At 69.4% G+C, this 112,013-nt stretch carries 102 protein-coding genes, 2 tRNA genes and 1 other RNA gene (1 of these 105 running past the window's edge); 58 read left to right on the top strand and 47 right to left on the bottom strand.

The window, feature by feature from the left end:
* The 3 genes from JUB11_RS08495 to JUB11_RS08485 all read left to right on the top strand — a co-directional run.
* Positions 1–881 carry the end of an EAL domain-containing protein gene (locus tag JUB11_RS08495; RefSeq protein ID WP_207458084.1) on the top strand. It extends 1,603 nt beyond the left edge of the window, so only the last 881 of its 2,484 coding nucleotides appear in the window; its start codon lies off the left edge, out of view; its stop codon occupies positions 879–881.
* A 123-nt stretch (positions 882–1,004) separates the two neighbouring features.
* Positions 1,005–1,631, top strand: coding sequence for a LysE family translocator (locus tag JUB11_RS08490; RefSeq protein WP_207458083.1), 627 nt, complete (start codon positions 1,005–1,007; stop codon positions 1,629–1,631).
* A gap of 77 nt (positions 1,632–1,708) precedes the next feature.
* Entirely contained in the window at positions 1,709–2,119 is a 411-nt protein-coding gene (locus JUB11_RS08485) for a hypothetical protein (protein WP_207458082.1), read from the top strand.
* 387 nt (positions 2,120–2,506) lie between these two features.
* On the opposite strand, the gene JUB11_RS08480 is transcribed toward JUB11_RS08485, so the two are convergent.
* The 8 genes from JUB11_RS08480 to cysE all read right to left on the bottom strand — a co-directional run bounded on the left by JUB11_RS08480 (position 2,507) and on the right by cysE (position 7,654).
* Positions 2,507–2,581 (bottom strand) — tRNA-Met (locus tag JUB11_RS08480).
* A gap of 32 nt (positions 2,582–2,613) precedes the next feature.
* A tRNA-Met gene (locus tag JUB11_RS08475) sits at positions 2,614–2,688 on the bottom strand.
* Positions 2,689–2,830: 142 nt separating this feature from the next.
* Positions 2,831–3,955: a tRNA 2-thiouridine(34) synthase MnmA gene (gene mnmA, locus JUB11_RS08470; protein ID WP_207458081.1), complete on the bottom strand. Its 1,125-nt coding sequence runs from the start codon at positions 3,953–3,955 to the stop codon at positions 2,831–2,833.
* Between the two features lie 95 nt (positions 3,956–4,050).
* Complete coding sequence (locus tag JUB11_RS08465) at positions 4,051–4,380, bottom strand: ferredoxin family 2Fe-2S iron-sulfur cluster binding protein (RefSeq protein ID WP_207458080.1); 330 nt, start codon at positions 4,378–4,380, stop codon at positions 4,051–4,053.
* 59 nt (positions 4,381–4,439) lie between these two features.
* On the bottom strand, positions 4,440–5,099 hold the full coding sequence (locus JUB11_RS08460) for a molecular chaperone DnaJ (protein ID WP_207458079.1): 660 nt from the start codon (positions 5,097–5,099) through the stop codon (positions 4,440–4,442).
* A gap of 109 nt (positions 5,100–5,208) precedes the next feature.
* A complete protein-coding gene (locus JUB11_RS08455) occupies positions 5,209–6,321 on the bottom strand; it encodes a cysteine desulfurase family protein (protein WP_207458078.1) in 1,113 nt (370 codons plus the stop codon).
* Between the two features lie 44 nt (positions 6,322–6,365).
* The gene (locus tag JUB11_RS08450; RefSeq protein WP_207458077.1) at positions 6,366–6,863 is read right to left on the bottom strand and encodes an Rrf2 family transcriptional regulator; all 498 of its coding nucleotides are present in this window, start codon (positions 6,861–6,863) and stop codon (positions 6,366–6,368) included.
* A 47-nt stretch (positions 6,864–6,910) separates the two neighbouring features.
* Positions 6,911–7,654, bottom strand: a complete 744-nt coding sequence (gene cysE / locus JUB11_RS08445) for a serine O-acetyltransferase (protein WP_348771388.1) — start codon at positions 7,652–7,654, stop codon at positions 6,911–6,913.
* Between the two features lie 248 nt (positions 7,655–7,902).
* Between cysE and JUB11_RS08440 the strand changes: the two genes are divergently transcribed.
* Complete coding sequence (locus JUB11_RS08440; protein ID WP_207458076.1) at positions 7,903–8,565, top strand: alpha/beta hydrolase; 663 nt, start codon at positions 7,903–7,905, stop codon at positions 8,563–8,565.
* A 384-nt stretch (positions 8,566–8,949) separates the two neighbouring features.
* On the opposite strand, the gene JUB11_RS08435 is transcribed toward JUB11_RS08440, so the two are convergent.
* The gene (locus JUB11_RS08435; protein ID WP_207458075.1) at positions 8,950–10,017 is read right to left on the bottom strand and encodes an anhydro-N-acetylmuramic acid kinase; all 1,068 of its coding nucleotides are present in this window, start codon (positions 10,015–10,017) and stop codon (positions 8,950–8,952) included.
* A 123-nt stretch (positions 10,018–10,140) separates the two neighbouring features.
* Here JUB11_RS08435 and tyrS point away from each other — a divergent pair, with 123 nt between their 5' ends.
* Complete coding sequence (gene tyrS, locus JUB11_RS08430) at positions 10,141–11,394, top strand: tyrosine--tRNA ligase (RefSeq protein ID WP_207458074.1); 1,254 nt, start codon at positions 10,141–10,143, stop codon at positions 11,392–11,394.
* Between the two features lie 83 nt (positions 11,395–11,477).
* On the opposite strand, the gene JUB11_RS08425 is transcribed toward tyrS, so the two are convergent.
* Positions 11,478–15,164, bottom strand: coding sequence for a DUF3971 domain-containing protein (locus tag JUB11_RS08425; protein WP_211112469.1), 3,687 nt, complete (start codon positions 15,162–15,164; stop codon positions 11,478–11,480).
* 126 nt (positions 15,165–15,290) lie between these two features.
* Between JUB11_RS08425 and JUB11_RS08420 the strand changes: the two genes are divergently transcribed.
* From JUB11_RS08420 to JUB11_RS08410, 3 genes are all read left to right on the top strand, one after another.
* Positions 15,291–18,293 carry a bifunctional [glutamine synthetase] adenylyltransferase/[glutamine synthetase]-adenylyl-L-tyrosine phosphorylase gene (locus JUB11_RS08420; RefSeq protein WP_207458072.1) on the top strand — a complete coding sequence of 1,001 codons (3,003 nt, stop codon included), beginning with the start codon at positions 15,291–15,293 and terminating at the stop codon, positions 18,291–18,293.
* The gene (gene bcp / locus JUB11_RS08415; protein ID WP_207458071.1) at positions 18,290–18,787 is read left to right on the top strand and encodes a thioredoxin-dependent thiol peroxidase; all 498 of its coding nucleotides are present in this window, start codon (positions 18,290–18,292) and stop codon (positions 18,785–18,787) included. Before JUB11_RS08420 ends, bcp begins: the two co-directional genes overlap by 4 nt.
* 236 nt (positions 18,788–19,023) lie before the next feature.
* A complete protein-coding gene (locus JUB11_RS08410) occupies positions 19,024–19,875 on the top strand; it encodes a hypothetical protein (RefSeq protein ID WP_207458070.1) in 852 nt (283 codons plus the stop codon).
* A gap of 104 nt (positions 19,876–19,979) precedes the next feature.
* On the opposite strand, the gene parA is transcribed toward JUB11_RS08410, so the two are convergent.
* Positions 19,980–20,627: a ParA family partition ATPase gene (gene parA / locus JUB11_RS08405; protein ID WP_207458069.1), complete on the bottom strand. Its 648-nt coding sequence runs from the start codon at positions 20,625–20,627 to the stop codon at positions 19,980–19,982.
* 127 nt (positions 20,628–20,754) lie between these two features.
* Here parA and JUB11_RS08400 point away from each other — a divergent pair, with 127 nt between their 5' ends.
* A complete protein-coding gene (locus JUB11_RS08400; protein WP_207458068.1) occupies positions 20,755–21,738 on the top strand; it encodes an L-threonylcarbamoyladenylate synthase in 984 nt (327 codons plus the stop codon).
* Positions 21,739–21,747: 9 nt separating this feature from the next.
* Complete coding sequence (locus JUB11_RS08395) at positions 21,748–23,175, top strand: FAD-binding oxidoreductase (RefSeq protein ID WP_207458067.1); 1,428 nt, start codon at positions 21,748–21,750, stop codon at positions 23,173–23,175.
* 69 nt (positions 23,176–23,244) lie between these two features.
* On the opposite strand, the gene JUB11_RS08390 is transcribed toward JUB11_RS08395, so the two are convergent.
* The 5 genes from JUB11_RS08390 to mepA form a co-directional block, all read right to left on the bottom strand.
* Positions 23,245–24,252, bottom strand: coding sequence for a hypothetical protein (locus JUB11_RS08390; protein WP_207458066.1), 1,008 nt, complete (start codon positions 24,250–24,252; stop codon positions 23,245–23,247).
* Between the two features lie 95 nt (positions 24,253–24,347).
* Positions 24,348–25,061, bottom strand: a complete 714-nt coding sequence (gene pcsA / locus JUB11_RS08385) for a phosphatidylcholine synthase (RefSeq protein ID WP_207458065.1) — start codon at positions 25,059–25,061, stop codon at positions 24,348–24,350.
* A 257-nt stretch (positions 25,062–25,318) separates the two neighbouring features.
* Positions 25,319–25,444, bottom strand: a complete 126-nt coding sequence (gene ykgO, locus JUB11_RS08380) for a type B 50S ribosomal protein L36 (protein WP_012973122.1) — start codon at positions 25,442–25,444, stop codon at positions 25,319–25,321.
* Between the two features lie 149 nt (positions 25,445–25,593).
* Positions 25,594–26,535, bottom strand: a complete 942-nt coding sequence (locus JUB11_RS08375; protein WP_207458064.1) for a methyltransferase domain-containing protein — start codon at positions 26,533–26,535, stop codon at positions 25,594–25,596.
* A 143-nt stretch (positions 26,536–26,678) separates the two neighbouring features.
* Positions 26,679–27,611, bottom strand: coding sequence for a penicillin-insensitive murein endopeptidase (gene mepA, locus JUB11_RS08370; RefSeq protein WP_207458063.1), 933 nt, complete (start codon positions 27,609–27,611; stop codon positions 26,679–26,681).
* Positions 27,612–27,708: 97 nt separating this feature from the next.
* Here mepA and JUB11_RS08365 point away from each other — a divergent pair, with 97 nt between their 5' ends.
* On the top strand, positions 27,709–29,070 hold the full coding sequence (locus JUB11_RS08365) for a Bcr/CflA family multidrug efflux MFS transporter (RefSeq protein ID WP_211112467.1): 1,362 nt from the start codon (positions 27,709–27,711) through the stop codon (positions 29,068–29,070).
* Positions 29,071–29,191: 121 nt separating this feature from the next.
* Entirely contained in the window at positions 29,192–30,076 is an 885-nt protein-coding gene (locus tag JUB11_RS08360; protein WP_207458062.1) for an adenylate/guanylate cyclase domain-containing protein, read from the top strand.
* Positions 30,077–30,082: 6 nt separating this feature from the next.
* On the opposite strand, the gene JUB11_RS08355 is transcribed toward JUB11_RS08360, so the two are convergent.
* Positions 30,083–30,883, bottom strand: a complete 801-nt coding sequence (locus tag JUB11_RS08355; protein WP_207458061.1) for a class II glutamine amidotransferase — start codon at positions 30,881–30,883, stop codon at positions 30,083–30,085.
* Between the two features lie 209 nt (positions 30,884–31,092).
* Here JUB11_RS08355 and JUB11_RS08350 point away from each other — a divergent pair, with 209 nt between their 5' ends.
* The 3 genes from JUB11_RS08350 to JUB11_RS08340 all read left to right on the top strand — a co-directional run bounded on the left by JUB11_RS08350 (position 31,093) and on the right by JUB11_RS08340 (position 34,805).
* Entirely contained in the window at positions 31,093–32,442 is a 1,350-nt protein-coding gene (locus JUB11_RS08350; RefSeq protein ID WP_207458060.1) for a hypothetical protein, read from the top strand.
* 183 nt (positions 32,443–32,625) lie between these two features.
* A complete protein-coding gene (locus JUB11_RS08345) occupies positions 32,626–34,305 on the top strand; it encodes a methyl-accepting chemotaxis protein (RefSeq protein ID WP_207458059.1) in 1,680 nt (559 codons plus the stop codon).
* Between the two features lie 200 nt (positions 34,306–34,505).
* The gene (locus JUB11_RS08340; RefSeq protein ID WP_207458058.1) at positions 34,506–34,805 is read left to right on the top strand and encodes a hypothetical protein; all 300 of its coding nucleotides are present in this window, start codon (positions 34,506–34,508) and stop codon (positions 34,803–34,805) included.
* Positions 34,806–34,865: 60 nt separating this feature from the next.
* On the opposite strand, the gene JUB11_RS08335 is transcribed toward JUB11_RS08340, so the two are convergent.
* A complete protein-coding gene (locus JUB11_RS08335; protein ID WP_207458057.1) occupies positions 34,866–37,874 on the bottom strand; it encodes a response regulator in 3,009 nt (1,002 codons plus the stop codon).
* Between the two features lie 293 nt (positions 37,875–38,167).
* Complete coding sequence (locus JUB11_RS08330) at positions 38,168–38,752, bottom strand: cold-shock protein (protein ID WP_207458056.1); 585 nt, start codon at positions 38,750–38,752, stop codon at positions 38,168–38,170.
* 297 nt (positions 38,753–39,049) lie between these two features.
* Between JUB11_RS08330 and JUB11_RS08325 the strand changes: the two genes are divergently transcribed.
* Positions 39,050–41,197, top strand: coding sequence for a hybrid sensor histidine kinase/response regulator (locus JUB11_RS08325; protein WP_247886925.1), 2,148 nt, complete (start codon positions 39,050–39,052; stop codon positions 41,195–41,197).
* 151 nt (positions 41,198–41,348) lie between these two features.
* Positions 41,349–42,386 (top strand): SDR family oxidoreductase, encoded by a 1,038-nt coding sequence (locus JUB11_RS08320; protein ID WP_207458054.1) that lies wholly within the window; start codon positions 41,349–41,351, stop codon positions 42,384–42,386.
* Positions 42,387–42,467: 81 nt separating this feature from the next.
* On the opposite strand, the gene JUB11_RS08315 is transcribed toward JUB11_RS08320, so the two are convergent.
* Positions 42,468–42,701, bottom strand: a complete 234-nt coding sequence (locus JUB11_RS08315) for a hypothetical protein (protein ID WP_207458053.1) — start codon at positions 42,699–42,701, stop codon at positions 42,468–42,470.
* A 342-nt stretch (positions 42,702–43,043) separates the two neighbouring features.
* On the opposite strand from JUB11_RS08315, the gene JUB11_RS08310 reads away from it, so the two are divergent.
* Complete coding sequence (locus JUB11_RS08310; RefSeq protein ID WP_207458052.1) at positions 43,044–43,940, top strand: NAD(P)-dependent oxidoreductase; 897 nt, start codon at positions 43,044–43,046, stop codon at positions 43,938–43,940.
* Between the two features lie 7 nt (positions 43,941–43,947).
* On the opposite strand, the gene JUB11_RS08305 is transcribed toward JUB11_RS08310, so the two are convergent.
* Positions 43,948–44,247 carry a hypothetical protein gene (locus tag JUB11_RS08305; protein WP_247886924.1) on the bottom strand — a complete coding sequence of 100 codons (300 nt, stop codon included), beginning with the start codon at positions 44,245–44,247 and terminating at the stop codon, positions 43,948–43,950.
* A 199-nt stretch (positions 44,248–44,446) separates the two neighbouring features.
* On the opposite strand from JUB11_RS08305, the gene JUB11_RS08300 reads away from it, so the two are divergent.
* A complete protein-coding gene (locus JUB11_RS08300; RefSeq protein ID WP_207458051.1) occupies positions 44,447–45,604 on the top strand; it encodes a hypothetical protein in 1,158 nt (385 codons plus the stop codon).
* Positions 45,605–45,625: 21 nt separating this feature from the next.
* On the opposite strand, the gene JUB11_RS08295 is transcribed toward JUB11_RS08300, so the two are convergent.
* From JUB11_RS08295 to JUB11_RS08270, 6 genes are all read right to left on the bottom strand, one after another.
* Positions 45,626–46,675 carry an agmatine deiminase family protein gene (locus tag JUB11_RS08295; RefSeq protein ID WP_247886923.1) on the bottom strand — a complete coding sequence of 350 codons (1,050 nt, stop codon included), beginning with the start codon at positions 46,673–46,675 and terminating at the stop codon, positions 45,626–45,628.
* A gap of 484 nt (positions 46,676–47,159) precedes the next feature.
* The gene (locus JUB11_RS08290) at positions 47,160–47,993 is read right to left on the bottom strand and encodes an ABC transporter permease subunit (RefSeq protein WP_207458050.1); all 834 of its coding nucleotides are present in this window, start codon (positions 47,991–47,993) and stop codon (positions 47,160–47,162) included.
* The gene (locus JUB11_RS08285; protein ID WP_207458049.1) at positions 47,990–48,913 is read right to left on the bottom strand and encodes an ABC transporter permease subunit; all 924 of its coding nucleotides are present in this window, start codon (positions 48,911–48,913) and stop codon (positions 47,990–47,992) included. The genes JUB11_RS08290 and JUB11_RS08285 overlap by 4 nt, the downstream gene beginning before the upstream one ends.
* Entirely contained in the window at positions 48,910–50,061 is a 1,152-nt protein-coding gene (potA, locus tag JUB11_RS08280; protein ID WP_207458048.1) for a polyamine ABC transporter ATP-binding protein, read from the bottom strand. Before potA ends, JUB11_RS08285 begins: the two co-directional genes overlap by 4 nt.
* A 177-nt stretch (positions 50,062–50,238) precedes the next feature.
* The gene (locus JUB11_RS08275; RefSeq protein ID WP_207458047.1) at positions 50,239–51,342 is read right to left on the bottom strand and encodes an extracellular solute-binding protein; all 1,104 of its coding nucleotides are present in this window, start codon (positions 51,340–51,342) and stop codon (positions 50,239–50,241) included.
* A gap of 188 nt (positions 51,343–51,530) precedes the next feature.
* Positions 51,531–52,874, bottom strand: coding sequence for a glutamine synthetase family protein (locus JUB11_RS08270; RefSeq protein WP_207458046.1), 1,344 nt, complete (start codon positions 52,872–52,874; stop codon positions 51,531–51,533).
* A 169-nt stretch (positions 52,875–53,043) separates the two neighbouring features.
* Between JUB11_RS08270 and JUB11_RS08265 the strand changes: the two genes are divergently transcribed.
* From JUB11_RS08265 to JUB11_RS08255, 3 genes are all read left to right on the top strand, one after another.
* Positions 53,044–54,336: an FAD-binding oxidoreductase gene (locus JUB11_RS08265; RefSeq protein ID WP_207458045.1), complete on the top strand. Its 1,293-nt coding sequence runs from the start codon at positions 53,044–53,046 to the stop codon at positions 54,334–54,336.
* A gap of 119 nt (positions 54,337–54,455) precedes the next feature.
* The gene (locus tag JUB11_RS08260) at positions 54,456–55,484 is read left to right on the top strand and encodes a hypothetical protein (RefSeq protein WP_207458044.1); all 1,029 of its coding nucleotides are present in this window, start codon (positions 54,456–54,458) and stop codon (positions 55,482–55,484) included.
* A gap of 240 nt (positions 55,485–55,724) precedes the next feature.
* The gene (locus JUB11_RS08255) at positions 55,725–56,435 is read left to right on the top strand and encodes a metallophosphoesterase family protein (protein WP_348771387.1); all 711 of its coding nucleotides are present in this window, start codon (positions 55,725–55,727) and stop codon (positions 56,433–56,435) included.
* 163 nt (positions 56,436–56,598) lie between these two features.
* Here the strand turns inward: JUB11_RS08255 and JUB11_RS08250 are convergent, their stop codons facing one another.
* Together JUB11_RS08250 and infC are read right to left on the bottom strand one after the other, a co-directional pair.
* Entirely contained in the window at positions 56,599–57,009 is a 411-nt protein-coding gene (locus JUB11_RS08250) for a hypothetical protein (protein ID WP_207458042.1), read from the bottom strand.
* A 425-nt stretch (positions 57,010–57,434) separates the two neighbouring features.
* A complete protein-coding gene (infC, locus tag JUB11_RS08245) occupies positions 57,435–57,971 on the bottom strand; it encodes a translation initiation factor IF-3 (protein ID WP_207458134.1) in 537 nt (178 codons plus the stop codon).
* Between the two features lie 322 nt (positions 57,972–58,293).
* Here infC and JUB11_RS08240 point away from each other — a divergent pair, with 322 nt between their 5' ends.
* Positions 58,294–58,452, top strand: a complete 159-nt coding sequence (locus JUB11_RS08240) for an entericidin A/B family lipoprotein (protein WP_207458041.1) — start codon at positions 58,294–58,296, stop codon at positions 58,450–58,452.
* A 93-nt stretch (positions 58,453–58,545) separates the two neighbouring features.
* Here the strand turns inward: JUB11_RS08240 and rfaE1 are convergent, their stop codons facing one another.
* Positions 58,546–59,991: a D-glycero-beta-D-manno-heptose-7-phosphate kinase gene (gene rfaE1, locus JUB11_RS08235; RefSeq protein ID WP_207458040.1), complete on the bottom strand. Its 1,446-nt coding sequence runs from the start codon at positions 59,989–59,991 to the stop codon at positions 58,546–58,548.
* A gap of 206 nt (positions 59,992–60,197) precedes the next feature.
* Here rfaE1 and JUB11_RS08230 point away from each other — a divergent pair, with 206 nt between their 5' ends.
* The 4 genes from JUB11_RS08230 to JUB11_RS08215 all read left to right on the top strand — a co-directional run bounded on the left by JUB11_RS08230 (position 60,198) and on the right by JUB11_RS08215 (position 64,220).
* Entirely contained in the window at positions 60,198–60,932 is a 735-nt protein-coding gene (locus JUB11_RS08230; RefSeq protein ID WP_207458039.1) for a VTT domain-containing protein, read from the top strand.
* Positions 60,929–62,362 carry an FAD-dependent oxidoreductase gene (locus JUB11_RS08225; protein ID WP_207458038.1) on the top strand — a complete coding sequence of 478 codons (1,434 nt, stop codon included), beginning with the start codon at positions 60,929–60,931 and terminating at the stop codon, positions 62,360–62,362. Before JUB11_RS08230 ends, JUB11_RS08225 begins: the two co-directional genes overlap by 4 nt.
* Positions 62,363–62,502: 140 nt before the next feature.
* Complete coding sequence (locus JUB11_RS08220; RefSeq protein ID WP_207458037.1) at positions 62,503–62,712, top strand: hypothetical protein; 210 nt, start codon at positions 62,503–62,505, stop codon at positions 62,710–62,712.
* 95 nt (positions 62,713–62,807) lie between these two features.
* Positions 62,808–64,220 carry a HAMP domain-containing sensor histidine kinase gene (locus JUB11_RS08215; protein WP_207458036.1) on the top strand — a complete coding sequence of 471 codons (1,413 nt, stop codon included), beginning with the start codon at positions 62,808–62,810 and terminating at the stop codon, positions 64,218–64,220.
* Positions 64,221–64,228: 8 nt separating this feature from the next.
* Here JUB11_RS08215 and JUB11_RS08210 read toward each other — a convergent pair whose 3' ends face one another.
* The 6 genes from JUB11_RS08210 to JUB11_RS08185 all read right to left on the bottom strand — a co-directional run bounded on the left by JUB11_RS08210 (position 64,229) and on the right by JUB11_RS08185 (position 68,894).
* Positions 64,229–64,663 (bottom strand): hypothetical protein, encoded by a 435-nt coding sequence (locus tag JUB11_RS08210; RefSeq protein WP_207458035.1) that lies wholly within the window; start codon positions 64,661–64,663, stop codon positions 64,229–64,231.
* Positions 64,660–64,902, bottom strand: a complete 243-nt coding sequence (locus tag JUB11_RS08205) for a type II toxin-antitoxin system Phd/YefM family antitoxin (RefSeq protein WP_207458034.1) — start codon at positions 64,900–64,902, stop codon at positions 64,660–64,662. The genes JUB11_RS08210 and JUB11_RS08205 overlap by 4 nt, the downstream gene beginning before the upstream one ends.
* Positions 64,903–65,134: 232 nt before the next feature.
* Positions 65,135–65,314 carry a hypothetical protein gene (locus tag JUB11_RS08200; RefSeq protein WP_207458033.1) on the bottom strand — a complete coding sequence of 60 codons (180 nt, stop codon included), beginning with the start codon at positions 65,312–65,314 and terminating at the stop codon, positions 65,135–65,137.
* A gap of 140 nt (positions 65,315–65,454) precedes the next feature.
* Positions 65,455–66,081 carry a ParA family protein gene (locus JUB11_RS08195; protein ID WP_207458032.1) on the bottom strand — a complete coding sequence of 209 codons (627 nt, stop codon included), beginning with the start codon at positions 66,079–66,081 and terminating at the stop codon, positions 65,455–65,457.
* 12 nt (positions 66,082–66,093) lie between these two features.
* Positions 66,094–67,710, bottom strand: a complete 1,617-nt coding sequence (locus JUB11_RS08190) for a CYTH and CHAD domain-containing protein (protein ID WP_207458031.1) — start codon at positions 67,708–67,710, stop codon at positions 66,094–66,096.
* 59 nt (positions 67,711–67,769) lie between these two features.
* Positions 67,770–68,894: a class I SAM-dependent methyltransferase gene (locus JUB11_RS08185; protein WP_207458030.1), complete on the bottom strand. Its 1,125-nt coding sequence runs from the start codon at positions 68,892–68,894 to the stop codon at positions 67,770–67,772.
* 227 nt (positions 68,895–69,121) lie between these two features.
* Between JUB11_RS08185 and JUB11_RS08180 the strand changes: the two genes are divergently transcribed.
* The 6 genes from JUB11_RS08180 (at position 69,122) to recR (ending at position 74,782) form a co-directional block, all read left to right on the top strand.
* A complete protein-coding gene (locus JUB11_RS08180; RefSeq protein ID WP_207458029.1) occupies positions 69,122–70,315 on the top strand; it encodes a phosphoglycerate kinase in 1,194 nt (397 codons plus the stop codon).
* 546 nt (positions 70,316–70,861) lie between these two features.
* A complete protein-coding gene (locus tag JUB11_RS08175; protein ID WP_207458028.1) occupies positions 70,862–71,281 on the top strand; it encodes a response regulator in 420 nt (139 codons plus the stop codon).
* Positions 71,282–71,319: 38 nt separating this feature from the next.
* An RNA gene (gene ffs / locus JUB11_RS08170) (signal recognition particle sRNA small type) lies at positions 71,320–71,417 on the top strand.
* Between the two features lie 97 nt (positions 71,418–71,514).
* Positions 71,515–73,404 (top strand): DNA polymerase III subunit gamma/tau, encoded by a 1,890-nt coding sequence (locus JUB11_RS08165; protein WP_207458027.1) that lies wholly within the window; start codon positions 71,515–71,517, stop codon positions 73,402–73,404.
* 3 nt (positions 73,405–73,407) lie between these two features.
* Positions 73,408–73,731 carry a YbaB/EbfC family nucleoid-associated protein gene (locus tag JUB11_RS08160; RefSeq protein ID WP_207458026.1) on the top strand — a complete coding sequence of 108 codons (324 nt, stop codon included), beginning with the start codon at positions 73,408–73,410 and terminating at the stop codon, positions 73,729–73,731.
* Between the two features lie 457 nt (positions 73,732–74,188).
* Positions 74,189–74,782 (top strand): recombination mediator RecR, encoded by a 594-nt coding sequence (gene recR, locus JUB11_RS08155; RefSeq protein WP_207458025.1) that lies wholly within the window; start codon positions 74,189–74,191, stop codon positions 74,780–74,782.
* Positions 74,783–74,875: 93 nt separating this feature from the next.
* Here recR and JUB11_RS08150 read toward each other — a convergent pair whose 3' ends face one another.
* Complete coding sequence (locus JUB11_RS08150) at positions 74,876–75,415, bottom strand: cytochrome c family protein (protein ID WP_207458024.1); 540 nt, start codon at positions 75,413–75,415, stop codon at positions 74,876–74,878.
* Positions 75,416–75,650: 235 nt separating this feature from the next.
* Between JUB11_RS08150 and JUB11_RS08145 the strand changes: the two genes are divergently transcribed.
* The 3 genes from JUB11_RS08145 (at position 75,651) to JUB11_RS08135 (ending at position 77,926) form a co-directional block, all read left to right on the top strand.
* A complete protein-coding gene (locus tag JUB11_RS08145) occupies positions 75,651–76,448 on the top strand; it encodes a 3-deoxy-manno-octulosonate cytidylyltransferase (RefSeq protein ID WP_207458023.1) in 798 nt (265 codons plus the stop codon).
* Positions 76,449–76,476: 28 nt separating this feature from the next.
* Positions 76,477–77,343, top strand: coding sequence for a prephenate dehydratase (locus JUB11_RS08140; protein WP_207458022.1), 867 nt, complete (start codon positions 76,477–76,479; stop codon positions 77,341–77,343).
* Positions 77,344–77,413: 70 nt separating this feature from the next.
* Positions 77,414–77,926 (top strand): DUF29 domain-containing protein, encoded by a 513-nt coding sequence (locus tag JUB11_RS08135; RefSeq protein ID WP_207458021.1) that lies wholly within the window; start codon positions 77,414–77,416, stop codon positions 77,924–77,926.
* A 6-nt stretch (positions 77,927–77,932) separates the two neighbouring features.
* Here the strand turns inward: JUB11_RS08135 and nudC are convergent, their stop codons facing one another.
* Entirely contained in the window at positions 77,933–78,865 is a 933-nt protein-coding gene (nudC, locus tag JUB11_RS08130; protein ID WP_207458020.1) for an NAD(+) diphosphatase, read from the bottom strand.
* Between the two features lie 141 nt (positions 78,866–79,006).
* Here nudC and hisN point away from each other — a divergent pair, with 141 nt between their 5' ends.
* From hisN to JUB11_RS08100, 6 genes are all read left to right on the top strand, one after another.
* A complete protein-coding gene (gene hisN / locus JUB11_RS08125; protein WP_207458019.1) occupies positions 79,007–79,789 on the top strand; it encodes a histidinol-phosphatase in 783 nt (260 codons plus the stop codon).
* A gap of 20 nt (positions 79,790–79,809) precedes the next feature.
* On the top strand, positions 79,810–80,337 hold the full coding sequence (locus JUB11_RS08120; protein ID WP_207458018.1) for a hypothetical protein: 528 nt from the start codon (positions 79,810–79,812) through the stop codon (positions 80,335–80,337).
* Positions 80,338–80,395: 58 nt separating this feature from the next.
* Positions 80,396–82,225: an extracellular solute-binding protein gene (locus tag JUB11_RS08115; protein WP_207458017.1), complete on the top strand. Its 1,830-nt coding sequence runs from the start codon at positions 80,396–80,398 to the stop codon at positions 82,223–82,225.
* A 219-nt stretch (positions 82,226–82,444) separates the two neighbouring features.
* Positions 82,445–83,560 carry a microcin C ABC transporter permease YejB gene (locus JUB11_RS08110; RefSeq protein WP_207458016.1) on the top strand — a complete coding sequence of 372 codons (1,116 nt, stop codon included), beginning with the start codon at positions 82,445–82,447 and terminating at the stop codon, positions 83,558–83,560.
* 53 nt (positions 83,561–83,613) lie between these two features.
* On the top strand, positions 83,614–84,705 hold the full coding sequence (locus JUB11_RS08105) for an ABC transporter permease (protein WP_207458133.1): 1,092 nt from the start codon (positions 83,614–83,616) through the stop codon (positions 84,703–84,705).
* Between the two features lie 292 nt (positions 84,706–84,997).
* The gene (locus JUB11_RS08100; RefSeq protein WP_207458015.1) at positions 84,998–86,623 is read left to right on the top strand and encodes an ABC transporter ATP-binding protein; all 1,626 of its coding nucleotides are present in this window, start codon (positions 84,998–85,000) and stop codon (positions 86,621–86,623) included.
* On the opposite strand, the gene JUB11_RS08095 is transcribed toward JUB11_RS08100, so the two are convergent.
* Positions 86,598–87,221: a pseudouridine synthase gene (locus JUB11_RS08095; RefSeq protein WP_207458014.1), complete on the bottom strand. Its 624-nt coding sequence runs from the start codon at positions 87,219–87,221 to the stop codon at positions 86,598–86,600. The two genes, JUB11_RS08100 and JUB11_RS08095, sit on opposite strands and share 26 nt — an antisense overlap.
* Before the next feature lie 61 nt (positions 87,222–87,282).
* Between JUB11_RS08095 and JUB11_RS08090 the strand changes: the two genes are divergently transcribed.
* Complete coding sequence (locus tag JUB11_RS08090; RefSeq protein WP_207458013.1) at positions 87,283–88,209, top strand: glyoxylate/hydroxypyruvate reductase A; 927 nt, start codon at positions 87,283–87,285, stop codon at positions 88,207–88,209.
* Positions 88,210–88,220: 11 nt separating this feature from the next.
* Here the strand turns inward: JUB11_RS08090 and JUB11_RS08085 are convergent, their stop codons facing one another.
* The 4 genes from JUB11_RS08085 to JUB11_RS08070 all read right to left on the bottom strand — a co-directional run bounded on the left by JUB11_RS08085 (position 88,221) and on the right by JUB11_RS08070 (position 92,247).
* Positions 88,221–89,075 carry a C40 family peptidase gene (locus tag JUB11_RS08085; RefSeq protein ID WP_207458012.1) on the bottom strand — a complete coding sequence of 285 codons (855 nt, stop codon included), beginning with the start codon at positions 89,073–89,075 and terminating at the stop codon, positions 88,221–88,223.
* A gap of 34 nt (positions 89,076–89,109) precedes the next feature.
* Positions 89,110–89,526, bottom strand: coding sequence for a MarR family transcriptional regulator (locus JUB11_RS08080; protein ID WP_207458011.1), 417 nt, complete (start codon positions 89,524–89,526; stop codon positions 89,110–89,112).
* A gap of 151 nt (positions 89,527–89,677) precedes the next feature.
* On the bottom strand, positions 89,678–90,700 hold the full coding sequence (gene fliG / locus JUB11_RS08075) for a flagellar motor switch protein FliG (protein WP_207458010.1): 1,023 nt from the start codon (positions 90,698–90,700) through the stop codon (positions 89,678–89,680).
* A 152-nt stretch (positions 90,701–90,852) separates the two neighbouring features.
* A complete protein-coding gene (locus JUB11_RS08070; protein ID WP_207458009.1) occupies positions 90,853–92,247 on the bottom strand; it encodes a leucyl aminopeptidase family protein in 1,395 nt (464 codons plus the stop codon).
* 201 nt (positions 92,248–92,448) lie between these two features.
* Between JUB11_RS08070 and JUB11_RS08065 the strand changes: the two genes are divergently transcribed.
* From JUB11_RS08065 to JUB11_RS08055, 3 genes are all read left to right on the top strand, one after another.
* Entirely contained in the window at positions 92,449–93,108 is a 660-nt protein-coding gene (locus tag JUB11_RS08065) for a glutathione S-transferase family protein (protein WP_207458008.1), read from the top strand.
* A gap of 73 nt (positions 93,109–93,181) precedes the next feature.
* Positions 93,182–93,385, top strand: coding sequence for a hypothetical protein (locus tag JUB11_RS08060; RefSeq protein ID WP_207458007.1), 204 nt, complete (start codon positions 93,182–93,184; stop codon positions 93,383–93,385).
* Positions 93,386–93,468: 83 nt separating this feature from the next.
* Positions 93,469–94,245 carry a hypothetical protein gene (locus tag JUB11_RS08055; RefSeq protein WP_247886921.1) on the top strand — a complete coding sequence of 259 codons (777 nt, stop codon included), beginning with the start codon at positions 93,469–93,471 and terminating at the stop codon, positions 94,243–94,245.
* 52 nt (positions 94,246–94,297) lie between these two features.
* Here JUB11_RS08055 and JUB11_RS08050 read toward each other — a convergent pair whose 3' ends face one another.
* From JUB11_RS08050 to JUB11_RS08040, 3 genes are all read right to left on the bottom strand, one after another.
* Entirely contained in the window at positions 94,298–95,485 is a 1,188-nt protein-coding gene (locus tag JUB11_RS08050) for a patatin-like phospholipase family protein (RefSeq protein ID WP_207458006.1), read from the bottom strand.
* A gap of 137 nt (positions 95,486–95,622) precedes the next feature.
* On the bottom strand, positions 95,623–96,798 hold the full coding sequence (locus tag JUB11_RS08045; RefSeq protein ID WP_348771386.1) for a TAXI family TRAP transporter solute-binding subunit: 1,176 nt from the start codon (positions 96,796–96,798) through the stop codon (positions 95,623–95,625).
* Positions 96,799–96,886: 88 nt separating this feature from the next.
* On the bottom strand, positions 96,887–97,492 hold the full coding sequence (locus JUB11_RS08040) for a HupE/UreJ family protein (protein WP_207458005.1): 606 nt from the start codon (positions 97,490–97,492) through the stop codon (positions 96,887–96,889).
* A gap of 138 nt (positions 97,493–97,630) precedes the next feature.
* On the opposite strand from JUB11_RS08040, the gene JUB11_RS08035 reads away from it, so the two are divergent.
* From JUB11_RS08035 to JUB11_RS07985, 11 genes are all read left to right on the top strand, one after another.
* Positions 97,631–98,113: a DUF29 domain-containing protein gene (locus JUB11_RS08035; protein WP_207458004.1), complete on the top strand. Its 483-nt coding sequence runs from the start codon at positions 97,631–97,633 to the stop codon at positions 98,111–98,113.
* Between the two features lie 101 nt (positions 98,114–98,214).
* Positions 98,215–98,907 (top strand): orotate phosphoribosyltransferase, encoded by a 693-nt coding sequence (locus tag JUB11_RS08030; RefSeq protein WP_207458003.1) that lies wholly within the window; start codon positions 98,215–98,217, stop codon positions 98,905–98,907.
* A gap of 56 nt (positions 98,908–98,963) precedes the next feature.
* Entirely contained in the window at positions 98,964–99,398 is a 435-nt protein-coding gene (locus tag JUB11_RS08025) for a hypothetical protein (RefSeq protein ID WP_207458002.1), read from the top strand.
* Positions 99,395–100,705, top strand: a complete 1,311-nt coding sequence (locus JUB11_RS08020; RefSeq protein ID WP_207458001.1) for a hypothetical protein — start codon at positions 99,395–99,397, stop codon at positions 100,703–100,705. The genes JUB11_RS08025 and JUB11_RS08020 overlap by 4 nt, the downstream gene beginning before the upstream one ends.
* Positions 100,706–100,930: 225 nt before the next feature.
* Positions 100,931–103,777 carry an isoleucine--tRNA ligase gene (gene ileS / locus JUB11_RS08015; RefSeq protein WP_207458000.1) on the top strand — a complete coding sequence of 949 codons (2,847 nt, stop codon included), beginning with the start codon at positions 100,931–100,933 and terminating at the stop codon, positions 103,775–103,777.
* Between the two features lie 96 nt (positions 103,778–103,873).
* The gene (gene lspA / locus JUB11_RS08010) at positions 103,874–104,377 is read left to right on the top strand and encodes a signal peptidase II (protein WP_207457999.1); all 504 of its coding nucleotides are present in this window, start codon (positions 103,874–103,876) and stop codon (positions 104,375–104,377) included.
* A 78-nt stretch (positions 104,378–104,455) separates the two neighbouring features.
* Positions 104,456–105,046, top strand: a complete 591-nt coding sequence (locus tag JUB11_RS08005) for a DUF3035 domain-containing protein (RefSeq protein ID WP_348771385.1) — start codon at positions 104,456–104,458, stop codon at positions 105,044–105,046.
* A gap of 127 nt (positions 105,047–105,173) precedes the next feature.
* A complete protein-coding gene (locus JUB11_RS08000) occupies positions 105,174–106,559 on the top strand; it encodes a pitrilysin family protein (protein ID WP_207457998.1) in 1,386 nt (461 codons plus the stop codon).
* Positions 106,560–106,561: 2 nt separating this feature from the next.
* Positions 106,562–107,935: a pitrilysin family protein gene (locus JUB11_RS07995; RefSeq protein WP_348771384.1), complete on the top strand. Its 1,374-nt coding sequence runs from the start codon at positions 106,562–106,564 to the stop codon at positions 107,933–107,935.
* A 111-nt stretch (positions 107,936–108,046) separates the two neighbouring features.
* A complete protein-coding gene (locus tag JUB11_RS07990; protein ID WP_207457997.1) occupies positions 108,047–109,402 on the top strand; it encodes a pentapeptide repeat-containing protein in 1,356 nt (451 codons plus the stop codon).
* Between the two features lie 35 nt (positions 109,403–109,437).
* Entirely contained in the window at positions 109,438–109,800 is a 363-nt protein-coding gene (locus tag JUB11_RS07985) for a PilZ domain-containing protein (RefSeq protein WP_207457996.1), read from the top strand.
* Between the two features lie 27 nt (positions 109,801–109,827).
* Here the strand turns inward: JUB11_RS07985 and JUB11_RS07980 are convergent, their stop codons facing one another.
* On the bottom strand, positions 109,828–109,995 hold the full coding sequence (locus JUB11_RS07980) for a hypothetical protein (RefSeq protein ID WP_207457995.1): 168 nt from the start codon (positions 109,993–109,995) through the stop codon (positions 109,828–109,830).
* A gap of 163 nt (positions 109,996–110,158) precedes the next feature.
* Here JUB11_RS07980 and pgi point away from each other — a divergent pair, with 163 nt between their 5' ends.
* On the top strand, positions 110,159–111,799 hold the full coding sequence (pgi, locus tag JUB11_RS07975) for a glucose-6-phosphate isomerase (protein WP_207457994.1): 1,641 nt from the start codon (positions 110,159–110,161) through the stop codon (positions 111,797–111,799).
* Positions 111,800–112,013: the final 214 nt, after the last annotated feature.

Below are 112,013 nucleotides of genomic sequence, written 5' to 3'. Positions count from 1 at the left end.
CCGCCAAGCAGGCGGGGCGGAACACCATGCGCTTCTTCAGCCCGTCCATGACGCGGGCGGCCGAGCAGCGGCTGGCGCTGGAGCACGCCCTGCGCAAGGCCATCGACGCGGGCGAGCTGTCGCTCGTCTACCAGCCGAAGGTGAGCGTCGCCACGGGCGCGCTGTGCGGGGTGGAGGCGCTGGTCCGCTGGCGCCACCCCGAGCGCGGCTGGATCCCGCCGGTGGAGTTCATCCCCGTCGCCGAGGAGACCGGGCTGATCGAGCCGCTCGGCGCCTGGGTACTGGAGGAGGCCTGCCGGACCATCGCGGGCTGGGACGCCGCGCGGCTCGGTCCGCTGCACGTCGCCGTCAACGTCGCCGCAGCCCAGGTCAACCGCGGCGACCTGACCGGCCTGATCAACAGCCTGACCCGCCGGCACCGCATCGACCCCACCCTGCTGGAGGCGGAGATCACCGAGACGGCGGTCATCGGCGACACCGCGCGCGCCTTCACCACCCTGAACAGCCTGCGCTCGCTCGGCGTCAGCGTGGCGCTGGACGATTTCGGCACGGGCTATTCCAGCCTGATCTACCTGCGCCGGCTCGACATCGACACGATCAAGATCGACCGCTCCTTCCTGGGGGACGCGCAGAGCGGCAGCCGCGACGCGGAGATCATCCGGCAGATGATCAAGCTCGCCAAGACGCTCCAGCTCTCGGTCGTCGCGGAGGGGGTGGAGACGGCCGACCAGGTCGCCTTCCTGAAGGACGCGGGATGCGACATCATGCAGGGCTACCACATCGCCCGGCCGATGCCGCTGGCCGACCTGCGGGCCTGGGTCGCGGCGCGCCGCCCGGCCCCGACCGTGCCGGAGCGCCCCGCCCTGCTGGCGGCGAGCTGAGGGACCGGCCAATTGGGCCGGTCCCTCGCGGAGCATCTGTCGGGCGGGAGGCCGCTTGCATCGCGCGCCGCCCTGTGGATCACTTGGGAGCAGCGCCCGCACCCGATCCGCTGGAAGACGCCGATGTCCTTAGAAGCCTGGCTCGCCTTTTCCGCCGCCTCCATCGTCCTGCTGGCGATCCCGGGCCCGACGATCCTGCTCGTCATCTCCTACGCGGTCAGCCAGGGCCGGCGCGCCGGCCTCGCCACGGTGGTGGGGGTGGCGCTCGGCGACTTCACGGGCATGACGGCCTCCATGCTCGGGCTCGGCGTCCTGCTGGCGACCTCCGCAATGCTCTTCACCGCGCTGAAATGGGCCGGAGCCGCCTACCTGGTCTATCTCGGCGTCAAGCTGTGGCGCGCCCCGGTCGCCGACAAGCCGGCCGACGAAGCGGCCCCCGCCATTTCGCCCCTGCGCATGGCCCTGCACACCTACGCCGTGACGGCGCTCAACCCGAAGAGCATCGTCTTCTTCGTCGCCTTCCTGCCGCAGTTCCTGGACCCCGCCCGGCCCTTCCTGCCCCAGATCCTGGTGATGGAAACGACCTTCCTGATCCTCGCCACCCTGAACGCCACACTCTACGCCCTGCTCGCCTCCGCCCTCGGCCGCACCATCCAGCGCCCGGGCGCGCGGCGCCTGTTCAACCGCGCGGGAGGGTCGATGCTGATGGGTGCAGGACTGCTGACGGCGGCCATGCGGCGGAGCGCGTGAGGCTGGTCCAGGGCAGTAGCAAATGAGCCGAAAGCTGGCTGCGGCCGGCGATGCTCTGACTGGTATGCGTGCAACCCATGTCGAATAAGAAGCCCAGACTGGGCCATGAAACACTCATTCTCGGTCCGATGCCGATCAGGGCCATCAATGCAGCCCTGGCTCTTGAATTGGACGAGGGTCTAGCCGTTCTGATCCCGGCCATCCGCTTGCATGTGTTGCGCCGTCATCCCGAGGATTACGAACGCCTCCTGCCCCACGTGGCGAGCGTGATCACTGCACCGCAGTTCATCGGCGACGACTTCAAAAACCCTGGGAAAGTGGAACTGATAGCTCGCGTCCCAGCAGCAGGCGGACCATTGCTGGTCGCGGTCGACCTCACGATGAACCAACATGGACAGTACGAAGTGCGTTCGTTCTACCCAGTCGCGGAGGAAAAAATCCAAGGCCGCCTGTCAAAGGGGTACTTGAAGCGTGTCCAGATAGGTTGAAGGCCCCGCCTTGCCGACGGGGCCTTCAACAGATGCGCGATGAAACTTGAGCCGGATTGCAACCCCCGGATCTCTTCGCCCTCGCGAGCTACTTCACCCAACCGATCAAGTCGGCTTGGTGCGTGAGACAGCCGTTCTCACCTCAGCAAGCTCCATCGCATTCGAATAACGCTTGGAAAGGAATATGGTTTGGATTGCTGGCGGTGTCAATCTTGGAGCTTCGCTTGCCAAAGCTGCTCTTGCGGAACCCCTCCTGAACGGAGTGCAGATGATATTATCCTGAGAATAGCCCGCCCCAAATCCAGCCAATCATTGCAGAGCGTAAGGAGAAAAGCAGTCAAAAACAAAAACCCCGCCAGGCCATAAAGCCCGACGGGGTTCTTTTGATGGTAGCAGCGGAGGGATTTGAACCCCCGACCAAGGGATTATGATTCCCCTGCTCTACCACTGAGCTACGCTGCCATAGAGGCGACCATCCTGTTCCGAGGGGATGATGGTAGCAGCGGAGGGATTTGAACCCCCGACCAAGGGATTATGATTCCCCTGCTCTACCACTGAGCTACGCTGCCACGACAGCCATCATCCTCAGCCCCGGCGGTCCGTTTCGGCGCTTGTCCGTTCGTTCCGTCCGGGGCGCCCTATGTATTCGATCCGCCGGAGAGGTGTCAACACCGTTTCAGCGAAAATGTCGCCCTTTCCGTACGGCCACGCTCACGCCTGCGTGCCGGCGATCCAGCCGCCGCCGAGCACGCGGTCGCCGTCATAGACGACGCAGGCCTGGCCGGGGGCGACGCCATGCTGGGGGGCGTGCAGTTCCACGCGCGCCTCGGCCGGGCCGGTCAGCCGCAGCGTGGCGGCCGACAGCGGCTGGGCGGAGCGGAGCTTCACCTCCACCTCCAGCGATTCGCCGGGGCCGAGGTCGGGGCCGAGCCAGTTCAGGTCGCGGACCAGCACCGCCGTGCGGGCCAGCGCGTCGCGCGGACCGACGACGACGCGGCGCTGGGCCGGTTCAATGCGGACGACGTAGAGCGGCTCCTCCTCGCCCCGGATGCCGCCGATGCCCAGCCCCTTGCGCTGGCCGACCGTATAATGGACGACGCCCTTGTGGCGGCCCAGCACGCGCCCGTCCACATGGACGATGTCGCCGGGCTCCACCGCGCCGGGGCGCAGCTTCGCCACCACATCGGCGTAGTTGCCGTTGGGCACGAAACAGATGTCCTGGCTGTCCGGCTTGGCCGCGACCTCCAGCGCGTAGCGCTCGGCCAGCGCGCGCGTCTCCGGCTTGGTCAGGCCGCCCAGCGGAAAGCGCAGGAAGTCGAGCTGCTCCTGCGTCGTGGCGAACAAGAAATAGCTCTGGTCCCGGTTGGGGTCGATGGCGCGGTGCAGCTCCGCCCGGCCGCCATCGGCCTGGAAGCGGCGCACGTAATGGCCGGTCGCCAGCGCGTCGGCGCCGAGGTCGCGGGCGGTGTTCAGCAGGTCGCGGAACTTGACGCGCTGGTTGCAGCGCACGCAGGGAATCGGGGTCTCGCCGCGCAGATAGGTGTCGGCGAAATCCTCCATCACGTCCTGGGAGAAGCGCCCCTCGTAATCCAGCACATAATGCGGGATGCCGATGCGGTCGGAGACCTGCCGGGCGTCGTAGATGTCCTGGCCGGCGCAGCAGGCGCCCTTCTTCTGGAGCGCGATGCCGTGATCGTAGAGCTGGAGCGTGATCCCGACGACGTCGTAGCCCTCCTCCCGCAGCATGGCCGCGGTGACCGAGGAATCGACGCCGCCCGACATGGCGACGACCACGCGGGTGTCCTGGGGACGCTTGGAAAGGCCGAGGGAGTTCATGGCGCCCTATATGGGCGAATGGCCTTTCCAGGCCAAGAAAAATGCACGCGCCGCCGCGGGAGCGCTGTCATGCGCCCCCGCGGCGGCGGCGGTCTTCAGCGCAGGGCGTTGTTGGAGCCGCCCGGCAGGCGGACGGTCAGCCCGTCCAGCTCCTCGGTCATGATGATCTGGCAGCCGAGGCGCGAGGTCTTGGTCAGGCCGAAGGCGAGGTCGAGCATGTCCTCCTCGTCCTCCGACGCCTCGTTCAGTACGTCGAACCACTGCGGCTCAACGATGACGTGGCAGGTCGAGCAGGCGAGCGAGCCCTCGCAGGCGCCCTCCAGGTCGAGCCCGTTCTTGTGAGCGATCTCGAGGACGGACAGGCCAAGCGGGGCGTCCACCTCGTGGCGGGTTCCGTTGGGCTCGAGGAAGGTCATCTTGGGCATCGGGGTGCTCTCCTGAAGGCGGTGCGTTGTTGTTGAAAAGGGTCTGGTTCTTGAAGGGGTCACGGGTTCGCGGCGAAACCGGCGCGCCGCTCCCGCGCCCGGGCGCTCAGCTCCTCGAGCTGTTCGAGCCGGGCAAGGATGCGGGCGGCGTTGTCGGCCTGCCCGTTGCGGAAGGCGATGGCGAGGTATTTGATGCAGGCCTCGATCCGCTGCCCCACGGCGTGGGCCAGCCGGTCCACGGCCAGAACGTCCTCCGTGCCAGCGAGCGTGGCGCGCAGGTCGGCGATCTCCTCCTCCGGCTCGGCCGGAGCTTCCGTTGGGGGGCTGCCCAGCAGTTCCAGCAGATACCGGGCGCGGCGGACCGGGTCGCGCAGGGTGGCGTGGGCCTCGGTCAGCGCCGCGGCCTGGGCGCGGGCGTGCTCCTGCTGGCGGGGGCCGCGCGCCTTGAAGCGGTCGGGGTCGAGCGCGCGGGTGAAGCCGGCATACTGGCGGTTCAGCGCCTCCAGCTCGATGTCGAAGCGCCGCTCCATGCCCAGCCGCGCGAAGGCGTCCAGCTCGCGCGGGGCCTGCACGGCGCCGCAGGCGTGGCAGAACAGAGCGCGCGCCGAAACGGAGCGGCCGCACAGCCAGCAGGGCTGCATGTCGCCGTCGATGGCGCCGGCGATGCCCTTCGGGCCGGCGGGCGGGCCGGTGGGCCGGCCGGAGTCGGAGTTGCTCATCTTCGCCATCCGTCGGAGCGCGCAGGGGCGAAGCCGTTCGCCCAGGGTCCGGGCGCGTCATACCGAGAAGCGATCACCGACGCAAGCGCGGCCATCGGCGGACGGCCCCTCATGCCGCCGAAGACCGGGCGTGGCGCGCGGCCATGGCGCCCCAGGCGGCGAGGAACCGTTCCACGCCCGCTACGTCGCTGTCCCAGCCCAGGCTGACGCGGATCGCCGAGGCGGCGTTGACCGCGTCCTCGCCCATCGCGGCCAGCACGTGCGACGGCTTGACCTTGCCGCTGGAGCAGGCGGAGCCGGCGCTGACCGCCACGCCCGCGAGGTCGAGCGCCATCACCTGCGTCTCGCCGGGCAGGCCCGGCAGGAGGAGGCAGCTCGTGTTGCCGACGCGGGGTGCCTCGGCGCCCATCACGCGCGCCGCCGGCGCCAGGGCCAATGCCCCGGCCTCCAGCCGGTCGCGCAGAGCCGTGGTTTCCGCCGCCTTGGGCAGATCCTCCAGCGCCAGTGCTGCGGCGGCGCCGAAGCCGACGATGCCGACGACGTTCTCGGTGCCGGCGCGGCGGCGCCGCTCCTGCCCGCCGCCGAGGATCAGCGGTTCCGGGTCCAGCCCTTCCCGGACGATCAGCGCGCCGACGCCGGACGGGCCGCCGATCTTGTGGGCCGAGACGGTCATCAGGTCGGCGCCGAGTGCCGCCAGGTCGAGCGGCAGGCGCCCGGCCGCCTGCACGGCGTCGCAATGGAACAGCGCGCCCCAGGCGTGGGCGAGCCGCGCCGCTTCCTCCACCGGCTGGATCACGCCGGTCTCGTTGTTCGCCAGCATCAGGGATACGAGCGCCGGCCTTTCCCCTTCCGTCAGCAGCCGTTCCAGTGCGCCCAGCTCGGCGGCGCCCCAGCTGGTGACCGGGATGCGCGCGGCACCGGGTGCCGCCGCCAGCGCGGAGTCGTGCTCGATTTCGGAAAGGATCACGCGCCGGTCCGGGAAACCGCGGAGCGCAAGGTTGTTCGCCTCGGTCCCGCTGCCGGTGAAGAAGACCTGCGCCGGCTTCACGGCGGCCAGCGCCGCGACCCGCGCCCGCGCCTCCTCCACCGCCCGGCGCACCGTGCGCCCGAAGCCGTGGACCGAGGAGGGGTTGCCGGTGAGGTCCAGCGCCCGCACCATCGCCTCCTTCACCGCCGGCTTCAGCGGGGACGAGGCGTTGTGGTCGAAATACACCTTGTTCATCGGAGAGCAATGGTCATCGGAGAGCAATGGTCATCTGAGCGCAATCATTCGGCGGCGAGGGCGGCCTCTTCGGTCGCCGGGCTCGGGCTTGCCGCCGCGTCCGCGCCATCCCGTCCGATCCGCCGCCCGACCACGTCGGCCAGGGTCACGGAGCTGAGATAGCGGTGGATCTGGTCGCCCAGCCCTTCCCACAGGTCGTGGGTCAGGCAGCGCCGGCTGCCGCCCTGGCAGCCCTGCCCGGGCTCGGTGCAGCGGGTGGTGCGGATCGGCTCGTCCACGGCGAGGATGATATCGGAAATGCGCGTCTCCTCGGCGGGCCGGCCCAGCCGGTAGCCGCCGCCGGGCCCGCGCACGCTGGTCACCAGCCCGCCGCGACGCAGCTTGGCGAAGAGCTGCTCCAGGTAGGACAGCGAGATGTCCTGGCGCGAGGCAATGTCGGCCAGGGCCACGGGTTCACCCGTCCGCCCGCATTGGCCCCGGCTGGTGGCGGCCAGATCGGCCATCGCCATGACGGCGTAGCGGCCCTTGGTGCTCAACCTCACGTCAGTTCTCCACCAGTCCGGGCGGGCGCCATGTCAAAAGTTGCCGGTCAACAGGGGTTCGCGGAACCGTTCGTCGGGACCGGCTCCCGCAGGGCGCCCTTCACCCCGCTCACGCCTGCTGCCGGAGCCGCGAGGCCGGCGCGTTCGGCCTCCAGCTCCTCCACCCGCTGACGCAGGCCGGCCACCTGGTCGAGCAGGCCGGTCAGCGCGCGGGCGACGGGGTCGGGGATGTCGCCGCAAGGCGTGCCATAGGCGAGAAAGCCCTGCGCCTCCTCCGGCGTGCGGGACACGACCTTGGCCGGGATGCCGACCACCGTGGCGCCCGCCGGCACCTCCTTCACCACCACGGCGTTGGAGCCGACGCGGGCACCGTCGTTCACCGTGAAGCCGCCCAGCACCTTGGCCCCGGCGCCGACGATCACGCCGTTGCCGATGGTCGGGTGGCGCTTGCCCTGGTGCAGCGCCGTGCCGCCCAGCGTGACGCCCTGGTAGAGGGTGACATCGTCGCCGATCTCCGCCGTCTCACCGATCACCACGCCCATGCCGTGGTCGATGAAGAAGCGCCGACCGATCTTCGCGGCCGGATGGATCTCGATGCCCGTCAGGAAGCGCGACATCTGCGAGGTGAAGCGGGCGGCGAGCCGCCAGCCCCGCTCCCAGCAGTAGTGCGCGAGACGATGGAGGACGATGGCGTGGAAACCGGGATAGCAGACCGCCACCTCCAGCCGCGACCGCGCGGCCGGGTCGCGTTCCATGATGCCGTCGATCTCTTCGCGAAGATGCTTGAACACGAGATCACCCGCCGTGGTATAGTCCGGCCTCTACGGGAAAAGCCCCGGTTGGCAAGGCAGGAGCCTCGCCGGAGTCGCGGGTAGCCCGGGAGGACGTGTGACGCATATATGATGACCAAGCAAAACGGTCAAGAATTGTGTGTGGAGTTTCATGATCCGGCACGGGCGGTCCGCCCTCCGCGCCGGCCATACGGAGTCCGGCGTTCCGCCGGGTCCGGCAACCTCTTCGTGCCAGGAACGCCGCCCTCATGCCTGAAGTGATCATCAACGGCCCGGCCGGCCGCCTGGAAGGTCGCTACACTCACGGCAAGCAGCCCAACGCGCCGATTGCCCTGTTGCTTCATCCCCACCCGCATCACAACGGGACGATGAACAACAAGATCGTGTTCACGCTCTTCCAAGCCTTCACGAAGCGCGGCTATTCCGCCCTGCGCTTCAATTTCCGCGGCGTCGGGCGCAGCCAGGGCAGCTACGACAAGGGCGAAGGCGAACTCGCCGACGCGGCGGCGGCGCTCGACTGGCTGCAGATGCACAACCCCAACGCCCCGGTCTGCTGGATCGCGGGCGCGTCCTTCGGCGCCTGGGTCGGCATGCAGCTGCTGATGCGCCGTCCGGAGATCGACGGCTTCATCTCCGTCTCGCCGCCGGCCAGCCAGTTCGACTTCTCCTTCCTGGCGCCCTGCCCGTCGTCCGGCCTCATCATCAACGGCGAGCGGGACGATCTTGTGCCCCAGGCCGCGGTGAACAAGCTGGTGACCAAGCTGTCGCACCAGAAGGACATCCGCATCGATCACCGCATCGTGCCGGACGCCAACCACTTCTTCGCCAACCGCTCCGAAGAGCTGGCCGTCCAGGTGGACGATTATCTCGACCGCGCGCTCGGCAGCCCGGTCGCGGTGGTGGCGGAGTAAGCAACGGAGCGGGCGGCCTCCTGGAGGGCTGCCCTGAACGCCCCGTCTTGAACTGCGGGCGGGGCGTGCTAAGCTTCGGGACAGGAGGTGACGCGCCTTCGTCTCCTGAAGCGGGACCGGTTTCCCGGCCCCGCCCGTGGTCCTTACTTCTGGTCCTTGTCGAAGCCGGCTTCGAATTCGATCTTCAACCGGAACCAGAAGCGGCGGAGCCACCTCAGGAACATCTGCAAGCGCGTCACCTCCCTTCGGTCCGCCGGCCGGGATGATTCCCGTCCGGCGCGAAAAGATTAGGCCAGCTTTCAATCGGCCTTCAACGACAGATCACATCCACGCGCATGCGGACCGCGCCCGAAGCTGCGGCCGGGGCATGGCCGCGCTGGCGCATCAGGCCGCCGGGTGGAAGCGCCCGCCGGTGACCGGCTCCGGCACGCCGGTGGTGGTGGGCAGGCTGAGCGGCAGGCCCTTGCGGCTTCGCACCGCCAGATAGGCGAAGGCCTCCGCCTCCAGCGCGTCGCCGTTCCAGCCCAGCCCGTCCGCGTTGTCCACCGGCACGCCCAGCCGCTCGCGCAGCATCCTCATCAGCGTTCCGTTGTGGCGCCCGCCGCCGCTGACGATCCAGCGCACGGGCGGTTCCGGCAGGTGGGGCACGACGCGGGCGACGGCGGCCGCGGCGAAGGCGGTCAGGGTGGCGGCGCCATCCTCCGCCGACAGGCCCTGGACGGGGGCCGCGTCGAAGGCATCGCGGTCCAGCGACTTGGGCGCCGGCCGGTCGAAATAGGGATTGGCCAGCAGGGCCGCCAGCGCGCCCTCGTCCACACGGCCGCGGGCGGCGAGCGCGCCGTTCTCGTCGAAGCGTGCGCCCGTCCTGGCCAGCACCCAATCATCCACCATCGCGTTGGCAGGACCAGTGTCGCAGGCGACGACGTCATCACCGTCCCGGCCGATCCAGGTGACGTTGCCGACCCCGCCGAGGTTCAGCACGGCGAGCGGGCGCGGCAGCCCCTCAGCGAGGGCCTGGTGGAACAGGGGCACCAGCGGGGCGCCCTGCCCGCCCGAGGCGACGTCCGCCGTGCGGAAGTCGGCGACCACCCCGATCCCGGTCAGCCGCGCCAGCAGGGCGGCGTCGCCGATCTGCCAGGTCCGCCGCTGCTCCGGCGCGTGCAGGATGGTGTGGCCGTGAAAGCCGATGAGGTCCACGCCGTCCCGGTCCACGCCCGCCTTGTCCAGCAGCAGGCGGACCGCCCGCGCGTGCTCTTCCGTCAGGTCGCGCTCCACGTCGGCCACGTCGCCGCGCCCGCCCAGGCAGCCGCGCAGCCGCCCGCGGAAACCGTCGCTGTAGGGAAGCGTCAGGAAATCGAGCCCCTCCACCCGGGTTTCGCCGTCGGTGCGCACAAGCGCCGCGTCGATCCCGTCCATCGAGGTTCCGCTCATCAATCCGACGACGGTCTGCATCGCGTCCTGCCTCCCTGTTCCGACCGGCCTTGCTTCCGGGAAAGCCCCCGAGAATTGTAGCCCGCCGCGTTCCGTGCTAACAGACGCGACCCTTTACCATAGAATGATTGCCGGATCGCGGCCATGACGACGCTCACCTCGGATTTCCTGCTCACGCTGCAACAGCGCGGCTTCATCCACCAGTGCACCGATTTCGCCGCGCTCGACGAGCGGGCGGGCAAGGGACCGATCGTCGCCTACATCGGCTTCGACTGCACGGCCGACAGCCTGCATGTGGGCAGCCTGCTGCCGATCATGATGCTGCGCTGGCTCCAGAAGACCGGCCACAAGCCCATCGTGCTGATGGGCGGCGGCACCACGAAGATCGGCGACCCGTCAGGCAAGGACGAGGCGCGCCAGCTGCTGACCGACGAGGTCATCGCCTCCAACATGGCGGGCATCAAGCGCATCTTCGGCCGCTACCTGACCTTCGGCGACGGCCCGACCGACGCGGTGATGGTCAACAACGGCGACTGGCTGGACGAGCTGAAATACATCCCGCTGCTGCGCGACATCGGCCGGCACTTCACGATCAACCGCATGCTGACCTTCGAGTCGGTCAAGATGCGGCTGGAACGGGAGCAGCCGCTGACCTTCCTGGAATTCAACTACATGATCCTCCAGGCCTACGACTTCGTCGAGCTGCACCGGCGGCTGGGCTGCTCGCTGCAGATGGGCGGGTCGGACCAGTGGGGCAACATCATCAACGGCGTCGAGCTGGGCCGCCGCACCGACGGGGCCGAGCTGTTCGGCCTGACCACCCCGCTGCTGACCACCTCCTCCGGCGCCAAGATGGGCAAGACGGCGGCGGGTGCCGTGTGGCTCACGGCCGACAAGCTCAGCGCCTATGATTTCTGGCAGTACTGGCGCAACACGGAGGACGCCGACGTCGGCCGCTTCCTGCGCCTCTATACCGAGCTGCCGCTGGAGGAGGTCGCCCGGCTGGAAAGCCTGCCCGGCGCCGAGATCAACGAGGCCAAGAAGATCCTGGCCCACGAGGTGACCAAACTCGCCCATGGCGAGGAGGCGGCACTGGAGGCCGCCGAGACCGCGCGGCGCACCTTCGAGCAGGGCGCCGCCGCCGAGGGGCTGCCCACCGTCGAGCTGCCGCGCGGCGACCTGGATGCCGGCGTGCCGGTCGTGGACCTGCTGGTCGCCACCGGCCTCGCCGCCTCCAAGGGCGAGGCGCGCCGCCTCATCAAGGGCGCGGGCGCCCGCATGAACGATGGCCCCATTCCGGACGAGGCGTCCAAGGCCACCACGGCCGACCTCAACGGCGAGGGCGTCATCAAGCTCAGCGCCGGAAAGAAGCGCCACGCACTGGTGAAGCCGGCCTGACCGGCGCTTTCCCGTCCGCCGCCTCCGTCTGCCTTCATCCGGGCCGGCGTCCTTCCCTGGGGGAAGGACGCCGGCCTTTTTAATTACCGCCCGCCGACCGGGTCGGGCGGCGGGCCGGAGGGTGCTCCGCCGCCGGACCCGGGTCCGTCGCCGAGGAAGAACAGGTTGCGCAGGAAACCGGGGGCCAGCACGGCCAGCGGGTTGACGCTGATGTCCGGCTCGCCGAGCGGGCCGCGGGCGTGCCAGGTGGCGGAGAAGATGCCCTGCCCCTCGCCGCCGCTGATGATGTCGCCCAGGATCGGGATCTGGCCGATGAGCCTGTTCAGCCCGTAGAGCGGCACGATGGTGCCGCGCAGGTTTCCGGTCATGCTGGGGATGTCCACCTCCCCCTCCATGGTCAGGCCGAGCGCCGACCCGGAGGTGCGGACGTCCGTCAAGGTCAGCGCCGGTCCGTCCTTGCGGAAATTGCCGACGAGGCGGCCGAAGTTGATCTCGTTCCCGCCCTCCACCAGCTCGGCCAGCCCCTTGGGCGCCGTGGCGTTCAGCAGCCGGGCCAGGGCCGGGGGGTCGATGAGCGTGTAGTTGTCGAGCCGGACCGAGCCCTGGATCGCGGCGTCCGCGCGGGGCTCCAGCGTGCGGCCGGTGATGGTCAGGTTGCCGCCGCGCATCCGGTCGCTGACGTCGAGCGCCCGCAGCATCCCGCCGGCGTCGTTGGCGTAGATGGCGGCGTCGTAGGCGCCGTCGGCCCCGCGCGCGTAGCGGACGGTCAGCATCCCGTTCGGGCCGGTGAGGGCGTTCACGTCCAGCGCCGTCCAGGCCTTCGGGTTGCGGCGGATCGTGCCGGTCACGTCGGCGAGTTGCCGCCCGACCCCGAACACCACGCGGTCGAGCCGCAGCGTCAGGTCGAGCGGAATCTGGCCATCGCCGTCCTTATCCCCCTGCCCGCCATCGTCCTTGCCGCCCCCGAACAGATGGCGGCCGTCCAGGCTGCGGCCGGTGATGCTTCCGGCATAGCCGTTGCCTTCCCGGACCGTGATGTCGGCCTCAAGCTCCGTGGCGCCATGCTTCAGGCGATGCACCCGCACCTTTGAGACGGCGGTGCCCGACGGCGCCATGATGACGGTCGCCTCCCCCGCCAGACCGGCGCCCTCCACGGTCAGGCCGGTCACGCGCGTCACCCGGCCCTTGCTGAACTCCAGCGCCAAGTCACCCTTGCCGGCCATGCCCGGCGGCTTGTTCCAGCCGATCAGCGGGAGCGACAGGTGGGTCTTCGTCAGATCGAGCTTCGCCGCGAGCGCGAGACGGCGGTTCTGGTCCACCGTGAAGAGCACGTCGGCCCCGAGCGGCCCGAGCAGATGATCGCCGAGGTCGATGCCATGGCTGCGCAGGTCCGCCGCGTCCAGTTCGCCCTTCACCGCGACGCGGGTGCGCGGTCCCTTGTTCCGGGCGCCTTCCGGGCCGTCGCCGAACCGTTCCCGCCAGTCGAGCACCACGGGAACGCCGTCGAGCTTCGCGCGTCCCTTGATGTTCATGGCCTCGGAGTCGAGGGCCAGCGTCAGCTCGCCCTCCGTCGCGTCCAGCCCCGCCGCGACATCCTCCACGGCGGTCCCGCGCAGCCGCCCGGTCACGCCGAGCTGGATCTGGTCCATGTCCAGGTCGGACACCAGCGGGAAGGTGAAGTGCAGCTCCGCGTCGGCCGTCCCCTTCGTGCGCTTCGGGTCGATGTCGAGCTTGCTCGGGTAGCGCAGCGGCGGGCTGTCCAGCACGCGCAGGATGGTCGGGACCGGCCCACGCACGGGAAGGCGGATGTCGATCCGCTCCTGGTCGTTGTCGAGGCCGCTCAGCACGATGGCCCCTTCCCCGACCTCGACATCCTCGATGCGCCCGCTCTCCGGCTGGATGGTGAAGGTGGCGCCGTCCGTGACGATGTCGGCGCTCACCTCCTCCACCGGCGGCAGAGGGTGGAAATAGTCCACCGTCATGCCCTCGGCGCGGATGCGCGCGTCGAAATGGTCGATGGCGAGGGGACCCGGAAGGGAGTCCGGCCCGTCCATCGGGGCGCTGGCTCGGACCGTCGCGGTCGCCTGGGTGGCGATTCCCTTCGACAGCTTGGACGTGACCCATTTGCGGGCACCCGGCCCGGCCGTCAGCGGCCAGTAGCGGTGCAACTCCTCGATCGGCAGGTTGCGCGCGGTCGCCACGGTCTCCACGGAGAGCCGTCCATCGGTCCTGGCCGCCTGCGCCGTCGCGTCGATCCGCGGCCCGCCGAGATCGACCGCCAGCTCCTCCACCGTGACCGCGCCCGCCGCACGGTCGCCGGAGGCGCGCAGCCGGGCCGACGCGATGTGCAGCGGCTCGGGGAACAGTCCGGGCTGCAGGACGCGCCCGGCGCCGGCGGACAGGTCGATGCGCCCCGCGCGCGGCATGAGGTCCGGTTCCAGGACGAGCCGCGCCGTGCCGGACAGCGGCAAAGCGGCCACCTCCAACGATTCCAGGGCCGGCGCGAGGCCGGCCAGCAGGGCCGGCTCCAGCTCTTCCAGCCGGGCGGTCAGCTCCGTGACGCGGCGCTCGTCGCGCCGACCGTCCAGCTCCAGGACGGCGGTGCGCCCGCCCGTCGCCAACTCCAGCCGTCCGGTACCGGCCATCCGGCCGTCGGGCTCCTCGGCCAGCGTGCCGGCCGCGCTCAGGGCCGCGGCGGCCTGCGTGCCGGGCCGGCCGAGCCCGATGGCGAGGCGTTCGAGGGCGAGGCGCTTGCCACCCACGTCGAGGCTGCCGCGCGCCGTCAGGCCGGAGACCGTGTAGGGCTCCGGCCGCAGGGCGGGAACGGACAGGCTTCCGGGATGGCCGCGCAGGTCGAAACCGACGCGCAGGGGCTGGAAACGCCGGTCGAGGTCCGCCGTCACCGTCCCGCTGATGGGCAGGGCGACGGCGGCCAGCGGCTCCAGGGCCGGGCCGAGCCGGGCGAGCGCCGCCGGTTCCAGATTCTCGACGCTGGCCGACACGGACGCCGTGCGGTCGCTCTGCCGAAAGACGATCGTGGCGTCGGCCGTCGCGCGGAGCCCCGCGGTGTCCAGCGCCAGCCGCGCCCGGCCAACCACGCCCTCGGCACCCCGGGTCAGCACGATGTCCGCCGGATCGGCGTGCCAGGACAGGCCGAGCATGCGGTTGACCACCGTCAGCTCCCCTCCGACGACGCTGACCCGCGACAGCAGGCCGAGCTGGCGGTTCATGTCCGGCGGCTGGAGCAGAGTGTCCAGCAGCTCGTCGATCAGCGCGTTGCCGTCGCCGTCACCCTCCGCCGCCTGACGCTTCAGGGTCGCCGGATCGTCCTCGGCGCGGATGTCGAAGGCGACCCGCCCGTCGGCCCGCCGGATCACCTCGACGCGCGGGCGCACCAGCTCCAGCCGCGTCGGCGACAGCATGCCGCGGGCGAGCGCCCCCACCGACAGGCTGAGGCCGAGTTCCGGCACGGCCGCCAGCTCCGCGCCGTCGGCGTTGACCGCCCGCACCCGCGTCGCCCGCAGGTCGAGCCGGCTCCACCCGCCGAAGGCTTCCGCCTCCTCCCAGGAGAGGTGAAGGTCCCCCAGCTCGATCCGGAAGCGCCCGCGCCGGTCGCTCAGCGCGTCTTCCAGCGTGGGCGCCAGCACGTCGAGCGAGAGCGGCCCGTGGGCCAGCCGCGCGGTCAGCAGCCCGAGCGCCAGAACCGCCAGCGCCGTCAGACCGGCCAGCGCGAAGCCGGCCCAGGCGAGAACACGCCCCAGACGCCGCATCACGCGCCACCGCGCCGGTCAAAGCTCAACCCGCCCCGCCACCCGTCATGCCGCCCACCACATCGGTTGACCCGGGGCGCGCGGGGGCGCAAGTTTCCGCCCATTTCCTGAGCAGGGATTGCCGCCATGCCGCTCGCCGTACCGCCCAAGCCCTTCGACACAGCCCAGGCCGCGAACGGCCTGGAGCGCTGGCGGCAGGAGGCGGCGGGGACCGCGCCGGAGCTGCGGGACTGGGCGCTCGCCTTCGCCGACTCGGCCGAGGGCCGGGCACTGCTCGACGGGGTCTGCGGCAACAGCCCGTATCTGGGCTTCATTCTCACGCGCGAACTGGCCTTCATGAAGCGGCTGGTCGAGGACGGGTACAACGCGACCTTCGCCGCGCTGATGGCCGAACTCGAACGGGACAGGGCGGAGGAGCGTTCCACCGACCGGCTCATGGCCGCGCTGCGCGTCGCCAAGCGGCGGGCCGCCCTGCTGATCGGGCTCGCCGACATCACACGGTCCTGGCCGCTGGCGCGCGTCACCGGCGCCCTGTCCGACATGGCGGAAACAGGGCTGAGGCTCGCCGCGGCGCATCTGCTGCGCCGGGCGTCGGAGGCGGGGACGGTGACGCTGCCTGATCCGCAGCGCCCAACGGTGGGGTCGGGTCTGATCGTGCTTGCCATGGGAAAACTTGGTGCGCGCGAACTCAACTATTCCAGCGATATCGACCTGATCATTCTGTACGACGACGCCGTCGTTCAGACCGCCCAGCCCGACAATCTCGCCCGCACGTTCATCCGTATCGCGCGCGATCTCGTCCGGATTATGGATGAACGCACCAGGGACGGCTACGTCTTCCGAACGGATCTCCGTCTGCGCCCCGATCCGGGCGCCACGCCGCTCGCGGTTTCGGTGACGGCGGCCGAGACCTATTACGCCAGCGTGGGCCAGAACTGGGAGCGCGCCGCCATGATCAAGGCCCGGCCGGTGGCCGGCGACCTTGAGGCGGGTGCCGCGTTCCTGCGCACGCTGGAACCCTTCATATGGCGCCGCCATCTCGATTTCGCCGCCATCCAGGACATTCATTCCATCAAGCGGCAGATCAACGCCCACAAGGGCCACCGCGAGGTGACGGTCAACGGCCACGACATCAAGGTCGGGCGCGGCGGAATCCGCGAGATCGAGTTCTTCGCCCAGACCCAGCAGCTGATCTTCGGCGGACGCGACCAGCGCGTCCGCATCGCCCCGACACTGGCGGCGATCCGCGCGCTGTGCGAGGTCGAGCGCGTCCCGCCCGGCGCGCTGGAGGAGCTGGAGGAGGCCTACGACTTCCTACGCCGGGTCGAACACCGCATCCAGATGACCGACGACCGGCAGACGCACAGGATCCCGGCGGACGACGAGGGGGTGGCGCATCTGGCGACCTTCCTCGGCTACGCCGATCCGGCGGAGTTCCGGGCCGAGCTGCTGGCCCGGCTCGGCCGGGTGGAGGACCGCTACGCCGAACTGTTCGAGGAGGCGCCGTCGCTGTCCGGCCCCGGCAACCTCGTCTTCACCGGCACCGACGACGACCCAGGCACGGTGGAGACGCTGAGCGGCATGGGCTTCCGGGACCCGAGCCGGGCCATCGGCATCGTGTCCGTCTGGCACCGGGGCCGCTACCGCGCCACCCGGTCGGGCCGCGCGCGCGAACTGCTGACGGAGCTGGTGCCGACCATCCTGTCGGAACTCGCCAAGACGCCGAACCCGGACAACGCGCTGGTCCATTTCGACAGCTTCCTGACGCAGCTTCCGGCCGGCGTTGGGCTGTTCTCGCTGTTCACCGCCAACCCCTGGCTGCTGGAGCTGGTGGCGGAGATCATGGGCACGGCCCCGCAGCTCGCCCGGACGCTGTCGCGCAACCCGTCGCTGCTGGACGCCGTGCTGTCGCCGGACTTCTTCGACCCTCTGCCCGGCGAGGAGAGGGTGGCCGAGGACTACCAGCGGCTGATGGCGACGGCGCGGGACTTCGAGGATGCGCTGACGCTGGCGCGGCGCTGGACCAACGACCAGCGCTTCCGCGCCGGCACCCACATCCTGCGCGGCATCACCGACGGCGACCAGTGTGGCCCCTTCCTGGCCGACCTCGCCGGCGTGGTGGTGCCGGACCTCGCGGCCCGCGTGGAGGAGGAGTTCGCGGTCCGGCACGGGCGGGTGCCCGGCGCCTCCTGGATCATCGTGGCGATGGGCAAGCTGGGCAGCAAGCAGCTCACCATCACCTCCGACATCGACCTGATCGTGGTCTACGACGCGCCGCCCGGATCGAAGGGGTCGGACGGGGCCAAGCCGCTGGCGCCGAACGAGTATTTCATCAAGCTGACGCAGCGGCTGACCAGCGCCATCACCTCCCCCATGGCGGACGGGAAGCTCTACGAGGTGGACATGCGGCTGCGCCCGTCCGGCAACGCCGGGCCGCTGGCGACCTCGCTCGATTCCTTCCTGCGCTATCAGGCCCATGACGCCTGGACCTGGGAGCACATGGCCCTGACCCGCGCCCGCGCGCTCGGCGACTCCGAGCTGGCGCGCCGGTTCGAGGAGGCCGCGCGCGCGGTGCTGACGGCGCCGCGCGAACCGGACAAGCTGCTGTGGGACGTGGCCGACATGCGCCGCCGGATCGACAAGGAGTTCGGGACGCCGAACCCCTGGAACGTGAAGTACGCGCGCGGCGGGCTGATCGACATCGAGTTCATCGCCCAGTATTTCCAGCTCCGCCACGGCCACGCCCATCCCGGCATCCTGTCGATCCGCACCGCCCAGGCCATCGCGAACTGCGCCGAGGCCGGCCTGCTCGAGTCGGCCATCGCGGAGGAGCTTATCGCGGCACTCCGGCTGTGGCGCCGGGTGCAGGGCTTCCTGCGGCTCGCGACAGACGGGGTGCTCGATCCGGCGCAGGTATCCCCTTCTCTCTTCGAGGGTCTGGCGCGCAACGCCTTCCCGGAAGAGGACGCGCCGATTGACTTCGCCGCGCTCGACGGCAGAATCCGCGCCGTCGCCGAGCGGATCCACGGCCATTTCAAGGCCTTGGTCGAGGAGCCGGCGAAGAGCCTCACCCCTCCCGCCTCGCCCCGTTCCGGGGCCGGGCCCATGACGGAGCAGAACAGCCCATGAGCGACGCCCCCAGCGACGCCGCCACCGCGTCCGGTCCCGACGCCGGAACCCCGGCCCCCGATTTCACCATTCCGACCGACGGGGGCGGCAGCGTCACGCTCTCCGCCCTGCGGGGCCGGCCGGTGGTGCTGTACTTCTATCCCAAGGACGATACGTCCGGCTGTACGTCGGAGGCCTGCGGTTTCCGCGACGCCCTGCCCGACTTCACCGGCGTGGACGCCGTCGTGATCGGCGTGTCCAAGGACAGCGTCGCCAGTCACGACAAGTTCAAGGCGAAGCACGAGCTTCCCTTCACCCTGGCCTCCGATACGGACGGCACGGTCTGCGAGGCCTACGGCACCTGGGTGGAGAAGAGCATGTACGGCCGCAAGTACATGGGCATCGACCGCGCCACCTTTCTGATCGACCGGGACGGCATCGTCCGCAACGTCTGGCGCAAGGTGAAGGTCACCGGCCATGTCACCGCCGTCCTGAAGGCGGCAAAGGCGCTCTGACGCGCCTCACGTCCCCGGCCGTGGCGCGGGCGCGTCCGGCCGGGCGGCCGCGGGCAGGCAACGCCGCCTCTGCAACCGTCTCTTCCGAGTGCGGTCGCATTCGTTCAGGGATAATCCCGGAACGGGACGCGTTACGCCCGAAGAGCATTCACTAAAATGCTGTTCACTGGATACATTTCGCTCCGACGCGGCCCGCTGGCCGTGAGGCAATCGTCTCGGCGAAGGATGTCTTAGCCATGAAGGTGACCAGCATTACCCGGCGCCTGGCATCGGGTGAGTTGCACTATGCTCTGGGCCGTTTCGAAACCGTCCGCCGCGGCTACAGCGCCATCCGGCGCATCTCCGAGCCGTCGCGCCGCTTCAAGTCCAACTACACGCCCGCCATGCCCGCCGGGACGCTGTTCCCCGCCCTGTCGCTCGACGCCGTGGACGCCGCGATGCGGCAGGACTCGGTCGCGATGGGCTTCGACCTCCCGCCGGAGATCCTGGCCGAGCTGATCGAGTTCGCCATGACGACGCCTTTCCAGGCGCGCGGCATGGAGCGGACCTTCCTGCGGGAGGAGGTGCGGAACGGCAGCCTTCCGGACGGAACCCGGGTTGTGCTGGCGCTGTCGCCCAACCCGATGGCCTGTCCCGCCGTGCGCCGCGTGGCCGACGACCCCGTCCTGATGGAGGCCGCGACCCGCTATCTCGGCTACCGGCCGAAGAAGATCATCCCGCGCGTCTTCTGGAGCTTCGCCACCGACGCGGGCGACGAGGAGCGGCGCAACCGCGGCCAGACCATCGACTGGCACTTCGACGTCCACGACTTCGCCTTCTGCTCGGCCTCCTTCTACCTCACCGACGTGGACCGCGACTCCGGCGCCCATGCGCTGGTGCGCGGCTCCCACCGCGGCAAGAAGCTGAAGATGCTGCTGGGCTCGGCCAACGCGCCGGACGATCTGGTGGTCAGCCATTATGGAGCCGACCGCATCCTCGTCATTGAGGGGCCGGCCGGCACCGGCTTCCTGGAGGACACCTCCTGCTATCACCGCGCCCTGCCGCCGAAGAACCGCGACCGGCTGATGATGATGCTCTGGATGAGCTGAGCCGGCGGTTCAGGCACAACGACGGGCGGGAACGGGGCCGGATCATCCCGGCCCCGTTCCCTTTTTTGACTTGGCTTCGGCTGACCTGCTTTACCCGGCCCGCCTTATCCCGCGCGGGCCAGGATCTCCTCGGCCAGGGTCTGCATCTCGGTACCGGCCTGGGTCCGGCGCGCGCCTTCCGTGACCGACAGGCCGGTCAGCAACGTGCCGGCATAGGCGGTGCGGTTGCCGATCTGGGTTTCGGCCAGCGCCACCGCCGGCGGGTTGACTAGGTCGCGCACCTTGGCGACCAGCTCGTCGGCGAGCTTCGTGCGCGGCGGCACGCGGTTCAGCACGAGCAGGAGGCCGCGCTTCTCCTGGCCGGCGAGGTCGATGGTCGGGTGCACGGCCCAGAGATCCATCGGGCTCGGCTGCACCGGGGCGATCACGAGGCTGGCGGTGCGCACGGCGATCCGCGCCTCCGTCTGGGCGTGGGGCGGGCTGTCCACCACGACGATGTCATGGATGCGCGCGAGCTTCTCGACCTCGGCCTGGGTGCGCCAGCCGTTGATCTGCACATGGGTGAAGCCGGGGTTTCCGCCGGTGGCCTCGGCGCGCACCGCGTGCCAGCGCGTCAGGCTGCCCTGGGGATCGATGTCCACGGTGGCGACGGAGCGGCCGAGCTGGGCCCAGGCGATGGCGAGATGGGCGACCAGCGTGGTCTTGCCGGCCCCGCCCTTCTGCTGCGCCACGGTGAAGACCTTGCCCGCCATGCCCGCACCCATCATTATTCAGGGGAGCGCATCACGTTCCTGATGCCCCGCAACTCCTCATAACCCCTGTCCGTGACCGGCGCAACCGCGCGATTTGGCACCGCAGCATAAACGATCAGAAACGACCTTGACCGAAGAACAGAGCGCCCGCCGCCCCGAGATCCTGCCGACCAAGCCGCAAGCCCTGGCCCGCGGCGGCGAGGCCCTGCGCGCCGGCGAGCTGGTCGCCTTCCCGACCGAGACCGTCTACGGGCTGGGCGCCGACGCCACGAACGACAAGGCGGTGGCCGCCATCTTCGCCGCCAAGGGCCGGCCGCAGTTCAACCCGCTCATCATCCATCTGCCCGACCTGGAGAGCGCGCAAGGCTGGGCGCGCTTCGACGAGCGCGCGCTGGAGCTGGCGGCACAGTTCTGGCCCGGCCCGCTGACGCTGGTCCTGCCCCGCGTCGAGGGCAGCGGCTTGTCCCTGCTGGTCTCGGCGGGTCTCGACAGCGTGGCGATCCGCGTCCCCAACCACCCGGTGGCGCGGACGCTGCTGGAAGCCGCGGGACGGCCGGTGGCCGCTCCCAGCGCCAACCGTTCGGGGGCGGTCAGCCCGACCACCCCGCAGCACGTCATCGAAAGCCTGGGCGAGAAGGTCGCCATGGTTGTCGCCGGCGGCAAATGCCCGGTCGGACTCGAATCCACCGTGCTCGACCTCACCGGGGAGGAACCGGTCCTGCTGCGTCCGGGTGCGGTCCTGCGCGAGGAGATCGAGCAGCTCATCGGCCCGGTCCGCGTCTCCGCCGGCGATCCGACGGCGCCGAAGTCGCCCGGCCAGCTGGAGAGCCACTATGCCCCCTCGGTTCCGGTGCGGCTGAACGCCGACGCCGCCGAGGAGGGCGAGGCGCTGCTGAGCTTCGGCCCGGACCGCTTCGTGCGCGGCCATGGGGCGCGGCTGAACCTCAGCCTGGAGAGCGACCTGAACGAGGCGGCGGCGAACCTCTTCGCCCATCTGCGCCAGCTCGACCAGCCGGGGGTGAAGGCCATCGCCGTCATGCCCATCCCGGACCAGGGGCTGGGCGTCGCCATCAACGACCGGCTGCGCCGTGCCGCGGCACCCCGCGGGTAAGGCCGGGCCATGACCACCGCCCAGCCGGTCGCGGCCGCCCTCGACCGCATCCGCGCCATCGTCGGGCCGAACGGCATCCTGACGGCACCCGAGGACATGGCCCCCTACCTCGCGGAATGGCGCGGGCGTTTCCGGGGCAACAGCCCGGCGGTGGTCCGCCCGGCCTCGACGGAGGAGGTCGCGGCGGTGGTCGCGGTCTGCGCCGGGGCCGGCATCCCCATCGTCCCGCAGGGCGGCAACACCAGCCATGTCGCCGGCTCCATCCCCTACGAGGACGGGCGCGAGATCGTCATCAGCCTGTCTCGGATGAACCGGATCCGCGCCATCGACCCGCTGAACTACACCATGACGGCGGACGCGGGCGTGGTGCTGAAGGCGGCCCAGGACGCCGCCGCCGCCGCCGGCCGGCTGCTGCCCATGAGCCTGGGGTCGGAAGGCACCTGCCAGATCGGCGGGCTGATCTCGACCAACGCCGGCGGCATCAACGTTCTGCGCTACGGCAACATGCGCGACCTCGTGCTGGGGCTGGAGGTCGTGCTGGCCGACGGGCGCGTGTGGGACGGCCTGCGGTCTTTGCGCAAGAACAACACCGGCTACGACCTGAAGCAGCTGTTCATCGGGGGCGAGGGAACGCTGGGCATCGTCACCGGCGCGGTGCTGAAGCTGTTTCCGCGTCCGCTCCAGGCGGAGACCGCCTTTATCGCCGTGCCGAGCCCGGCCGCGGCGCTGGAGCTGCTGGCCCGGCTGCGCTCCGCCTCCGGCGACGCGGTGTCCTCCTTCGAGCTGATGGCGCGCCGCTGCCTCGACTATGCCCTGAAGCATGTGGCCGGCACCATCGACCCGCTGGCGGCGCCCTCGCCCTGGTACGTGCTGGCCGAGCTGACCGCCGGGACGCGGAGCGACGCCTTCCGCGAGAGCATCGAGGCCGCGCTTGGCGAGGCCGTCGCGGACGGGCTGGCGGCGGACGCCACGCTGGCCCGGTCCGAGGCCCAGGCGGAACAGCTCTGGTTCATCCGCGAGGCCATCGTGGCGGCGCAGAAATTCGAGGGCGGCTCGATCAAGAACGACGTGTCGGTCCCGGTCAGCCGGGTGCCCGACTTCATCGAGCGCGCCACCGCCGCCGTCGAGGCCGCCTGCCCCGGCATCCGGGTGACGCCCTTCGGTCATGTCGGCGACGGCAACATCCACTTCAATCTGAGCCAGCCCGAAGGCGCCGACAAGGCTGCCTATCTCGCCCGCTGGGACGAGCTGACCGGCTTGGTGAACGAGGTCATCCTCGACCTCGACGGCTCCATCTCCGCCGAACACGGCATCGGCCGCGTCAAGAAGGACGCCATGCCGCTCATCAAGAGTCCCGTGGAACTCGACCTGCTGCGCCGCGTCAAGGCGGCGCTGGACCCGCAGGGGCTGATGAACCCCGGCAAGACGTTGCCCTGAACCGTCAGAGGGGGACCGCCGCTTGTTCCAGTGCGTCACCGGATGCCCACGGGCAGCCGGTGGAGGGCTTTACGCGTCGTTGAGGATGCTGCCCGGCGTCACCGCCTTGGAAAGGCCGAGCCCGAGACCCAGCCCGGTCTCGGAGGTCTGCTCAGTGCGCACGGGCTCGTCGCGCATGCGCTTTTCCTCCTTGTTCCGGGTGGACTTGCCGTTGGCGCTGTCGGCCTCGTCCGGCGTTTCCAGCGCGTTCAGCGCGAGCACCTGATAGATCGACAGGGGCGTTCCGTTGAAGGATTTTTCCGGCAGGCTCGGCACCTGGGTGGTGAAGCCGTCGGGCATGTCCTGCCGGCGCAGCCGTTCGGCAAGCGAGCCGGCCGGCGACTGGCCCACGACGCCCGTCGCAGGCGCTTCGGCGAATTTGTCGGCGAAGCGGTCGTAGATTTCCTTCAGGGTCTTCGGCCTGCCGGTTTCCTTGTCGTAGAAGACCGCGCGGTTCGCCGCCGCCGCCTCGGGGAACAGCTCCCTGGCCTGGCGGTTGGGGCTTTCCTTCATGCCGTTCAGGAATTTCGACGCGCCGCCGGCTCCAAGGAAATGGGCCATGTACAGTTCCGTCGAGCCGATCCGCCCGCCGACCGCCTCCTCCAGCTGCTCCTTGTTGCCGCGCGTGAATTCCGCCGCCATCAGGGCGGAGACCTCCGGGTCCTTGCGCAGTTCCAGGATCTTGCGCCGCATCTCGGGGTCGGCGACGAAGGGACGCCCGTCGCTGCGGGTCTGGATCGCCGCCGCCATCCGGCCCAGCCCGTGCGCCGCCCCATGCTCCTTCACCGTGTGCAGCCAGGTCGAGTCGATGAATTGGTAGAGGCCGGTCGCCGAGGAGGTGGCCGCCTTCACGTCGGTGCGGAAGCCGCTCTCGGCGGCAGCTTTTTCCAGGAGATAGGAAAAATCGACCCCGGTCCGGTCGCTCGCGTTGCGGATCGCGCTTTCCACATGTGCCGCCCCGCGTGCCGCCTTGCCCACGTAACCTGTGGTCTGCAAGGCGGATTCGGCTTGGCGGGCGATGGCGGAGGCGTAGGTCATGGGATGTCCCTCTGGCGATGCATCCCCTTCAATGCAACGGGGATGCCAACCGGAGGGACGAAGTGGCCGCTCTTACAACGGACCGGGCAAAGGCCTCAGGCCGCTTCCGGTCCACGCAGGGTGCGCCAGGCGCAGACGGCCACGTAATAGCCGCTGGCGAGCAGCCACACCGCGAAGATCACCGGCGGACGCTCGGGCTGCAGGATCACCAGCGCGGCGCTGGAGATGAGCCAGACGGCGCTGACCGCGATGTTGACGCGCATCAGCTTGCGGACCCGGAAGGGGTGCAGGAACTTCACCGTGGTGAAGGTCATCAGGCCGAAGGCGATCAGGATGGCGGCATTGATCCAGGGGTTCAGCTCCAGGATCCAGAGATAGAGCGCCACCACGTTCCAGATCGCCGGGAAGCCGACGAAATAGTTGTCGCCGCTCTTCATGTTGACGTTGCAGAAGCAGTAGAGCGACGTCATCAGCACCCAGGCGGTCAGCGGAATGCCGAAGCCGTTGGGCAGCAGGTTGAAGACGTACATGAACAGCGCCGGCACGACGACATAGGTCAGGTAATCGACCACGAGGTCGAGCGCCGAGCCGTCGAAGCCCGGCAGGACGTCGCGCACGGAGGCGCGGCGCGCCAGCGTGCCATCCACCCCGTCCACCACCAGGGCCAGCCCCAGCCAGCCGAGGCACGCCTCGGCGTCGCCGCTGGAGGCGGACAGCAACGCCAGAAGCCCCAGAACAACACCGCTGCCCGTGAAGACATGCACCGCCCAGGCCGACAGCCTCTGCGCGATCCCGTACCCGCCGTTCACTTGTCGACTCTCCATTCCGCTGGCGCCAAACCTAGCGGGAGCGCGGCCAGTTTCAAAGCGCGGCATCAGGGGAACTCCCGTGTTTTTGCGGCGGTGCTGTCTTTTTATGACAGGCAGGCGTTCGTTCTGCCAAGCGGAAGGAAACAGCCATGGGTGCGGTTGGGTCCAAAACGCAAAGGCCGCGCCAGGGAAGGCGCGGCCTTTGCGTGAACCTTGCGTGATCCGGCGACGGCCGGCAAGCCGGCCGCGGTGCCGTATCAGCCCTGACGGGCCTTGAAACGCGGGTTCTGCTTGTTGATGACGTAGACGCGGCCCTTGCGGCGGATAACACGGCAGGCCTTATGGCGCGTCTTCATCGACTTCAGAGAGTTCACGATCTTCATGGTTCTATCCTGGTCGGTCGGCGGCACTTCAAAGAGCGCGCAACATAGTGTGGTGCATCCGCCCTGTCAACGTATAGAGCGGGACATTCCGCGGTCTTTCAAATCGGCCTTTCACAGGGGGCCTTTCACGGGGGCCTCTCCCCCGCCCGCTATTCGGCGGGCTTGATCGCGTAGAAGCGGTAGCATCTGAGCCCGGCGTCGAGTGCCGCGACGCGGCGGACCCACATCTCCACCTCCTGCATCACCGCGATCTTGGTGTCCTTGTCCATGCTGTGCTTCTCCAGATGCTCGACGAGCCCCTGGATGGCGGACAGGATCAGGGTGCGGTGGGTGTCGGTGATGTCCTCGCTGATGCGCAGGTCCAGGTTTCGCTGGGCGAAGCCGTTGGACATCTGCTCCCTGCTCCAGAGATTCGGTGCCATCGGTTCCTTGTCGCACCAGTGCTGGATGGCCTTGGCGCCGGCGAGCTGCGGCTCGACGATGTAGTCCGTCATCAGCACATGGCCGCGCGGCTTCAGCACCATCTCCATGGCGTCGAACATCTGGTCCTTGTCCCGGACTGAGAACATGCCTTCCTTGTAGACGATGGCGTCCACGCGCTTGGAGTAGGAGAAGTTCTCCGGGTCGTAGGTCTCGACCGGCGCCTTCTTCTCCAGCCCGTGCTTGAAGGAGCGGATCATCCCCTCCTTCGCCAGCAGCGGAGACGCCTCCAGCCCCGTGACCCAGCAGCCGTACTTGCCGGCCATGGTGCGGCTGGTGCCGCCCAGCCCGGCGGAAAGGTCGAGCACGCTCATGGCCGGGTTCAGGCCGAGCGGGCGCACGAGATAGGGGATGTGGTCCGATCCACCGGGCGTGTTGAATCCCTCGCCCCACAGTTTCTCGGCCACCTCGATCCGGGTGGCGGTCCACAGGGGCTTGCCCCAACGGTTCATGCCCGGCGGGTTGGAGGCCGCCGACGGTTCGGGCGGCGGAGCCTCCTCGGCTTCCTGCTTCTTCGCCTTCAGGCCGGAGAGGTCATAGCCTTCCCACCAGGCCTGGAAACGGGTTTTCAGGCTCAGCGAGCCGTCCGCGGCGTCCTTCTTGTCGGTCATCGCATCAACGCTCGCCCTGATGGTCGAAGCAGCCGGCTTTTCCCCCGAAAAGGGGGCATGCCGGTGCGTGCGATCTTAATTCACCGGCTCAATGATGAACAGTTAGAAAACCGCGATAGGCCGGAACGGGATCCCGGCGGGTGTCAGTCGGACAGGCCGTCCCCCGCCGAGGCCACGGTGGTCCCGCTGGCGCGCAGCACGGACCGGCAGACCGGCGGCAGGTTGACCGCCCTCGGGCGCGGGCGATCACCGGGCGGCCGCTCGATCAGGGGTGCCAGCGACGCCATCCAGGACTCGACATCCTCGCCGCAGCCCTCTCCGGCCGGCAGTTCCTTCTGCTCCTCGCATTGCGGGCTTCCGGGCGGGCAGCTCAGCCGGATGTGCATATGGCCGTCATGGCCGTGCCAGGGGCGCAGCTTGCGCAGGAAACTGCGGTCCGGCCAGGAATGCCGGCACATGGCCTGCTTGATGGCCGGGTTGATGAAGATGCGCGCCACGCGCGGGTCGGCGGCGGCGATGCGGATCATCTGCGCCTGCCCCTCGCTCCAGTCGGCGGAGACGCGCCGGCGGCCGTAATCGACGTACTTGATCTCCCGGAGCGTCTCGCGTGCGTCGCGCCGCAGCGCCGGAAGGTCGAGCCGCAGCCAGACGTCGGCGTCCAGCCCGTTCTGGTGGCTGGCATGGCCGAAGCTCATCGGCCCGCCGCGCGCCTGCCCCATGTCGCCGATCAGCGCGGTGCCGATCCGGGCCGCGGCGACCTTGCGCCCGAAATCCTCCAGGAAATCGATGAGGGCCGGATGGCCGTAGTTGCGCTTGCGGGACAGCCGGATGAGCTGGTAGCCGGTCCCCTCCGGCGCCAGCGGCCGGGCACCCGCCACGCAGCCCGCCGCGTAGCCCCCGATGGACTGGGCGATGCCGCCGGAGGGTCCGCGGACCTGGCTCCAGGCGATCGGGTCGGGCTGCGGCGATGACGGCTTCTTGCCGGCCGAACCGGCCAGGGCTTCTCCGGCACCGCCGGCGAGCAGGCCGACCGCGACCAGAAGCCCGCCCCAGAAACCCGCCGTGAGCCGCCGCATGCTCTTCTCCAACGTGGAAGATTCCACCACTTTCTAGGGAAGGAATTTACCGCTAAAGAGTGCGCACGCCTAGAGAGCCCCGAGTCGCGGGAAACGGATGTCACAGCCCGTCCCCTCGCCCATCCGATTGCGGCACCGGTTCCGGAGTTCCGCCGGCAGGTCTGCCATACGGAAACGGTCTTTGTCGGCGGGCGCCTTCCGGCCCAGCCTTAAAGGCTTGCCCAACCGGACCGACCGAGACCAGATATTCGCACGCCTTGCCGCCGCGCGCGCGGTGCCGCCGTCCAGCAGCCCCTTTTTCCTGGGCGTTCTCGGCATTCTGATGTCCTTCGGTCCGATGGGTACGGACATGTATCTGCCGGCCCTGCCGGACATCCAGGCGGGCTTCCACGCGACCCAGGAGCAGGCGCAACGGACCCTGTCCGCCTTCTTCCTGGGCTTCGGGATCGGGCAGCTCCTGTGGGGGGCGCTCGGCGACTGGCTGGGACGCCGCCTTCCCATCGCGGCCGGCGTGCTGCTGTATGGCGCCGGCTGCGTCGGGTGCAGCCTGTCCACGGACATCGACCATCTGGCCTTGTGGCGCTTCGTCCAGGCGCTCGGCGCCTGCGCCGGTCCGGTGCTGGTGCGGGCGATGATCCGCGACGTGTTCGCGCGCGACCGCGCGGCCAGCGTGCTGTCCCTTATGATGCTCATCATGGGTGCGGCGCCCATCATCGCGCCGCTGATCGGCGGGCAGATCCTCCTGCTGGCGGACTGGCGGGGCATCTTCTGGGCGCAGGCGGCCTTCGGCTTCATAGCGCTGGCGGCGCTCGCCAGCATCCCGGAGACGCTGGACCCGGCCAACCGGCGCCGGGCGCATGTGGCGGGGCTGCTCCAGTCCTACCGCGCGCTGCTGACCAACCGCCGCTATCTCGGCTATGCCCTGAACATGGGCTTCGTCTACGCGGGCATGTTCGCCTTCCTGTCGGGATCGCCCTTCGTCTACATCGACCTGTTCCACGTCCGGCCGGAGCATTACGGCCTGCTGTTCGGCATCAACATCGTCGGCATGATCATCGTGAACACGCTGAACAGCCGGCTCGTGCTGCGTTACGGGTCCGACCGCCTCCTTGGGCTCGGCAGCCTCCTGTCGATGCTCAGCGGGCTGCTCCTGCTTGGCTGCGCCGCGATGGGCTGGGGCGGGCTGTGGGGGCTGGTCGGCGGGCTGTTCCTGTTCATGGCGCTGACCGGCCTGATCATCCCCAACGCCATGGCCGGCGCCATGGCGGCCTACCCGCACATGGCAGGCACCGCCTCGGCGCTGGCGGGCATGATGCAGTTCGGATTCGGCGCCGCCTCGGGCTGGGTGGTCGGCTACATCGCCGACGGAACTGCCATGCCGATGGCGGCGGTCATCGCCGCCAGCGCCGCGGCGGTCTTCCTCAGCAACATCCTGCTCGTCCGGCGCGCGGCGCGTTAGGAAGGCGCGCGGCGCCGCGCCTTGCGCCATTCGAAAGCCCCTGCGTGTTTTCCGGTCCAAAGACGCCGGGAAAGGCTCTAGGATCGGAAAACCCTTCCCTTATGCTGGCGGCCCGTCGGAGATGGAAAAGCCTCTCGCCCTCCTGTTCGTGGACATCGCCGACAGCACCCAGCTGTACGAGCGGATCGGCAATCTGCCGGCGGCCACGCTGACGCAGGCGATGCTGGCCCATCTGCGGCGGATCATCGAGACCTATGGCGGCACGGTGATCAAGAGCCTCGGCGACGGGCTGCTCGCCGCCTTCCCCACCGCCGACGATTCCGGCCGGGCGGCACTCGCCATGTCGGCGGCGGAGGCCGACCACGGGCTTCAGCTTCGCGTGGGCATTCATTTCGGGCCGGTGATCCAGGGGGCCGAGGATGTCTACGGCGACGCCTGCAACGTCGCCGCCCGCGTGGAGGCCATCGCCCGGCCGGGCGAGATCCTGGTGACCGACGCGCTGGCCGACCAGCTTTCCCCGCCGCTGCGCCGCAAGGCCAAGCCGCTCAGCAACGTGGCGGTGAAGGGTAAGGCCGCCCCCATCCGGGTCCACCGGCTCCAGCCCGGCGAGCAGGAGGACGAGCATCTCGGCAGCACCACGGTCGGCGTCTCCATGCCGCACCAGGAGCAGGACGTGGCGACGCTCCGCCTCAGCCACAACGGCTTCGACGTGGCGGTGAACCGCTTCATGCCCCGCCTCACCATCGGGCGGGAGGAAACGAGCGGCCTGCGCGTCGCCGCGCGCCAGACGTCGCGCCAGCACGCCAGCCTGGAGTTCAGCCGTGAAAGCTTCATCCTGACCGACCATTCGAGCAACGGCACCTTCATCCGCGCCGGCAATTCCCGCCCGGTGCGCCTGCTGCGCGATTCGACGAGGCTCGTGGGGTCCGGCCTGCTCGGCTTCGGGGCCGAGCCCGAGGACGAGGGGCAGGCCCATGTGGTCGCCTTCCGCAGCGACCGGAAGTAGGCGTTGCTAGGCCGCGCGGGCTTCCCCGCCGCGTGCCGGCCCGCCGGACGGCAGCCCGCCGCGGAAGACGATCATCTCGCCGGGCTTCATGACGGTCCATGCCTCGTCGCGGGTCAGAGGGCGGGTGGCAACCACGGTCACCACATCGTCGGGCGTGGTCTCGCGGGAGAAATCCACGCTCATGTCGGCGTCGATCAGGGTCGCCGGCCCGAAGGGTGCCCGGCGCGTCAGCCAGGCGAGATTGGTCGCGCAATGGCACCAGAGGTGCCGCCCATCGGTGAGCAGCATGTTGAACACGCCGAGCCCGCCGAGGTCGGCGGCGAGGTCGCGGATCAGCCGCAGCAGAGGCCCCTCCCGCTTGGGCGGCTCGGGGAAATGCATGCGGATCTGGTCGAGCATCCAGCAGAAGGCATGCTCGCTGTCGGTCGAGCCGACCGGCTCGTAGAAGGTCAGCGTGCGGCTCTTGATGCCCTTGAGCTGGCCGTTGTGGGCGAAGGTCCAGAGCCGGCCCCACAGCTCGCGCGTGAAGGGATGGGTGTTCTCCAGCGCCACCCGGCCGCGGTTGGCGCGACGGATGTGGGAGATGACCACGCAGGACTTGATCGAATAGCGGCTGACCAGCTTCGCGACCTCCGACTCGCAGCTCGGCGCCGGGTCGTGGAAGCTGCGGCAGCCCTTGCCCTCGTAGAAGGCGATGCCCCATCCGTCGCGGTGCGGCCCGGTCTGGCCGCCCCGCTGCATCAGCCCCTGGAAGCTGAAGCAGATGTCCGTGGGCACGTTGGCGCTCATGCCCAGCAGTTCACACATGGACCGGACCTCTTCCTTGGAAAGCCTCACGCCGGCGAAAGCGCCGCACCCTGCCGCGCCACGCTACGACAGGGCCGGGCCGTCCGCCAAGCCCCGGCCGGGCGAAGCGGGCGGGCATGAGGCCGGGATAAGGGCAAAGTCTTAAATTTATCCTTTTGAGCCGGCGCGAAAGGGGCGGCAGTCTTGATAACCTTCGACGGTTGAGACGGATGCGCGAGGTTGCGACCATGTGGCCGATGAAGCGGGTGGAGAGGCCGAAACCGGTGCCCCCGGCCGCGACGCGCCCGCCGGCCATCGCTCATGCCAAGGCCCATGCCCCGCGTTCCGCTCCCATCGGGTCCACGTCGCGCGGCCTGCGCGAGGCGCGCGACGCCATCGCGCTGGTGCGGCTGCTGAGCGGGAACATCACGGCGGTCCGCGCCGACCGCGTGCTGGCCCTTCTGGAACCGCACCGCCCCCGCCTGATGCCCCCGCTGCGCAACCCGCTGGACGGCATGGTGGGACAGCCGCAGGGCCGCATGCTGGAGACGCTGCTCCGGCCGGTGGCCCCCATCGTCGTGGACGTGCTCCTGCCCTCCCTGCGCGACCATCTGAGCGGCCGCCTCGCGCTGCATGGCGAGGAGGAGCTGGGCGGCGGGCTGGACGGCGCGCCGGAGGCAGAAGCGGAAGCGCTCCCCAGCGCGGTCGAGGTGGCGGAGGCGATGCGGGCGCTGGTGCGGCTGATGCGCGGCGGCGGGCGCGCCCATCTCCAGGCGGCGGCCGCGGCGGTGCTGGCGGACGCCCGCGCCGACGCCGACCGCATCGTGCGCGTGGACGGGCCAGTCACGCGCGGCAGCATCGACGCGCTCGCCGGGGCGCTCCTGCGCTTCGAGGTTCGGCACCTCCTGCTGGAGGCGCTGGGCGCCGCCGCCGGCCTTCAGGAGCTTGTCTTCCAGAGGCGCAGGCTGGCCCGCTTCGCCCTGCGCCGCGCGACCGAGGCGATCGACGGTTTCGCCGCCGACCGGGGCCTCCGCGCGCTGCACGCCAGCCTCGCCACGCTCGCCTCGGTGGACGGGCTGATCGTGATCGTGCTGCGCAACCTGGACGACCAGCAGGAGAACCGGGAGGAGTCCGGGGCTTTCGTCGAGCCCGCCGACCGCAAGGCGCTGAACGATTACCTGTCGGCGGCATGGCGGCTGTCCGAGGCGCTGGTGGACATGGTCGCGCGGGCGGCCCGGGGCGGCCCGCTGGACGAGCTTCTGTTCGCCGCCCTGCTGCGCCAGCTGCGCGGCCTGCACCATTTCTGCACCGACCTCACCCACGCGGACCGGCCGCCAGCGCTCGACACGCTGGAACAGCGGCTGGTGGAACACACCCGCCTGCTCGCCCGGATGGGCGGCGAGCGGCTGGTCGGAACCATGCTGCGCCGGCCATCCGACCCGGAGGAGGCGCGCCGCCTTCTCGCGCGCTGCCGGCCGCTTGCCCAGCTCCTGCTCGACATGGGCTGCGCCGAGGAGGCGGAGGAACTCGCCCTGCGCCTCCTCGTCGCCGGAGAGGCGCTGAAAGGAGTCGCGGCGTAGCGCCCAAATGTTGGGCAGAGCCGGCCGGGCGCCGCTCGCCTTCGAGGCAAACCGTCACCAGGAACCGGCGGGCGCCAAGCTAAGACGGGCCGCCGCCCGCCGTTTCACGAAAACGTCACGCAACTTGCAACGGGTGCCCCGGACAGGGCGGCTATGATCCGCCGTTTCACACCGGGGACAGCGATGCGCGTTACGGTCAAGGTCACCCTGCTTTCGGTCCTGGCGCTTCTCGGTGGCCTGCTGACGCTGAGCAGCCTCGTCGGCATGCGGGCGCTGGGCACGGCCAACGAGGGCCTTCGCACCGTGTACGAGGACCGGGTCGTCCCGTTGCGCGATCTCAAGATCGTATCCGACGCCTACGCAGTCTTCGTGGTGGACGCCTCGCACAAGGTGCGCAACGGCAACTTCCAGTGGGCGGAGGGTGCGGCGTCGGTCGCCAAGGCGCGCGAGGACATCCGGCGCCATTGGAATTCCTATCTCGGCACGCGGATGACGGGCGAGGAGGCCGCGCTCATCGGGCAGCTCAAGCCGCTGACGGAAGGGGCGGACGCCGCCGTCGACAAGCTCGCCACGATCCTCGACCGGAAGGACGCCCCTGCCCTCGACCGCTTCGTCCGCGAGGATCTCTACCGGATCATCGACCCGGTCACCGAACGCATCAGCGCGCTGATCGACTTTCAGGTGACGAGCGCCGCCACCGCATTCGCCGAGGCGCAGCGGGCGCACGGCCGGGCGGAGCGGACGGGCTGGATCCTGCTGGCCCTGGCGCTCGCCATGGCCGTCGGCGGCGGCTATGCGGTGATCGCCCGCGTGGTGCGTCCCGTCGGCGACCTTACCCGTGCCATGGAGCGGCTGGCCGGCGGCGACCTGACGGCGGACGTGCCGCGCACCGGCGCCGGCGACGAGATCGGGGCGATGGCCCGCGCGGTCGAGGTCTTCAAGGCCAACGGGCTGGAGAACGCCGCGCTGCGCGCCCGGCAGGAGCAGGAACGCGCCGCCGCCGAAGCCGCCAAGCGCCAGGCGCTCGAAGAGATGGCCGCCACCGTCGAGCGGGAGACCCACGCCGCCGCGGACCGCGTGACCGAGCGCACCTGCCGGATGGAAGCGGACGCCGGGGCCATGCTCGCCTCCGCCGGCTCGGTCGGCGTCAACAGCCAGTCGGTCGCGGCGGCTGCGGACCAGGCGTTGCGCAACGCCCAGACCGTGTCCGCCGCCGCCGGGCAACTCGCCCAGTCGATCGCCGAGATCGGGGAACGCGTCAGCCGCGCCGGCGACATCTCCCGCCAGGCCGTCGGCAGCGGCCAACATGCCCGCGCCGCCATCGAGTCGCTGTCCCGGACCGTGACGCGGATCGGCGACGTCGCCGCCCTGATCCAGGAGATCGCCAGCCAGACCAACCTCCTGGCGCTGAACGCGACCATCGAGGCGGCGCGGGCGGGAGAGGCGGGCAAGGGCTTCGCCGTGGTCGCCGGCGAGGTCAAGAGCCTGGCCGGCCAGACCGCCAAGGCCACCGAGGACATCTCGAGCCAGATCGCCGAGATCCAGGCCGCGACGCGGAGCGCCGTGGCGGCGGTGGACGGCATCGGCCGCAGCATCGGCGAGGTGGACCATGTCGCCTCCTCCATCGCCGCCGCGGTGGAGGAACAGGCCGCCGCCACCCGGGAGATCAGCCGCAACGTCGCCGAGACCGCGGCCGCGGCCGAGGAGGTGTCGCGCCGCATCGCCGAGGTCTCCCACGAGGCCGACGCGACGGGCGGCCGCGCCGCCGAGGTTCGGGACGCGGCCGACGGCCTGTCCCGCAGCGTCGCCGAATTGCGCGACCGGCTGGTCCGCGTGGTCCGTGATTCGCTCACGGCTGCCTGAGGCGGCCTGCGTCGGCGCCGCCGTTGCGCGCCAGGATAAGCATCATTCCGCAACGGAAATGGTGCTTTTCGAAGCCGCCCCCCTGCGCCCGGCCCCGAAACGCTCCATATATCTGCAAGGTTTGTTTCGGTGGCGTTCCGACCGGTCACGCGCTCCGCCTCTGGCCGGTTCCGGACGCCCGCAGCACCGGGAGACGGACGATGCAGCTCAGGATCTGTTTCGAGAACAAGGAATCGGTGAACGTCAACGACCCCGCCATGATGCGCCACTACGCCGAAAGCTACCTTTCCGACTTCCGGCCGGAATGGGGTGGATTCATCATGCTGCCGCACGACGAGACCGCGCGGAAGACGATGGAGCCGGCCTGGCAGATGTTCATCCGCGAGGCGAACGGCGACACCGAGCGGCGCCTGGTGGATTACCTGGACCGCAACCCCATGGCCGCCTACCACGTTCACGTCTACCGCGAGGAGCGGAGCGACGAGGTGAAGGTCCACTGACGCGGCCTGGACGGCCGGGCTCTTCCGCCCGGCCGTGGCCAGCCTTTCAAAGCCGTCCCTTCAAAGCCGGCCGATGAATTCCGCGACGCGGCCGAATTCCCGGCCGGTGAGGGCAACCATGCCGTCGAGGCCGCCGCGATCGCCCGCGATGAGGGCGCGTTCCAGCCGTTCGGCGGCGGCGGCGATGCCGGGGGCTCCGACCGTGCGGGACGACCCGGAGAGCTTGTGGGCGGCCCGGCGCACCCCGTCCCAGTCCCCGCCGGCGAAGGCCTGCTCCAGTTCGGCCAGGCTGGCACCGTTGGAAGCGAGATACTCCCCCAGCATCTCGCGGATGAAGGCGGGATCGTCCCCGAACAATCCGTTCAGGACCGACAGGTCGAGTGGCGGATTGCCCTGCTCCGCCGTCCCGGCCGGCCCGTTCGGCACCGTCGCGCTTCCCGCCTCTTCCACACCGTCCGGACCGGCGGTTGGCGGGACCGGCATGTGCCGTTCCAGCAGAAGTTGAAGCTGCCGGATTTCCAGCGGCTTGGCGATGCTGCCGTCCATGCCGGCGGCATGGCAGCGATGCGCCTCGTCCTCCATTGCGTTGGCGGTGATCGCCACGATGGGCATGCGGACGGAACCGGCGCCTTCCTCCGCGCGGATCGCACGGGCGAGGGCGTAGCCGTCCATTTCCGGCATCTGGCAGTCGGTCAGAAGCAGGTCGTAGGCGCGCGAGCGCCACATGGCCAGCGCCTCCAGCCCGTTCTCCGCGACCTCCGCCCGGTAGCCGAGCAGGGCAAGCTGGCGCAGGATGACCTGCCGGTTGGTCGGATGGTCCTCGGCCACGAGGATCAGCCGGCCGTCCAACCCGGCGGCCGCCACGGGCTGCGGGAAAGCCGGTTCGGCGGCCGGTCCGGCGTCTCCCGGCGCCGCATCGGCCGGGGCCCGCCCGGCGGCTGCCAGCACGGCACGGGCGAGATGCGCGCGGCGCAGCGGCCGCGCAGCGGTCACCGGTCCCTCCGGCATGGCCGCACGGGGAGTCGGCGTGACGTTCACGAAGCCGCGCGGCGCGGGTGCCGCTTCCAGCGCGGTGAGGTCCGCTTCCGCCGCCGCGACCACCACATCGCAGGCCGTCCCGGCGAGCAGGGCCACCCCCTCGCGGGCGTCCGCCGCGTCGAGGACCATCGCGCCGTCAGCCGACAGATAACGGGCAAGGAAACGCCGTTCGTCCTCATCCGGCGCGACCAGAAGGACCGACAGGCCGGACAGGGGAGCGGTCGGGGATGAGGCAGCGCCGCCATCCGCGAGGTCGACGGTGAAGCTGAACCAGAAGGCGGAGCCCTGGCCGGGCCGGCTGGTCACGCCGATTTCGCCGCCCATCAGCTCCGCAAGCCGGCGGCAGATCGACAGCCCCAGCCCGGTCCCGCCGAAGCGCCGGGTCGTCGATTCCTCCGCCTGGGTGAAGGGCTGGAACAGACGCTGCTGCGCGTCGGGCGCGATGCCGATGCCCGTGTCCGTCACGGTGACCCGCAGCGTGGCGCGCGTGCCCTCGAAGCCCGACATCTCCGCCCGGATCTTCACGGAGCCGGCCTGGGTGAACTTCACCGCGTTGCCGGCGATGTTGAACAGAACCTGCCGGATCCGCACCGGGTCGCCGAGAACCGCGGCCGGCAGGCCGGGGTCCGCGAAGGTGATGAGGGAAAGTCCCTTCTTGCGGGCGTCCGGGGCCAGCGTGTCGGCCACCCCCTCCAGGATGGAGGCGATCGAAACCGGCACCCGCTCCAGCCCCAGATGCCCGGCCTCGATCTTCGAAAAGTCGAGAATGTCGTTGATGATCGTCAGCAGGCTTCCCGCGGAATCGCGCACCACCGTGACCAGCTCGCGCTGGTCGGCGGAGAGCGGCGTGAATTCGAGCAGTTCCAGCATGCCCTGGACGCCGTTCATGGGCGTGCGGATCTCGTGGCTCATGGTCGCCAGGAACAGCGACTTGGCCTGGTTGGCCGCCTCGGCCTCCCGGCGCGCGGCCTCCGCCAGCGCGTTCGCGGCGACCAGCTCACGCGTGCGCTCCACGACCTGGTTCTCCAGGCTGCGGTTCAGTGCGTTCAGCTCGTCGTAGAGATGGACGTTGTCGAAGCCGACCGCGACCTTGGCGCAGAAGACCTCCAGCATGCGGCGTTCGTCCTGGCTCGGCGCGCGGGCGTGGCGCAGGTAGAAAACCGTGTCGTGACGGCGCGCGGAGGAGCGGAAGGTCAGGACGCTGTGGTCGCGGCCGAGCCGATTCCCGCCGCCTTCCAGGGCCTGCGCCACGGCCGATGCCGCTTCGTCCGGCAAGGCGGCGCGGACGGCGCGCCCGTCCAGCCCGGCGAACAGCCCGGCCCCGCCGAGGACCAGCGCCTCGCGTGCGGGGCCGCCCTCCTCGTCGGCAAGGCGGCTGCACAAGGCCACCCCCTCGCAGGATGGGCAGACCTCGCCGATCCGGGCAACGGACTCGGCGACGAACTCGTCCATCCGGTGCTTGTCGAGCAGCGCGGAGAAGGCGTTGAGGATGCGCTCCATCCCCTGCCTGTGCTCCTCGACCGCCGTGATGTCCTGATAGCCGCGCAAGGCCGCGACGACCGAGGTGAAGAGCTTCTGCGCGGTCAGTTCGGTCTTCGACTTGTAGTCGTTGATATCGTAGTTGAGGATGACGTCGCGCTCCGGGGCCTGCCCCGGCTGGCCGGTGCGCAGGATGATGCGGATGCGCCGGTTGTTCATCCCGTTGCGGATCTGCCGGACGAGACGGAGGCCCGCGTCATCGGACTCCATAACCACGTCGAGCAGCAGGACGGCGACCGACGGGTTCTCCCGCAACACGACCAGGGCCTCCGCCGCGGAGGCCGCCGACAGGAAGCGGACCGGACGCCCTTCGAAGGTGAAGCCGCGCAGCACCATCTTCGTCGTGGCATGGATGGCGTCGTCGTCGTCGACGATGAGAATCAGCCAGGGGTCGGCCGGTTCCGGCTTCGGCGAAGCGGTGCCGGGCGCGCCTTCGGGCTCCGTCCTCCCGTCCCCCGTCTCCTCGTCCGCGAACAGAAACTCGTCGCTCATAGCCCCCTCCGCGCCGGGCGGAAGCCGCCGCCTGCCCTCACCGTGGAAGGCGACCCGGCGGACCCTCTTCCGGGGCGCGACGATAGCATAGGGCCGGCCCACCGGAAAGATGAGCCCCCGGAACGAAGGACCGGGCCGGGGCTGTCGCGCGCCGCCCGGGAAAGGCGCGTGATTACGGAAACCCGGCAGCAAAAAACCGTGCCCGCTTTCGGCGGACACGGTTCATGCGGCTCACGGCAACGGCCCGCGCCGCCCCATCCGGGACACGCGGGCCTAGGCCGGGAAAAGCCAGATCAGTTGTGCTCGACGCGCTCGGCCTCGGGGCCCTTCTGGCCCTGGCGGACCGTGACGCGGACCTGATCGCCTTCCTGCAGGGTCTGCAGGCCCGAACGGCGCAGCACGTTGACGTGGACGAACACGTCCTTGCCGCCGGTGCTCGGGGTGATGAAGCCGAAGCCCTTGTCCCCGTTGAACCACTTCACGGTGCCGTCGACCTCTTCGCCGCCAGCGCCTCCGCCGGCGTCCCAGCCGCTGTCATAGCCGCCGCGCGAACCACCGCGCGGAGCGCCGTAGTCGTTGCGCGGCGCCGCCGGGCGGGCGCTGCGGCTGGCCGTCGAGGTGTCGACGGACAGGATCGTGGCGACCTGCGGGCCCTTGGGACCGCGCGCCAGATCACAGGTGATGGTGGCACCCTCGTCGAGCGCGTCGTGGCCAGCCGCCTGAACGACCGAAACGTGCAGGAAGGCGTCGGGCGAGCCGTCTTCCGGCGAAACGAAGCCAAAGCCCTTCGTGGGGTTGAACCACTTGACGGTGGCAACGACGTTGGACTTGGTGATCTCGGGAGCGCGGAAGCCACCGCGGGGCTGGCGATCGAACATGTGTCTCAAGCTCGTAAAGAGAGGTCTAGAACCACCTTTGTCCCAGTTGACGGCCCCCACGTCAAGCACGCCAAAGGCCAGAGTGTCGATTCTCTTCGATAGGCCATGCGTCGAGTCCCCCGAACCCGACGGGCATGGCCCTTCGGCGGGCGGTTCGGGAAAGCCCGATTGCGGCGGGCGCCCTTCTCCGCGTACTCTGCGCGCGACGGTCTGTTCGGCTCCGTTCCCCGCTCTTCCCGCGGGATCATGGTCACGGGTTCCTCGGGCTTACGGCTTCTTCTTCTGGCGGTTCCGGCATTGCGACCCCTCGATCCTCCCGCCGGCACGGCCGGGTCCCTGCGGCTGCTGCGCGCGGTTCTGGCGGCTTCGGTGCTTGTCCCGGTCCTGCTGTTCGTCGGGATCTTCTGGCACGACCGCCTGGAAGCGCAAGCCGAAGCGGAACAGCGGGTGCGCCGCGTCACACTGCTCCTGCACGAGCACGGGCTGAAGATCTTCGAGACGGTGGAGCAGGTGCTGGGCCGCGTGGACGAATACACGCGCGGCCTCCAGTGGCAAGAGATCGGCCGGTCGCGCGAGTTGCACCAGCACATGCGCAACCTCGCCCAGCAGCTTCCCCAGCTGGCCTCGGTCGGGCTGATCTCGCCGGAAGGCGACGTGGTCAGCAGCAGCCGGACCTTCCCCGTCCAGCCGACGGACGTCCGCGACCGCGAGTATTTCCGGGTCCATGCGGAGCGTCCCGTGGGCCTGCTGTTCACGCCCGCCATCCGGGGGCGGGTGAGCGGCCTGCCGCAGTTCAACATGACGATCCGCCGCTCCAACCCGCCGGGCGGGGTCGAGCCCTTCGACGGGCTGGTGGCGGTCTCCGTCTACACGACCTATTTCACCGACTTCTACCGGCGCATCGCCCCGCGGGAAAGCGACGTCGTCGGGCTGTTCCGGGCCGACGGGGCGCTGCTGGTGCGCCATCCGGAGAACTGGGGCGGTGGCGACGGCCTCGGCTCCGACAGCCGCTTCATGGAAGCCATCGCCGCAAATCCTGAGGAAGGCCTGTTCCACGGCCGCGGCGTGCGGGATGGCGTTCCGCGGATCATCGGCTACCGGCGGCTCGGAGACTATCCCGTCTACATCCTCTACGGCATCGCCGAATCCGAGGTCTCCGGCGCCTGGGCGGACCGCACCAAGTTCGACCTGCTTTTCGCGGTCCCGGCAACGCTCGGGCTTATGTTGACCTCCTGGCTGGCGTTGCGCCGCGCGAGGCGCGAGGCGGAGGCGGTCCAGCGCTGGGCAGTCGAGCTGAAGGCGCGCGAGGCGCTGGAGGACACGCTGCGCCAGTCGCAGAAGATGGAGGCGCTGGGCCAGCTCACCGGCGGGGTCGCGCACGACTTCAACAACCTTCTGACCGCGGCGCAGACCAACCTCCACCTGCTGGGGCGTCGCCTCGCGGAGGGCAACGGGACCGAAACCGCGCGCTACTTGGACGGTGCCGGCGCGGCGCTGGAGCGGGCGGGCAAGCTGACCCGCCAGCTGCTCGCCTTCTCCCGGCAGGAGGCGGTGAACACCCAGGTCCTCGACATCGCCGATGCCCTGCGCAACATGTCCGACCTGCTGGAGCGCTCATTGCGCGCCGACATCGCGCTACAATGGGACATCGCCGGCACGCCGATGCGGGTCGAGGTCGACGCCGTGCAGTTCGAACTGGCCGTGCTGAACCTCGCCGTCAACGCATGCGACGCCATGCCCGGCGGCGGCACCCTGCGCATCGCGGCGCGGCCCGACGGGGCGGCGACCGGCGGCCGCGTCCTGGTGGAGGTGTCCGACACCGGCACCGGCATGGCGCCCGAGGTGCAGGCCCGCGCCTTCGAGCCCTTCTTCACCACGAAGGCCGCCGACAAGGGCACCGGCCTCGGCCTCAGCATGGTCTACGGCTTCGCCCGGCAGTCCGGCGGCACCGCTGAGATCGAGAGCGAGGCCGGGCACGGCACGCTGGTCCGGCTGGTCCTGCCCATGACGGACCGCGCCCCGCCCCCGCCCCCGTCCGTGGCGCCGCCGCCGCGCGCGGAGGACCGGGCCGCCCGCGTGCTGGTGGTGGAGGACAACGCGCTCGTCCAGCTCGCCATCGTCGAAGGGCTGAAGATGGAGGGCTTCGATCTGCTCACCGCCGACCACGGGCCGATGGCGCTGGAGGTGCTGGAGCGCGAGGGCCGCGTCGACGCCGTCGTGTCCGACGTCGTGATGCCCCATGGAATGAGCGGCATCGTCCTCGCCCGGCGCATCCGCGAACTCTGGCCCGACACGCGCATCCTGCTGATCTCCGGCTACAGCCCGGAATCGCTCGCCGGGATGGGCGCCGACACCGCCGACGACGTGCTCCCGAAGCCCTTCAAGCCGGACCAGCTCGCGAACCGGGTCCACGCCCTCCTGCGCAAGGAGGCGGCACTTCCCTGACCGCGCCCGCCCGGGCGTCCCGGGCGGCTTTCCGGTCGGCGGCTTTTCGGGAAGCGCCTTTTTGAAGGGGTGAACGGGCACGGACGGGTCCCTCGGGGGTTGTGATGGGAAGAGCAATCCCCTTCGACACAACCCGCAGGACAGCCCCGCCATGGACATGCCCCGCACCGTCGTCATCACCGGCGCCTCGGCCGGCGTCGGCCGCGCCACCGCCCACGCCTTCGCGCGCACGGGCGCGCACATCGGCCTGATCGCCCGCGACGCCGCCGCCCTGGAAGAGGTGCGCGGCGAGGTCGAGGCGCTGGGCGGGCAAGCCATCGCCCTGCCCGCCGACGTCGCCGACGCCAAGGCCGTCGAGGCGGCGGCCTCCCGGACCGAGGACGCGTTCGGCCCCATCGACGTCTGGGTGAACAACGCGATGGCGACCGTCTTCTCGCCGGTGAAGGACCTGGCACCGGAGGAGCTGCACCGCGTCACCGAGGTGACCTATTACGGCCAGGTCCACGGCACGATGGCGGCGCTGCGCCGGATGCGGCGGCGCGACCGGGGCCGCATCATCCAGGTCGGCTCCGCCCTCGCCTACCGAGGCATTCCGTTGCAGGCGGCCTACTGCGCCGCCAAGCACGCGGTGGTGGGCTTCACCGATTCGCTCCGCTGCGAGCTGATCCACGACGGCAGCAACGTGAAGCTCACCACCGTGCATCTGCCGGCGATGAACACGCCGCAGTTCAGCTGGGCGCGCACGCGCTTTTCCGGCCGGCCGCAGCCCGTCGGCCCCATCGTCCAGCCGGAGGAGGCCGCCGACGCCATCGTCTGGGCGTCGGAGCATGGCGGGCGCGAGCTGTGGGTCGGCACCTCGACCATGCAGGCGGTGCTGGGGCAGATGGCGGCGCCCGGCCTGATGGACCGCTATCTCGCGCGCAACGCCTACGAGGCCCAATCCCGGGAGGAGCCCCTGCCCGCCGGCTACCGCGACAACCTGTTCGAGCCGGTCTCGGGCGTGCACGCCACACGCGGAGCCTTCGACGCGAGGGCCGACGCGCCGGGCCGTTCCCTTCGCGCGGGCACGGTGCGGGCGCTGCTGGCCGGCGCCGGCCTGGCGCTCGCCGCCGGCATGCTCGCCGGGACGGCCATGGGAACCGCGCGCCGCGTCGAGGAGCGGGAGCATGAAAGAACCCCTCTCCGCTGAGGAGAGGGGTTTTCGGAACTCCGCCGGCCGGGTCCGTCCCGGCCGGTCTGTTTTCCGGAGAGGCCAATCTTCCGGGGCGGCCTATTTCCCGGGGCGGATCACGGGGGTGAGCTGGTCACCCCAGTTGCCGGCCGCGTCGTGATAGCGCGCCGTGCGCATCAGCTCGACCGTGATGCCCGCCTCGACCGCCTTGACCACCGCCTCGTTCAGCCGGTGCAGGTTGTTGGCGATCATGCGGATCGCGCTGTCCTGCTCCGGCGTCAGGTCGGAGCTGCCATCCGGCGGAACTTCCTGAAAACCCGCTTGCTGTGCCATGCGTCTTTCCTTCCAGTCATTGTGCCCGTGTGGGCTTTCTTGGCTGCAAGGGCTTTCGCTCTTTATCTTTTTTGGTTCGCTTCTGATTCAGTGGTCTTTGCTGTTTCAGTGGACTTTGCTGTCCGCACCCGGTTCCTGGCCGGTGTCCCCTCATGGTGCGCTGCAAACCAGCCAAAGCGCAAGCTCACCCGGTGGGGCAATCCTTTATCGCGCCGGAGGAGCCGGTCCCTCAACCGTCATTTCGTACTGGTCGGGAGCGTGGCGCCCCTCTGCCCTTTGCGGGGGCCGCGCCGCCGCCTATCCTGCCCCCCGGCATCACCCCCCGACGCGAGGAGCCCCAGAATGGCCGAAACCACAACCGCACAGCCCAGCTCCGCCCAACCCCGCTCCGTCGCCTTCCTCGGCCTGGGCAACATGGGGCACCCCATGGCTGGACATCTGGCGGCGGCCGGTCACAGGGTCACCGTCTACAACCGGACGACCGCGAAGGCGGAGGCCTGGGTCGCCCAGCATGGTGGCCGGATGGCCGCGAGCCCGGCGGAGGCGGCGCGGGGAGCCGAGCTGCTGTTCCTGTGCGTCGGCAACGACGACGACATGCGGGCGGTCGCCGGGGCGGCCATGGAAGGGCTGGAGAGCGGCGCCGTGATCGCCGACCACTCCACCGTCTCGGCCGAAGCCTCACGCGAGATGGACGCGGCGGCTCGCGCCAGGGGGCTGCATTTCCTCGACGCCCCGGTGTCCGGCGGCCAGGCGGGGGCCGAAAAGGGCGTGCTGACCGTGATGGTCGGCGGCGATCCCGGTGCCTTCGAAGGCGCCCGTCCGCTGATGGAATGCTATTCCCGCTCGGTCACGCACATGGGTCCGGCGGGCTCCGGCCAGCTCACCAAGATGGTCAACCAGATCTGCGCCGTCGGCGTGATCCAGGGCCTCGCCGAGGGGCTGGCCTTCGCGCGGAAGGCCGGGCTGGACGCCCACCGTGTCGTCGAGGTCATCTCCAAGGGTGCTGCCCAGTCCTGGCAAATGGACAACCGCGCCGGGACCATGCTGGAAGGACGGTTCGACTTCGGCTTCGCCGTGGACTGGATGCGCAAGGATCTGGGCATCGTCCTCGACGAGGCCCGCCGCAACGGCGCCGCCCTGCCCGTCACCGCCCTGATCGACCAGTTCTACGCCGACCTCCAGAAAATGGGCGGCAACCGGCTGGACACGTCGAGCCTGATCAAGCGGCTGGTGGATTGAGGGAGTTCTAGACGGACACGTCCAACAGCGACCCGCGGGTGCCGTTGGCGTAGCCCCGGCCGTTGGTGCGGGCGTTCAGGGCGCTGGCGCGGGTATCCACTGCCTGCCCGCTTTCGACGCCGGAACGCACGTCGCGCGGCTGGTCGGCCTTGCCGACGGCCTGGGTGGCCTGCACGGTCTGGGTGCGGATGGTGGGGGCGGTCTGCTGCGCCGCCTGGACGACCGGCGACAAAGCCATCTGAGTCGCCGGGGTGAGCGGCGCCTGCGGCTTCGGCAAGGGGGGCGTCAGGGCGGTGTTTAACTGCATGTTGATGAAATACGCCTCAACCCCTGCTCATGCAAGCCGCCCGTCGCGGAACGGGCGAGGTCGCCCGTAGGGGAGGTCCGGAAAAGCCATCACTTACGGTCCGATGCTGCAACGCACCATGCCCGCTGATGACAGCGGCGCCCTTCCCTGGTACATAACGTGATATGTTCTGCAATCCAGGGACGAGGAGCCGGAAGGAATGAGGAGCTTTGCAGCGGGAGCGCTCGGCGCGCTTGCATCCGTGGCTGCCGCGCTTGCCGCCCCGGCCGCGCGGGCCGATGTCGCCGAACTGCGGGATCAGGGCATCCGGCTGGCCATCGACCGGAACGACGTGGCCGTTTCCGGCATCTCGTCGGGCGCCGCCATGGCCTTCCAGCTCCATGTCGCCCGGTCCAAGGACCTGACGGGCGCCGGGCTGGTGGCCGGCCCGCCCTTCCGTTGCGCGGATTACATGCTGGGCCAGATGCCGCCGGTGTCGGCCGCCCTGACGGCGGTCAACCTGTGCACGGCCTATTACAGGAAGCTGCCGCCGGCCTTCACGGTCCCCGGCGTCGCCGGAGTGACGCCGGAGCTGTCCCGCCTCGTCCTGCTCGCCAAGGACGCCTTCGACCGGAAGAAGGTCGATCCGGTCTCCGGCCTGTGCGGCGACCGGGTCTTCCTGATCGCGGGTGCCGCCGACGACACCGTGCCGGGACCCGTCACCAACGCCACCGAGAAGCTGTACGCGACTCTCATGGAAAGCTGCGAGACCGGCCCGACCGGAACGCCGAACCTGGTTTCCAAGACCGTCGTGGGCATGCCGCACACCATGCCGACCGACCGCTCTCCCGACGGCACCGCCTGCTCGGCGGGCGCGCCCTACATCGCCAACTGCGGCATGACGGGTGCCGCCGACATGCTGGGCTTCCTGCACCGCCGCGAGAATGCGCCGCAGGCCAACCGCCCGGCCGATCCGAAGAACCTCGTCCGCTTCGACCAGCACCGGGTGATCGGCGCCACCGAGCCCAAGGGCATGATGCACCAGTTCGGCTACGTCTACGTGCCCGAGGCCTGCCGGACCGGCGCCAGCTGCGCCCTGCACATCGCCCTGCACGGCTGCCATCAGAACGAGGACATGATCAACGAGGGCAGCTACGACCCCAGGCACAAGTACCTGTTCGCCGCCGACGCCGGCTACAACGACTTCGCCGAGCGCAACAACATCGTCATCCTGTACCCGCAGGCCGCGGCCTCCAGCGCCATGGGCGGCAACCCGAACGGCTGCTGGGACTGGTTCGGCTACAACGGCCCGGACTACTGGCAGAAGGACTCCCGCCAGATGCGCAACGTCTGGAAGCTGGTGGAGGCGCTGCGCTGAAGGCTGGCGAGCCGGCTCCCTTCAGGGGGCCGGCTGCTGCTGGGTGATGCAGTGGATGCCGCCGCCGCCGCGCACGATGTCGAGTGCCGGGATCTGCACGACCTCGCGGTCGGGGAAGGCCTTGCGGACGGTGCGGTAGGCCTCGTCGTCCGCCGGGTCCTCGAAGGCGGGCATGACGATGCCGCCGTTGGCGATGTAGAGGTTGGTGTAGGACATGGTCAGCCGCACGCCCTTCTGCTCGCGCCGGGCGGGCTGACGGATGGGGATGATCTCCAGCTCGCGGCCCCGGGCGTCGCGGGCGAGGCGCAGCCGGTCGAAATTGTCCTGGAAAACCCGGTGGTTGGGGTCGTCCGGGTCGTCGGTGGTGAGCATCAGGACGGTGCCGGGCCGCACGAAGCAGGCGATCTCATCCACATGGCCGTCGGTCTCGTCCTGCTCGTAGCCTTCCCCCAGCCACAGGATCGTGGACACGCCGAGATGGAGGCGCAGTTCCTTCTCGATCTCCTCCCGGTTCAGGCCGGGGTTGCGGTTGGGGTTCAGCAGGCATTGTTCGGTGGTGATCAGCGTGCCCTGCCCGTCCACGTGGAAGGCGCCGCCCTCCAGCACCAGGGGCGCCTCGACCAGGGGCACGCCGGCCTGTTCCAGCAGCAGACGGCCGACCTGCCGGTCCTTGTCGCAGTTCGGGTAGTTGCCGCCCCAGGCGTTGAAACGCCAATGGACGCCGGCCATGCGCCCGCCGTCACCAAGAACGAAACTCGGCCCGGTGTCGCGGATCCAGGAATCGCTGATGGGAAGCGGCAGGATCTGCACCCCGCCGCCGCAGGCGAGCGACGCCTCGGCGACGTCGGCGGGGTCGCAGACCATGGTCACCGGCTCGAAGCCAGCGATGGACCGCGCCACCTCCGCATAGGAGGCGCAGGCGGCATCGAAAGCCTCCTCGTCGGGCCAGGTCTCCGGGCGGCAGGGCCAGGCCATCCAGCAGCGGGCGTGGCGTTCCCACTCGCCCGGCATGCGAAGACCGTCCAGAGGATGGTCTGTGATGAAGGGACCTTCCGTGGACGTCGTTGTCATGCGTCGGTCTCCGCGGCTGGAAAAACCTGACCCTTGAAAGCTGGCTTTTAAAACCCGGTGCTGAAAATCCGATATGGACGTTCCATGCCCGCGCCAACCCTAACCATGAGGCCGCGGCTTTGGCAATCGTTGCCGTGAAAGGCGCGGCCCTGCCGAGGGGGAAGGAAGCGTGCCGCCGCGCTAGCGGCCGGACGGGGCGAGGCTGCGACCGCGACGGTTCACGCGGGAGCCGGAGAAGCTGTCGTTGAAACCACCAAGAAAACCAAGACGAAGCATGGGAAACCACAGGAGCGCGCGCACGGCACGGCCTCTTTCGCTGTTGACGATGCCTTCTACATAGCAGACGCGCCAACAATTCGCCACGCTCACGACCCCGCCATGCGCTCCATGCATGGCATATCCCGAATCCATGACCTTTCGGGGTAGCTTGACCTGAACCCGACCCGGCCGGCCGGCGGCGTGGAAGGCGCCGCCGGCCAAGCCCTCATCCTCCCTGCATCGCCATCTGCTCGTCGCGGGCACGCTGGCGGTCCTGGCGGGCCAGAAGAAGGCTGGCGATGAAGATGCCCGTGGAGACGATCAGCATCATCAGGGATGCGAGCGCGTTGATCTCCGGGCTGACGCCGAACTTCACGCTGGAGAAGACCACCATCGGCAGGGTCGTGGAACCCGGCCCCGACACGAAGCTGGCGATCACCACGTCGTCCAGCGACAAGGTGAAGGCGAGCAGCCAGCCCGACACGATGGCGGGCGCTATGATCGGCAGGGTGATGACGAAGAACACCTTGGCCGGCCGGGCGCCCAGGTCCATCGCCGCCTCCTCCAGGCTCTCGTCCATGCCGGACAGGCGCGACTGGATGACGACCGCCACATAGGCCATGGCGAAGGTCGTGTGGGCGATGGCGATGGTGGTGAAGCCGCGCCCCTCCGGCCAGCCGATGAGCTGCTCCATGGAAACGAACAGCACCAGCAACGACAGGCCGATGATCACGTCGGGCATGACCAGCGGCGCCGTGATCATGCCGCCGAACAGCGTGCGCCCGCGGAAGCGCCCGAAGCGCGACAGGGCGATCCCGGCCAGCGTGCCGAGCAGCACCGACATGGTCGCCGTCACCGCCGCCACCTGGAGCGACAGGGCCGCCGCCCCCAGAAGCTTGTCGTTGTTCAGCAGCTCCCCGTACCACTTCGTGGAGAAGCCGCCCCAGACCGTCACCAGCCGCGATTCGTTGAAGGAATAGACGACCAGCAGGACGATGGGGACATAGAGGAAGGCGTAGCCGAACCACAGCGCCCAGGACAGGAAACCGAAGCGTTTCATCGGGCTTCCTCCATCTGGCGGCCCTGGACGTGCTGGAAGACCATGATCGGGATCACCAGGAACAGCAGCAGAGCCACCGCCACCGCCGAGGCCACCGGCCAGTCGCGGTTGGCGAAGAACTCGTTCCACAGCACGCGCCCGATCATCAGCGTGTCCGGCCCGCCCAGCAGCTCCGGCGTCACGAACTCCCCGACCGAGGGGATGAAGACCAGGAGCGAGCCGGCGACGATGCCCGGCAGCGACAGCGGCAGTGTGACCTGGAGGAAGGCCCGGAAAGGCCGCGATCCGAGATCGGCCGCCGCCTCCAGCAGCGCCGGGTCCAGCTTCTCCAGCGTGGCGTAGAGCGGCAGCACCATGAAGGGCAGATAGACGTAGGTCATGCCGATATAGACGGCCCAGTCGGAATAGAGGATCTCGAAGGGCTCCGCCGTGATGCCGGCCCATTGCAGGAAGTTGCTGATCAGCCCGTTGCCCTTGAGGATGCCGATCCAGGCGTAGATGCGGATCAGGAAGCTGGTCCAGAAGGGCAGGATCACCAGCATCATCAGCGTGCCGCGCCGCGACGGCGGCGCCTTGGCGATCGCGTAGGCCATGGGATAGCCGATCAGCAGGCAGGCGAGCGTGGTGATCAGCGCGATCTTGACCGAATTCAGGTAGGCCAGGATGTAGAGGTCATCCTCGAACATCCGCTGGTAATTGGACAGGTTCAGCAGGATCTGGAGCTTCGTCGTCCCGAAATCCTCGTCCCGCACCAGCTCCGCCAGCGGCGTGAAGGGCGGCTGCGCGATCACGGCTTCGGAGAAGCTGATGTAGAGGATGATCAGGAAGGGGACGAGGAAGAACAGCAGCAGCCAGACATAGGGCACCGCCACGACCAAGCCGCGGCCGCGCGTCATCAGCCGGTGAATCAGCCCGCTCATTGGGTCAGCACCACGCCGGCGAAGGGCTGCCAGGACAGATACACCTCGTCCTCCCAGGTGATCGGCATCTCGGTCCGCCGGGTCACGTTCGGCGCCGTCACGCGCACCGTCTTGCCCCCGGCGAGCTGCACCAGATAGATCGACATGTCGCCGAGATAGGCGATCTCCCGCACGAGGCCGCGCGCGAGGTTGCGCCCGTCGGCTGCGGCCGGCGCCTCCTTGGCGAGGGTGATCTTCTCCGGCCGGATGGCGACGGCCACCCTGGTTCCGGGGGGCACCATCACGCCGTGGTTGATGTAGAGGTCGCAGCCCGCCTCCTCCGACCGGATCAGCACATGGTCGGACTGCTCCTCGGCCACGATCCCCTCGAAGAGGTTCACCGAGCCGATGAATTCCGAGACGAAGCGGCTGTTCGGGTACTCGTAGACCTCGCTCGGCGTGCCGACCTGGGCGATCTTGCCGTGGTTCATCACGGCGATGCGGCTGGACATGGTCATCGCCTCCTCCTGGTCGTGGGTGACCACGATGAAGGTGATGCCCAGACGCTCCTGGATGTTGACCAGCTCGAACTGGGTCTGCTCGCGCAGGCGCCGGTCCAAGGCACCCAGCGGCTCGTCCAGCAGGAGAAGCTTCGGCCTCTTCACCAGCGAGCGGGCCAGCGCCACGCGCTGCCGCTGCCCGCCCGAGAGCTGGTGGGGCTTGCGCTTGGCGAACTGGCCGAGCTGGACGAGGTTCAGCATCTCGGCCACGCGGTCGCGGATCTCTGGCTTGGGCACGCGGTCCTGCTTCAGCCCGAAGGCGACGTTCTGCTCGACCGTCATGTGCGGGAACAGCGCGTAGGACTGGAACATCATGTTGACCGGCCGCTCGTAGGGCGGGATGCCGGTCATGTCGACGCCGTCGATGTAGATCTTGCCGTCCGACGGCGTCTCGAAGCCCGCGAGCATGCGGAGCAGCGTCGTCTTGCCCGAACCGGAGCCGCCGAGCAGCGCGAAGAACTCGCCCCGGTGGATCGACAGGCTGACCTCGTCCACCGCGACGAAATCGCCGAAGCGCTTGGTCACGCGGTCGATGCGGACATAGGGGGTCTGGCCCGGGTCCTGCCAGGGCTCCAGTCTGGTGGGCTTGCGGATCGGCTGGCTGGCCATCGGCGTCCTTCTGGTGCGCGTCCGGCGACGCGCGGTTCAGGAAATGGGGGCGGGAAACCGGGGGGCTGGATCGCGCCTGCGTGGGGCGGCGGCTCAAAGCAACGCCCCGGACGGCCCCTGTTCAAGGGGGCCGTCCGGGGCGCGGCGTCAGGCTGGGCCGGACCGGCGCAGCTTCGCTTACCTGCCGGTCTTGATCTTGGTCCAGAGGCGGGTGCGGGCGCGGTCGGCCTGCTGGCTGACCGGCTTCAGCGAGAACAGCTTCACGTTGGTGCCCGGCTGGGCATAGACGGCGGGATTGGCCTTCACCGCCTCATCCACCTTCTCGAGCGAGGCCGGAACCGCGTTCGGGTATTGGACGAAGTTGGTGATGGCCGCCATGTTGGCCGGGTCGAGCGTGAAGTTGATGAAGGCGTGGGCGCCGTCCTTGTTCTTCGAGTCAGCCGGGATGGCCAGCGTGTCCCACCAGGCCTGCACGCCCTCCTTCGGCATGAGGTACTCGACCTTCACGCCGTTCTTGGCTTCCTCGGCGCGGGTCGCCGCCTGGCTGACGTCGCCGCTGTAGGCCATGACGACGCAGGCGTCGCCGGCCGCGAGCAGGTCGATGTTCTGGCCGGTCACGAACTGCTTGATGTGCGGGCGGACCGCCATCATCGCCTTCTCGACCTTGTCCAGATCCTCCTTCTTCTCGGAGGTCGGGTCGAGACCCAGATAGGCCAGCACCGAGGGGATCACGTCGGTCGCGGAATCCATGACGGTGATGCCGCAGGAGGACAGCTTCTGCGCCACCTCGGGCTTGAAGATCAGGTCCCAGCTGTCGAGCGCCACGCCCGGCGCGGCCGCCTTGACCTTCTCCACGTTGATGCCGATGCCGACCGTGCCGCCGAGATAGGGCACGGCGAACTTGTTGCCGGGATCCGAGTTCTCCAGGAGCTTCAGGATCTGCGGATCCACGTTCTTCAGGTTCGGGATCTTCGACTTGTCGAGCGGCGCCACGACCTTGGCCTGGATCATGCGCGACAGGGTCGGCTCGGCGGTCGGGACGATCACGTCGTAGCCCGAGCTGCCGACGAGCACCTTCTGCTCCAGCAGCTCCAGGCTGTCATAGAGGTCGATCCGGGTCGGGTAGCCGGTCGCCTTGGTGAAGTCGTCGGCCGTGCTCTCGGCCAGATAGTCGTTCCAGATGTAGATGTTGACCGGCTTCTTGTCCTGAGCCAGCGCCGATCCCGCGACCGTCACCGCCGCCACCGCGCCGATGACGCTGCATGCGAGTCGTTTTTTCATTCAAGCCCCCGACCTGTTCGTTGTCCGAAGATGGGGTGCGGCGCTCACCGCACGGTCTACCCAAAAGGCGGGTATCATTGCACCCGCGAGAGAGAGGATTGTCAACGTTTAGAGAGGCGCAGCCCACGCTTCGCGAAGGCCGCGCCATGCCCGGGGACGGTCAGACCAAGACGGTCAGACCAAGACGGTCAGACGTTGAGCAGGAGGTTCTCGCGTTCCCAGGAGCTGATCACGCGGTTGTAGGCCTCGTACTCCGTCTGCTTCACGCAGGTGACCGCCTGGATGAACTTGTCGCCCAGCGTCTCGCGCAGGGGCGCGCAGGCGTTGAAGCGGGCCAGCGCCTCGTTCTGGTGGCGCGGGAACTGGAAGGCCAGCCGGTAGGCCGATCCCTTCACCGGTTCGCTCGGTTCCAGCCCCATGACCATGCCGAGATAGCCGCAGGCGAGCGAGGCGGCGATCGACAGGTAGGGGTTGGCGTCGGCGCCGGCCACCCGGTTCTCCACCCGGCGCGAGTCCGGCTGGGACACCGGCACGCGCAGGCCGGTGGTGCGGTTGTCGCGGCCCCAGTGGACGTTGATCGGCGCGTCGTAATAGGGCACGAGCCGGCGGTAGGAGTTCACGTTCGGCGCCACCAGCGGCATGCATTCCGGCAGGAACCTCTGAAGCCCGGCGATGTGCGCCAGGAAGAGCTGGCTGTCGGCGCCGTCCGGTTCGGCGAACAGGTTGCGGCCGGTCTTCGCGTCGATCACGGACTGGTGGATGTGCATCGCGCTGCCCGGCTCACCCTGCATGGGCTTGGCCATGAAGGTCGCGTAGACCTGATGGCGCAACGCCGCCTCGCGCGCGGTGCGCTTGAACAGGAAGGCCTGGTCGGCCAGCTCCAGCGGGTCGCCGTGGTTGAAGTTGATCTCGATCTGCGCCGCGCCCGCCTCGTGCGTCAGCGTGTCGATGTCGATGTCCTGCGCCTCGCAGAAATCGTAGATCGCCTCGAAGATCGGGTCGAACTCGTTGACGGCGTCGATGCCGAAGGCCTGCCGTCCGCTCTCCACCCGGCCGTTGCGGCCGACTGGCGGCACCAGCGGGTAGTCGGGGTCCTTGTTGACCTGGACCAGGAAGAATTCCAGTTCCGGCGCCACGACGGGCTTCCAGCCGCGCTCCTCGTAGAGCGACAGCACGCGCTTGAGCACATGGCGGGGCGAGAAGGCCACCGGGTTGCCGTCGGCGTAGACGCAGTCGTTGAGGACCTGGGCGGTCGGCTCGTTGTACCAGGGCACGAAACGGATCGTGCGCTCGTCCGGGATCATGTAGATGTCGGAATTCTCGTCCGAGGTGATGTCCTCGTCGTCCGGGAATTCGCCGGTGACCGTCTGCACGAAGATCGATTCCGGCAGCCGCAGGCCGCGGTCGCGCAGGATGCGCAGGAACTTCTCGGCCGGGACGATCTTGCCGCGCGCGATGCCCGACATGTCGGGAACCAGGCATTCGACTTCGGTAATGCGGTTCTTCTTGATGAAATCTTCCATGAAGCCCATGAAATGCGCCGGGCCGCGCCGATGGATGGGCAGCCCATCTCCTGTTCCGTTGCCGATGGCAGAGAGTATGCGCCGAGGAGGGCGCTTTGCACAGGGGGGAACAGGCGGCAAACGCGTATAAAAGGCTCAGCCGGTTGACGAATCCGGCGCGCGGCAGCAAAAGGGGGCCATGCCCGCACCCCGCACCCCCTCCGGCCATGTCCGCTCCTGGTACGCCGACACGGCCAACCCCCATCCCCGCCACCCGGCCCTGGACGGCGACCTGCGCTGCGACGTCTGCGTCGTGGGTGGCGGCTACACCGGCCTGACGGCGGCGCTCGAACTGGCCGAGCACGGCTTCGACGTCGTGCTTCTGGAGGCCCGGCGGGTCGGCTGGGGCGCCTCGGGCCGCAACGGCGGCCAGATCATCACCGGCTACAACAAATCCATGGCGGCCATCGAGTCGATGGTCGGCAAGGAGGACGCGCGCAGCCTCTGGGACCTCGGCGAGGAGGCGAAGGCGATGCTGGCCGCGAGGGTCGAGCGCCACCGCATCGCCTGCGACCTGACCTGGGGCTACGCCTACGCCGCCGTGAAGCCGCGCCACCTGCGCGACGTGGACGACATGGTGGAGGAGATGCGCGGCCGCTACGGCTACGACGGCGTGCGGCGCCTCGACCGGGCGGAGATGGAAGAGCTGGTGGCGAGCCGGTCCTACATCGGCGGGCTCCACGACTCCGGCAGCGGGCACCTGCACCCGCTGAACTACGCGCTGGGCCTCGCCGACGCCTGCCAAGCGGCCGGGGTGCGCATCTTCGAGGAAACGCCGGTCACGCGCATCGACACGGGGCCCGAGCCCCGGGCGGAGACCGCGGCGGGCACCGTGCGGGCGAAGTTCCTGGTGCTGGGCGGCAACGCCTATCTCGGCCGGGTGGCGCCGGCGCTGGAGACCACGATCATGCCGGTCGCGACCTACGTCGTCGCGACCGAGCCCCTGGGCGAGGAGCGCGCGGCGTCGCTGCTGCCGACGAACATCGCGGTCAGCGACATGAATTTCGTCCTGAACTATTTCCGCCGCTCGTCCGACCACCGGCTGCTGTTCGGGGGCGGCGTCAGCTATTCCGGCCTCGACCAGCCAGGGCTGAAGGCGGTTCTGCGCGCCAAGATGCTGGCGGTCTTCCCGCAGCTGCGCGGCGTGGCGGTGGAGCAGTGCTGGGGCGGCAACGTCGCCATCACGATGAACCGGCTGCCCCAGCTGGGGCGCCTGTCGCCGACGGTCTATTTCGCGCACGGCTATTCCGGCCACGGGGTAGCGCTGACCGGCATTGCCGGCCGGACCATCGCCGAGGCGATCCGCGGCACGGCGGAACGGTTCGACGTCTTCGCCCGCATTCCTCACCACGCCTTCCCCGGCGGACGCCGGCTGCGCACCCCGGCGCTGGTGCTCGCAATGCTCTGGTTTCGAATGCGTGACTTGCTGTAATTTGCAGTTGCCGCTCCGGGCAACAAACGGGGCGGACGGACAGCCGGCGGCGCAACAGGGTTGCGCACGGGCGGCACCGGACCGGAAACCAGACATTTGCAGAAGCGGCCGGCCCCCCGATGAGCGACACGCCCAGCAGCGACACGATCCCCACCCCGCAGGCCGACGGGCAGGCGCCGGACGACGCCGGCAGCGCGGCACCGGCGGCGCCCGCCGCGCCGATGCGCGACACGCATTTCGATTTCCAGCACCGCGTCTTCAGCCTTCCGGGCGCTCATTTCCACACCGACGAGGCCACCAAGCAGCCGGTGCTGCACATCATCCTGGGCGACCTCAGGGCCTCCCTGCCCTTCAAGACCCTGCGGGAGTCCTTCGACATCCCGGAGGACGGCCACGACGTCAAGCTCCTGGGCATCGTCGCCAAGGGACTTGCCTTCGTGAAGCAGATCCGCCCAGGCGAGCAGATCCCCGGCGAGCTGCTGGACGGCCGCGCCTCCTGGTCGGTGGAGGACCGGCACCGGGCCATCGCCAAAGGGCGCCTGACGGTCCAGCTCGTCTCCTGGATCACCGGCAGCGAGATGATCGTCGTCGACATGGAGGAGCTGGAGCAGGTCGTCGAGGACCCGCAGACCAAGACCCGCCTGAAGAATGCCTTCGCCGAACTCGGCGCGAAGCTCGGCATCCAGGGCGACTCCGAACAGTACCTGACCGACCGCATCGACGACCTGACGCAGGAGCTGTCCTACATCGAGGCACTGCGCGAACGCTTCAAGGCGATTCAGACCATCAGCGCCAATCTCAACAAGGCCACGCAGATCTACCGCACCGACCGGAACTTCTGCTCCGAGATCGCGCGCATGCAGGGGCTGATCCGCAAGCCGCTGAAGGAATACGACGCGATCTTCGAACAGGCCGACGCCCAGACCGGCGAGATCTTCGGCGCGCTGAAATCCTTCGATTCGACCGTGCAGTTCATCCGCAAGATCCGCGACGAGCTGCGGGCCCGCCTGCTGGAATGGGAGGAACTGCTGCAGGCCTGGGAAGGCGTGCCCATCGAGCGGTCGCAGCAGCTCGAGCAGCTCCAGAAGACCACCTACCGATTCCTGGCGAACCGCTTCATGGAATCCTCGGTCTGGGAACGGAAATAGCCGCTCCTCTCCCGAATAGGGCGGCGGGGATGCCCCGAATATCGGGAAATTTTCCCTTTTCCGTATTAAACGCTCTGTGCGTTTGACATAAACTGGTAACCGCAAACCAATGGTCGCGGCGCTGGTGCCCGTGCGGTGCAGCATGTGCCGCCGCGGGTTTTCCGGCTTTCATGAATGTCAGGAGGAGTTGTGGTTTTCGGGCTTGCGCGCAGACTGAGACCGGAGCCGGCCACGGCCGCCGTGCCGCGGGGCTTGCGCGTCTATGCGATCGGCGACATCCACGGGCGACTCGACCTGCTGGACCAGCTGCTGAACCAGATCCAGCATGACGCCGCCTCGGCGCGCGATCAGGTGAAGCACCTCGTCTTCCTGGGCGACTATGTGGACCGCGGCCCGAACTCCCGCGCCGTGATCGACCGTCTGGCCGGCCCGCCGCCGGCCGGCTTTGGAGCCATTCACCTCATGGGCAACCATGAGGAAGCGATGCTGGACTTCATGAACGAGGCGCCCAACGGGCCGAACTGGCTGCGCTACGGCGGCCTGGCGACGCTCGCCAGCTATGGCGTCCGCCCGCCGGCGGAGGACGCGCAGCCCGAGGAAGTCGGCGAGGCCCGCCGTCTCCTCCTGGCCGCCATGCCGGCCCATCACAGGTCCTTCCTGAAGGGGCTGCGGACGAGCCTTTCCATCGGCGACTATCATTTCGTCCATGCGGGCATCCGGCCCGGCATGCCGCTGGAGCGCCAGGAACGCCAGGACATGCTCTGGATCCGCGACGAGTTCCTGAACTCCAACGCGAATCACGGCAAGGTGGTGGTGCACGGCCACACCATCAGCATGAAGCCGGACATCCAGCCCAACCGCATCGGCATCGACACCGGCGCCTACGCGACCAACCGCCTCACCGCCCTGGTGCTCGAAGGCACGGACCGCCGCTTTCTCTGCACGGTGTAACACCGGGTTCGGAAAATTCCGGCCTCCGAACCCGGTATAGGGCCGCGGCTGCGGCCCCGTGCCCCATGGCGCGGAGGTCCTGACCACAGGTCAGGACTTCATGAAAATCGTATAAGCCGGCGGCGGGCGCAGCTGGTCCCCGACGGAGCGCCGGGACAGGGCGTCAGCCCGGCTGCGCGCCCGACTGGACGATCAGGGTCGTCAGCCAACGGAAGTCGGCCGGGTTGCCGGCCCCGAGCGCGCTGTCCACCACGGCCTGGGCATCGCCGGAGTCGGGCGCCGGGGCATCCGGCGTCTCCGCGCCGGCGGCGTCACCACCGCTCTGCGCGAAGACGCTCACCGCGCCAACGCCGAGGCGCGGCAGGACCGCTGGGGCCGCCGCCGCGTCGTTCCCCGAGGTGGCGGCCACGGAGGCGGAGGCGCCGGCATCCACGCCGTTCAGGGCCTCCAGCATCGCGGAGAAATGACCGGCCAGCTCGCCGGCCCGGCGCGACGCACCACCCTTGCGCTCCAGGGCCTCTTCGGCCCGGACGCGCAATTGCGCGGCGGCATCGGTGGTGGGCAGCATCGACATGGCGCAAGGTCCGCTGGCGCGTTTCCAGTGCGGCCGCGGTGCAAGCCGCACGCCAGGGGAAGGGAGCGGGCGGATGGACGTGTTTCCACCGGGCCGTAAGCCATTGGAACCAAACGACTTCCCGTCATCCCCACGGAAGCGGGGATGCAAATCTTGCAACAGATCCGAATCAGGGAGCCCTGGATCCCCGCTTTTGCGGGGATAACGGCTAAGCGCTTGTTTTTCTTAGGGGTTGCTTCCCTGCAGCCTGCCGGAAGCCCACGCTCCACACGCGCAAGCCCGGCAATTTTTTCCGCGCCGCCCGGCAGAAACTTCCTGGCGATCGGCAAGGATTGCCGCCGCACGGTCGGCGGCGAACAGCAAAAGGCCGCGGAGTTGCCCCCGCGGCCTTTTTGCATCCAGACGGCTTGGCCGGTTGGCGGCCGTCAGCGCGGCGCCAGCACCATGATCATCTGCCGGCCTTCGAGCTTCGGCATCTGCTCGACCTTCGCCTTGCTCTCGAGCTGGTCGCGCACCCGGACCAGCACCTTCATGCCGATGTCCTGGTGGGCCATCTCGCGGCCACGGAAGCGCATGGTCACCTTGACCTTGTCGCCTTCCTCAAGGAAACGCTGCGCGGCCCGCATCTTGACGTCGTAGTCGTTGTCGTCGATGCCGGGGCGGAGCTTGATCTCCTTGATCTCGATGACCTTCTGCTTCTTGCGCGCCTCGTTCGCCTTCTTCTGCTCCTCGAACCGGAACTTGCCGTAGTCGAGGATCTTGCAGACGGGCGGATCGGCCTGGGGCACGATCTCCACGAGGTCGAGATCCGCTTCCATGGCGGCCTCGAAGGCATCACGCAGGGAGACCACGCCCACCATGTCGCCGTTGGCGTTGATCAGGCGCACCGAGCGAGCCGTGATTTCCCGGTTGAGCCGCGGCCCTTCGCGGGACGGGGCTTCCTGGTCGTAAAGCTTAGCTATGTCAGTTCCCTCAAAATAGTGCCGAGTGCCTTGGGGCGGACGGAAGCCCCCAGCCGTCGGACCGGCATGTGTCTGGATGCGGCCGGCCGAACCGCCACCCTCAGATAAGATGGGCACGCTAAGCCTTTCCGTCTACACCCGCAACGGGGAAACGACGGGAAAGCGGCTTTTTTATGCGGAATGCGCCGGTTACGGGCGCTTTGGCCCCCGCCAGGCGCGCTTTCAGGGCGGGCTACCCCGCCTGACCCCGGAGGGTCCGAGGAAACTACCGGGCAGTTTCCGCGTTCTTTAGGCATTCGCATCGCAATGCCGGAGACACAGTATGCGCAGCCTCGCCAACTTCTTCAAGCTCGCCCTGCTCGGCACCGTGATTGCCGGCTCGCTCGCGGCCTGCAACACCTTCGAGGGCGTCGGCCAGGACGTCCAGTCCGGCGGCCGCGCCATCGAGGGCACCGCCAACGACGTCCAGCGCAAGATGTAAGGACGCCGGGGGCGGCGCGGCTCCGCGCACGCTCCTCCAGGAGATCGAAGGGCCGCGGCTCCACCGACGGAGTCGCGGCCCTTCCCCTTTTTCCTACCGCGCCATCCGCTTGATGGTGTTGGTGGTGCTCTGACCGGCCACCAGCTCCGCCAGAAGGACCTTTCCACCGTAGCCCTGCACGAAATCGGCGCCGACCACCGTCTCGACCGTGTAGTCCGCCCCCTTGACCAGCAGGTCGGGGCGTAGGGCGCGGATCAGCGCCTCGGGCGTGTCCTCCCCGAAGACCACCACGAGGTCCACGCAGGCGAGCGAAGCCAGCACGGTCGCGCGGGCGGTTTCGTTCTGCACGGGCCGGGTCTCGCCCTTCAGGCGCTTGACCGATTCGTCGCTGTTCAGCCCGACCACCAGCATGTCGCAGGCCGCACGCGCCTGGGTGAGCAGCGAGATGTGTCCGGGATGCAGCAGGTCGAAACAGCCGTTGGTGAAGCCCACCCGCTTGCCGAGCGCGCGCCAGCGCTCCGTGCATTCCACGGCGCCGGCCAGCGTGGCGACCTTGTTCTCGCCGTGGCGCCACTCCTGCTCGTGCAGGGCGGCCCGCAGCTCATGCGCGCGCACGACGGCGGTGCCCACCTTGCCGACGACGATGCCCGCCGCGAGATTGGCGAGCCGGGCGGCGTCGGCCAGCGGCTCGCCCAGCGCCAGGGCCGAGGCGAGGCCGGACACCACCGTGTCGCCGGCCCCGGACACGTCGAACACCTCGCGGGCCTCGGCCGGCAGGTGGACCGCGCCGTCCCGCGTGACCACGGTCATGCCGCGCTCGCTACGGGTGGCGACCACCGCGTCGATGCCGCAGGTCTCGATCAGCCGGCGGCCGGCGGCGGCCACCTCCTCGTCGCTGTCGGCGGGAAGGCCGGTGGCCTCCATCAGCTCCTTGCGGTTCGGGGTGACGACGCTGGCGCCACGGTAGCGGCGGTAGTCGCTGCCCTTGGGATCGACCACGACCGGGAGGCCGGCGGCCCGCGCCTCGGCGATCAGCCCGCTCACCACCGCGTCGGTGAGGACGCCCTTGCCATAATCGGAGAGCACCACCGCGCCCACCGAGCCCAGCGCCGCCCGGGCGGCCCGGAGCACCCCCTCGCCGCCGCGGATCGCCACGGCCGTTTCGGAGTCCGCGCGCAGGAGCTGCTGGCGCCCGCCGATGAAGCGCGTCTTCACGGTGGTCTGGCGGCCGGGCTCGACGAGAAGCCCCTCCCCGTCGCCGGTCTGCCCGGCGACCAGCCGGCGCACCTCCGCCCCGGCCGCGTCGTCGCCGACAACCGACACGAAACGGCAGGCGCTCCCCAGCGCCATCACGTTCGAGGCCACGTTGCCGGCACCGCCGAGCATGGCCACCTCGCGCTCGATCCGCAGGACCGGAATGGGCGCCTCGGGCGAGACGCGGTCGACCGATCCGTAGACGAACCGGTCGAGCATGATGTCGCCGACGCACAGCACGGCGGCGCGCGGCAGGGAATCGATGATTCGGGATAGGTCGCTCATGGGCGTCACTCTTACCAATCCCGAAAGGCGGACTCCAGAGGAGACGCGCATCGCGGCGTACCAAACGGAGACCGGCCCGTCCGCGGCGATTTCCACATCACGGCAAGGTGAATGGCCGGTCGGGCGGCTTTGCCGTTAGCTCCACGGAACGGTTCCTATCCGCCGCCCAAATTCCCGCCCGCGTTCATTCCTGCTTGAGGAGCCCGATGGCCGAACCCGCCCCGCCCGCCCGCTCCTGGAGCCTGGGGCGGCTGCTGCCCGCCGGGCTGCTGGTGGCCGGGCTGGCCGCCGCGTTCGGCTTCGGACTGCACGAGCAGCTTTCGCTGACGAGCCTCGCGCGCCACCACGCGGAACTGGAAGGCTTCGTCCGGGAGAGGGGCGCGCTGGCCGCCCTGGCCTATGTCGGCCTCTACGCGCTCGCCGTAGCTCTCTCGATTCCCTGCGGCATGGCGCTGACGCTCGCGGGCGGCCTGCTCTTCGGAACGGCCGCCGGCACCGCCTTCGCCGTGATGGGGGCGACACTAGGGGCGACCCTGCTCTTTCTCGTGGCGCGGACGGCACTGGGCGGCACGCTGCGCGCCAGGGCCGGCCCCTGGGCCGCCCGGCTGGAGGCCGGCTTCCGGGAAAACGCCTTCATCTACCTGCTGGTCCTGCGGCTGACGCCGCTGCTGCCCTTCTGGCTGGTCAATCTCGTTCCGGCGGTCCTCGGCATGCCCGTGGGCGCCTTCGCGCTCGCCACGCTGGTCGGCATCGTGCCGGCAACCCTGGTCTATGCCTCGGTCGGCAACGGGCTGGGCGCGGTGCTGGAGGCCGGGACGGCGCCGAACCTGCGCGGGCTCCTGCTGCGGGCGGAGATCCTGCTGCCGCTGCTCGGTCTGGCGCTGCTGGCGCTGCTGCCGGTGGCGGTCCGGTGGTGGCGCCGCCGGAGGGGCGGACCATGACGGAGATCCGCTGCGACCTCTGTGTCATCGGCGCCGGTTCCGGCGGCCTGTCGGTCGCGGCGGGTGCCGCGCAGATGGGCGCCGACACGGTGCTGATCGAGCGCGGGAGGATGGGCGGCGAGTGCCTGAACAGCGGCTGCGTGCCGTCGAAGGCCCTGCTCGCCGCCGCCAAGGCGGCCGAGGCCGCGCGCCGTGCCGCCCGCTTCGGCGCGCCGCAACCCGCGCCTGACATCCCCGATCCCGCCGTCGGTTTCGGGGCGGCCATGGCCCATGTGCGCGGCAGCATCGCCGCCATCGCCCCGCACGACAGCCAGGAGCGTTTCGAGGGGCTCGGCGTGCGGGTGATCCGGGCGTCGGCGCGATTCACCGGTCCGGACCGGCTGGAGGCCGATGGCGTCACGGTGCGTGCGCGGCGCTTCGTGGTGGCGACGGGTTCGCGGCCCTTCATCCCGCCGGTGCCAGGCCTGCAAGGCGTTCCCTACCTGACGAACGAGACGCTGTTCAGGCTGACGCGCGCGCCCCACCATCTCATCGTGCTGGGCGGCGGCCCGGTCGGGGTGGAGATGGCGCAGGCGCACCGGCGGCTCGGCGCCCGGGTCACGCTGGTGCAGCGGAGCCGCATCCTCCCCAACGACGACCCGGAACTGGTCGAGGTCCTGCGCCGCCGCCTGATCGCGGAGGGCGTGACGCTGCTCGAAGGCCGCGGTGTCACGCGGGCTGAGACGATGGAAGGCGGCGCGGTGGCCGTGACGCTCGACGACGGGCGCAGGATCGAAGGATCGGACCTGCTCGTCGCCACCGGGCGGCGGCCCATCCTCGACGGGCTGGGGCTGGAGACGGCGGGCATCGCCGTCACGGAGCAGGGGATCGCCGTGGACCGCCGGATGCGCACCGCCAACCGGCGCGTCTACGCCGTCGGCGACGTGACCGGGGGGCCGGCCTTCACCCACGCCGCCGCCCAGCAGGCCGGGATCGTGCTTCGCAACGCGCTGTTCCGGCTCCCGGCCAGGATCAATTACGCGGCCCTGCCCCGCGTTACCTACGGCGAGCCTGAACTGGCGCAGGTCGGGCTGACCGAGGCGCAGGCGCGGGTGGAGCATGGGGAGCGGATCCGGGTGCTGCGGGCGCCCTTCGCCGGAAACGACCGGGCCCGGACCGACGGCGAGGCGGAAGGGCTTGTGAAGCTGGTCACCACGCCGCGAGGACGCCTGCTGGGTGCCGGAATCGCCGGCCCCCATGCCGGGGAACAGATCGCGCTGTGGTGCCTTGCCCTGTCGAAGGGCATGGGTGTCGGCGACATCGCCGGGCTGACGCTGCCCTACCCGACCCTGGCGGAGGCCGGAAAGCGCGCCGCCGGCGATTACTACGCCCCTACGCTGTTCGGGCCGCGCACGCGCCGTCTGGTGCGGTTCCTTAACTGGTTTGGTTAATCCTCTAACCCCAAGGATATGAACCGGGGTGGTAATCACCAATCGGCATTGGCGCGTTCGGCAATGTTAACTTCTCGTTAACCGGCGAAATGGCTGAATGACCTCACCGAACGACACCAAGACGGAATGGGGAAACAGCCATGACGACCGCTTCCTTCTCGAACGACATCTTCATTTCTTCTGAAGTTCACCTGAACGTCATTGACGAGTTCGTCACCATCACTCAGCGCCGACTGGACGAGACCTCCGACAGCTACGCACGCGACAGCTTGAGGGACCTGCTGAACACGCTGGAGGAGCAACGCGTCAGCTACATCCCCTTCACCGATCCGCTGGCTGCCAAGGGCTGATCCCCGCCCGACGGCACGCCGCGCCGCCGCTAGGCAGCGGTGCGGGGAGAGGATAGGATCGGGGCCGCCCCAACCACCTCCAAGACACTCCCGCCATGCCGAAGAGCCTGTCGGCCAAGCTCCTGGTGCTGACGGTTCTCTTCGTCATGCTGGCGGAGGTGCTGATCTACACCCCGTCCGTGGCGCGGTTCCGCGACAGCTACCTCCAGGAACGGCTCGCCCGCGCCCATCTCGCCGCCTTGTCCATCGAGGCGGCTCCCGACCGTGCCGTCACCGCCGAGCTGGAAGCCAAGCTGCTCGCCCATGTCGGGGCGCGGAGCGTCATGGTCTTCCACCGCGATTCCTGCGCGGTGATGCTGTCCAGCGCGATGCCACCCCGGGTGGACGAGGAATACGACCTGGGGGCCGCCACCCCGGTGGGCCTGATCGCCGATGCCTTCACCGCCCTGTTCCAGCCGCGCGACCGCATCATCCGGGTGAGCGACCGCTCCCCCCGGGATGCGCGTTTGCGCGTGGAGGTCGTCATGGAGGAGCGGCCGATGATCGCCGCCATGATCGACTTCTCCGGGCGCATACTCGCGCTGTCGATCGTGATCTCCCTGATCACGGCGGGGCTGGTGTTCCTGTCGCTGCACCGGATGCTGGTGCGTCCGCTGCGCCGGCTGACCGCCGCCATGGTGGACTTCCGGCTGGACCCGGACGGCACCGCCCCCATCGAGCCATCCCCCCGCCATGACGAGGTCGGGCTGGCCGAGCGCGAGCTTGCCGACATGCAGGGCACGCTGCGCACGGCGCTGCGCCAGCGCGAGCGGCTGGCGACGCTCGGCACCGCCGTCGCCAAGATCAACCACGACCTGCGCGGCATCTTCTCCACCGCCGCCCTCCTGTCGGAGCGGCTGTCGGAAAGCGCCGATCCGGAGGTGCGGCGGGTGACACCCCGCCTCATGGCCTCGCTCGACCGCGCGGCGGAGCTGTGCAGCCAGACCCTCTCCTACACCCAGGACGGCGTGCTGCCGGTCCGGGCGGAGCCGGTCCGCCTGCGCGCCCTGGCCGAGGAGGCCGGCGGCGAGGTGCTGGACACGAAGCATCCCAACGGCGCGCGGGTGGAGGCCATCTGGGACAACCGCGTCCCCGAGGATCTGACCGCGCGCGTGGACGCCTCCCAGCTCTGCCGCGCGCTCGTCAATCTCGGCCGCAACGCCGTGCAGGCCGGCGCCGACCGGGTGACCGTCTCCGCCGAGGCGCGGGGCGGCCGCCTGCTGGTGCGCGTCGCCGACGACGGCCCCGGCCTGCCGCCCCGCGCCCGCGACCGCCTGTTCCAGCCCTTCGCCGGCTCCGCCCGCGCCGGCGGCGTCGGCCTCGGCCTCGCCATCGCCCGCGAGGTCCTGCGCGCCCACGGCGGCGACCTCACGCTGGAGGAGAGCACCGCCGAGGGGACGGTGTTCGTGATGGACGTGCCGGACCTGGGGCAAGTCCGGCCAGAAGACTCAATGACACGCGGCGGGTGACCGTCGCATCAGTCCCTCGGCATCACCCTCGCGGCCTTTCTCCTTTGCCGCTCGATGATGCCTGCCTTCAATCTCGCGAACAGATCCTCGGGCAAAAGGCCATAGTCGTAAACTCCCGGCTTGCCCGGCAGAGGACGTAGGTCGAAGCCCGGCCAAGCGAACCGATTCAACTCGTCCAGTCGGAGCCAATGCCTTTCGCCATCAAGGCCGAGCGCCTTTGCAATCTCGGTCGGAATTTCGATCGACGCATCTGGGTCTTTCGGCGGTTCGTGGGTGACCGGAGCCACCGTCACACGTACATCACCGTCCTCCGTCTTCCTGGCGGCAATGACGATTGCCACGGGACGATCCTTGCGGCCCTCGGTAGCCCCTTTGCGGGCTTCGTGACTCCACAGGAAGGAATAGCGGATCACGAGGCCCGCTTTAGGAACCGGCAGCCTCATTCCGGGCCGACGCCGTATTCCGCAGCCTCGATATCGGCAACAAGGTCGTCAGGTAGATCGCCGACAACGAACACTTCACGTTCCCGGCGTTTGAGGCGCTCGAAATGTTCCAGATCGGAAGCGGAGAGATATCCGCCGATCACGCGCCCATGGCTGGTCACCCTCACCACTTCCTGGTGAGCCTCATCCTGGATCCGGCCGAAGGACCTTACAAACTCACTTGCGCTGATGATGGGCATGCAACGCCTCCCACTGCAATATACGTAATTTGCGTATTTTACGCAAAACGTCAAGCTCGCCTGCGCTATTTCTGTTGCCACCGGCTATCAGCCGAAGCGGCCAACCTGAAAGTCAAGCGTCTCGAACCGTGCGGAGAGCCAAGTGTAGGGCGCAGTGTGGAGAGGACGATTCGGCTTGCAATCCGGAGACTGTATTTGGCAACGCGGCATTGCCGCTGCATGAAACCGCCCTTCAGCGCAGCCGGCCGGGTCTGGGGAGAATGTCGTTATCCGGCGGGCTACTCTTGGCGCCGTCCCGCGCCTGACCCTGTCCCTGCTCCCCACGCTTCTCACGGATGTCCAGAACCGCGATGAGCAGCATCAGCGCGAGGACGCCGAAGGCGACGGTCGTGTAGGGGATGTCGATGAGCATCGGGCAAACTCATGGCCGGGTCGCGGCAACGTCAGGCTGCACTGCCACGACCGGAAGATGCCAGGGTTCCGACCACCGCCGCACAATTAAATTGCGCCGATTTGAATCAAACTTGCGCAGCCGCTGAAAGCTGCCAGCCCTCAGCCGACCGCGTCGATGTAGGCCAGAAGCGGCTTCCAGTCGGCACGGTGCTCGGCCGCGCGCTTGCCGGGGAGGTCGAAGAGGCTGAGGCCTGAGGCCGCGGCCTCGGCGTAGATCTGGCTGTCGCGCAGCCGCGTCACCACCCGGTGACCGATCCCGCCGAGGAAGCTGTCGAGCCGGTCGGTCGCCTTGGTGCGGGCGCGCAGCCGGTTGCCGACCACGGCAACCCCCTTCCGGTTCTTGGCGATGGACTTCAGCTCGTCCAGCTTGCCGAGGAAGCGCTCGGTCGCCTGCTCGTCGAAGACGCTCGGCAGGACCGGCAGGACGACCACGTCGGCCATCCGCACCAGCTCCTCGATCTGCTTGGTCTTCAGGGCGGCCGGCGCGTCGATGATGAGACGTTGGTAGCCGCCGGGGCGCTCGCCGATGTCTTTGGTCCAGTCCAGCCCGGTAACGGGAGAAGCGCTCTCCGGACGGCGTTCGAGCCAGCCCAGCGAGGAACGCTGCCGGTCGAGGTCGGCCAGCGCGGTCAGCTTGCCGACTCCGGCGGAAGCGGCGGCGAGGTGGGTGGCGAGCGTGGTTTTGCCACAGCCGCCCTTGATGTTCGCGACGAGGATGGTGAGCATCGTACCGCCAGCCTACGCTTCCCGCGCCGGGTTTGGATAGCTCGGCTTCGACCAGAAGGGCTTGGCGTCGGCGAAGCCGCTCCACAGCGCCAGCAGGTCCGGCTCGACCTCCTTCAGGCCGCGGGCGTGCCAGCCGATGACGATGCCGGCGGCGCGCGGCTCGCCCGGCTGGTGGTCCGACTCGCCGGCGTGCAGGTCCTGGAGCAGCCGAGACGCCGTCGCCACGTCGTTGAGGTGGCCGAGCACGTCCTGGAAGGCCGCGAGCTGCCGGATGTAGCGGCGCGCCGGCTTCTCGTCGTAGAGGCTGAGGAAGAACTCCGCCGTGTAGCGCAGCTTCTTCAGCGTGATGCGCAGTTCGTGCCGTTCGGTGGAGCCCAGCGTGGCGAAGCTCCGGCCGGCGCGGCGCGCCCGCTTGTGCCGCTTGGCAAGCAGCTGGTCGGCCAGCCCGTCCACCGGCTCGAACAGGCGGGCCGAATGCTCGCTGACCGGCTGGTCGCGCCAGCCCCGCGATTCCAGCCAGGCGCCCGCGCGCAGCTGGAACTGCGTGTAGCGCTGGGACAGGATCGCCTCCCGCGCGCCCTGGTAGGCGCGGTCGCGCCGGGCGGTGGCCGATGCTGCGAGCCCGTCCAGATCGGCCATGGCAGTCTCCCCGTGGCTTGCGGTCCGCGCGAAGGCGGCGCGCACGGGTGCCAGCAGCTCGGTCAGGAACACGTCCCAGTCACGCGCCGGACCGAGATGGCCGCCCAGCCATTTCAGCTCGCCCACGATCCAGCCGTACTGGCCGGCCGGCAGGAAAGGGCGGAAGAGGCTGAGGGCAGAGCGCAGGCGGCGCATCGCCACGCGCATCTGGTGGATGCCCTCCGGGCTCTCTCCGGCCAGGGCCGTGGGCTCGTTCAGGGACATATGGGCGAGGCAGCTCCGCAGGATGCGGGCGAAGGCGCCCTCCACCGTCGTGCCGGGCGGCAGTTCCAGCCGGTCGGCCTTCACGGCCTTGGGCGTCTCACCGGTGGCCAGCGCATAGCCGCGCATGGCCTTGGTGCGCGGCTCGACCCGCAGGGGTGCGGCGTCCGCCAACTCCAGCGCCACCGTGTAGAGGGCGGCAGCGCTACCCTGCTTGAGTTCGAGTTCGAGTTCGGAAAGCGGGACCGTCTTGCCGTCGGGTGTGCGGATCTCACCGCTGTCGAAGGCGACCTCTATGATCGAGGCGCCCTCCCCCTCGCCGACCCGGACGTCGCGGGTAATGCGCTGGACATGGCTCGCGAAGAGCGGCCGCAGCTCCTCCGCGCCAACCGGCCCGAGCTGTTCCAGCGCTTCCGCCGGCAGCAGGGACAGGTCGGGATCGGGACCGGGCACGGGACCCTCCCACTCGCCCCGGCCCATGCCGTCGGGCGAGGGCGGGGTCTTTACGGTCTGGAGATACTGGTCGCCCGACTTGCGCACGCGCAAGGTCACCATGCGGGCGGCGAGACGCCGGTCGGGCGTGTCGTAGTAGGTGCTTTCCAGCGGCTTGGTCGAGGCCTTGCCCACGGCGCGAGAGGTGATCGCGGAAGCCTTGGTCAGTCTCGCCAGGTCTTCCGGCCCGACCGCCAGCTTCAGTTCCGTCTCGCGGTTGGATTCAGCCTCGGTCATAGGTCGCGCACCGCCTGCATATGCTGTGGGGCTCCCTGTCGCATGGGTTACAGCCGCGTTCAAGTTACAGTCTTATGACAGTCCCGTGAAGCTTCACCCATCGGCTGCGGCTTGCGCCAGACCGCCAGCTTCGACATGAAGGCCAGTTCCACCCCTATGGGCTCAAGCCCAGCCCCGGCGAAATGCGCGGCCAGGTCGTCGCGCGCGTAGTGCGCATAGTAAGGCTCGTGGAAGGCCTGCGGGAAAAGGTCGAGCAGACCGTCCAGGGCCGGGTCATCGCCCTTCTGCAGGCTGTCCATGAAGACGAGGACGCCGCCGGGCTTCAGCACCCGCGCGAACTCCCGCGCCACCTCGCCCCGCAGCTTGGGCGGCAGCTCGTGGAACAGGTAGATGCAGGTGACGATGTCCTGCGAGCCGTCGGCGACCGGCATCGCCTCCGCGGCACCCTGCACCACCGAGGAGGTCCGCGCCCAGGGCGCCAGCGCGCGCCGCGCCTCCTTCAGATAGGCAGTGGAGAGGTCGAGCGCCGTCACGGGCAGGCGCGGGTGGTTGTCCTTCACGAAGGTCAGGAAGCGCCCGGTCCCCGCCGCGACGTCGAGCAGCCGGCACTCCGCGACGCGGCGGTCACGCACGTATTCGAAGATCGGGACGAGGCACTGCCGGCGCATGGCATCCGCTCCGCCGCCGAACAGCACCTCCACCTGGTGGTCATAGAGCCGCGCGCTACGCTCCGACAGGTAGCCATCGGTCTGGAAATGAAAGTTCTGGCGGTAGTAGGCGGGCAGCTTCTCCGTGCCGGGCGGCGGCTTGTCCCGCACCTCCACCCCCACCCGATCCTCGCGGCGGCGCGCGACCTCCGGCAGGTCGCGGAAGAAGGCGGCGGCCTCGGCCAGCACGCGGCCCGGCGCCGGAAGCAGGTCGTGCGGCATCCGGTAATAGCCAGCCTCGATGTTGGCGAGGTCGCGGGCCATCAGGGCGCGGAGCGAGTCCAGCACGCCGCGCGTGCCCGGAACCGGCCCCGTCCCGGACCGCGCGACCCTTACCGGCCCGCCAAGCCGGGCGGCCAGCGCGTACTGGCCGAAGAACCAGGCGACTCGCGCGGCCTGGCTTGCCGCATAGGCCAGCCGGCGGCCGGGACGCGGGGACGAGGGAGGGTGCGGTCGGGGGTGCGATGCGCTGTTCATGACAAGGAAATGGTGCGTCTCCGGCCCCGCGGCCAGCCGCCGGCAAGGGGCGCCTTGCGGTACCGGAAAGGCCAGCCTTGCCAAGGCTTTGCGCCCGCCCGCTCCGGACAAAATGCCGCGCCCTATCCAGCCGGGTTTAGGCCTCTCGGGCCGTTGCAATAGGTTTCACGCTGTGTTTCGCTGCCCGAAAAATACGAGCAACCACACCGTTTAAGGGGAACGCGGCCATGTCCGATTTCAACACCATCGACGACTTCGACGTGCAGGGTAAGACCGTCCTGGTCCGCGCCGACCTGAACGTGCCGATGCAGGACGGCAGGATTTCCGACACGACCCGCATCGACCGCCTGGCCCCCACCCTGACGGAGCTGGCGAAGAAGGGCGCCAAGGTGGTGATCCTCTCCCACTTCGGCCGCCCGAAGAACGGCCCTGACACCAAGAACTCCCTGCGCAACGTGCTGGACGGGCTGAGCCAGGCCGTCGGCCAGCCGGTCGCCTTCGCGGAGGATTGCGTCGGGCCGGCCGCCAAGGAGGCCGTCGCCAAGCTCCAGCCCGGCGGGATGCTGCTGCTTGAGAACACCCGCTTCCACCCGGAGGAGGAGAAGAACGAGCCGGGCTTCGTGAAGCAGCTCGCCGAGCTGGGCGACCTCTACGTCAACGACGCCTTCTCCGCCGCGCACCGCGCCCACGCCTCCACCGAGGGCGTCGCCCGCCTGCTGCCGGCCGCCGCCGGCCGCCTGATGCAGGCCGAGCTGGAGGCGCTGACCAAGGCGCTGGAAAAGCCGGAACGCCCGGTGGCCGCCGTGGTCGGCGGCGCCAAGATCTCCACCAAGCTCGACCTGCTCGGCAACATGGTGCGCAAGGTGGACATGCTGGTGCTCGGCGGCGGCATGGCCAACACCTTCCTCTACGCCCAGGGCACGGACGTCGGCGCCTCGCTCTGCGAGAAGGACATGGCCGACCAGGCCCGCGCCATCATGGAGACGGCCAAGGCGTCGGGCTGCGAGATCCTGCTGCCGAAGGATTTCATCGTCGCCAAGGAGTTCAAGGCGGGTGCAGCCAACCGCCCGGTCCCGGCCGACGGCATCGGCACCGACGAGATGGCGCTGGACGTCGGCCCGCAGACCATTGAGTTCGTCGGCATCAAGCTCCAGGGCGCCAAGACGGTGGTCTGGAACGGACCGCTCGGCGCCTTCGAGATCGCACCCTTCGACGCCGGCACCAACGCCGTCGCCGGCCTCGTCGCCGAGCGCACGAGCGAGGGTCGCCTCCTGTCGGTCGCCGGCGGCGGCGACACGGTCTCGGCGCTGTCCCATGCCGGCGTCGAGGAGAAGTTCACCTACATCTCCGCCGCCGGCGGCGCCTTCCTGGAATGGCTGGAAGGCAAGGACCTGCCGGGCGTGGCCGCGCTGAAGAAGTAAAGCGGCGCAGCAGCCGCTCGCCAGGATGCCGGACTGAAGCCTCTCCCCTTCAGGGAGCTGAAAGGGTGCGCGGTCCGGCATCTGCCGAACTCAAAGTTCCCCTCACTCCACCCCGACGACTACGGCCTGCAAACTTCTGCGCCGCCGCAAGTTATTGATGAAAAACCACTTTTCCGTCATCCCCGCGAAAGCGGGGATCCAGAACTCCCCAGTGCGTGCTGTTCGTGCGGACCCTGGATCCCCGCGTCCGCGGGGATGACGGTTAAGCTGTTGGTTCCCTAACAAATGCCGCGTTGGGGGATATGTGCGGGCCGTAGCCCCGAGGGTAGCCCGACCATCGGCAGCGATCATTCGTTCTTCTGCGCGCTTGCCTGCTGCGGTCGGTGCGGTTGTCGGCGGAACCGCACTATTTCCGGATGAACCCCGGTCCGGCAGCCCCGTCAAGCCATGCCCAGATATGTTGAGCCGGACGCACGCGGGGGGTATCCTCCCCGCATCCGTACGTCTTCGGCTCGAAGGCGTTTCCTTCGGCAGGACCGTCCCCGCATGTCATCCGTTCCCTCGCCGTCCGGCGCGCCGGTCGCCCATGTCCTGGTGGCCGAGGACATCCGGATCAACCGGGAACTGGTCGTCTATCTGCTGACGCTCGGTGGCTACGCGGTGAGCGCGGTCGAGAACGGGGAGCAGGCCGTCGAGGCGGTGCGCCGGGGCGGGGTGGACCTCGTGCTGATGGACCTGCACATGCCGGTGATGGACGGGCTGGCGGCAACCCGCGCGATCCGCGCCCTGCCCGGCCCGGAATCGGGCACCCCCATCATCGGCCTCTCGGCCGGCACCCATCCCAGCGAGACCGCGGCACAGCGCGAGGCCGGCATGGACGGGCTGGTGACGAAGCCGGTGGACCGGGCCACCCTGATGGACAGCGTCGCCGGGCTGATTGCGGAACGCCGGAAGGCGTACGAATAACCTTGCATCGGGCGCGCGGCTGTCCGATATAGACGCCGGGAGGTTGGCGGCGGACGGGTCCCTCGCCAACCCGGTCAGGTCCGGAAGGAAGCAGCCGCAACGAGTTTCGGCTCGGGTCGTTTGTCCAGCCTCCCACCCTCTTCCGACAGATCAAGCGAATTGTTGCGGCGACAGCGCCGCGCCATGCCGCTATTGTTGCGGTCCGTTCCGAAGCCGACGTTCAGGCCAGCCGCGTGACCGACACCACCATCGACGAAATCTCCGCATCCGCCGGTTCGTCCAACCCGCCCCAGGGCGGTCTGGCCTACCGGGTCCTGGCGCGCAAGTACCGCCCGAAGAGCTTCGACGAGCTGATCGGCCAGGACGCGCTGGTCCGCACCCTGACCAACGCGATCAATTCCGGCCGCATCGCCCAGGCTTTCATGCTGACGGGCGTGCGCGGCGTGGGCAAGACCACGACCGCCCGCATCATCGCCCGCGCGCTGAACTGCATCGGGCCGGACGGCAAGGGCGGCCCGACCGTGACACCCTGCGGCGTCTGCGACAACTGCCGCGCCATCGCCGAGGACCGGCACGTCGACGTGATGGAGATGGACGCCGCCAGCCACACCGGCGTGGACGACATCCGCGAGATCATCGACGGCGTCCGCTACTCACCCGTCAGCGCGCGCTACAAGCTCTACATCATCGACGAAGTCCACATGCTGTCGAAGAACGCGTTCAACGCGCTTCTGAAGACGCTGGAGGAGCCGCCGAGCCACGTGAAGTTCGTCTTCGCGACGACCGAGATCCGCAAGGTCCCCGTGACCGTGCTATCGCGCTGCCAGCGCTTCGACCTGCGGCGCGTGGACGCCCAGGTGCTGAAGGAGCATTTCACCCGCGTCACCCGGCAGGAGGGCGCCGAGATCGAACCGGACGCGGCGGCGCTGATCGCGCGGGCCGCCGACGGGTCGGTGCGCGACGGGCTGTCGCTGCTCGACCAAGCCATCGCGCTCGGCGGCGGAACGGTCAGTGCGCAGCAGGTGCGCGACATGCTGGGTCTCGCCGACCGCTCGCGCGTCATCGACCTGTTCGAGGCGGCCATCGGCGGCAAGCCGGCCGAGGCGCTGGACATCCTGTCCGACCTGCACCGCGTCGGCGCCGACCCCGTCGTGATCCTCCAGGACCTGCTGGACCTCGTCCACAGCCTGACCCGCCTCAAGGTCGTGCCGGACACCGCCAACGATCCCACCCTGCCCGAAGCCGAGCGCAGCCTCGTCGGCGCGCTGACCGGCCGTCTCGGCATGCCGGCGCTGACGCGGGGCTGGCAGCTGTTGCTGAAGGGGTTGGGCGAGGTGCAGGCGGCCCCGGTGCCGCAGCAGGCGCTGGAAATGGTCATCGTGCGGCTGTCCTACACCGCCGACATGCCGACACCGGGCGAGCTGATCCGCCAGTTCCAGAACGCCGGCTCCGGCGGCGGGGCCGGGAATGGCGGGGCCGCGCCGCGCGGTCCTGGCGGCGGGCCGGTGGCGATGGCCGGCGGCGGCGTGCGCGCCGTGGCCCGCCCGGTCGAGGCGCCCGCCGCGCAATCCGGCCCCCAGCCCGCCCCCCAGCCCGCCGTCGCGCAGGCCGCGGCACCGGCCGCCGCCCTGGCCACTGCCGAAGCGCTCGTGCCGATGCCCCGCGACTTCCGGTCGCTGGTGCAGGTCTTCGCCGACCAGCGCGAGGGCATGATCTTCGGCCATCTCCAGAGCAGCGCCCATTTCGTGCGGATGGAACCTGGACGGCTGGAGTTGCGGCTGGAACCCTCCGCCCCGCCCAACCTGACCAACCGCGTCGGTCAGCTCCTGACGGAATGGACCGGCCAGCGCTGGGTCGTGGTGGTGTCCGACTCGCCCGGCCAGCCGACCCTGCTGGAGCAGGAGAGGATCGCCGAGCGGCAGGCGCGGGAGGAGGTGGAATCCAACCCGGTGGTCCGCGCCGTGCTCTCCGCCTTCCCCGGCGCCAGGATTTCGGAGATCCGCGACATCGCGGCGACGGTCGAGGACGATCCGATGGTTGCGGATGACGGGGAGAGCCCCGACCTTATGATTCAGCAGGAAGACGGGGTTTATTACCCCCTCGACGATGAAGGAGATTACTGACCCATGAAGAACCTCGGCGAGATGATGAAGCAGGCCCAGCAGATGCAGGCCAAGATGCAGGAGATGCAGTCTCGGCTGGGCGACATCGAGGTGACGGGCCAGTCCGGCGCCGGCATGGTCACCGTGACGGTGAACGGCAAGAGCGAGATGAAGAAGATCAAGCTCGACAAGGGCGTGGTCGACCCCGAGGACATCGAGGTCCTGGAAGACCTCATCGTCGCCGCCTTCAACGATGCCAAGAACAAGGTCGAGCAGCAGGTGGCCGAGGAGACCTCCAAGCTGATGGGCGGCCTGAAGCTGCCGCCGGGCATCAAGCTGCCGTTCTGATCGGTCTTCGGCTGCTGCGTCGCATACATTGCGACACAGCAGTTGAGCATATACAGGCACTTAACCGTCACCCCCGCGAAACGCTCTCGGCGAATGCCACGGGCATTCGCCTGCCGCGTCAGCGCAAACGAAGTTTGCGCTGACGCGGGGGTCCAGAACACTCTTCCACAGCGTTCGACCCGCAGCCTTCTCGATCCCCGCTTTCGCGAGGATGACGGGAAAGCAGTTTTTTTGGCTGTCTACTGTAGAGCAGCCTATGCGGCCGCTGCTGCCCCTCTGACCAGAGGGAGCAAAAGCGCGGCCCCACCGCCTTTGAATTTACCCTCGAAAGACATATATATAAACGCGCGTAGACGGCGGCGGCTTCACCCAGGTGTCCCCGCCCCCCGCGACGCGCGTGCTCGAACGCTTGCCGGCCCGCGCTCGCCCTATCATCGCTTCCCGGTAAGAAGACCTCATGATCGGACAAGAAATCGAGCGGCTGATTCAGCTCCTGTCCAAGCTGCCGGGGCTGGGGCCGCGGTCGGCGCGGCGGGCGGCGCTGCATCTGATGAAGCGGCGGGACAGCCTGCTGGTGCCCCTGTCGGAGGCGATGGCGCTGGCCGGCGAATCGATCCGCAACTGCTCGGTCTGCGGCAACCTGGACAGCCGGAACCCGTGCAGCGTCTGCGCCGACCCGACGCGCGACCGCTCGACCATCTGCGTGGTGGAGGATGCCGGCGACCTCTGGGCGTTGGAGCGCTCGCGCGCCTTCCGCGGCACCTACCATGTGCTGGGCGGGACGCTGTCGGCCTTGCAGGGCGTCGGGCCGGACGACCTCAACATCCCGTCGCTGGTGGAGCGCGCCAAGAGCGCCGAGGTCAAGGAGATCATCCTGGCGCTGAACGCCACGGTGGACGGGCAGACCACCGCCCATGTCGTGACCGACCGGCTGGCCGGGGCGGAGGTCTCCATCTCGCGCCTGGCGCACGGCGTGCCGGTCGGCGGCGAGCTGGACTATCTGGACGATGGCACGCTGATGGCCGCGATGAAGGCCCGACGCCCGCTCTGACCGGCTTTTTCACGCTTTGAAAAAAGCCCAAACGAAAAACGGCCGCCTTTCGGCGGCCGTTTTCATGTCCGGAGCCCTTGTGCGCCGCCCCGCTCACTGCGGCAGCGGGACCGGGCTGTCGCTCAGGCTGCGCAGGTAGGCGATGAGGTTCGCGCGGTCCTGGTCCTTCTTCAGGCCGGCGTAGGTCATCTTGGTGCCCGGCGCGTAGGCCTTGGGGTTGTACAGGAACTCGTTCAGGCCGGCGTAATCCCAGTTGCCTTCCTTGCCCTTGATGGCGTCGGAATAGGCGAAGCCTTCCACGTGGCCATGCTTGGAGCCGACGACGCCGTAAAGGTTCGGGCCGACCTTGTTGGCGGCGCCCTTTTCGAAGCTGTGGCAGGAGGCGCAGGCCTTCGCCACGTTCTGGCCGGCGGCCGGGTCGGCGCTGGCGAGCAGCGGCTCGATCGGGGCCGGGCCGGCCGGGGCGTCACCGGCGGCGGCGGTCTGGCTCATGCCCTCGGGGATCGGAACCGCGTAGGCGTTCTTTTCCGGCGTCTCCGCGTGCACCAGCAGTTCGGCGACGAAACCGCACATCATGGCGATCAAACCCGCCAGCAGCACGGCGCCGAATGCCTTGTTCCACTCCATGCTCATCGCGTCTCAAATCCCTTCCGTGACTTTAAGCCAGAGGCTGACTGGCCGGTGTTAAGGCGTTTGGCGGCACCATAGCGCTTGGAAAACAGGTTGTCACCGGCCCGGCCTCCTGCCGGCCGATTCCGACCGCGCGCGCCCTATGTAGCCTTTCCGAACCTTGACGGGAAGAGGGATCCGTGGTTCACCGCCCGCGACCTTTTGCCCCTCCCGCCACACAATTCAGGGCGACCGCGCCATGGCTTCCGCGACCCGTGCTCCGAACGGCACCCCGGCCGGCACTCCGGCCAATCCCCCAAGCAATCCAATCGTCATCATTCCCGCCCGCATGGCCTCGACCCGCCTGCCGGGCAAGCCGCTCGCCGACATCGCGGGCGCGCCGATGATCGTCCAGTGCTGGCGCCGCGCCATGGAGGCGGGCATCGGCCCGGTGCTGGTGGCCGCCGCCGAGCCGGAGATCGTGGCGGCCGTGGAAGCCGCCGGCGGGCGCGCCGTGCTGACGAGGCCCGACCATCCCTCGGGCTCCGACCGCATCTTCGAAGCGTTGCGGCTGATCGACCCGGACGGGCGGCACGACGCCGTCGTCAACGTGCAGGGCGACCTGCCAACGGTGGAGACGGAGACGGTGCGCGCCGCCTTCTCCCCCCTGGCCCAGGCGGCCGTGGACATCGCGACGCTGGCCGTGCCGATCGCGCGGGAGGAGGAGCGCACCGACCCCAACGTGGTGAAGGCGGTGCTGGAGCTGGCGCCGGGCGACCGGGTGGGCCGCGCGCTCTATTTCACCCGCGCCACCGCCCCCACCGGCGAGGGGCCGCTCTATCACCACATCGGCCTCTACGCCTATCGCCGCGCCGCGCTGGAGCGCTTCGTCGGGCTGCCGCCCTCGGTGCTGGAGCAACGCGAGCGGCTGGAGCAGCTGCGCGCGCTCGCCGCCGGCATGCGGATCGACGCGGCCGTCGTTGACGCGGTTCCGCTGGGTGTCGATACTCCCGCCGACCTGGAGCGCGCCCGCGCGATCCTCGCCGGCCGCGCCTGAGACACTCTTTTTCAAAAGACCCTTCCCCATGCCGAACTCGAACGTCATCGCCTTCCAGGGCTTCCACGGGGCCTATTCCGACCTGTCCTGCCGGACGGTCTTCCCGGACATGACCACCCTGCCCTGCGCGACGTTCGACGACGCCTTCGCCGCCGTGCGCGACGGGCGGGCGGCACTCGCCATGATCCCGGTGGAGAACTCGCTGGCCGGGCGCGTCGCGGACAACCACTATCTCCTGCCGGAAGGCGGGCTGCACATCATCGGCGAGCATTTCCACCGGGTCCGCCATCAGCTCCTCGCGCCGAAGGGGGCGACGCTCGCCGGGCTGAAGACGGTGCGCAGCCACATCCAGGCGCTGTCCCAGTGCCAGAACACCACGCGCGAGCTGGGGTTGAAGGCCATCACCCACGCCGACACGGCCGGGGCCGCAGCCGAGATCGCCAAGCTGAACGACCCGCAGCACGCCGCCATCGCCTCCTCGCTCGCCGCGGAGATCTACGGGCTCGACATCCTGAAGGCGGACATCGAGGACGCTCAGCACAACACCACCCGCTTCCTGATCCTGGCGCGCGAGCCGAAGATCCCGCCCGCCGGCTCCGGCACCATCATGACCACCTTCGTCTTCCGGGTGCGCAGCGTGCCCGCCGCCCTCTACAAGGCGCTGGGCGGCTTCGCCACCAACGGCATCAACATGACGAAGCTGGAAAGCTACATGATCAACGGCCGCTTCACGGCCGCCCAGTTCTACGTGGACGTCGAGGGCCACCCCGACGAACGTTCCCTCCAGCTCGCGCTGGAGGAGCTGTCCTTCTTCGCCCGCGAGGTGAAGATCCTCGGCGTCTACCCCGCCAACCCTTTCCGGCACCAGGAAAGCCAGATGCAGGGCGAGGACTGAGACGCTTGTCCGCCCGTCACGGCTTCCGGGCGCGGGTGACGCGGCCCGCTGACGGGCCTATATTGAGCCCATGACGAAGATCGCGCCCCGCCCCGTCGCCGGCTCCTCCACCGCCGATACGGCGCGCGGGGAGCTGTACGAGGCGGATTTCGCCCTTTGGATCGACCGCCAGGCGGCTTTGCTCCGGTCCGGCCGGATCGGGGAGGTCGATCACGGCAATCTCGCCGAAGAGCTGGAGGACATGGGCAAGCGCCAGCGCCAGGATCTGCGCAGCCGCCTGGAAGTGCTGCTCGCCCATCTCCTGAAATACGAGTTCCAGTCCGGCCTGCGCATGGGAAGCTGGCTCGGCACCATCGCGGAACAGCGCGCGCGCATCGAGGATCTGGTCGAGGAAAGCCCGAGCCTGCGTCCTGTGCTTGAGAGCTTGGCCGGGGAGGCGACATTCTACGACCGCGCCCGGCGGCAGGCCATTCTGGAAACCGGCCTGCCCGCCGCCAAATTCCCGCACGCCAATCCCTACGGCGCGCGGGCGCTCGACCGGGATTTCTGGCCCGGCGAAGGCCCGCACCCCGACCTCGGCTGACGCCCCTTATTCCTCCGCGATCCACTCGTCCAGCAGGCGCCGCGCGATGGAGTCCTGGCGCGGCAGGCGGAACTCCTCGCCGTTCGTGCCGCGGCTGGTGACGTCGCGCAGGAAATCGCGCGTGAACCAGCGCGCCGATTCCAGCTCGTTCTCGTCCACCCGGATGTCCAGGCTGACCGCCCGCGCCGAGAAGCCCAGCATGATGGAAGCCGGGAAGGGCCAGGGCTGGGAGGAGTGATACTGGACGTCCGTCACCGGAAGGCCGACCTCCTCCATCACCTCGCGCGCGACCGCCTCCTCCAAGGCCTCGCCTGTCTCCACGAAGCCGGCCAGCACGGAATGCATGCCGGGCGGGAAGCGCGCGTTCCGGCCGAGCACCACGCGGTCGGCCCCGTCATGGACCAGCATGATCACGGCGGGGTCGGTGCGCGGGAAATGGTGCGTGCCGCAGTCCGGGTTGGTGCAGAGCCGGACATGGCCGCCCTCGCCCCCTTCGGCGGGGGCGCCGCAGACGCCGCAGAAATGATGGCGCGCGTTCCACCAGGTGATGCCGCGGGCGTAGGCGCAGAGCGACGCCTCGCCATCCGGCATCAGCGGGCCGACGGCCCGCAGATCCTCGAAGCGCCCGTGGCCCGCCAGTGCCGGATGCTCCTCCGGCGCCTCCAGCCCCTTGAGATCCGCCGACAGGTCCAGCGCGAAAAGCGGCGCGCCGTCGGCCAGCCCGAGGAAGACGGGCGCTGTCTCGAAACCGACCGGCAGCGGCAGGAAGACGGCGCGCGGCGCTTCCGCTGGGCCGCCGACGAGGCTGCGCCCGCCGGAGACGACCAGCGCGCGCGCCCGTGGCGAGGCCTGCGCGTCGGCCAGCCAATCCGGGTCCTTGCGGCGGTGGGCGGCGCGATCGATCGGGCCGCCCGCGTATTTGTTCAGTCGCTGGGTCATGGGAGAGAGGCTGCCACAGCCATGCCGCCGCGGAAAGAGGATGGCGCTGGGGACTGCCTTTCCTTGTTTGCGGGGGCCGCGACGGCGATTAGGATGCGCCACCCTTCCCCCGAGCCCCATCCACAACCGAGCGGTGCCGTGATGACCGAGTCCTGTCCCGACCAGTTCGTGCAGCTTGCCCTGCGCATGGTCGAATCCAGCGGCAGCGTGATTCGCCAGTATTTCCGCACGCCCGTCGCCGTGGACGACAAGGCCGACCAGTCCCCCGTCACCATCGCCGACCGCGAGGCCGAACGCGCCATCCGCGCGATCATCGAGGCGGAGCGGCCGGACGACGGCATCTACGGTGAAGAGTTCGGGACCAGGAACCTCGACGCCGAATGGGTCTGGGTCATCGACCCCATCGACGGCACCAAATCCTTCATCACCGGACGCCCGATCTTCGGCACGCTGGTCGCCCTGCTGCGCCATGGCCGGCCGGTGCTCGGAGTCATCGACCAGCCGGTCACCGGCGACCGCTGGGTCGGCGCCGCCGGCCGCCGGACGACCTTCAACGGCGCACCGGCGTCGGTTCGCCCCTGTCCCGCCGGGCTGGCTGCGGCGACGCTCGGCACCACCTCCCCCGACCTGTTTCCCGGCGGCGATCTCGCCGCCTTCCGGCGGGTGGACGCGGCGGCCAAGGTCACCGTCTATGGCGGCGACTGCTACAGCTACGGGCTGCTGGCGGCGGGATTCTACGACCTCGTCATCGAATCGGGGCTGAAGCTGTACGACTTCGCGGCGCTGGTACCGGTGGTGACCGGGGCCGGCGGGCTGATGACCGACTGGCAGGGCCGCCCGCTCGACGCCGATTCGAACGGCCGCGTGGTTGCCGCCGGCGGCCCGGCGCTCCACGCCGAGGCGCTGAAGGCGCTTGCCGGCTGATCCTCCGTTTTGGAACCGAAATGACCGCCATCCCCACCCCCGCCCGTTCCGTCTTCGAAACCTCGCCGGAACGGCTTCATCCCTTCCTGAAGTCCCTGTCCGACCGCGTCGTGGACGGGCCGAACTGGCTCGTCCGCAAGAAGACGGTCTGCGACCTGATGCTGGGTCTCGACGCCTTCTTCGCCCTGCCCGCCGCCGAGCGCCGCGCCATGCTGAACGAGACGGCGGAGGAGAGCCCCGATTCCGAGCAGGGTCCCGGCGACTTCCGCCGCGTGCTGCCGCTCTACGTCGCCGCGATCCTGGAAGGGCTGAAGGAGGAGCGGATATCCGGCGCGGAGCAGGCCGCGGTCTATCTCCTGTCGCTCCATCCCGAGCACAAGGAGGCGGCCGAGCAGTGGATGCTGGCCGATCCGCGCAACGCCAAGGCCGTGCGCAAGATCATGCGGACCGACCGCCGCTACGCCCAGCTTTCCAAGCGCATGGCCGGCCACTGGCAGGAGATGCTGCGCAAGGGCTTCGCCACCGAAGGCGGCGCGCAAGGCGCTTGACCTCGGCGCGGACGTGGCGATCTATCGGAAAGGCCCTTTCCCTTCCGAAGGACTGCCGATGCGCCGTGCCCTTGCCGTGATGCTCACCGCCTTCGCCCTGTCCGGCGCCCAACCAGCCGGGCTGGCCGGGGCCGAGACCGTGCAGGCGCTGAAGCAGTTCGGGGAACCCATGTTCAAGCCGGGCTTCACCCATTTCCCGCATGCGAACCCGGACGCGCCCAAGGGCGGCGCCGTCACGCTGGCGGCACCCGGCAGCTTCGACAGCCTGAACCCGATCATCCTGCGCGGCGTCATCCCGCGCACGCTGGGGCTGATCGCCGACCCGCTGATGACCGGGTCCGGCTGGGAGCTGGACGCCGCCTATGGCGTGCTGGCGGAAAGCGTGGAGTTGGCCGAGGACCGGAGCTGGGCGGTCTTCCGGCTGCGCGACAAGGCGCGCTGGCACGACGGCACGCCCATCACGGCGGGCGACGTGGTCTTCGCCTGGGACTCCATCCAGGCGCACGGTTCGCCCTTCCTGCGCAGCTTCCTGGACCGGGTGGAGCGGGTGGAGGCGCCGGACCCGCGCAGCGTCCGCATCGCCCTGAAGACCCGGGGCGAGATCAAGCCGATCCTCGATTTCGCGACCTCCATCGTTCCGCAGCCGAAACATTGGTGGACGGCGAACGGGCGCGACATCTCCAAGACGACGCTTGAGCCGCCTCTTGGCAGCGGCCCCTACCGCATCGCCTCGGTCGATCCCGGCCGCTCCATCAGCTACGAGCGGGTGGCCGATTATTGGGGCAAGGACCTGCCCACCACGCGGGGCTTCAACAATTTCGGCACCGTGAAGGTCGATTTTTACCGCGACGACGACGTGATGTTCGAGGCCTTTAAGGCCGGCGCCTATGATTTCCGGGCGGAGAACCGGGCACAACGCTGGACCATCGGCTACGACTTCCCCGCGGTGAAGGATGGCCGGGTCGAACGCCGGGCCATCGCCAGCGAACTGCCGCTCGGCGCGCAGGGCTTCCGCCTGAACACACGGCGCGCCAAGTTCGCCGACCCCAAGGTGCGGGAGGCGCTGGGCTACCTGTTCGATTTCGAATGGATCCGGAAGAACATCCTCTACGGCCAGTACAGCCGCACCACCTCGAACTTCCCGAACTCCGGCTTCGGCGCCAAGGGGCCGCCGGCCCCGGAGGAGCTTGCCCTGCTGGAGCCCTGGCGCGGCAAGCTGCCGGAGCGGGTCTTCACCCAGCCCTTCGAGCCGCCGGTCACCGACGGGTCCGGCAACAACCGCGCCCAGACGCGCGAGGCCCTGCGGCTGTTCCGGGAGGCCGGCTGGGAGCAGCGCAACGGCAAGCTGACGAACGTCCGCAGCGGGGAGCCGCTGACCATCGAGTTCCTGGACGGCAGCGGGGCGCTGTCCCGCGTCATCCAGCCCTATGTGGAGTCACTGCGGAAGGTCGGGATCGACGCCAGCTACCGGATCGTGGACACGGCCCAGTTCCAGGCCCGCACCGACGAATTCGACTTCGACGTGGTCATCGCGAACTTCAACTTCTTCACCCCGCCGGGAACCGAGCTGCGCAGCTATTTCGGCTCGGCGTCGGCGGAGGTCAAAGGCTCGGCCAACTACGCCGGCATCCGGGAACCGGCGGCCGACGCGCTGATCGAGGCGGCACTCGCCGCCAAGGACCTGGAATCGGTGCAGGCCGCCACCCGCGCGCTCGACCGCGTGCTGCTCTGGGGCTTCTACATGATCCCGCACTGGTACAACCCGGAAAGCTGGGTCGCCTACCGCACGGTCTTCGGCTGGCCGGAGACCAGCGCCAAATACGACCTCGCCTTCCGCAACAACGGCTTCCCGGCGACCTGGTGGTTGGACCCGGCCAAGGCGAAATGAGGCGCCGGTCCGCGGATACGGCCGATGGTACGCCTTGATATGGCCACAAGCCGGCGCCTACCTTAAGCGTGGGCTTGGCCGGAGGCCGGCGATGCCGCGCCGTTCCGTTTGGAACCGTTGCCGTTGCTGTCGGTTGCGCCCTAGGAGTGAAGGACGAACGCCAAGCCGGCCGGCGCGAGGCCGGACGAGACATCATCAGGGGAGGCCCGGGCAACCGCGATGCTGGCCTACATCATCCGCCGCCTGCTGCTGATCATCCCGACCCTGTTCGGGATCATGGTCATCAATTTCATGATCGTTCAGATCGCCCCTGGCGGGCCGGTCGAACAGATGATCGCCCGGGTCCAGGGCACGGCGGTGGATGCCACGGCGCGCGTCGGCGGCACGGCCACCGGAGACGCCGGGGGCAGCGCCCAGAACCAGGCACCCGGCGGCAGCAACGATCCCGGCGGACGCTACCGCGGCGCCCAGGGGCTCGACCCGGAATTCATCAAGCAGCTCGAGCGCGAATTCGGTTTCGACAAGCCGCTGCACGAGCGCTTCATCCACATGATGTCGAACTATCTGGTCTTCGACTTCGGCAACAGCTATTTCCGCGACCGCAGCGTGGTGGACCTCGTGCTGGAGAAGATGCCCGTATCCATCTCGCTGGGGCTGTGGACGACGCTGATCGTCTATCTGGTCTCCATCCCCCTGGGCATCGCCAAGGCGGTGCGCGACGGGCAGCCCTTCGACGTCTGGACCAGCGGCATCGTCATCGTCGGCTACGCGATCCCCAGCTTCCTGTTCGCCGTGCTGCTGATCGTCGTCTTCGCGGGCGGGCGCTATCTCGACTGGTTCCCCTTGCGCGGGCTGACATCCGACAATTGGGGCGACCTGCCCTGGTGGCGGCAGATCCTCGATTATTTCTGGCACCTGACCCTGCCGGTCTTCTCCATGGTCATCGGCGGCTTCGCCGGTCTGGTGATGCTGACCAAGAACTCCTTTCTGGAGGAGGTCGGGAAGCAGTATGTCGTGACCGCCCGCGCCAAGGGCCTGACCGAGCGGCGCGTTCTGTACGGACATGTCTTCCGCAACGCCATGCTGATCGTCATCGCCGGCTTTCCCGGCGCCTTCATCGGCATCCTCTTCACCGGCTCCATGCTGATCGAGGTGATCTTCTCGCTCGACGGGCTGGGGCTGCTGGGCTTCGAGGCGGCGATCAACCGTGATTATCCCGTGATGTTCGGAACGCTCTACTTCTTCACGCTGCTGGGGCTGATCATGAACCTGATCGGCGACATCACCTATGTGATGGTCGATCCCCGCATCGATTTCGAATCGCGGAGGGTGTGATGGCGGCCTCCGCATCCAAGACCGAAACCTACAGCGGCGACCGTTTCCTGGGCATGCGCGTGACCCCGCTGACGCGCCGGCGCCTGTCGAATTTCCGGGCGAACCGGCGGGGCTTCTGGTCCCTGTGGATTTTCCTGGCGCTCTTCCTGGTGACGCTCTTCGCCGAGTTCATCGCCAACGACCGGCCACTGCTGATCAAGTACGAGGACGCCTATTACACCCCCGTCTTCAACCGCTACCCGGAGACGGTCTTCGGCGGCGAGTTCGAGACGGAGGCCGACTACCGCGATCCCTACGTCGCCGGGCTGATCGCGGAGAAGGGCTGGATCCTTTGGCCGCCGATCCCCTACAGCTACAGCACCATCAACTACGACCTGCTGGTCCCCGCCCCGGCCCCGCCGTCCGCCCAGAACTGGCTGGGCACCGACGACCAGGGGCGCGACGTGATGGCGCGGCTGATCTACGGCTTCCGCATCTCGGTGCTGTTCGGGCTGGCGCTGACTTTCTTCTCCTCCATCATCGGCATCCTGGCCGGTGCCGTGCAGGGCTATTTCGGCGGCACGACCGACCTGCTGTTCCAACGCTTCATCGAGATCTGGCAGGGACTGCCGACCCTGTTCCTGCTGATCATCCTGTCCAGCATCGTGACGCCGAACTTCTGGTGGCTGCTGGGGCTGCTGCTGCTCTTCTCCTGGACGGCGCTGGTCAGCGTGGTGCGGGCGGAGTTCCTGCGGGCGCGCAACCTGGATTACGTGCGCGCGGCCCGCGCGCTGGGTGCGGGCGACACCACGATCATGCTTCGCCACGTGCTGCCCAACGCCATGGTGGCGACGCTGACCTTCATGCCCTTCATCCTGAACGGCTCCATCACCACCCTGACGGCGCTGGACTTCCTGGGCTTCGGCCTGCCGCCCGGTTCGCCATCCCTGGGCGAGCTGCTGGCCCAGGGCAAGGCGAACCTCCAGGCGCCCTGGCTCGGCCTCACCGCCTTCTTCGTGCTGGCGATCATGCTGAGCCTGCTGATCTTCATCGGCGAGGCGGTGCGCGACGCCTTCGACCCCCGCAAGACCATCGCCCAGCTCGGCACCGGCACCAGCCCCGCCAACGAGGCCACCAAGACCTCCGCCAAGCAGGCGGCGGAATGACGAGGTCGGTTCCAATTCGGCAGCCGTTGCTCCCGTTCCAAGGCGTGGCGAAGCAGCGGTTGAGGGAAAGGCAGCCCCCTACCCGTCACCCCCGCGAAAGCGGGGGTCCAGGACTCCGCCATAGGGATTCTTATGCAGGCTTCTGGATCCCCGCTTTCGCGGGGATGACGGATAAGTGGTTCCCCGTCGGCAACTCGTTGCAAGGCAGCGTGCGCAGATGCAGCAAACGCCCCCAGGAGAGGGTGTTTGCAACGCGTCCCTCCCTCACGTCCCCAAGAAGGCGGAACAGCCCATGACCGAACCCCTCCTTTCCGTCCGCAACCTGCATGTGGAGTTCCGGTCCGGCGGCGGGACGATGCAGGCGGTGAAGGGCGTGTCCTTCGACATCGCCAAGGGAGAGACCTTGGCGCTGGTGGGCGAATCGGGGTCCGGCAAGTCGGTGACGGCGCTGTCGATCCTCCAGCTCCTGCCCTACCCGATGGCGCGGCACCCGCAGGGCTCCATCCGCTTCCGCGACGCCGAGCTGGTGGGCGCCAAGGAAAGCGTGCTGCGGGAGGTGCGCGGCGACCGCATCGCCATGATCTTCCAGGAGCCGATGACCTCGCTGAACCCGCTCCACTCCATCGAGCGGCAGATCACCGAGACGCTGTTCCTGCACAAGGGGCTGACGCGGAGTGCGGCCCGCAAGCGGACGCTGGAGCTGCTGCGGCTGGTGGGTCTGCCAAGCCCGGAGAAGCGGCTGGGCGCCTACCCGCACGAGCTGTCGGGCGGGCAGCGCCAGCGCGTGATGATCGCCATGGCGCTCGCCAACGAGCCGGACCTGCTGATCGCCGACGAGCCGACGACCGCGTTGGACGTCACCATCCAGGCGCAGATCCTGGAGCTGCTGAAGGACCTCCAGCGCCGCTTCGGCATGGCCCTGCTGCTGATCACCCACGACCTGGGCGTGGTGCGCAAGATGGCCGACCGCGTCTGCGTGATGAACCACGGCGAGATCGTGGAGAGCGCGCCCGCCGCCGACATCTTCGCCCGGCCGCAGCACGCCTACACCCAGCGCCTGCTGGCGGCGGAGCCGCGCGGCAACCCGCTCAACCCGCCGTCGGACGCGCCGGAGGTGATGGCCGCCGACAGCCTGAAGGTCTATTTCCCGATCAAGAAGGGTCTGCTGCGCCGGACCGTGGACCATGTGCGCGCCGTGGACGGCGTGTCGGTGGAGGTCCGCCAGGGCCACACGGTGGGGGTGGTCGGCGAATCCGGCTCCGGCAAGACGACGCTGGGGCTGGCGCTGCTGCGGCTGCAGGCCAGCGAGGGGGCGATCCGCTTCGATGGCACGGACATCCAGGGTTGGCAGCCCAAGCGGCTGCGCCCCCTGCGCCGCCAGATGCAGGTGGTCTTCCAGGACCCCTTCGGCAGCCTGTCGCCGCGCATGTCCGTCGGCCAGATCATCGGCGAGGGGCTGAAGATCCACGGAATCGGCAGCGGGTCCGAGCGCGACCGCATGGTCGCCACCGCGCTGGAGGAGGTCGGGCTCGACCCCGCCAACCGGCACCGCTACCCGCACGAATTCTCCGGCGGCCAGCGCCAGCGCATCGCCATCGCCCGCGCGCTGGTGCTGAAGCCGAAATTCATGGTGCTGGACGAGCCGACCAGCGCGCTGGACATGTCGGTGCAGGCCCAGATCGTGGACCTGCTGCGCGACATCCAGGCCAAGCACAATCTGGCCTACCTGTTCATCAGCCACGACCTGCGCGTCGTGCGGGCGCTGTCGAGCCATGTCATCGTCATGAAGGATGGGCGCGTCGTCGAACAGGGGCCGACCCGCCGCATCTTCGAGGAGCCCCAGCAGGACTACACCCGCGCCCTGCTGGCCGCCGCCCTGAACCTGGAGGCGGTCAGGTCCGACGCGGTGCGGACCTGACGGGCCGACGGGCCGGACGGGCGCCGGCAGCGGTTTTCGCACCCGCCCCTGCCCCAGGCACCGGCACCTCCCGCCACTGGCCGGGCGCAAGTCCGTCCAGGGTCCAGTCGCCGATGGACCAGCGGATCAGCCGCAAGGTCGGGAATCCGACGGCGGCGGTCATGCGGCGGACCTGGCGGTTGCGGCCCTCGCGCAGGGTCAGGGCGATCCAGCCCGTCGGGATGCTGGCGCGGTAGCGCACGGGCGGGTCGCGCGGCCACAGCCCGGCGGGCTCCTCCATCGCGCGGGCCTCGGCGGGGAGCGTCGGGCCGTCGTTCAGCGTCACGCCACGCCGCAAGATCTCCAGCGCCTCCTCCGTCGGGATGCCCTCCACCTGCACCCAGTAGGTCTTGGGCAGTTTGTGCTTGGGCGAGGCGATGCGGGCGATCAGCGGGCCGTCGTCGCTGAGCGCCAGCAGCCCCTCGCTGTCGCGGTCCAGCCGCCCGGCGGGATAGACGCCCTTCACCGGCACATGGTCGGCCAGCGTCGCCCGGCCCTCCTGGTCGGTGAATTGCGGCAGCACGCCATAGGGCTTGTGAAACAGGATCAGGCGGGGCAAGGCTTTCTCACGGACAGTCTCGGCGCGCGTTCGGCGCGCCAATCATAACAGCGGGTATCCAATGACGCTTCTCTTCTGCTCCACCTCCGACAACGCCGACCGCTGGGTGGGCGAGCTGCGCAAGCGCGCCCCGAACCTGGAGGTGCGCGTCTGGCCGGAGATGGGCGATCCGGCGGAGATCGACTACGCGCTGGTCTGGAAGCCGCCGCACGGGCTGCTGGCGGGCCTGCCGAACCTGAAGCTGATCGTCTCGCTCGGCGCGGGGGTGGAGGCGCTGCTGCTCGACCCGACCCTGCCGCAAGTGCCGCTGGTCCGCATGGTGACCGACGGGCTGACGCTGGACATGGCGGGCTACGTCGCGATGCAGGTGCTGCGCTGGGAACGCAAGCTCGACGCCTACGCCGAGCTTCAGAAGGCAGGGCGCTGGGAGCCGCTCGGCCACCGGCCGGCGTCGGAGGTCGGCATCGGCATCCTCGGGCTGGGGGAACTTGGGGTGGCCTCGGCCCGGACGCTCGCCAGCATGGACTACCGGGTCATGGGCTGGAGCCGCTCCCCCAAGACCGTTTCCGGCGTGGAGAGCTTCACCGGCGAGGAGGGCTTGCACGCGATGCTCGGGCAAAGCGACCTGCTGGTCTGCCTGCTGCCGCTGACGGAGGACACGCGCGACATTCTGAACGCCGAGCTGTTCGCCCGGCTGCCGAAGGGGGCCGTGGTCATCAACGCGGCGCGCGGCGGCCATCTGGCGGAGGCCGACCTGATCCCGGCCATCGACCGCGGGCATCTGGCGGGCGCCAGCCTGGACGTCTTCGCCGACGAACCGCTGCCGCCGGGCCATCCCTTCTGGGCGCACCCCAGGATCCACGTGACGCCGCACATCGCCGGCATCACCCACCCCTCCCGCGCGGCGGAGACGGTTGTGGAAGCCATCCGGCTGTTTGAGGCGGGACAGCCGCTGAAGAACGTGGTGGACCGCGCGAAGGGCTACTGAGGCAAGAGCGCTTATCCCACCCGCCGGACGGCCAGGATGCCGCCGGCGCGGGTGGGGTCCACCCGCAAGGTCACGTCCTCAAGTGGCTCGACCGTGACGGTCATGGTGAAGGCGGTGGCGTGCAGCAGGCGTGCGGCGTCCAGCATGATCCCGACATGGCCGGGGAAGAAGACGAGGTCGCCGCGCCGGTAGTCGCAGTCCCGTCCGTCGCGGGAGACCAGCTCCCCGACCTCTTCCCGCTGCATGTCGGAATCGCGCGGGCACGGGATGCCGGCGCAGGCCAGCGCGAGCTGCGCGAGCCCGGAGCAGTCGATCCCCCAAGTGGACCGGCCGCCCCACAGATAGGGCACGCCGAGCAACCGCTCGGCGGTGCGAACATGGTCCGGCTCCGCCCAGCCGAGCGGGGACAAGTGCTTGGCGTAGATCCAGCCGCCGTCGGCCAGCGCCATGTAGCCCTTCACCTCATCCGCCACCCGGACGCGGGCACCGAGCGGCAATGCCTCCAGCGGCACACCCTTCAGGTCCGGCTCGGGGAAGACGAATCCGCGCAGGTCGGTCACGACATGGGTCGGGTCCAGTGCGCCGGGGCGCAGCGCCTCCTCCCGCACCCAGCCGACATAGCCATCCGTGCCGTTCTGGCCCCAGGCCCAGCCGTCGCGGCGGTCGTAGACGGTGAAGGTCTCCCCGAAGACCAGTTCGCTGGTCAGGCGCGTGGCCGTGGGGTCGGCACGCATCCCGGCATGGCCGGCGCGGACGCGGTGCGGCTCCCCGTCGGCGAAGCGGGGGGCGTCCACGCGCCCGCGCAGATGGGATGCGGCGAGGTCGGCGCGCAGGGGGTTGCGGCGCGGGTCGAGCGTATCGGTCATGTCGGCTCTTCGGGATGTCGTGCGGTCACGCCCGTCAGGCGTGGATTTCGGCTTCCAGCCGGGCCTTGGCGCTGGCGGCCAGCGCCTCCTCGGCGCGGACGATCTCCATGTCCTCGGCGGTGACGGCGCCCGCGGCGATCACCAGCTCGGCGAAATCGCTGAGAAAGACGCTGCCCTTCACCGTGCGCTGGAGCAGGACGTTGCGCTTGTCCTCCGTGTCGCGCTTGCGGCGGAGCAGCCCCAGCACCGACAGCCGGTCGAGCGCCCGCGTCACCGCCGGCTTGGAAATGTTCAGGGAGGAGGCGAGCCCGCGCACCGTGTGCGGCGGTTCGGTGAGGTAGACCTGGAGCATGATCGCCATCTGGCGCGCGGACAGGTCCGGTCCGTCCTGGCGCACGCTCTCCACCAACGCCGCACGCCACAAACCGAGCGCCTTGATGTTCCGTGCCATAGGATCCCCCGCGCCATGAACGCCCGGCCCCGCCACCGGGCATACCAGTGTCACTCAAGCCGGTGGAGTCGCGCAAGCGTTTCGCAACCGAATCGAGTTTCCACCACCGCGAATGCACAAAAACGGGCCGGCCGGGCGCGGTGCCGGGGCATCAGTAGATCAGTTCGTTCTCGCCGCCGCCCTCGGAGATGACGATCTCGCCGCGGGCGGCGAGGTCCTTGGCGAGCTGGACCATGTACATCTGGCTCTCGTCCACCTCGCGCACGCGGACCGGCCCCATGGCGGCCATGTCCTCGCGCAGGATCTTGGCCGCGCGTTCGGACATGTTGGAGAAGAACAGGTCCTTCAAGGTCTCCGACGCCCCCTTCAGGGCGGTGGCGAGCTTCTGCTTGTCCACCGTGCGCAGCATGGTCTGGACGCCGCCGGGGTCGAGCTTCGACAGGTCCTCGAAGGTGAACATCAGCGACTTGATGCGCTCGGCGCTGTCGCGGTTGCGCTCCTCCAGCGCGGCCATGAAGCGGTGCTCGGTCGTGCGGTCCAGCCCGTTGAAGATCTCCGCCAGCATCTCGTGGCTGTCGCGGCGGCTGGTGCGGGCGAGGTTGGTCATGAACTCGGTGCGCAGCGTGCGCTCCACGTCGTCCAGAACCTCCTTCTGCACGGCCTCCATGCGCAGCATGCGCATGATGACCTCCATCGCGAAGCTTTCCGGAAGCTGGGTCAGCACGCGGCCGGCATGCTCCGGCCGGATCTTCGACAGCACGACCGCGACGGTCTGCGGGTATTCGTTCTTGAGGTAGTTGGAAAGGACCGATTCGTTGACGTTGGCGAGCTTGTCCCACATCGTGCGGCCGGCCGGACCACGGATCTCCTCCATGATCTGGTCGACCTTGTCCTTGGGCAGGGTCTTCAGCAGCAGCCGCTCGGTCGAATCGAAGGAGCCGACGAGAGAGCCGGTCGCCGACATCTGCTCCGCGAACTCGACGAACAGGCGCTCGATCAGGTTGGCCGACACCGTGCCCAGGTTCGCCATGACCTGGGACAGCTCCTTGATCTCCTCGTCGTCCATCATGGCGAAGAGCCTGGCCGAATGCTCCTCGCCCAGGGCGAGCATCAGAATGGCCGCCTTTTCCGGACCGGTGAGGGTGCGATAATCCTCACGAACCTTCAGCGCCATGTCTCGATCCTCTCCGCCGGCCAGGGTGATTACACCCTTTGTTGTACCCCGTACCGAATCGGCAATCCATCCCTTCGGACCGGCGGAGAGGTGACAAATTTACCCCGTCCCGCGGGATCGGCGGGTGATCCGGCCGATCCCGCGTGCAAGGTTCAGGCGGCCCCGTAGCGCTTGGCGATCAGCGCGTAGGCAGCGCGCAGGCCCAGCGCCTCGCCGCCTTCCGGGCGGCCGGGCTTGGCCGAGGGATTCCAGGCGAAGACGTCCAGATGCGCCCAGGGCGTGTCCTTCGACACGAACTCCTGAAGGAACAGCCCGGCGGTGATGGCGCCGGCGAACGCCCCGGAGGAGACGTTGTTCATGTCGGCGACCTTGCTGTCCAGCCACTTGCGGTAAGGGGCCCAGAGCGGCAGGCGCCACATCGGGTCGTTCTCCGCGTCCGCCGCGATCAGCAGTTCTGCGGCCAGCGCCTCGTCGTTGCAGAAGAGCGCCGGCAGCTCCGGCCCCAGCGCCACGCGCGCGGCACCGGTCAGGGTGGCGAAGTCGATGATCATCGCCGGCTTCTCCGAATCCGCCTCCGCCAGCGCGTCGCAGAGGATCAGGCGGCCCTCGGCGTCGGTGTTGCCGACCTCGACCGTCAGCCCCTTGCGGGTGCTCAGCACGTCGAGCGGCTTGAAGGCGTTGCCGGAGATGACGTTTTCCACCGCCGGCACCAGCACGCGCAGCCGCACCGGCAGCCCCGCCATCATGATCATGCGGGCGAGACCCAGCGCGTGCGCCGCGCCGCCCATGTCCTTCTTCATGGTCAGCATGCCCGAGGACGGCTTGATGTCGAGCCCGCCCGTGTCGAAGCACACGCCCTTGCCGACGATGGTAACCTTGGGGTGGTCCGGGTTGCCCCAGCGCAGATCGACCAGCCTCGGCTCGCGCGGGCTGGCGCGGCCCACCGCGTGGACGGCGGGATAGTTCCGGTCAAGCAGCTCCTGCCCGACCGTGACCTCGTACGCCGCGCCGAACTCCAAGGCAAGCGCGTGGGCGGCCTCGGCCAGTTCCTCCGGCCCCAGGTCGGAGGCCGGCGTGTTGACAAGGTCGCGGACCAGCCAAGTGGCGGTCGCTGCCCGCTCCACCTCCGCCCGGTCGGCGCCCTCGGGCCAGACCAGCGCGGCGAAGCCCTTCTCCGACGTCTTGTAGCGCCCGAAGCGGTAGCTGCCGAGCGCCCAGCCCAGCGCCAGGCGCGTCGCCGCCCGGCCGTCCGGCTCAAGGCCGGGCGCTGGGTCGAGGCGGTAGCTTCCCGGCGGCAGGCCCGCCGGTAGCCCGGCCAGCCCCCACAGCTCGTCGAGCGCCGACACCCCGGCCAGCACGCGCGCGATGCCACCCTCTCCGTCCGGCAGCAGCGCCGTGGCACCGGCCTCGCCGGAGAAGTTCAGCGCCTTCACCCAGCCCGCGACGGCGGGGGGCTGCGCCTCCAGCCAGCCGGACAGCGCGGCCTTGGTCAGCGGGGTCAGCGGAACGGTGTCGGCGGCGGCCGTGTCGATCAGGGTGGGCAGCAAAACGGGCGTCCTTCCAAATCACGGATCAGGGTCTTGCGGGAAGGTCAGAGGATGGCGCGCCGCCGCCCGCCTGAAAAGAGGCTATGCGGCATAAGCCGCGCCCGATGGCCGGTAGGGAGGACCGCAAGGACCGGTCTTGTGCGCCGGTCTGTCCCCGGCCATGCTCCCCCTCCCCATCCACCTTGAGCCCGCGAGCCCGTCATGAGCAGCCTCACCCTCGTCATCGGCAACAAGGCCATCTCCTCCTGGTCGCTGCGTCCCTGGCTGGCGCTGAAGCAGACCGGGCAGGCCTTCGACGAGATCGTCATCACCCTGCGCCAGCCGGACACCGCGGCCCGCATCCTGGAGCATTCGCCATCCGGCAAGGTGCCGGCGCTCATGCACGGCGACCGCACGGTCTGGGACTCGCTGGCGATCTGCGAGTATCTGGCGGAGACCTTCCCCGACGCCCGGCTGTGGCCCGACGACGCCCATGCCCGCGCGGTCGCGCGCGCGGTCTCGGCGGAGATGCATTCGGGCTTCGCCGCGCTGCGCGGTTCCATGTCCATGAACCTGAAGCACCGCTTCCTGGGCGAGGGCCGCACCCCCGCGACCGAGGCCGACATCGCGCGCATCGCGCGGATCTGGACCGATGCCCGCGCCCGCTTCGGCCAGGAGGGTCCCTTCCTGTTCGGCCGCTTCTCCATCGCCGACTGCATGTACGCGCCGGTGGTGACGCGGTTCGACACCTATGGCGTCGCGCTGGACCCGGTCTGCGCCGATTACTGCCGGGCGGTGCGGGAGTTGCCGGCCATGCGCGAATGGACCGAGGCCGCCCTGGCGGAGCCCTGGGACATCACCGAACCGCCGCGCAAGGGCTGAGCCGAAAGGCCGGAACCCTGCCGGGTGGCCGATGTTGAGGGGGGTTCAACACCCCGCGCCAAGGAGGCACTCCATGAGCGACAACAAGCGCAACATCGACACCGACGCCATCGCCCATTCGTCCCAGGGCAACACGTCGGCGACCGGCACGGGCACCCACGCGGTCAACGCGCGCGAGTCGGCGGCCGATCAGTCGGACAACAAGGCCAAGGGAAACGAGGCGCGCGTCTCCGGCTACGGCAAGGGCATGACCCAGCCGGAGACCGGCAAGAACTGAGGCCCGTTCCTCCAATCCTCCCCCCGCGGGGCACAAACGCCCCGCTGTCTTGTTGAAGGCGGGCCAGACGGAGGGAGGAGCATATGGGGAAGAAGGAAGCCGTTCTCGTGACGGCGGCGGCGCTCGCGCTGTGTGCGGCGACCGCCGCGCGGGCCGCGGAGGGCGACGAGCACCTGTCGCTGTCCGGCGGCCTGCCGGTCACCATCGAGGATGCCGGGTCCATCCAGAAGGGCGACATCGACACCAAGCTGCGCTTCTATTACGAGAACCAGCGCAAGCGCGGGGCGCGCAACCTCCTGACCGTCGATCCGGAGATCGAGGTGGGCGTCGCCCCGAACCTGTCCTTCGGCGTCTCCCCCAGCTACAGCCTCGGCAACGCCTCCGGCGCCCAGAGCGGCGAGGTCGAATTCGAGATCGAATACAGCGTCCTGCCGCAGAGCGGGAGCGGCACCGGCATCCTGATCGAGCCATTGGTGAGCATCCCCTACGGCTACAGCGAGGATGCCGTCGAGGCCGGCCTGGCGCTGCGGGTGACTCAGCCGCTCACCGGTTCACCGACCGGGCCGCGCCTGCACCTGAACGCGCGGCTGCTGCACCTGTTCGACTCCGATGACGGGCAGCGCGACAACCGCTACTTCCTGGGCGCCGGCGTGAACTTCACGGTGGCTCCCAGAACGGCCCTGGCGCTGGACGTCATCCGCGAACAGTCGCAGGAGCGCGGCAGCGTGGAAAACCTGGTCGAGGCCGGCGTCCGGCACGAACTGATGGAAAAGCTGTCGGTCGGTTTCGGCGCCGGCGTCGGCATCGGGCCGGACTCGCCGCGCTACCGTCTGCTGCTGGGATTGCAGAAGTCCTTCTGAGCGCTGGAGCCGGCGGCCTTCCGGGGTGCCGGCTCCGTCATCCGGGCCGGCCTCACGCCGGCTCGGCCACCTTCTCGGCCACGCCCCGCGCCAGCGGGCCGCGCTCGGCCGCCAGCAGCGCCGCCATCCGGTTCAGTTCGGCGTCCTTCTCGGCGATGGTCGTCTCGGCGAGCGCGACCAGGGCGTCGATGTTCGCCTGCGACGGGTCGTCCATCTCCCGGTTCGGGATGCCGGTGACGGGCAGCGGCGCCTGGAGCCGCAGGTAACTGTCCTGCTCCTCCAGCATCTCATAGACCTGGTAGTCCACCGCGTCCGCGACGCCGTCCATCAGCACTTCCAGCAGCTTGGGCCCCCAGGTGAGGGCGCCCATGACCTGGTTCGGGTCGAAGCCCTGCGGCTTGGGGATCTGGCCCGTGCCGATCGACAGCATGGCGATCCGCGCGCCGGGATAGAGCTTCATGGCCTCGGCCAGCGCGCACATGGCGGGGTTGTTGGCGAAGACGCCGCCATCGACCATGGCGTAGCTCCGCGTCTCCGGCACGCCGGCCGAGGGCACGCTGGACACGCAGGCCGGCTGGAAGAAGACCGGCGCCGCGGAGGTCGCCCGCGCCACCGTCCACAGCGCGAAGTCCGGCTGCGCCTGCCCGGCCACGGCACGCGCACGCCAGCTCTTGAAGAGGTGCGGGTCGTGCCGGATCATGTCGTAGGTGGTGACGAGCAGATGGCAGCGCTCGACCTCCGACAGCAGGCCGGTGCCGAGCACGTTCCGCAGGAGGTTCTCCAGCGAGGCGGCGTCGTAGATCGGCTTCTGCAGCTCGTGATAGATGTCCAGCGTCGGCGCGATCGCCTCGTGCACGGCGCCGGCGATCCGCGCGTCGCGGACCGGGTTCCACCAGTGCCCGCCCTTGTAGGCGGTGACGGCCTTGTCGACGAGGCCGCCGACCTGCTTCGCCTCGGCCATCAGCGCCGCGACGCGCGAGCCGTTGGGGAAGATGGCCCCGCCGTTGGTCCTGTAGAAATCCAGCAGTTGCTGCGCCGTCATCGGCGCGTCCGGCTTCGCCAGACCCGTCGCCAGGATGCCGCCGGTCGAGGTGCCGGCGATGATGTGGAAGGCGTCGCAGAGATGCTCCGGGCCGCCCATGGCGGCGACGCGTTTTTCCAGTTCCGCCAGGATGCGTGCGGGATACACGCCGCGGATGCCGCCGCCGTCGATGGAGAGAATGCGAATCGTCTGGTCCATAGGATTTCCCCTGCAGGTCGGGCGCCGCCCCCCGGCAGGGTCATACGCGCATAATCCTAAGGATCGGCAAAATCGATAGTGGTGTTCAATGGCTTTGTCGGTGACCTTTTGCAACCGCATGCGGTTGCACGCAGGCTTCACGGCGCCGGGCGTTCGCCCGTCTGCCTGCCGTCGGGCACCGCGGGGGCCGGAGGCGGCGGTTCACCGCCGGGATCGGTGTTCGCCGACGGCTCGTTGGCGGCGTTGCCCAGCAGCCCGGCCTTGCGGTAGTAGCGCTCCGCCCCGGGATGGAGCGGCACCGACAGGCCGGCCAGCGCCTTCAGCCGGTCCATGCTGCGGCCCCTCGGATGGCCCTCGACCAGCAGGCGGCGGGTGTTCTCGTGCCACAAGGCGCTGCAGATGCCGAAGATCAGGTCGGGACTGCCGTCGGCGCGCACCAGCAGCTCCGCGCCGAGCCCGAGCGTGCGCGTCTCCGGCACACCGGCGTAGGAGCCGGCCGGCACCACCGTTTCCATGAAGAAGCGCTGCTCGGCGCGCAGCCGCCCGGCCTCCTCCCCATCCAGGGGTATGAGCCGGATCGGCACCCGCGCCGCGACGTCGGCGATGGCGGCGACCGGCGGGCCGCCGACCATGAAGAAGGCCTCCAGCTTGCCCTGCCCCAGCCAGTCGGCCGAGGTGCCGGGCTTCTGATAGACGGGCTGGACGTCGGCGACGCGGACCCCGAAAGCCTCCAGAACGAGGCGGGCCTCGACCAGAGTGCCGGATCCCTCCTCCCCCAGCGACACGATGCGGCCCTTCAGGTCCTGGACCGAGTGGATGCCGCTGTCGGCGGCGACCACGAGGTGCAGCGCCTCCGCGTAGAGCATGCCGATGGAGCGCAGCCCCTCGAAGGGCGGCCGGTTCGCGTAGCGGCCGGAGCCGTTGTAGGCCCAATAGGCGATGTCGGCCTGGCAGAGGCAGGCCTCCACCGTGCCGTTGCGCAGCAGCTCGATGTTCTCGACCGAGCCGGAGGTCGCCTGCGCCACGGCGATCAGCCCCGGCACGCCGCAGCTCCCCCCACGGTCGCAGGCGCGCGCACCGGGCGGGCTGGAGATGGCGTTGGCGATCAGCCCGCCCATTGGGAAATAGGTGCCGGAGGTCGTGCCGGTGGCGATGCGGAAATAGCGGACGTCCTGCGCCATGGCGCGTCCGGCGGGACCGAGCGCGCCGAGCAGGGCGCCGCCCGCCGCAAGGCCCAGGAGGCGCCGTCGCCCGACCGGTGCCGCGGCGGAGACGGGGAAGGCGGAACGGGTATCGGCTGCTGCACGCTGCACCGGCGGGTCCACCCTCTGCTCTGACGGGGGGCCGGCACGGACGCGGCGTCCCGGCACCCGTCCTACAAATACCAGAAAGCGACCTTTTTCAAGGCAGCAAGCGGCCAAAGGCGTCGGTCAACTCAAGAATGCCGAAGACTGCTACCGCACCGCCACAAAATTGGACCGCGCGCGCCGAAACCGCCATGCCCAGCATGCCGGCGAGCCCGACCCCGGCGGCCAGCACCAGGAGGCTTCCCGACGCGAAGCCCGCCCAGAAGAGCGGCCCGCCCATGTGCATGTAGCCGTGGAAGACCGCCGCGACGGCCGCCACCAGGACCGACACCACCAGAGGCACCCTCAGGTTCATGGCGACCAGCGCGCCCATGACGATGAGCGAGACGGCGAGCCCCTGCCCGGCGTAGGCCAGCCGCACCCCGAACTGCGCGGCGATCCCCGCCGCCAGCAGGGCGGTGACCGCCGCCGCCGGCAGCTGCCACACCGCCGGCCCGCCGCTCTGCCCTGCCCAGAGACCGGTCGCCAGCAGCCCCAGCAGATGCGCCAGGACCCAGACCGGCTCGGTCAGCCCGGTCCCGAACGGCCCGGTCGCCGTCACCCGCGCCAGCGCCGGCGAGGCCGCCAGGAGCAGCAGGACCGCGGGCAGCACGAGCGCCACGGAAGGTCCCGGTACAAGCCGCTTGCCGATCACCGCCATTCCCGACCCCCCTCCATCAAAACCGCCGCCGGTATGGCCGGGGGCGTCGGCGGGGTCAAGGGAAAGGGTCGAGGGGCATCATGGACAGGAAACCTCCCGCGCCGTTATCCTTCCCGTGCGCCACCGCGGGGGTCCGCCATGCCCGATGGACATCTCTACGACACCGACTGGTACGCCTGGACCCAGGCCCAGGCGACGGCCCTGCGCCGGATGGCCGAGGCGCGGGCGAACACCGAGCTGGACCTTGACCATCTCGCGGAGGAGGTCGAACTCTTGGGCGGCAGCGAAATCTGCGCGCTGGAAAGCGCCCTCGCGCGGATCGTCGAGCATCTGCTGAAGCTCGAACATTCCCCCGCCGCCGATTCACGCCATTCCTGGCTCCTCAGCGTCGTCGAGCAGCGCAGCCGCGCCCAACGCATCCTGCGGCGCAGCGGCACGATCCGGCGCAGCCTGCCGGACCTGCTGCCGGATGCCTGGGAGGATGGCCGCAAGCTTGCCGCCAAGGCGCTGGAGCTGTTCGACGGCATCGATCCCGCGACGCTGCCGGCGGACTGCCCCTACAGCGCCGAACAGATCCTCGACGATGGCTTCCATCCGGCGAACCGGCACGGGCTTTCCTGAAACCCGACCGGGACTTCGCGGCGTCCGGCACACCATTGCGCATCGCGTTCCATGCCGGTACACAGGGCGCCAACCGCCGACCCCTGCGTGAGAGTCCAGCCATGAGCACGTCCGCCGCCGCCGACAGGGCGGTCATCGCCGAAACCGCGGCCAAGATCCTTCTCGAGATCAAGGCGCTGCATTTCAACGCCGAGACGCCCTTCATCTTCACCTCGGGCTGGGCGAGCCCGGTCTACACGGACTGCCGCCGCATCGTCTCCTTCCCGCGCGCGCGCAAGGCCCTGATGGACTTCGCGGTGGCGACGATCGAGCGCGAGATCGGCTACGAGAGCGTGGACGCGGTGGCCGGCGGCGAGACGGCGGGCATCCCCTTCGCGGCCTGGATCGCCGAGCGGCTGGAACTGCCGATGCAGTATGTCCGCAAGAAGCCCAAGGGCTTCGGCCGCAACGCCCAGATCGAGGGCGTGCTCACCGAGGGGCAGCGCGTCCTGCTGGTCGAGGACCTCGCCACCGATGGCAAGAGCAAGGAGAACTTCATCACCGCGCTGCGCACCGCCGGCGCCCAGGTGACGGACACCTTCGTGATCTTCCACTACGGCATCTTCCCACAGTCGCGCGAGAGCATGGCGGCCATCGGCGTCCGCCTGCACGAGCTGTGCACCTGGTGGGACGTCCTCAAGGTCGCCCGCGACAACCAGTATTTCGACGCCAACACGCTGGCCGAGGTGGAGAAGTTCCTCCACAACCCGGTGGACTGGTCCGCCGCCCACGGCGGCAAGTCGAGCATGGGCTGAAGCCCGGCCGGCGGGACGCGGCCGGAACGGAACGGAGCGGGGGCAAGCGGTCCATCATGAGCGTCAAGCGCCGGGAAGGGGTCTTCAATCCCAACCGCCGGATTCTGGCGCCGGACGCCTTGCCCCGGTCCGAACTGGACACCATGGCCGACCGCGCCTCCTACGGGGGCAATCCGGAGCACAAGCTGCATCCCGGCGACTACGGCTTCGGCGCGCTGCCGCACCCGCGTCCGGGCAAGATGCTCTGCGACGCCGAAGGGCCGTTCGGCAAATCGCAAGCCGAGAGTCTTTTGAAGGCCGCTTTCCGCAAGGGCATGGTCAGCCGCCAGACGCGCGGCGACTGGCCGCAGAATGTCTGGGCGGTCACGACGGCCGGCGTTCCCTACGAGGCACAACTGGAAAACCGTGACCAGGGGACCTATCATGGTTACCCGATGGCAGCGGATGATGTCTTCCGGAGCATCGTATTGAAGGAATGGGCGAAGCGGTGAGCTACCCTCTGGAATTCGATGCCGAATGGGAATTCCTGCAATCCGGTCCGCCGGAAGAGAAAGCCTGCTTCGCCGCCCTGGGCATCCGCCATGGCGCCACGTGGATGACCGAAGCCGACGACCGGCTGGCGAAGCGGATCCGGACCTCCGTCTATGTCTCCACCTATCCGCTGGCGCAGTGGCTTGCCTGGAACTGGTGGCGCCTGCGGTGGGAGCCGGAATCCGGCGCACCCGCATGGGCTCTCGCTCACCGGCTCTCCTCCGTCGGCGGAGGGTATGTCTGGCCGAACATCACCATCGCATCGGACGGTGAGCGTGTCGCCCTGACCGTGAAGCCGACCAGGGCGGAGCCGTCGGCGTCCCTGCGCTACATCGCCGACCTGTCGGTCGCGGTCGGCGCGGCTGAATTCGAGGCCGCCCTCGACCGCTTCCTTGGGCAGGTCCAGGCGCAGTTGCGCGCCGAAGGGGTTGCCGAGACCAACTTCGACCGCATCTGGAACGCGGTCCGGGAGGAGCGCGCGGACCCCGACGCCGCGCTCTGGCGGCGCTTCGAAGCGATGCTCGGCTTCGATCCCGACGAGGCGGATCCGTCCCTGATCGAGCGCATGGTCGCGGACACGGCGGTGCTCGGCAAGGAAGCGGTGGCGGAGATCGCGGCCGAACATGCGGGGGGCGAGCCGCCCTCCCGGCAGCATCTGATCGATTTGGCCGGGCAGATCGGCTTCGACGCGCATCCCGCGGACGCGGTTCGCCTGTCCACCGCCGGAAAACCGCGCCGGACGGAGGCCCTCCCCGCATGGCGGCGCGGCGCGGAGATGGCGAAGGCTCTTCGTGTCCAGGAGAAGCTCGGCAGCGATCCGATCCCGAACGCACGCCTGTCGGCGATGTGCGGCCTGTCCAGCTCGGTCCTGGGGCAGGATGGAGGGAGTTTCCGGTTCGCCTTCGCCTTGGATCGGGACCGGACATCCGGCGCCGTCGTCCTGCGTTCGAAATACGAAACCGGCCGGCGTTTCGACCTGGCCCGGCTGCTGGGCGACCGGCTGAGCGGCGATGCGGGAACGCTCTTCCCGGCCACCGCCGCCTACACCTACCGGCAGAAGCTGCAACGCGCCTTCGCGGCCGAACTTCTCTGCCCGTTCGAGGCTTTGGAGGAGATGCTGGGCGAGGACCGCTCGGCAGCGGCGGTCGAGAACGCCGCCCAGCGCTTCGGCGTTTCGGAACTGACCGTCCGAACGCTGCTGGTGAACCATGGACGCCTGGGCCGCGAGGATCTGATCGGCGACACCGAGGCCATGCAGGCCGCGTGACCGCCCGCCCGCCGCCATTCCGCGGGGCTGAAGCGTTTGCCTTGACCCCACCCCCGACACGGCTAATATCCGCGCCATGATGCGCATGGGGTGGATCTCGCGGGCGTGGGTCTCGCGGCGAATTACCGGCCCGGCTCTCTGAGGAGGGCCGGGTTCTTTGCGTTTGCCCTTCGCGAGGCCGGACCGCTGCCTCCGACGATGCCGTCTTTCAGGATCATCCAAGTCATGACCCGCGATTACAAGTCGACCGTCTTCCTGCCGCGCACCGATTTCCCCATGCGCGGCGGCCTGCCGACGAAGGAGCCCGAGCTGCTGCAGCGCTGGGCCGAGATGGACCTGTTCAAGCGCCTGCGCGACGCCTCCAAGGGCCGCGAGAAGTTCGTGCTGCACGACGGCCCGCCCTACGCCAACGGCAACATCCACATCGGCCACGCGGTCAACAAGATCCTGAAGGACGTGATCGTCCGCACCCGGCAGATGCAGGGCTACGACGCCAACTACGTCCCCGGCTGGGACTGCCACGGCCTGCCGATCGAGTGGAAGATCGAGGAGAAGTACCGCGCCGCCGGCAAGGACAAGGACGACGTTCCGATCCTGCAGTTCCGCGCGGAATGCCGCCAGTTCGCTCAGGACTGGGTGAACGTCCAGGCGTCGGAGTTCAAGCGGCTCGGCGTCGAGGGCGACTGGCGCGTGCCCTACATGACCATGACCTTCCCGGCCGAGGCGCAGATCGTCCGCGAGATCCACAAGTTCGCGGCGAACGGCGGCCTCTACAAGGGCGCCAAGCCGGTCATGTGGTCCACGGTCGAGAAGACGGCGCTGGCCGAGGCCGAGGTCGAGTACCACGACCACACCTCCACCACCGTCTTCGCCCGCTTCCCCGTCGCCGAGTCCCCGGTCGCCGAGCTGAAGGGCGCCTCGGTGGTGATCTGGACCACCACCCCCTGGACGCTGCCGTCCAACCGCGCCGTCGCCTATGGCGCGGAGATCGAGTACGCGGTCTATGAGGTGACGGCGGTCGAGGAGGGCAGCCTCGCCCGGGTCGGCGAGCGGCTGGTGCTGACCCCGGCGCTGGCCGAGAGCGTGCAGAAGGAGGCGAAGATCGCCGAATGGACGGCGGTCGCCCGCTTCCCCGGCGCGTCGCTGGCCGGCACGGTCTGCCGCCACCCGCTGAACGGCCAGGGCTACGACTTCGCGGTGCCGCTGCTGGCCGGCGACTTCGTCACGACCGACGCCGGCACGGGCTTCGTCCACATCGCCCCCGGCCACGGCGAGGACGACTTCTACCTCTGCATGGCCAACGGCATCGAGGTGGACCAGCTCGTCGGCGAGGACGGCCGCTACTACGACCATGTCCCGCTCTTCGCCGGCCGCGCCATCTACACGCCGCAGGGCAAGCCCGGCGACGCCAACAACGCGGTGCTGGAGGCCTTCCAGGCGGCCGGCGGGCTGCTGGCGCGCGGCCGGATCAAGCACAGCTACCCGCACAGCTGGCGTTCCAAGGCCCCGCTGATCTTCCGCACCACGCCGCAGTGGTTCATCTCCATGGAGACGAACGACCTGCGCCAGGTCGCGCTGAAGGCCATCGAGGACACGCGCTGGGTGCCGGAGCAGGGCGAGAACCGCATCCGCGCGATGATCGAGAGCCGCCCGGACTGGTGCATCAGCCGCCAGCGCGCCTGGGGCGTGCCCATCGCGCTGTTCGTGCGCAAGCGCACCGGCGAGATCCTGCGCGACCCCGCCGTGTTCGAGCGCATCGCCGCCGCCTTCGAGCAGGACGGCGCCGACGCCTGGTACAGCCGCGACCCGCAGGAGTTCCTGGGCAACGAGCACCGGGCCGAGGAGTTCGAGCAGGTCCGCGACATCGTGGACGTCTGGTTCGAATCCGGATCGACCCACGCCTTCGTGCTGGAGCAGCGGCCCGAGCTGAAATGGCCGGCCGACCTCTATCTGGAAGGCTCCGACCAGCATCGCGGCTGGTTCCACTCCTCGCTGCTGGAAAGCTGCGGCACGCGCGGCCGGGCGCCCTACGACGCCGTCCTGACGCACGGCTTCGTGCTGGACGAACAGGGCCGCAAGATGTCGAAGTCGCTCGGCAACGTCGTCGCCCCGCAGGAGGTGAGCGACAAGTTCGGCGCGGACATCCTGCGGCTGTGGGTCATCAACTCGGACTATTCCGAGGACCTGCGCATCGGCCAGGAGATCATCAAGACCCAGGCCGACCTGTACCGCCGCCTGCGCAACACCCTGCGCTACCTGCTGGGCGCGCTCGCCGACTATTCGGTCGAGGAGCGCATCGCCGCGTCGGAGATGCCGGAGCTGGAGCGCTGGGTCCTGCACCGGCTGTGGCAGCTGGACACGCTCGTCCGCGAGAAGATCGAGGCCTACGACTTCCACGCCCTGTTCGTGGCGCTGCATAACTTCTGCGCGGTCGAGCTGTCGGCCTTCTACTTCGACGTCCGCAAGGACAGCCTCTACTGCGACCGCACGGATTCGGTGCGCCGCCGCTCGGTCCGCACGGTGATGGAGCATCTCTTCTCCGCCCTGACCGCCTGGCTCGCCCCGATCCTCTGCTTCACGGCGGAGGAGGCTTGGCTCGCCCGGCCGCAGGGGCTCGGCCTCGGCGACGCGGAGAGCGTGCATCTGCGCCTCTTCCCGGAGATCCCGGCGGAGTGGCGCGACGACGCGCTGGCCGCGAAGTGGGAGAAGATCCGCGACGTCCGCCGCGTCGTCACCGGTGCCCTGGAGCTGGAGCGCGCCAACAAGCGGATCGGCTCCTCCCTCCAGGCCGAGCCGACGGTCCATGTGGACGAGGAGACCCGGACCTTGCTGGCCGGTGTGGACTTCGCCGACGTCTGCATCACCTCGCAGATCGAGGTCGTCGCGAGCCCGGCCCCGGACGGCGCCTTCACCCTGCCCGACGTCGCCGGCATCGCGGTGGCGCCGGGCCTCGCCGACGGCGAGAAGTGCGAGCGCTGCTGGAAGGTGCTGCCGGAGGTGACCACGGTGCCCGAGCACCCCACCCTCTGCCAGCGCTGCGCCGACACCGTGGACCACGCCCCGGCCGGCTGATGTCCGGGGGCGGGGCGCGCGCCTGCGTCCCGCCCCTCCGCCTCCTCCTTCACCTTGCCCTCTCCGCCCCGCCCTTCCCTTGGGATACCCGCCCGCATGAACGCCGACGCCGCCTACCCGTCCCGCTCCTATCTCGGCCTGGGCCTCGGCCTTGCCGCGCTGGTCGTCGTCCTCGACCAGCTCAGCAAATGGTGGATCCTGGAAGTGGTCATGCAGCCCGTGCCGCGGGTGGTCGAGGTCACGCCCTTCTTCAACCTGGTGCTGGCCTGGAACTACGGCGTCAGCTTCGGGACCTTCGCCAGCGGCGAGGCCTACATGCCCTACGTGCTGAGCGCGGTGGCGCTGGGCATCGTCGTGGCGCTGTTCGTCTGGATGCGCCGGGCGGAGCGGCCCTTCATCGCGGTGGCGCTGGGCATGGTGATCGGCGGTGCCATCGGCAACATCATCGACCGCATCCGCTTCGGGGCGGTGGCGGACTTCCTCGATTTCCACGCGGCCGGCTGGCATTTCTGGGCCTTCAACGTGGCCGACAGCGGGATCACCGTGGGGGTGGCTCTGCTGCTGCTCGACGGCCTGTTCGAAAGCCGCGAAAAATCGTAAGAAATTTGGCCTCGGAGCCGCTATAAGAGCTATCCACAAGCGACCTTGCGCGGTTGTGACAGACGACGGGACCAGATCGTGATCGACATTCTCTCCGCTTCTCCGACCTCGCGCCGCTCCGCGCGCCCGATCCTCGGCCCCCTGTCCGGGCTGGCGCTCGCAGCACTGGCCGTGACCGGCTGCTCGGACATCCGCCAGTCCATCGGCCTCGACCGGAACACCCCGGACGAGTTCACCGTCGTCTCGCGCGCGCCGTTGAGCATGCCGCCCAGCATGTCCCTGCCCGCCCCCCGTCCCGGCGCGGCCCGCCCCCAGGACGCCCACACCGCCCAGATGGCGGCGGCCTCGGTGTTCGGCGGCGCTTCCCGCGGGACGGTGACCGGCACCGCCGGCGAGTCCGCGCTGGTCGCCCAGGCCGCGACCAAGGGCATCGACCCGGACATCCGCGCCAAGGTCGACCAGGAGACCACGGCACTGATCAGCGCCGACAAGCGCTGGGTCGACCGGCTGCTCTTCTGGCAGACGCAGGAGCCGCCGCACTCCATCGTCGATCCGGCGAAGGAGCGCGAGCGGCTGCGCGCCGCCGCCGCGGAAGGCAAGGCGCTGAACGACGGCGCCGTCCCGACCATCGAGCGCCGCCGCAAGGCTCCGCTGGAAGGCCTGTTCTAAGCCCGGGAGTCTCCCGGCCTTTTGTGCCGGGGGTCATATTGTCCGGCCGCGCTTGCGGCACCACTCTCTAGGGGCGCTTCCCGGCCGGGCGGCGCCCCTTCTCTTTGTCTGGTTCGCGAGAGGTTTCATGATCGCCGGCTTTCGCATGGCCTGCCGCGCCGCCACCGCCGCGGCGATGCTCGTCCTCGCCGCACCGGGATTCTCCGGCGGGGAACACGCCGCCCTCGCGGCGGAAAAGGGGGTCTTCTTCCCCGAATCCTTCACCCTGTCGAACGGGATGGAGGTCGTGGTCATCAACAACCCCCGCGTTCCGGTCGTGACCCACATGGTCTGGTACAAGGCCGGGGCCGCCGACGAGGAGCGGGGCAAGTCCGGCATCGCCCATTTCCTCGAACATCTGATGTTCAAGGGCACGAAGGAGGTCCCCGCCGGCGCCTTCAGCCGGATCGTCGCCAAGAATGGCGGGCGCGACAACGCCTTCACGAGCTGGGACTACACGGCCTATTACCAGAACGTCGCCCGCGACCGGCTGGAGCTGGTCATGCGCATGGAGGCCGACCGCATGGCGAACCTCCAGCTCACCGACGAGGCCGTCTATCCCGAGCGCGACGTGATCGTCGAGGAGCGCCGCCAGCGCGTGGAGAACGAGCCGGACGACCGCATCGGCGAGCAGTTCAACGCCACCCTCTACGTCCATCATCCCTACGGCACGCCGATCATCGGCTGGCCGCAGGAGATCCGCAGCCTGACGCGCGAGATGGCCGAGGATTGGTACAAGACCTGGTACGCGCCCAACAACGCCGTGCTGGTCGTCTCCGGCGACATCACGGTGGACGAGCTGCGGCCCCTCGCCGCGAAATATTACGGCGTCATCCCGGCCCGCGAGCTGCCCAAGCGCGATCGCGTCGAGGAGCCGCCGATCAGCGCCGCCCGCCGCGTCATCCTGACCGACGAGGAGGTGCGCCAGCCCTCCATCCGCCGCGCCTGGCACGCCCCCTCCTACCGCACCGACAAGGACGGGCACGCCTACGCGCTCCAGGTCCTGTCGGAGATCATGAGCGGCGGCTCGACCTCGCGCCTCTACCGCAACCTCGTGGTCGAGCAGCGGGTCGCCACCTCCGCCTATCTCGGCTACGGCCCCAACTCCTGGGACGACACCTCGGTGGTGGCCGGCGCCACCCCGGCGGCCGGCGTCCCCATGGACAAGCTTGAGCAGGCGCTGGAGGAGCAGATCCGCCGCGTCGTCGAGCAGGGCGTGACGGCCGAGGAGGTCGCGACCGCCAAGAAGCGCATGCTGGCCGAGGCCGCCTACGCCCGCGACAGCCTGACCGGCCCGGCCCAGGCGCTGGGTGCGGCCATCGCGACCGGCCAGACCATCGACGATGTCGAGAACTGGCCCGTCCGCATCGACGCCGTCACCGCCGAGCAGGTGAACGCCGCCGCGCGCGCCGTGCTTGGCCAGGACAACCACGTCACCGGCCTCCTGCTGCCGCCCAAGGACAAGGAGAGCTGAGGATGAACCCCATGCAGCAGATCCGCACGGCCCCGAAGGCCCTTTTCACGGCCGCTTTCGCCGCGGCCGCCTTCCTCCTCTCGGCGGCGCTTCCCGCCCAGGCCATCGAGATCAAGCGGGTGGTCAGCCCCGGCGGCATCGAGGCCTGGCTGATCGAGGACCAGAAGGTTCCGGTCGTCGCCATTCAATGGGCCTTCGAGGGGGCCGGGGCCACCGATCCCGCCGGCAAGGAAGGGCTCGCCAACCTCGTCTCGCGCTCGCTCGACGAAGGGGCCGGCCCCTACGACAGCCAGGCCTTCCAGACCAAGCTGCAGGACAGCGCCATCGGGCTGGGCTTCGACGCCGGGCGCGACGCCTTCACGGGCTCCCTGCGCACGCTGAAGGACAACCGCGAGGAGGCCGTCGAGCTGGCGCGCCTCGCCATGGCCGAGCCGCGCTTCGACCAGGAGGCGGTGGACCGCATGCGTGCGTCCGTCACCGCGAGCCTGCGCCAGGATCTCGGCAACCCGAACTTCGTGGCGCAGCGCGTCTTCTACAGCACCGCCTACCCCGACCACGCTTACGGCCGGGAGCTGCGCGGCACGCTGGAAAGCCTGCCGGCCATCACGCCCGACGACATGCGCACCTTCGTGAAGACGCAGCTCGGGCGCGACCGGCTGGTCGTGGCGGCGGCCGGCGCCATCACGCCGGAACAGCTCGGCCGCGACCTCGACCGGATGTTCGGCGGGCTGCCCGCCAAGTCCGAGGGCGCGCCCCTGGCCGACGTCGCGCCGAAGGGGCTGGGCGAGACGCTCGTCGCCCAGCGCCCGACCGCCCAGACGATCATGCTGATGGGCCAGGAGGGCCTCAAGCGCTCCGACCCCGACTGGTACGCCGCGACCGTGATGAACTACGTGCTGGGCGGCGGCGGCTTCGGATCGCGGCTGATGGAGGAGGTGCGCGAGAAGCGCGGCCTCAGCTACGGCGTCTACAGCTACCTCATCCCGATGGAGCACACGGCGCTCGTGCTGGCCAGCGGCTCCACCATGAACGCCAAGGCCGGCGAGGCGCTGGACATCATGCGCCAGGAATGGCGGCGCATGGCCGAGGGCGGCGTGACGGAGGAGGAGCTGGCCGATGCCAAGACCTACCTCACCGGCTCCTTCCCGCTCCAGTTCGGCTCGACCCAGGCCATCGCCGGCATCCTGCTCCAGGTGAAGCGCGACGAGCTGGGCATCGACTATCTCGACAAGCGCGACGGCTACATCAACGCCGTCACCCGCGAGGACGTCCAGCGCGTCGCCAAGCGCCTGCTCGACCCCGCCAAGCTGCTGACCGTGCTGGTCGGCAAGCCCGAGGGCGTCACGGCCACCCGCACGGTGGAGGGCGGGAGCTGATCCCGCCCCGCAAGCCCCTGCCCCCAACTATCGGATCCTGACAACCAACGCTTAACGCAAGCGTCATAGGATCGGGGGAACGAACGGGGCTTTTCCGCGGGTGGCGTGCCGATGACGGGCCGATACGGCATGGACGACCTGGGAATCGATTACCGGAAGCTGGCGGTCCCCGAACTCGAACGGGTCCTGGATCTGCACCTGCGCTATCTGCAGGGGCAGCGCGGCGGCGCCAGGGCAAGCCTGAAGTTCCACGACCTCACGGACGTGTCACTGGCGCGGCGCAGGCTCGCCGGGGCCGACCTGACGGGCGCCCGGCTGAGCGGGGCCGACCTCAGCGGGGCGGACCTGCGCGCCGCCTGCCTGTTCGGCGCCGACATGCGCAAGGCGGACCTCAGCCGGGCCAACCTCGCGAAGGCCGACCTGCGCGGCGTGGTGCTGCGCGGCGCTGCCCTGGCCCGCGCCATCCTCTCCGAAGCGGACCTGCGCGACGGCTACCTGATGCGCAGCAAGAACGGCGAGCTGACCCCGATGTCGCCGGACCACAGTTCGGTCGAACTCTCCGAGGCCACCCTCACCAAGGCCAACCTCAGCCAAGCCAAGCTCTCCAACGCCTTCATCGTGCAGAGCGACCTGCGCGACACCGACCTGCGCGGCAGCGTCTTCGTGAGGGCGGACCTCAGCGGGTCGGACCTGACCGGCTGCAACCTGGAAGGCGCCGACCTGTCGGAGGCGAACCTGTCCGGCGCCAAGCTGGACGGGGCGATCCTCACCCGCGCCGTCCTGCGCAGCACCAACCTGGCCCAGGCCAGCCTGCTCGGCGCCCTGCTGGACGAGGTGGACCTGTCGCTCGCCAACCTCACCGGCGCCGACATGGTGCGCCGGCTGGACGGCATCGAGGGCGTCATCGGCGAGACCATCCGCCTTCACCGCGAATGGATTCTCAGCAACGGCCGCAAGGGGCAGCGCGCGAACCTGACGGCGGTGGACCTCAGCGGGCAGAACCTGGCCAACCTCAACCTGTCGGCCGCCGTCCTCAAGCAGGCCGTCTTCACCAAGGCGAACCTCGCCGGCACGGTGCTGGCGATGGCGGACCTCGCGATGGCCGACCTGCGCGGCGCCCACATGGCCGGAGCCGACCTGCGCGGCGCCTGCCTGGAGCGCGCCTCGCTGAACGAGGCGAACCTCTCCAACGCCATCGCCTCGCCGATGGAGCTGCGCAGCGGCCAGGGATGGCCGACGAACCTCGACAAGGCCCGCCTGACCCGCGTGAACGCCGCCTCGGCCGATTTCACGGGCGCGCGCATGAGCGACACCGACCTGACCCAGGCCAACTTCCAGAACGCGACGCTCCGCCGCGCGGCGCTGACCGACTCCCAGATGACGATGGCGGACCTGCGCGGTGCCGACCTGAAGGACGCCGACCTGCGCGGGGCGCGGGACCTGATCCTTCCGGAGCCGGCGGCATGACCCCGCGAGAGTCCTCGAACGAAGAGACCGAACCCATGACGAGCGGATCCATGACGACCGGACCGGAGGCCGGAAGGCCGGCCGACCGCCGCCGCCACCCGCGCCACCCCGGCGACCGCTACCCGTTGAGCGTCGGCCGGCATGCGGCCCGCCTCGTGGACTGGTCCGCCGGCAGCGTCGGCATCCAGCTCCGCGACGAGGCCGAGGGCATCAAAGTCGGGGACGGCGTCACGGTCAGCATCATGAGCGAGCACACCCACGGCGTCGCCTTCTTCCCCGGCCATGTGCGCCGGATCGACGCGGAGAACCGCATCCTCGGCATCGAGTTCACCGAAGCCGACGGCGACGCCGCCGCCTTCCTGGCGGCGCTTCTGGAGGCGTCGGGCTCCCAGCCCTGACCTCCGCCGAGGCCGCCGGCCCGCGTCTCAGGCGAGATCGGGCTGGCTGCCTGGAAAGCGCGGATCGCTCGGGCTGACCGGGCGGCCGGGAATCTCGCCCGGCACGATGCCGATCTGGCCGGACCCGCCGTCCTCGCGCCGTTCCTCTTCGGTCGGCTCGGGCGACGGCGGGGGCAGATCCTTGTCGTTGGTCATGGCATCCTCCTGTTCCTGCAACGACAACGCCCCGGCAGCCGGCTTCGTTTCATCCCTTCGGAACAGGCCCTTGGTCAGAGCCGCTTCGGGCGTTTTGGCACGTGTCGCGCGCGGCTGTTTTCGTCTAGGCTCGGGCCGCCGTGACTGGAGGAACAAAGAAGAAATGTCCGCGCTCACCCGTTCGCCCGCCTGGGAAGCCCTGCTCCGCCACCGCGAAGCCCTGTCCGACACCCACATGCGCGACCTGTTCGCCGCCGATCCCGACCGCTTCCAGCGCTTCTCGCTGGAGGCCTGCGGGCTGCTCTTCGACTATTCGAAGAACCGCGTCACGGACGAGACGATGGCGCAGCTCCTGGCGCTCGCCCGCCAGCAGGATCTGGAGGGATGGCGCGACCGCATGTTCGCGGGCGAGCCGATCAACCTGACGGAGGGGCGCGCCGTTCTGCACACCGCGCTGCGCAACCGCTCCGACCGCCCCGTCATGGCCGGCGGACGCGACGTGATGCCCGACGTGCGCGCCGTGCTGGAGCGCATGGGCGCCTTCGCCCATTCCGTGCGCGAGGGCGTGTGGACCGGCTACACGGGCGAGCGCATCACCGACGTGGTGAACATCGGCATCGGCGGCTCCGACCTCGGCCCGGTGATGGTGACGGAGGCGCTGACTCCCTACCTCCACCCGGAACTGAACCTGCATTTCGTCTCCAACGTGGACGGCACGCACATCGCCGAGACGCTGGCATGGCTCGACCCGGAGACGACGCTGTTCATCGTCGCGTCCAAGACCTTCACGACTCAGGAGACGCTGACCAACGCCCATTCCGCCCGCCGCTGGTTCCTGGAGGCCGCGGAGGACGAGGAGTTCATCAAGCAGCATTTCGTCGCCGTCTCCACCAACGAGGCGGAGGTGCGCAAGTTCGGCATCGACCCGGCGAACATGTTCGGCTTCTGGGACTGGGTCGGCGGCCGCTATTCGCTCTGGTCGGCCATCGGCCTGCCGATCGCGCTGGGGGTGGGCATCGATAAATTCGAGGAGCTGCTGGCCGGCGCCCACGCCATGGACGAGCATTTCCGCACCGCACCGCTGGAGCGCAACATGCCCGCGCTGATGGGCATGCTCGGCGTCTGGTACGTCGATTTCTGGGGCGCCAAGTCGCACGCCGTCCTGCCCTACGACCAGTATCTGCACCGTTTCCCCGCCTATCTCCAGCAGCTGGACATGGAGAGCAACGGCAAGTCGGTGGACCGCGAGGGCAACCCGGTGGACTACGCCACCGGCCCGGTCGTGTTCGGCGAGCCCGGCACCAACGGCCAGCACGCCTTCTACCAGCTCATCCACCAGGGCACGGAAATCGTCCCCTGCGACTTCCTGGCCCCGGTTGAGACGCACAACCCGATGGGCGACCATCACCGCATCCTGCTCTCGAACTTCTTCGCCCAGCCCGAGGCGCTGATGCGCGGCAAGACCCCCGACGAGATCCGCGCCGAGATGGCCAAGGGGGGCAAGCCGGCGGAGGAGATCGAGCCGCTGGTCGCCCACCGGACCTTCGCCGGCAACAAGCCGACCAACAGCATCCTGTTCCGCAAGCTCGACCCCGCCACGCTCGGCGCGCTGATCGCGCTCTACGAGCACAAGGTCTTCGTCCAGGGCATCGTCTGGAACATCAACTCCTTCGACCAGTGGGGGGTGGAGCTGGGCAAGCAGCTCGCCGCCCGGATCCTGCCCGAGCTGGAGGAGGGGCCGGCTCCCGGCGCCCATGACTGCTCCACCAGCGGGCTGATCGAATGGTACCGGCGCAACCGCTGAGCGGCCCGGCATCCAGGGTCTCACCACCGCTTTTCCATCGGGCGGAATTTCCGGAGACGGGCTTTGCCGGGCGGACAGCCCGCGGTTAGGGTGAAAGCGTCATAGCAGCGTCTCCAGTCATTACCTTCAGAGCCTGTTTGATTAGGCTTCTGGCTTGTAATCTCGGCCATAGGCGCGGAGTGCTCGATCGAAAGCAGCGATTTCTACGGCATCT

The organism is Azospirillum sp. SYSU D00513, assembly GCF_017356015.1.
Classification (GTDB): domain Bacteria; phylum Pseudomonadota; class Alphaproteobacteria; order Azospirillales; family Azospirillaceae; genus Azospirillum.
Note: the sequence above shows the minus strand (reverse complement) of the source record. Positions and strands in the feature narration are given on the sequence as shown.

Excerpts from the sequence above, each read along its gene's own strand:
- JUB11_RS08025 (WP_207458002.1), top strand. The coding sequence starts at position 98,964 with ATGAGCGTCAAGCGCCGGGAAGGGGTCTTCAATCCCAACCGCCGGATT.
- JUB11_RS08240 (WP_207458041.1), top strand. The coding sequence starts at position 58,294 with ATGCGCAGCCTCGCCAACTTCTTCAAGCTCGCCCTGCTCGGCACCGTG.
- rfaE1 (WP_207458040.1), bottom strand. The coding sequence starts at position 59,991 with ATGAGCGACCTATCCCGAATCATCGATTCCCTGCCGCGCGCCGCCGTG.
- JUB11_RS08220 (WP_207458037.1), top strand. The coding sequence starts at position 62,503 with ATGACGACCGCTTCCTTCTCGAACGACATCTTCATTTCTTCTGAAGTT.
- JUB11_RS08340 (WP_207458058.1), top strand. The coding sequence starts at position 34,506 with ATGCAGCTCAGGATCTGTTTCGAGAACAAGGAATCGGTGAACGTCAAC.
- JUB11_RS08350 (WP_207458060.1), top strand. The coding sequence starts at position 31,093 with ATGCGCGAGGTTGCGACCATGTGGCCGATGAAGCGGGTGGAGAGGCCG.
- JUB11_RS08050 (WP_207458006.1), bottom strand. The coding sequence starts at position 95,485 with ATGGACCAGACGATTCGCATTCTCTCCATCGACGGCGGCGGCATCCGC.
- JUB11_RS08490 (WP_207458083.1), top strand. The coding sequence starts at position 1,005 with ATGTCCTTAGAAGCCTGGCTCGCCTTTTCCGCCGCCTCCATCGTCCTG.
- JUB11_RS08115 (WP_207458017.1), top strand. The coding sequence starts at position 80,396 with ATGCGCCGTGCCCTTGCCGTGATGCTCACCGCCTTCGCCCTGTCCGGC.
- JUB11_RS07980 (WP_207457995.1), bottom strand. The coding sequence starts at position 109,995 with ATGACCAACGACAAGGATCTGCCCCCGCCGTCGCCCGAGCCGACCGAA.
- JUB11_RS08375 (WP_207458064.1), bottom strand. The coding sequence starts at position 26,535 with ATGACCGACAAGAAGGACGCCGCGGACGGCTCGCTGAGCCTGAAAACC.
- JUB11_RS08485 (WP_207458082.1), top strand. The coding sequence starts at position 1,709 with ATGTCGAATAAGAAGCCCAGACTGGGCCATGAAACACTCATTCTCGGT.
- JUB11_RS08210 (WP_207458035.1), bottom strand. The coding sequence starts at position 64,663 with ATGAGGCTGCCGGTTCCTAAAGCGGGCCTCGTGATCCGCTATTCCTTC.
- JUB11_RS08090 (WP_207458013.1), top strand. The coding sequence starts at position 87,283 with ATGACGCTTCTCTTCTGCTCCACCTCCGACAACGCCGACCGCTGGGTG.
- JUB11_RS08455 (WP_207458078.1), bottom strand. The coding sequence starts at position 6,321 with ATGAACAAGGTGTATTTCGACCACAACGCCTCGTCCCCGCTGAAGCCG.
- JUB11_RS08300 (WP_207458051.1), top strand. The coding sequence starts at position 44,447 with ATGAGGAGCTTTGCAGCGGGAGCGCTCGGCGCGCTTGCATCCGTGGCT.
- JUB11_RS08180 (WP_207458029.1), top strand. The coding sequence starts at position 69,122 with ATGTCCGATTTCAACACCATCGACGACTTCGACGTGCAGGGTAAGACC.
- JUB11_RS08060 (WP_207458007.1), top strand. The coding sequence starts at position 93,182 with ATGAGCGACAACAAGCGCAACATCGACACCGACGCCATCGCCCATTCG.
- JUB11_RS08330 (WP_207458056.1), bottom strand. The coding sequence starts at position 38,752 with ATGTTCGATCGCCAGCCCCGCGGTGGCTTCCGCGCTCCCGAGATCACC.
- JUB11_RS08365 (WP_211112467.1), top strand. The coding sequence starts at position 27,709 with ATGTCACAGCCCGTCCCCTCGCCCATCCGATTGCGGCACCGGTTCCGG.
- JUB11_RS08030 (WP_207458003.1), top strand. The coding sequence starts at position 98,215 with ATGAGCACGTCCGCCGCCGCCGACAGGGCGGTCATCGCCGAAACCGCG.
- mepA (WP_207458063.1), bottom strand. The coding sequence starts at position 27,611 with ATGCGGCGGCTCACGGCGGGTTTCTGGGGCGGGCTTCTGGTCGCGGTC.
- JUB11_RS08200 (WP_207458033.1), bottom strand. The coding sequence starts at position 65,314 with ATGCTCATCGACATCCCCTACACGACCGTCGCCTTCGGCGTCCTCGCG.
- JUB11_RS08055 (WP_247886921.1), top strand. The coding sequence starts at position 93,469 with ATGGGGAAGAAGGAAGCCGTTCTCGTGACGGCGGCGGCGCTCGCGCTG.
- JUB11_RS08000 (WP_207457998.1), top strand. The coding sequence starts at position 105,174 with ATGATCGCCGGCTTTCGCATGGCCTGCCGCGCCGCCACCGCCGCGGCG.
- JUB11_RS08110 (WP_207458016.1), top strand. The coding sequence starts at position 82,445 with ATGCTGGCCTACATCATCCGCCGCCTGCTGCTGATCATCCCGACCCTG.
- JUB11_RS08465 (WP_207458080.1), bottom strand. The coding sequence starts at position 4,380 with ATGCCCAAGATGACCTTCCTCGAGCCCAACGGAACCCGCCACGAGGTG.
- JUB11_RS08135 (WP_207458021.1), top strand. The coding sequence starts at position 77,414 with ATGACGAAGATCGCGCCCCGCCCCGTCGCCGGCTCCTCCACCGCCGAT.
- JUB11_RS08355 (WP_207458061.1), bottom strand. The coding sequence starts at position 30,883 with ATGTGTGAACTGCTGGGCATGAGCGCCAACGTGCCCACGGACATCTGC.
- JUB11_RS08145 (WP_207458023.1), top strand. The coding sequence starts at position 75,651 with ATGGCTTCCGCGACCCGTGCTCCGAACGGCACCCCGGCCGGCACTCCG.
- mnmA (WP_207458081.1), bottom strand. The coding sequence starts at position 3,955 with ATGAACTCCCTCGGCCTTTCCAAGCGTCCCCAGGACACCCGCGTGGTC.
- JUB11_RS08435 (WP_207458075.1), bottom strand. The coding sequence starts at position 10,017 with ATGCAGACCGTCGTCGGATTGATGAGCGGAACCTCGATGGACGGGATC.
- JUB11_RS07995 (WP_348771384.1), top strand. The coding sequence starts at position 106,562 with ATGAACCCCATGCAGCAGATCCGCACGGCCCCGAAGGCCCTTTTCACG.
- JUB11_RS08230 (WP_207458039.1), top strand. The coding sequence starts at position 60,198 with ATGGCCGAACCCGCCCCGCCCGCCCGCTCCTGGAGCCTGGGGCGGCTG.
- JUB11_RS08205 (WP_207458034.1), bottom strand. The coding sequence starts at position 64,902 with ATGCCCATCATCAGCGCAAGTGAGTTTGTAAGGTCCTTCGGCCGGATC.
- bcp (WP_207458071.1), top strand. The coding sequence starts at position 18,290 with ATGAGCGACGCCCCCAGCGACGCCGCCACCGCGTCCGGTCCCGACGCC.
- JUB11_RS08105 (WP_207458133.1), top strand. The coding sequence starts at position 83,614 with ATGCGCGTGACCCCGCTGACGCGCCGGCGCCTGTCGAATTTCCGGGCG.
- JUB11_RS08080 (WP_207458011.1), bottom strand. The coding sequence starts at position 89,526 with ATGGCACGGAACATCAAGGCGCTCGGTTTGTGGCGTGCGGCGTTGGTG.
- JUB11_RS08040 (WP_207458005.1), bottom strand. The coding sequence starts at position 97,492 with ATGGCGGTGATCGGCAAGCGGCTTGTACCGGGACCTTCCGTGGCGCTC.
- JUB11_RS08270 (WP_207458046.1), bottom strand. The coding sequence starts at position 52,874 with ATGGGCTTCATGGAAGATTTCATCAAGAAGAACCGCATTACCGAAGTC.
- JUB11_RS08225 (WP_207458038.1), top strand. The coding sequence starts at position 60,929 with ATGACGGAGATCCGCTGCGACCTCTGTGTCATCGGCGCCGGTTCCGGC.
- JUB11_RS08420 (WP_207458072.1), top strand. The coding sequence starts at position 15,291 with ATGCCGCTCGCCGTACCGCCCAAGCCCTTCGACACAGCCCAGGCCGCG.
- JUB11_RS08395 (WP_207458067.1), top strand. The coding sequence starts at position 21,748 with ATGACCACCGCCCAGCCGGTCGCGGCCGCCCTCGACCGCATCCGCGCC.
- JUB11_RS08425 (WP_211112469.1), bottom strand. The coding sequence starts at position 15,164 with ATGCGGCGTCTGGGGCGTGTTCTCGCCTGGGCCGGCTTCGCGCTGGCC.
- JUB11_RS08275 (WP_207458047.1), bottom strand. The coding sequence starts at position 51,342 with ATGAAAAAACGACTCGCATGCAGCGTCATCGGCGCGGTGGCGGCGGTG.
- JUB11_RS08460 (WP_207458079.1), bottom strand. The coding sequence starts at position 5,099 with ATGAGCAACTCCGACTCCGGCCGGCCCACCGGCCCGCCCGCCGGCCCG.
- JUB11_RS08360 (WP_207458062.1), top strand. The coding sequence starts at position 29,192 with ATGGAAAAGCCTCTCGCCCTCCTGTTCGTGGACATCGCCGACAGCACC.
- JUB11_RS08160 (WP_207458026.1), top strand. The coding sequence starts at position 73,408 with ATGAAGAACCTCGGCGAGATGATGAAGCAGGCCCAGCAGATGCAGGCC.
- tyrS (WP_207458074.1), top strand. The coding sequence starts at position 10,141 with ATGACGACGCTCACCTCGGATTTCCTGCTCACGCTGCAACAGCGCGGC.
- JUB11_RS08310 (WP_207458052.1), top strand. The coding sequence starts at position 43,044 with ATGGCCGAAACCACAACCGCACAGCCCAGCTCCGCCCAACCCCGCTCC.
- JUB11_RS08100 (WP_207458015.1), top strand. The coding sequence starts at position 84,998 with ATGACCGAACCCCTCCTTTCCGTCCGCAACCTGCATGTGGAGTTCCGG.
- JUB11_RS08305 (WP_247886924.1), bottom strand. The coding sequence starts at position 44,247 with ATGCAGTTAAACACCGCCCTGACGCCCCCCTTGCCGAAGCCGCAGGCG.
- JUB11_RS08035 (WP_207458004.1), top strand. The coding sequence starts at position 97,631 with ATGCCCGATGGACATCTCTACGACACCGACTGGTACGCCTGGACCCAG.
- JUB11_RS08120 (WP_207458018.1), top strand. The coding sequence starts at position 79,810 with ATGACCGCCATCCCCACCCCCGCCCGTTCCGTCTTCGAAACCTCGCCG.
- JUB11_RS08190 (WP_207458031.1), bottom strand. The coding sequence starts at position 67,710 with ATGACCGAGGCTGAATCCAACCGCGAGACGGAACTGAAGCTGGCGGTC.
- JUB11_RS08175 (WP_207458028.1), top strand. The coding sequence starts at position 70,862 with ATGTCATCCGTTCCCTCGCCGTCCGGCGCGCCGGTCGCCCATGTCCTG.
- JUB11_RS08260 (WP_207458044.1), top strand. The coding sequence starts at position 54,456 with ATGAGCGACACGCCCAGCAGCGACACGATCCCCACCCCGCAGGCCGAC.
- JUB11_RS08440 (WP_207458076.1), top strand. The coding sequence starts at position 7,903 with ATGCCTGAAGTGATCATCAACGGCCCGGCCGGCCGCCTGGAAGGTCGC.
- JUB11_RS08320 (WP_207458054.1), top strand. The coding sequence starts at position 41,349 with ATGGACATGCCCCGCACCGTCGTCATCACCGGCGCCTCGGCCGGCGTC.
- fliG (WP_207458010.1), bottom strand. The coding sequence starts at position 90,700 with ATGGCGCTGAAGGTTCGTGAGGATTATCGCACCCTCACCGGTCCGGAA.
- lspA (WP_207457999.1), top strand. The coding sequence starts at position 103,874 with ATGAACGCCGACGCCGCCTACCCGTCCCGCTCCTATCTCGGCCTGGGC.
- JUB11_RS08390 (WP_207458066.1), bottom strand. The coding sequence starts at position 24,252 with ATGACCTACGCCTCCGCCATCGCCCGCCAAGCCGAATCCGCCTTGCAG.
- JUB11_RS08315 (WP_207458053.1), bottom strand. The coding sequence starts at position 42,701 with ATGGCACAGCAAGCGGGTTTTCAGGAAGTTCCGCCGGATGGCAGCTCC.
- hisN (WP_207458019.1), top strand. The coding sequence starts at position 79,007 with ATGACCGAGTCCTGTCCCGACCAGTTCGTGCAGCTTGCCCTGCGCATG.
- JUB11_RS07985 (WP_207457996.1), top strand. The coding sequence starts at position 109,438 with ATGACGAGCGGATCCATGACGACCGGACCGGAGGCCGGAAGGCCGGCC.
- JUB11_RS08410 (WP_207458070.1), top strand. The coding sequence starts at position 19,024 with ATGAAGGTGACCAGCATTACCCGGCGCCTGGCATCGGGTGAGTTGCAC.
- JUB11_RS08250 (WP_207458042.1), bottom strand. The coding sequence starts at position 57,009 with ATGTCGATGCTGCCCACCACCGATGCCGCCGCGCAATTGCGCGTCCGG.
- recR (WP_207458025.1), top strand. The coding sequence starts at position 74,189 with ATGATCGGACAAGAAATCGAGCGGCTGATTCAGCTCCTGTCCAAGCTG.
- JUB11_RS08345 (WP_207458059.1), top strand. The coding sequence starts at position 32,626 with ATGCGCGTTACGGTCAAGGTCACCCTGCTTTCGGTCCTGGCGCTTCTC.
- JUB11_RS07990 (WP_207457997.1), top strand. The coding sequence starts at position 108,047 with ATGACGGGCCGATACGGCATGGACGACCTGGGAATCGATTACCGGAAG.
- JUB11_RS08285 (WP_207458049.1), bottom strand. The coding sequence starts at position 48,913 with ATGAGCGGGCTGATTCACCGGCTGATGACGCGCGGCCGCGGCTTGGTC.
- JUB11_RS08295 (WP_247886923.1), bottom strand. The coding sequence starts at position 46,675 with ATGACAACGACGTCCACGGAAGGTCCCTTCATCACAGACCATCCTCTG.
- nudC (WP_207458020.1), bottom strand. The coding sequence starts at position 78,865 with ATGACCCAGCGACTGAACAAATACGCGGGCGGCCCGATCGATCGCGCC.
- JUB11_RS08335 (WP_207458057.1), bottom strand. The coding sequence starts at position 37,874 with ATGAGCGACGAGTTTCTGTTCGCGGACGAGGAGACGGGGGACGGGAGG.
- parA (WP_207458069.1), bottom strand. The coding sequence starts at position 20,627 with ATGGCGGGCAAGGTCTTCACCGTGGCGCAGCAGAAGGGCGGGGCCGGC.
- pgi (WP_207457994.1), top strand. The coding sequence starts at position 110,159 with ATGTCCGCGCTCACCCGTTCGCCCGCCTGGGAAGCCCTGCTCCGCCAC.
- potA (WP_207458048.1), bottom strand. The coding sequence starts at position 50,061 with ATGGCCAGCCAGCCGATCCGCAAGCCCACCAGACTGGAGCCCTGGCAG.
- JUB11_RS08290 (WP_207458050.1), bottom strand. The coding sequence starts at position 47,993 with ATGAAACGCTTCGGTTTCCTGTCCTGGGCGCTGTGGTTCGGCTACGCC.
- JUB11_RS08185 (WP_207458030.1), bottom strand. The coding sequence starts at position 68,894 with ATGAACAGCGCATCGCACCCCCGACCGCACCCTCCCTCGTCCCCGCGT.
- ykgO (WP_012973122.1), bottom strand. The coding sequence starts at position 25,444 with ATGAAGATCGTGAACTCTCTGAAGTCGATGAAGACGCGCCATAAGGCC.
- JUB11_RS08195 (WP_207458032.1), bottom strand. The coding sequence starts at position 66,081 with ATGCTCACCATCCTCGTCGCGAACATCAAGGGCGGCTGTGGCAAAACC.
- JUB11_RS08085 (WP_207458012.1), bottom strand. The coding sequence starts at position 89,075 with ATGACCGATACGCTCGACCCGCGCCGCAACCCCCTGCGCGCCGACCTC.
- JUB11_RS08150 (WP_207458024.1), bottom strand. The coding sequence starts at position 75,415 with ATGAGCATGGAGTGGAACAAGGCATTCGGCGCCGTGCTGCTGGCGGGT.
- ileS (WP_207458000.1), top strand. The coding sequence starts at position 100,931 with ATGACCCGCGATTACAAGTCGACCGTCTTCCTGCCGCGCACCGATTTC.
- JUB11_RS08065 (WP_207458008.1), top strand. The coding sequence starts at position 92,449 with ATGAGCAGCCTCACCCTCGTCATCGGCAACAAGGCCATCTCCTCCTGG.
- JUB11_RS08265 (WP_207458045.1), top strand. The coding sequence starts at position 53,044 with ATGCCCGCACCCCGCACCCCCTCCGGCCATGTCCGCTCCTGGTACGCC.
- JUB11_RS08140 (WP_207458022.1), top strand. The coding sequence starts at position 76,477 with ATGCCGAACTCGAACGTCATCGCCTTCCAGGGCTTCCACGGGGCCTAT.
- JUB11_RS08215 (WP_207458036.1), top strand. The coding sequence starts at position 62,808 with ATGCCGAAGAGCCTGTCGGCCAAGCTCCTGGTGCTGACGGTTCTCTTC.